The sequence below is a fragment of the Spirosoma areae genome (assembly GCF_054781775.1).
In genome coordinates, this window is record NZ_BAAGTT010000054.1 from 115,344 (window position 1) to 230,686 (window position 115,343).

Below are 115,343 nucleotides of genomic sequence, written 5' to 3' on the forward strand. Positions count from 1 at the left end.
GATTAGAGGTTACATAGTCTCGCTCACAAGAATTTGTACCGAATGGGTCTTCCTTTACGCTGTTAGCTACTCCCCCCTGATTATTATTTCCATCACTATAAGCCGGAGCACTTGGATTGCCTGGCTCCTGGGTAGTCCCGTCATTTCCAATAATGATGATCCCAATATTAGTGTACCCATAGTTGGGAGCCTGGGCCGTCACATTAATATAAACAGGTAAATAACCTCCGGTTTCAAGAATAGTACCCAGGTCCGGGTTCTGCTCGTCGCAGTCATCGCCACTGCTTCGGTAGATGCTTGTCTCATTAACAGAGGTTTGAGGAGTGAAGCCGTTGGCCGAAGTAAGGATTTGAGAATGAGCTACTGGTGCATCATCAGTGGCTGATTTTGCGCCGGGTAGTAACAATAATCTAGTAAAGTGACAAAAAAGCGTCCAACCTGTGCGCTGATACATCAGTTAAACACAGGCTGAACGCTTTTATGAATATGTCTCAGTTCGACATTAACGAGCGAGACTGAGCCAGTCACTTACTTCAAATAGTAAGGAACGCTACCTGCCAATTTACGTTTAAATAATCGTGCCCCCACGAACGTTAATTTTTCGATAGGCGCATCATAAATGAATCCACAAGGCACTCGTAGTTCCTTTGGGCCGGGCTGTTTCAATAGTTCTCTATACTCAAGATCATCACAAAGTTGCTTTCCTATAAAACTCCTTACTCTTTCAAACCACTTTTGTTTATCCTCAATGAGTAATTCCGAGCCATCATAAATCAGAAATGGGTGATTTTCAATAGTCATGAAACTGGCAGGCAAATGCTCCTTTGCTTCAATTAAGTATCCATACGAAGTTAGATAAATCGTTAAAGTGTCGGCGTTGGGTTTAAATAGCAATACTGAAACAATAGGAAACCCGCCTTTACGCCCCTCATCAATTTCTTTTAGGTGATTGACCAAGATTGGCTTAAACTCTGACTGCTTCAATAGCCAGTCCAGTTGGCTTTGAGCTTTAAGGGGTGTCTGGCTAAACCAGAAGCACAAGAAGTAGAATAGTAATCTTACCATAATTGTGTCATTTACAAGGGTCAGTGGGGTACATAGTCGAGATTGGATTACCATTGGCATCGTAGTGAAGCAAAACGTTTTTTTGCGTTAAGTCATCTTTACCAAAAATATAACAGTCTACGCCCGGATGGCTTGCTGCCCAATTTTTATCAGCAGGACTCGGCAAGAAGGGATTTCCAATAGCGGTGCTTGGATGCGTATGAATAGCACTATATACCATTATTCTTGTTCCGTCACATAAATCAAGAACTGTGCTCTTAACCCCATGTTCATCTGTAACTGTTACAAACGTCCCCAAATAGTCAGTATAACTTCCACTGACGTTATTGTTATGATATGTTCCTGAACAGTCGTTACCTGAAGTTGGCATTATTAAGGTTCCCATATTGGTTATAAGAACCATGTTTTCCACCGATGGATCTCCATTGGCGTCAAAACTCTGTTGCCATAGTCTATTTAAGGTACGACATAGCGGTTCGTTTGTATAGGTAGGTTTGGGTTTAGAAGGTGAGGTTTCCTGCCCCTGATTATTATTCCCATCGCCATAAGCTGGCGCGTTTGGATTGCCTGGCTCCTGGGTAGCCCCGTCATTTCCAATAATGATGATCCCAATGTTAGTATACCCATAGTTGGGAGCCTGGGCCGTCACATTAATATAAACAGGCAAATAACCTCCGGTTTCAAGAATAGTACCCAGATCGGGGTTCTGCTCGTCGCAGTCATCACCCGTGCTTCGGTAGATGCTTGCTTCATTAACAGGGCTTTGAGGAGCAAAACCGTTGGGCGAAGCAGTGGTTTGAGAATAGGCCTTTGTGGCATTATCGGTAGCTGATTGCTGGTTCGGTATGGCTTCAATTGAGAGGTCATCAAACAAAACCGGAATTTTGCTCTTGTTCTGTAAGCGAACGGCGATATACCCATCCTGACGGACACGCCCGTCAATAGATAATGGCTGCCATGCTCCACGAACCGTTTTGTCAAGGTGTACCTGCTGCCGATAGACAAACTTACCCTGTTTGTTGTAGAAGGCCAACTCAGCAGTGGCTTTAGGCAACCTCTTCACTAAGAGAGATTTAACCAATGGTAGCATCAGTGCAGTGCTCAAACCAACAGCGGGTGCAGTCTGGAAAGTACCGCGCAGGTCGGTCAGGGCGGCCTGTTTGTGCGTCATGGTCAGGCCCGCCACAACGCCCCCCACAAGAGCCGAGGTTATCTGAGGGGTAAGGTTACGTTTTGATAACGAAGGAGCAAACGCATACACATTCAGCGAGAGATCATCACCTTGCTTAACCGAAATTAACCTACTCGTTAACGACGATATACTGCCAGAGCCTCTGGTACTAAGTTGCAGAGATGATCGGCCTGTGCGGGCATTAGCTGCTGAGAGCGACTCCTCACCGCCCGGGAAGAATCTGGCTACCTGCTCATCACAATCACCACCTACACTGTGTAATACCGTTCTTTCGCAACTCCCTGTTGTTCTGGGGCTACCCATCAGGTTAGTGCTGGTGCCTGCATATTTGACTGAAATTGTCACAGGCGACCCAACTTTGTAGTTATTGGGCAGAGGCACATCAAATCCGAAGGCATTATACCCCGACACACCAACTGCATTGGCCACATCCTGACGACTCTTATTGGCGGTTACGTTCATGGCCACTAACCAGCCATTTATGTAGATATCACACTTTGCAGATTGATGAGGAGTACTTGAGTTGAAAACCCAGCCTCTTATGCCATTGCAATCGGCTCCATCGAGATACCCAACCCAGTTACTTCCCGCCGATGGAATTGGGCTAACATTAGGTGTTGTGGGCGTGCTGGGTGTTGTGGGGGTAGAGGTCGACGTGCGCGGATCATTCTGAGCAAAGCAACTTAGTTTATTCATGTCGAAGCCTGTTCCACCAGCCGCCTGCTGCATCCAGCTTTGGGGCTTAAAGCCTTGCGAAGCGTTCTGATAGCTGGCAAAGAGCACGCCATTATGGTAGTGGGCATAGATTTGTTCGCCGTTGAAATTAAACAGAAACTGCCCTTCCGAGAAAACACAATTGCCCGAGGATGGATTAGTCGGCGTGGTGGGGTTTGTGGGAGTAGATGGCGTTGTGGGCGTTGAGGAATTGCGCGGATCGTTCTGTGCAAAGCAACCTACTTTGCTCTGGTCAAAGCCCACGGCCCCACCTGCCTGCTGCACCCAGCTTTGGGGCTTGAAGCCCGATGAAGGGCTCTGATAAGCGGCAAACAGAACGCCATTATGGTAGTGGGCATAAATCTGTTCCCCATGAAAATTAAACAGAAATTGTCCTTCTGAAAAAGAACAATTACCTGACGACGGATTAGCTGGCGTTGTAGGCGTGGATGTTGACGTGCGCGGGTCATTTTGAGCAAAGCAACCTACTTTATTCTGGTCGAATCCTACGGCCCCGCCCGCCTGCTGCACCCAACTCTGGGGCTTAAAACCCGAACCATCCTGATAAGCCGCAAACAAGCTTCCATTGTGATAGTGGGCATAGATCTGCTCTCCATGAAAATTAAACAGAAACTGTCCTTCTGAGAAAGAGCAATTATCTGCCGATGGCGTTGGCAAATTGGCCCAGTGAGAGCCGGTTCCGCTGTAAGTCGCTATCACCGAAGCAACTGTAAAAAAAGCAGTTAGCAAGAACGTCCAACCGCATACGTAGTGTTTTTTCATAAAATTTCGCTTTAAAAATTGAATCGCTAAATAAGCAAATAACTTTATTTATATATAAATAGGTATACAAATATTCTTTTATAAGAATACTTGTAGCAGGCTTTTCGATTATTTATATCTATTAAATTTATTAACATATACTATCAAATAGGCAATCATATATATACTATATCTCTTGTGAATTAACATATTCCGCAACAGAAGCCTCCCCTTTTTCGTATTTAATAAATACCCTCATTATTGATCTGGTATCCTCTGCGTATCCATTTGTATGCCTCAACGTTTATGGTTCTGCAAAGTCTGTCTCCCGGCCATTCTTCTGGTTGTATTAACCATCGAATCGCTGTTGGCGCAGTCGTTACCGCAATACAGCACCCAGCAGCGGGTGCGGCAGGCAGCCCTGCAAAAATCAATCGAGCAGGTTCAGACTGAGAACTACCGGCAGGCAGTGGCCCTTGCTCAACGGCTGAACCGCCCCCTTGAACAGCGCTCGGCCACGGGCCGGGTCGTTGTGTTGCGGGGCATCAGCAACCGGGGCGAACTTCTCTACGACGCCACATATAGCACCACAAGAGCAGCCCAAAGCACACGCACAACCTCGCTCTATGCGGGGGGCAGCCTCGGCGTATCCTTGTCGGGCAGTACGTTGACGGATAAACTGGGTATCTGGGATGGTGGAAAAGTGCGTAACACGCACATTGAATTTCGCAACAGCCTATCAGAAAGTCGGGTAGCGCAGATCGACAATGCTACGACGCTATCCAGCCACGCTACCCACGTTGCCGGTATTATGATGGCGGCTGGCATCAATCCGCAGGTAAAAGGCATGGCGTTTGGCGCCAATCTGCGGGCCTACGACTTCAGCCGGGATGTGAGTGAGATGAGTGCAGCAGCAGCTAACCTGCTTATTTCCAATCATTCCTACGGGTCCAATGCGGGCTGGATACTCAATGAAGACCGGAGTACGACTAACAAATGGGAGTGGTGGGGCGATACGACCATCAGCAAGACTGAAGATTATAAATTCGGATTTTATAACGATGCCACCGCTTCGTGGGATCAGATTGCTCAAAATGCCCCTTATTACCTGATTGTTAAATCGGCGGGGAATGATCATGGGGCAAACGGGCCCGGCGCGGGGCAGCCCTATTACCTGGGCAGCAGCAATGCCACCAGCACGGCTCCCCGCAAAGATCAGAACGGCTACGACCAGATACCCACCTACGGCACAGCGAAGAATATTCTGTCGGTGGGCGCCATCAGTAACCTCAACTATGGCTATAACCAAACCTCCGACGTGGTGTTGAGCGGCTTCACCAGTTGGGGGCCAACGGATGATGGGCGCATTAAACCCGACATTGTGGGCATTGGCGTTAGTATCCTCTCATCGAGTTCGGAAACTGACAGCGCCTATGTGGTGTATAGTGGCACGTCGATGTCGTCGCCCAACGTGGCTGGCTCCCTGCTGCTGTTGCAGGAATTATTTTCGCAGCGGAACAAGGGCCGGTTTTTGCGTTCATCTACGCTGAAAGGGCTGGCACTGCACACCGCCGACGAGTCGGGCAGTGCGCCCGGACCCGACTACCGCAACGGATGGGGGCTCCTGAACGTTGAACGGGCCGGGCAGGCCATTTTAAACACGGATCAGAGTTACCTGATCGATGAACGAACGCTAAACCAGAGCGAAGTCTATTCCTTAACCGTCGTGGCGTCGGGGCGCGGGCCACTCGTCTCAACCATCTGCTGGACCGACCCGGCAGCAACGGCTACAGTTTCCTCAACGGCAACCGTAAATGCCCGAACGCCTAAACTCGTTAATGACCTCGACATTCGCATCAGTGATGGCAAAAGCAGCACTCAACCCTGGATACTGGACCCAAATAATCCGGCAGCAGCCGCTACACGGGGCGATAATATCCGCGACAATGTGGAGCAGGTGCTGATTGCGAATCCGATACCGGGCAAATCCTACACCATCACGGTTGCCCACAAAGGCACATTAAGCGGTATCAGGCAGGACTATGCCCTGCTGCTCAGTGGCGTTGGTGGCAACGCCTATTGCGCGTCGTCCGCAAGTTCAATGGCGGATAGCAAAATCAGCCGGGTACAGTTGGGGAGTATTAACCAGGCTGGCGCCGATGGCTGCACGACCTATACCGATTTTTCGTCCGTAACGACGCCCATTCAGCCCGGCCAGCAGCTTCCCCTAACAGTATCGCTCGGCACGTGTGGAGCCACCAAAAATGTGGTCGTGAAAGCCTTTGCCGACTGGAATCTGAACGGCAGTTTCGACGATCCAGGTGAAACGGTAGCCACGTCGGGTGTGCTGACCAATTCGGCCCAGTTTACGGCAACGGTATCTGTTCCTGCAACCGTACAAAATGGTCAGTTTGTGCGCCTGCGTATTGTTGCAACCGAAACCGACACCCCAACGGCGGTGAATGCCTGCGGGAGCTACGGCAATGGTGAGACCCAGGATTTTCTGCTAAACATTGTGCAAACTGCCAACGACGTGGGAGTCAGCGCGCTCGTTTCACCTGAGGCTAATTTTTGTGGGCAAACCAATACTGATGTGACCGTAGCGGTGCGGCTTCGCAACTATGGCACCGCTAATCAAACCAACGTGCCGGTCAGCGTAAAAATAACGGATGCTGCCAATGCCGAGGTTGCCACACTAACCGGTACGGTTCCGACAATAACGGCGTTTCGGGAAAGTCTGCTGACATTGTCCTTACCCGCAACGGTCATGTTAGCAGCCGGGCAGACGTATCGCTTTACCATTACAACGACCCTCGGCACCGATCAGAACGCTGGCAATAATACCGTTACCGAAACCCGCACAACTGCCCCCGCTGCTGTCAATGGCCTGTTTACGGCCGCACGCTGCGGAAGCGATTCGGTCATTACGCTGCGAAATACCGGGAGTGGTACGGCCTATTGGTACGATGCACCAACAAACGGCAGTCTGCTGGCGGCAGGGAATCAGGTGGTTGTGAAAACGCTGCCAGCCAGTGGCGAGTTTTATGCAACGCTGAATAATTTTTCCGGCACCGTGGGTCCCGCCGACAAACGGGTATTCGGTGGAGGCTCCTACAGCGGAAATTTTGGCCCCGCCCCACTCATCAGTACAACCGTACCGATAGTTCTTGAAAGCGCACGGCTTTACATCGGCGATGCCGGACAAATAACATTTACCGTGCGGACGTTCGACAACACGGCAATTTCGAGTGTCACACTCGATGTATCCCCTACGCGAAACCAAAGCCTGACAGCCACCACCAATAGCCAGTTAGTCGATGACCCCAACGATCAGGGGGCCATCTATCCACTGAATCTGCGTATTCCGGCAGCGGGTAATTATAAGATCACCATTGATTACAGTGGTGGAGCGTCTATTTTTCGGAGTAACATTGGGGTCAACGGATTTCCCTACCAACTAACAACTCAAACCGGCCAGCCACTTGTCAAGATCAAGGGGGCTCAGTTTAATGCCGACACCGTAAAAACCGCCTGGTATTATCTGTATAATCTGCGGGTTCGGTCGCTGGACTGCCCGGCCCCGCAGCGAACGGCGGTTCTGCCCACCACAGGAACGACGCCAACAGCCTCCATTACTCCCAATCGGTCGACCAGTTTCTGTCAGGGAGCAAGTGTAGTGCTTCAGGCAACTATGGGTAGTGACTTAACGTATCGCTGGTATCTGGATGGGCAGCTTATCAGTGGAGCCACCACCAGTAGCCTTCAGGCGGCTGCGTCGGGCAGTTACGTGGTGGAGGTGGCAAATATCTGTTCACCAGTACGGTCGGCGGGCGTTCAACTGGATGCCCTGACGGCACAAACGCCAACGGTAACGACCAATGGCTTCACACTCACAACAAACGCGGTGTCGGCCATTCAATGGCTATTCGATGGGGTAGCCATTTCGGGCGCAACGGGGTCAAGCTATGCAGTTGCAAAAACGGGGCGGTACTCGGTAAGAGGCAATGTGAATGGCTGCGGAGAATCTATTTCCAATGAAGTTTACCTGGCTATTCTGGCCGCCGAACCCGACCCCGCCGATGGCGACCTGCTTGTGTACCCTAATCCCGCAACAAAGCAATTCACCGTTTCGATTCCGGCGTTGGTGTCCCCTTACTCGGTGCCGACTCTGCGGCTAACGGATGTTCAGGGTCAAACGGTTCGAACAGCGGTCCTACAACGAGAGGGAAAAAGTTATTCAGCGGTAGTCGATCTAACCAGCCTGCAGGGCGGTACGTTTTTTGTGGTTATTGAAGACGACCGGAGGCAGCGTCTTCGGGTGAAACGAATTCGTGCGTACTAACCTCTACTCCATCTGATACTCCTCTACCAACACAGTACGTTCAGTCAAAAACCGGCACAGGACAATGGAGGGCGCTTATTTCCAGTTGTTCTGTGGCTTACGCTGCTGTTTCTGCCCGGCGCCCGCAACCAGGTTTGGGCACAATCCGCTGGCAAAATATCGGCCTCACACTGGCAAATTGAACTGACCGAACGTTACACGCAACTCCAGAAACGCACCCGTTCATTAGCGCAACAGCACGGCTGGGCTCTCCACAAAAACTATTCCAATAGCCGCATTCTTCAACTTCAGGAGATTGACGAGGTAGGCGGGCCAATTTATTATACACTTCATAATACGGAAGCCGCACGCGGCAGCCGAACGCTGGCCTTGCAGGGGTTTGGCACCTTGCCCATTGCCTTGTCGGGCAATTCGGCCCTGATGAATGGACGGCTGGGCTTGTGGGACGGAGGCCGGGTATTAACGTCGCACCAGGAACTGGGCACGTCACGAATTGCCCAGAAAGACAACCCTACCGCACTCAGTAACCATGCAACTCACCTCGCCGGAACGCTGGTGGCGCAGGGCATTAACCCGTTGGCAAAAGGTATGGCCTATGGCGCACAGCTATCAGTCTGGGACTATGCCGACGACATGACCGAACTGGTTGCAGCCGCGCCGAACCTGCTCATTTCCAACCACGCTTATGCCCCCGTAACGGGGTGGCTCTTTAACGCATCCCGGCCCGGTACCGACTCCAACCTGAAATGGGAATGGTGGGGAAATACAAGTATCAGCGAGACGGAAGATTATCTGTTCGGCTTTTATACCACGAAAGCCCGCGACCTGGACCGGGTGGCTTATAACAATCCATTTTATCTGATGGTCCGGTCGGCCGACAACAAACGCAGCGAGACCGGTCCACCGGCCAATACCGTGTATTTTCTGAAAAACACATCCACACAAAGTACACTGGCCCGGAGCCGAAATGATGCGTATGACGTTATTCCGGCGGAAGCAACGGCCAAAAATGTACTTACAGTGGGGGCGGCCAACGTAGGCTTCACGGGTCAGAATCAACTCATTCCGCAGGGTTCAACGTCCTTCAGCGGCTGGGGGCCTACCGACGACGGACGCATTAAACCGGATTTGCTGGGTATTGGATCCGATGTTTTCTCCACATTAAGCACGTCCACTACGGAGTACGGGATTTATGGTGGCACGTCAATGGCATCAGCCAACGTATCGGGTACGTTGTTTTTGCTCCAGGAACTATACGCCCGGCAGCGCGGTCCGGGAATGCCCGCAACCGGGCAATTTATGCGGGCTGCTACCCTGAAAGCGCTGGCTCTGCATACCGCCGACCGACCGACTCCAGCCGCCGGACCCGATTATCGTCAGGGCTGGGGCTTACTCAATGCCGAAGCAGCCGCCCGGTTAGTGCTCAATGAAGAGTTGGCGCACCAGATTCTGGAACAAAGCTTACCAGCAGGCAGCAGTTTTAGCCGCTCCGTGGTGGCGCAGGGAAATGAGCCGCTCGTAGTTACGCTGTGCTGGACTGATCCAGAAGGATTAGCGACACCTGTTGCCGCCAGTTCATTGAACAGTCGAGCCCCGAAACTTGTCAACGACCTCGACCTGCGTATCAGCGATGGCAGCGTCAGTGTTCAGCCGTGGGTGCTTGATCCAGGCAATCCATCGGCGGCTGCTACACGGGGCAACAATAGCCGCGACAATGTGGAGCAAGTCTACATTGCGAATCCGACTGCCGGGAAAACCTATACAATTTCTGTCTCGCACAAGGGTAAAATGACGTACACCAGCCAGCCTTTCTCCCTAATTATGAGCGGTCTGCGCCGGAAAAGCTGCCAGCTAACAGCCAGTGTTCAGCCAAAGAGGGACACGACTATCTGCGCTGGAACAGCATTACCACTACAGTCGGAGAATCAATCGCCCGGCTTGAGTTACCAGTGGCTACGCAATGGAACTGCGCTGCCTTCTGCCACCAATCCTGTTTATCTGGCTACTCAGGCTGGGTCATACCTGCTGCTGGTAAAAGACAGTCAGGGTTGTTCGGCCAGTTCGCAACCCGTGCAGGTGCAGCTACAAACGCCTACGATAGGTCTGACACCCCAGGGCGACCAGTGGCTCTGCGACAATCAGGAGTCGGTTCAACTACAGGTTGGCGCCTTGACCGGCAACTCACAAAACGGGACAGTTATTGAATGGTTACGCGACAAATCGGTTATTGCCCAGGCACACGCAGCAAGTTTTACGGCTACTCAGCCGGGCAGCTATCAGGTGCGGGTAACCCAGAACGGGTGCCAGTCTCTCTCAACAGAAACAAAGGTGCTGGCCAGTTCGGTCAATAACCTCGATATAGCCCCTCATGAAACGACACTGATGCTTCCGCAGGGGGCCTCAGTCCTGTTAAAAGCACCGCTCGATAGTTCCTACAGCTACCAGTGGTTTCGGAATGACCAGGCGTTGGCTAATGCTCTTGAGTATCAGTTATCGGTGGTTCAGGCTGGCACCTATAAGGTGCAGATTACCCAGCAACATTGTGTAGGCTGGTCCAGCAGCCGATTCGTACAAACCGCCCTTCTGACGGCGACGACTCCCGACCCCGACGGTTCGTTTAGTGTGTACCCCAACCCCGCCGAAACCACGCTTTCTATTCGCTACATAAACCTACTCACTAAACAGGTTGACGTGGACCTGTCCGACCTGCGGGGTACTTTACGCCAACCTACATATTCTATAAAAGCGCAGAACGGACAGATCAACAGCCAGTTATCCATCCAACATTTACCCCCCGGCCAGTATATTATCAGACTGACCGATGGGCTGACGACGCAGGTGCGGCAGTTCATAAAAAAATAAAACCGGTCCACTGTAGCTTATTGCCAGAATGGACCGGTTTTATTTTATCTGTCGGCTCTACTTTCCTTTTCCCGCACCGGCTTCCTGGGTGAGGGCCAGTTTCACGGCTTCATACAAGTTGACAACCCCGCCCGTTTTCGACAGACTGGCGAAGTCAACCAGTTCAGCCGATTCGGGTTTGTTCACTTTCAGAACATAAGGTGTTGCCGATTGCTGAATAATCCGCTTGATGTCGGCAGAGGTCAGTTTCGGAAAATACGACTTCAGGACAGCCGCCACGCCGGACACAACCGGTGAGGCCATGCTCGTGCCGCTGTTGTTTTCGTATTTGCCGTCTGGCACAGTCGAGAAGACATCCTTGCCGGGTGCAAACACATCGACCGTTTTCTGACCATAGTTTGAGAAACTGGCCACCAGTTCACCTGTTTTGTGTTCGCTGCTTGCTCCGACTGTGATCAGGTTCGGGATGGTGGTTCCATCCATAAACCGGGGCGATGGATAACTCGCATCAGTATCAATATTTTTACCATCGTTGCCAGCGGCCTGAACGATCAGCACATCTTTCGAGAGCGCATATCGCTCGGCGTCCTCAACAGCTTTGCGCTGGGGCGAGTAGTCTTTGCCGAAACTCATGTTGATAATCTGTGCGCCGTTGTCTACCGCATACCGAATGGCATTGGCAACATCCTTATCGCGCTCATCGCCATCCGGCACCGCCCGAACACCCATAATCTGCACGGCGTCGGCAATGCCCAGTATGCCCAGATTATTGCTGCGGTCGGCGCCAATAATGCCCGCTACGTGCGTGCCATGATGGGCATCGGGACCTGCAATGTCGGCATTGCCATAGTCGCGCTGGCTCAGATCTTCGGGATTATCGCCAACCGCCGACCGTCCGTCGAAGTCAGGGTTGTAATTATACTCCGCGCGTGACTTAAGCTGGCCATTTGCTTTATCAAGTTCATCCAGAACGCCCTCGGCATCGGCAGCTCCCTGCTGCCGTAATAGCTGTAGAACACCCTGCGTTGGTTGCTTCAGGGCAACATTTGTGAGCGTATCGGTGGCTTTACGCAGGGTGAGAGTGTCCAATTTCGAGACGTTCAGTGCTTTTTTGAGCATCGTAACGGCCATCGAAAACTGCGTGTAAAACTGGCTGATACTTTGGTACTGCGCCTTATATTGCGCCTGATTTTTCTCGACTTCTGCTTTGGTTTTCACATACAGGTCGTACTCTTTCTGCTGGTCGGGTGTTAGCGACTTGCGGTCCTTGCCTTCGTATTTCGGCTTCAGTTTTACGTAAAGCCGGGTCACTTCGGCCGTTTCATAACCGACATTACGGCCATCCTTACCACCAATGAAGTTCCAGCCGTGAATATCATCGGTATACCCATTTTTGTCATCGTCTTTACCATTTCCGGCAATTTCTTTCGGATTCGTCCACAACACCCGGCGAATGTCTTCGTGGGTCGTGTCGATGCCGCCATCAATTACGGCCACCACAACAGGCGTAGGCTTACGATCTTTAAGCAATTCGCGATAGGTGCGCTCAACGCTAATGCCAGCGGTGCTATCGGTTTTATCGAGCAGATACCACTGCGTTTGTTGCGCCGAAGCCGCTATAGAGAGCAGACAAACCGACGCACTGAGGAGGAGTTTCTTCATAAATTGTTAACAAAAAAATCTTCACAAATTACGAAGAAACACACTGATTAATAGCTTAAAATTTGTTAAAGCCTCTTTTATGGCTTGTCATGCTTTGTGGTCTGGTAATGTTGCTGTAGTAAATCTTCGCCGAAATCATTGGTCAAATCCCGCACAACCGTATGGATGTGATTCGCATTTGTTTGCGTGTTATCATACTCAATTAGAATGGTTGGGCCATGAATGCGATAATACCAGCCTTTTCCGGCGCCTAACTCTGGCGTTAGATCGCCTGCCCAGGCAAACCGCAGGCTATCTAAACCGGCTTTTTCCAATTTATCCATTTGCTGTTTCGCCAGCGTAATCCGGTAATTAGTGAGATAGGACTGGAGCAAGCCTAAAAATAATTTCCGCTGACTGGCGTTCATCTCGGCCAGCTTCAGCCCTTCCATCTTCTCTAACGATGCGCTGCGCTTGTTGCTGGTAACCATTTCGGGATACGCCACTGTGGCCACTACCGCCTTGTTCCGCTGGTCGGGATTCAGTGAGTTAAGTAAGGCAAATGCCTGTTCGGTTTCCACTTTAAATATCTGCCGTCCCTTCTGGGGTAAATTCTTCACGCGCGAGTCCGCCATGCGTTTGTCGGCCATTGTGGAGTCGTATCGGAGTACACCCGGATTGCTACCAAAAAACGTAGGTGTCTGCCCTAATACCTGGCTCGCTAAGGATAAAAATTGCAGGGACAAATGATGGCCCTCAATGCGCCAGCTCCACGGATTTTTAGTGGCTGGCTCACCGAAAATGGTGAACGAATAATTTTCTGGATCGCGGTAGGTATCGTTTGGCGGGCGATTATCAATGACCCGCAGCACATTTTCCATGTCAATAATGGCCATCGCTTTGTCATATCCCTGCTGGCTCAGGCCCGTTTTGAGCAGCGTCATGGCGGCCTGTCGCTGTTCAGCCGTCATTTGCTTCAGGGGCAAACCCTTCCGCTCGCGGGGAACGAAATGCCAGTTAAACCGTTCAGGATCGTCAAGCATATAGGTTGCCAGTTTCCGTTGCTCTGGCGAGAGCGTAGCCAGAAAGGTCGTGGCGGCCTCCAGCATATCATCTTTTACACGCTGCTGAGCAGGCGACGCAGCGGGCGATGAGGTAGCCTGCCCAAATACGCGACTTAGGCACAGCCAGCAAATAATAAGACTATATTTTATCATGATCGGAGTCGGGTTTATAGTTTCTAAAGCAGTCTTCGCTTTGTATTTACCTGTGAGCGGATCTGCCCTTGCAAATAAGTACTTACCTGACTCAGGTATAGGATACTTAGCCCATTTACCAACAACCGCAGCCTTTTGCGAGTTTACCTGAATAACTCACTGTCACCACCTAAAGACCATGTCTACCCGGCCCCCGAACAACAGCATTGGTCCACTCGATCATCTGGCAATGCGTTATTTACGGCACGCACTTGATATGTCGCATCCTTCCGATGAACCGTATGTGATGAACCCGACTGAAAGCCGTGTTATCCGCCGAACCAAGCTCATCATCCTGACGATGGCAGCCCTGCTTGGCACGGCGGGCGTTATACTGCTTTACTGGCCTCAATACGCGTGGCCAGACTTATTTGGCGGTACATCCGTTCGGTTATTCGATCAGGTGTATGAGTTGCCTCTTATCACTATGTTATACGGCTTACTGCTGCTTTATGTGGAGGTAAATTTGCTCATCTCGATTAACATGTGGGGGGTGAAGATGATTATGGACGTGTGTCAGTTTCCCCGGATTCATGATGCTCAATACGGTCGCCATCTGCAATCACTGGCCGATGCGGCCCTCGACAAACAGAACCAGGGCATTTTGCGATTTGGCATTGATCCTTATTTGACCATGCCACCCTGGGGTTTGCCTATTTTTTTTCTGCTGAATCTGGTAAAAGCTGCTTTGAGCAAGTTAGCCCTCACATTTGTGCTGAAACGGTTTCTGGGCCAATATGCGCTCAGACAGCTAACAGATTTAGCGGGCATTCCGATCTATGCTTTTTGGAATGCCTGGGCTTCGTGGCAGGTTCTTCATGAAGCCCAGGTTCGGGTCATGGCGCCAACAACCATTCGCGAATTTGTCCACGAACTGCACGATGAATGGGGCAAGAACGACCAGTTCCGGCCGTTAATTCTGGAAGCGCTGCACCATGTCGCCATTCTGAAACGGCAATACAATTATGCCCACTTTCTGCTGACAGAAACGCTCATCGACCGCTTTGATCTCAACATGGATACAACGCTGACCGGCCATTTTGCCGAACAGGTGCTTCAGGCACCCGTTGCTGTTCGCCGAAGTCTGGAACGACTCCTTGTATTTGGGGTTCTGGTGGATGGCAAGCTTTCGTGGGTAGAGAAAAGACGCCTGCACGAATTGCGCCGGAAAGGAGTTTTAACTTATTCAACAAGTGACATTCGTCGTATTGGCAGTGACTACAACCAGGGGCGCGGTTTGTGGGTGTAAAAATTGACGATTGACGATTTATTGCTGATGCATGAGAAAATCGTCAATCGTAATTCGTCAATTTTTACATGGTTTTGCCAGCCGTAAAAATATCTTCCTGATCGGGCAGGTGCGGATTCACGAATACATCGGCTCCGTTGATAGTGCGTCGAATGGGTTCGGCAGTCGGGCTTTGGCGGTGATGCCGGTAGGCCTTGTCGGATGAGTAATGGCACACAAACGACTTACGGGTTAAGGCTGCATTACGGATCGCATCGCCCCCGTGAGCCAGAGCCGCGTGCCAGATTAACACATCTCCTTTCTTCACTAACAGCGTTTTTTTGACCAATCCCGCTTTCTGACAAGCGGCATCGAGATAATTGGCAAAATCGTTCGGATCGAGCGTCGATTTGTCGTTAAAAAATATCCCGTTGCCAAAGTTGAATTTATTGATCTTATGCGAGCCAGGATAGTAGAACAATGGCCCCGAGTCAATATGAACATCTTCGAGGGCAATCCAGGCAGCGGCTAAGTGGCTTGGAATTTCGGACACTACATACGCAAAATCCTGGTGTGTAGCCTGCTGGCTGCCATACTTAAATAACAGGCTCTGCATCCCAATAACCTTGTCGCCAAAAACGGCTTCCAGAAAGGCAATAATATTCTTATGAAGCATGATTTTCTTGCCAATCACCGAGTTATCATGAAAATCGGTAAATTTTATATAAGGCCCGTTCAGTACCGATTTGGGCACATCTTTCACGGGTTGAACCGGTTTAGACCGATACTCAGGCAGGTCAATCCGCACCAATGTCTGGTAATCTTCATGGTGTTCGATCAACTCTTCGATCTCACTCCACAACTGGTCGAGCCAGGCCGTTTGAATCGCCTGGTCCAGAATAACATAGCCGTTCACCCGCCAGAAACGCATTTTCTCTTCCAGGTCGTAAGGTAGATTTTTGGCGGCCGGATATTGCTTCATGAATGCCGTAATATCGGCATCCTCTTTATCAATCCAGGGAAGCGACGCATGGTCGAATTCAGTGATTACTTTTTCGGGCCTAAGCGTCTGTTTAACAACAGCTTTTAGGGCATTCAGCAAATTGGACATAGGATTGTGGAGGGAGATTTGTCAGATTAAAAGTAGTGGAATACAGACGATCCAACAAAAAAGGGATATAAAATTTAGATCAATGACCTAAATTTTATATCCCTTTTAGCCTATGCTGTTGCTTTAGAGTCAATTTTCTGAACCCGTACTTCATGAATTCGTTTATCATCAGCCGATAGAACGACGAATAAGAACCCGGCATAAGTTATCCGATCACCAGCTTTGGGCAATCGACTGAATAATTCGAGCATCAGTCCACCCAACGATTCACTGTCGCCCTGCATCGCTTCAAAGGTCGTAGTATCAATCGCTAAAATCCGGCAAACATCGGTCAGAAGCATTTTGCCTTCAAAAACCACCGTCCGGTCATCCTCCCGGCGGTAACCAACGGGTATTTCGTCATCGAATTCGTCGTTGATATCCCCAAAAATTTCTTCGATAATATCTTCCAGCGTTATCAGGCCCCGTGTTCCGCCATATTCATCAACGACGATGGCCATGTGAACACGCCGTTTCTGAAAGTCCTGCAACAAATCATCTACCTTTTTATTTTCCGGGATGAAAAAGGCAGGCCGCAGCAACGACTGCCAGCGAAACGAATCATTTTCGTGAATATGGGTCAACAAATCTTTTATGTAAAGAACTCCTTCGATTTGGTCCAGCGATTCGGTATAAACCGGCACCCGCGAATAGCCCGATGCATTAATTTGCGCCAGTAATTGACTGAAGAGCAGGTCATCGCCAACTGCTGAAATATCCAGCCGTGCCCGCATCACCTGCCGCGCCGTCAGATTACTGAAGTTAACAATGCCTTTAAGGATTTCTTTTTCTTCCACAGTAGCATTGGCACCCGTCAGTTCAACAGCCTGACTCAGCTCCTCGACCGACAATTTATAGCCGCGCTTCTCAATCCGCTTATCGATCTGATTACTTAAATTAACTAAAAGCACGGCCAGCGGTCGGAATACGGCTAAACCAAGTTGTGCCAGTGAGGCCGTCCGGCGAGCAACAATGAGATTATTCTGACTGGCATACACCTTTGGCACAATTTCGCCGAAAAGCACAATAGCTATAGTTGTTGCCAGCGTCACACCGGACAGTATCCAACCCGACCCATGCGATACCTGCGAGAACTCCCAGGTCAGATAAGTCACAATCACGACAATAGCAATATTGAGTAAATTATTGAAAATAACCAGCGAAGCTAACAACCGTTTGGGGCGGTCTAAAAGTGTGGCAATCCGCTGATCATCGGCCTGATTGCTACCGCGACAATGAGCGCGGTCATCGGGAGAGAGGGAGAAGAAAGCCGCTTCGGAGGCCGAAACTAAACCGGCCAGCGTTAACAGCAACAAAATCAGGGCCGTATAAGGGCCGTACAAATCAAAATAGGTGCCCCAGCCATCAGCGGCTGAGAGCACCTGTCGAGGAAGGGGGTCACCAGGGTCCATGTAGACTATATCTCGTTCAACAACAGCGCATTTTGCGGGTTAGAAAGGCAAATCATCATCACCACTGTTGCTCTCAAACGGTACCGGTTCAGGCTCCCGGCGGGCAGGTGCAGCCTGTTGGCGGGGCTGGGCAGCCTGCGGGGCTGGTTGCTGGCGTGGGCGCTCGGGCGCCGGGGCTGGCTGAGCCGGGGCCGCCTGCTGGCGGGGTGCCTCATACTGAACATCCTCTTGTCCGGCGTTTGGACTACCCAACAATTGCATTGTGTTTGCCCGAACGCGCAGCGAGGTACGTTCTTTACCTTCTTTATCGGTCCACAACTCGGTCCGCAAACGGCCTTCAACGTAAACCGAATTACCTTTCTTTAAATATTTTTCAGCCACTTTGGCCTGTTCGTTCCATAACTCAACCCGAAACCACTCTGTCTGCTCTACTTTCTCCCCACTCCGGTTCGTATATTTTTCGGTAGTCGCTACATTGAAGGTGGCTACAACAGCGCCCCCATCCAGATACCGCACTTCGGGATCAGCTCCCAGGTTACCGATGATTGTCATCTTATTGAGACTTGCCATACTCGTTAATTCTGTTGGTTATGTATGAAAAATTTAGAATTTAGTGAGAATAAAGATACTAAAATGTACTGGCTTATCCAAACAACGTAGCCAAATAATTTGTAATCAAAACTGGCTTGGGTAGTTTACTAATCGATTCAGGATCATACCATCTTAATTCGATCGGCACCCGACTCTTGGCCACAATCGGCAGGTCAATTAAATAGAATATTGCCCGTATACGCTGATGAGACAGCAGTTGCCTCATCGCTACCGGCGAGTTGACTGAAATACCCTGCCCAACAATAGCCTGAACCGATTCCGGGAGTGGCAAATCCCGTAACGCAAGCGCAGGCTCATCCGTTTCCAGCAAATAAAAGTCGTGCAGATTTTGCCAGATGTCCCGATCTTTTCGCTCACGGAGGGCAATTTTTCCACCGTGCCGGAAAACTAAATAAGCAAAGTACCGTTCGCGAACCGGAGCTTTTTTCGCCTTAACAGGCAAGCGATGCTGTTGCCCCGTTAAGTAAGCCACACACTGCTGCTGAACGGGGCATAGCAAACAATCGGGCGCAACCGGTGTACAGTGAATAGCCCCAAACTCCATGATAGCCTGATTATACGTTGCCGGATCAGTGGCTGATTGGATCAGGTTCATCGCCAAAGTGGCAAATGTTTTTTTGGCCGTTGTTGTCGTAATATCTTCCTTAATACCGAATACCCGTGCCAATACCCGATATACATTGCCATCCACAACCGGCACCCACTCGCCGAACGCAAACGAAGCGATCGCTGCGGCCGTATACGAACCTATGCCCTTCATTTTCAGCAGGTCATGATAAGTTGATGGGAACTTACCGGCCAATTGGGCAGTTACGTACCGAGCCGTCTGGTGAAGATTTCGGGCACGGGAATAATACCCCAGCCCCTGCCAGAGCCGAAGCAATTCCTGCTCATTGGCGTGCGCCATATCGGCAATGGTAGGATAGGCATTAACAAATCGTTCGTAATAGGGTTTTCCCTGTGCAACGCGGGTTTGCTGAAGAATAATTTCGGAAAGCCAGATGTAGTATGGGTCGCGCGTATGGCGCCAGGGCAGGTCGCGCTTGTTTACCTCATACCACTCTTCGAGTGTAGGCGCGAAATGACTCTTAAAAGTGTTAGCGTCTGATTGCCAATTCAAAATAAAACAAAAAAAAGCGTCGTTACCAGTAAAAACGGAAGTGTAGAGTTTTATAATTTATTGGAAACGTCTACCTTTGTGCTCCCTTTTTGAGACCCAGATTTTTAACAACATAGTAAACGTTAAAGTTTAAGAAGTCGTGACGAAAGCAGACGTAATTGCCGAGATCTCCGATAAGACCGGAATTGATAAGGCAGAAGTAACCAACACCCTGGAAACTTTCTTTTCAGTAGTTAAAGACTCGCTGGCCGAGGGAGAGAACATTTATGTGCGCGGGTTCGGCAGTTTCATCAACAAGAAAAGAGCCAAAAAGGTAGCTCGGAATATCTCGAAAAACACCGCAATGGTAATTGACGAGCACTTTATTCCAAGTTTTAAACCCGCTAAGGTCTTTGTTGAACAGGTTAAAACCAGTGACAAAGCTAAAGTAGTAGCTGAGTAAGGAAAGTTGCTCTGAAATGACTACGTGCTGATAGATCAGCATGGTTAAGGCGTTTGCATCGCACGAATCATCTATATGAATAAATCTGTGCTGTTTGTTGTTCTGTTGGCTGCGGCTTTGACGGTGGGGTTGTATACGCTGCCAAAAGTGGTTGTCCGAAATGAAACCAAACAGTTAGGAGGACGTGCGACGCAAACGCCTGCAACCAGCCCTACAGGAGCTACCTCACTCAACGCAACAGCCGGTGGCTCAACCCAGTCGGCTATCCATGAAAAGCCTCTATCGACCGAGCAACAGAAACGCCTGCAAACACTGCAAACTGAGTTTGTGACTGCAAATCCGGCGCAGAAAGAGGCAATTGGTGCGAAATTGATTGCGTTATTACACGAAGCGACTCGTTATGACAGTGCTGCTCATTACGCCAATGAGGTAGTAAAAGTTCTGCCTACTGAACGCAATCTGTTACGCGCCGGCGATGAGTATTTTGAAGCGTATAGTTTCGCTGTCGATGAGAAGAAAGTAGCAGCATTAGGCCAGAAAACCCGTGATTTGTATGGGCAGGCTCTGGTAAAAAACCCGAATTTGCTGTCGGCAAAAGCCAACATGGCCATGACTTATGTCAATACCGATACACCAATGCGGGGAATCATGTTGTTGCGTGAGGTGTTGCAACAAGACCCAACGAACGAATTGGCGTTATTTAACCTTGGTTTATTGTCTATGCGCTCCAATCAGTACGAACGGGCCATTGAACGATTCCGCCAGATTCTGGTGAATAACCCGGCGAGCCGAAAAGCTCAGTTTTATCTGGGGGTAAGTTTAGCCGAGGCCGGTCAGAAAGTCGAAGCGAAACAGGTACTGGCCCAGGTGAAGAAGCAGGAGAAGGATCCGCAGATTCTGGCGGCTATCCGGGAATACGAAGAACGCTTAAAGTAAACGTTATAAACGGCTCGCCGTTGTGGTTATTGAGCTATGTACTCAATAACGTCAGAATTGGGCTTACCAGGTGGTGGGCCGACCAATATTTCAACCTTAAATCATTTATTCATTATGCCTTGCGGTAAGAAACGGAAACGGCACAAGATTGCCACTCACAAGCGGAAGAAACGGCTCAGAAAAAATCGGCACAAGAAAAAATAGTTTGTCGTTTGTATCGGGTCGCCTAAGCGGTTCGTCATTTGTAGTTTAAGGTATTGGGCCAGCAACTATAAACTAAAAACCGCTCCGGCGGCCCGGCACAAACGACAAACTCATTTTATAGAAGCCTCGGCCGGTCTGCAAAGCCCGAACGTGGCTTCTTTCTGTTTATATAGCCATTCTTAACCGTTTATTCATCTTGTGAGTAATGAATTAGTTATCAGTTCGACTCAGAAAGGTGATCGGATTGCGCTCTTGCAAAACAAGAGATTGCTGGAGTATCACGAAGAAGAGTTAGACAGCAGCTTCACCGTTGGCGATCTTTACTTAGGAACAGTCAAGAAATTATCTTCAGGTCTCAACGCTGCCTTTGTGGACGTTGGTCATGAGAAGGACGGTTTTTTGCATTATCAAGACTTGGGCCCGAATATAAATTCGCTCAATAAACTTGTTAAAGATGTAATCGCTAAACGGGTTACTACCGGGCGGATTAGCGAAACGACCTTAGAGCCAGTCATCGAGAAAATTGGGAAAATTGACAAGGTCCTTTCTAAGAATGCGCCCATTCTGGTTCAGGTCGTAAAAGAACCCATCTCAACGAAAGGGCCGCGCCTTTCCTGCGATATTTCAATTGCTGGCCGTTATTTAGTCCTTGTGCCCTTTTCGGATGGCGTTAATTTATCCAAAAAAATTACGGACCGTGCGGAACGGTCACGATTAATACGGCTCATGTCGTCGTTGAAGCCACAACATTTTGGGGTTATTGTACGGACTGTTGCTCAGGATAAAGATGTTGAAGAACTCGATCGGGATTTGCAAAACTCACTCGCTAAGTGGGATCAGGCGATAAAATCGCTGGCCGATGCGAAACCGCGTGACCGGGTATTGGGTGAAATGAACCGGGCTTCGTCGATTCTGCGTGATATGCTCAACGAATCATTCGAGAGTATTACGGTCGATACGCGGGAGTCCTATGACGAAATCAGGGATTACATTCACACCATTGCGCCTGACAAAGAGAAAATTATTAAACTCTATAGTGGCAAAACAAAGGTTTTTGAGGCACTTGGGTTAGAGAAGCAACTAAAGTCGCTGTTTGGCCGCTCGGTAAGTCTGCCTGGGGGCGGTTATCTGATTATTGAGCACACCGAAGCATTGCACGTTATTGACGTGAACAGTGGCAACAAGTCAAATTCTGAAGAAGATCAGGAAGCCACTGCGATCAGTGTTAACCGCGAGGCAGCTAAGGAGATTGCCCGGCAGCTTCGATTACGTGATATGGGCGGCATTATTGTTGTCGACTTTATCGACATGAAGAAGGCAGAGAATAAAAAACTCCTGCAGGATATCATGCGCGATGAGATGAAACCTGAGCGTTCGAAGTTTACGATTTTGCCCTTAACTAAATTTGGCCTGATGCAGATTACCCGTCAGCGCGTTCGGCCAGAGATGAATATAGTTACCCGCGAAGTGTGCCCAACCTGTGGCGGTACCGGCACAATTCAGGCCAGTGTTTTAGTGACGGACGTTATTGAGAATAACCTCGACTATATGCTGACTAAGCAGAATGAGCGGGGAATTTCTGTTTCAATGAATCCGTTCTTGTATGCTTACTACACCAAAGGTATTTACTCAAAGCAGATGCAGTGGTACATGCGCTACAAAACGTGGATTAAAATTATAAAAGATAGTTCGTTGGGTATGGTTAACTTTAAGTTTTTCAATAAATCAGGTGAGGAAATTGAAATTAGTAATAATGTCTGACCAGTAGTAAAATTTTACTATAACCCTCTAACAATGATGCCCCTGACCAGTAAGTCAGGGGCATCATTGTTAGAGGGTTACATTCTTAGTGAAGTACTTCCAGGTCCATTAATTCGCTTAACATTTCCTGCCCAACAACATCTTCCACTGACTCTACAGAGTTAAGATTTAAAAGCAAATCCCGTAAATCTTCTGTGATCTCGTAGGTCTGATAAAGTCGGCGATCAAATAAGATCGGGGCTTGTTCCAGGTCGCATAATGAATAGCGTTTTTCATTAAAGGCCAATCGCTTAAGGTGACGGCCATGATGTTTTTCCCCGGTCGTTTCCGGTTCCAGAAACGAGTGAATAAAATTCCATCCCTCCCACTGGGCCGGATATTTTTTTAGAAAGGGCCAGAAACCATCGTAGAGCTGCTGCATTGCTTCCTGACAGTACATCTCCCGATCACTTCGGACAATAGGCCGAATAGGCTTAAGGAAATGTAGCACACTTGCCATGTCAGGCTGACGATAGCTAACGACTGGTATGATAGGGACGCCAGCCGCATGGGACAAATAACCAACTCCCTTTCGCGTTAACACACGCCGTTGGCCAAAACGAACAGACAGAAACTGTCCTTCCTCGCCATGTACAGGGGCTGTTTCGGGGCTGCCATCCACATACACAATTAATGATCGGCCCGCTTTTAATTCGCGCAGAACCGTTAGCCCAGCCGAGGAACTTCCTGTTTCAACGATGCGAAAAACATTAGTGAGGCCGTGCTTTTGCCGCAGTGCGTCGATATGTTCCACCATATCGTTGCCCTGACTTCGATTCATATTACTACCAACCAGCAACACACAATCGATTCCTCGCCGGAAGAGTATGCTTGTCAGCAGTCGATAAGATCCAAGATGATAGGTACAATAAATTTTTGGCCCATCGGTCTTGTTCACTACGTGATGGTCTCCGTGCAATTTCACCAAATCGCCAGCCGTCAGGCACTGTTGATCAAAACTGGTCAACATCTGTTGCAACAATAACTCTCGAAATAGTGTTTCGTGGTTTTGCCGGGGAATTGTTGGAAGAACATTCTCAACATTAGCCGAGAAGGTTGTAAACTTCATTAAATAACCCCGTTCCTTTGGCAAATTAATTTGCTCGAAGGACTTGCGACAACGGGTCAACTCCTGCCTGTAAAGTTGCTGTGCGGTTAGCATGATTCCTGCAGTTTAAAGCGAGAAAACAGGCTTGGACAATCCAGTGAATTGAGGCATGTAATCACAGCAAACAGAATCTCTCGTTGCCGATTCAAACTTCAACAAATTAGTCGATTCAAACTTGGTAGCTGATTTGGTTACATTTTTCAGTGCCTGGGCAGCTTTGATAACGAATTGCTTTTTCATGACTATTGGGAGTTAATATGACTGATAAGTAGTTGCTTGTTTTTGTTGATACAAAGCTACCAGCCTACAAGGGGCTCATCAATCACAAAAAAGTCACAATTGCCAGTTGCAATTAGTTAAAAATTACTACTATATTAGTCCTACTTTTGCGTAAGAAGACAGCATGAAGGAAATTCGAATTACCCGAGACTTCCTGAAAAAACCATTTAGCAGTGTGATTATACTACTATGCATTGTAGTTTTAATTCAAGCGGTTGCATGGTCTATTGCTTATAATACGCAAATCAAGATTGTTAGTGACAAAGGAGGGTGGATTCAGTACATAGGCGTAATCGTTCGCGGCCTTTTTATGCCGGAACTGTTTACGCTGTTCATTACAATCACCCTAATTAACCTGTTTCATAACTTTCGACGTCTGTACGTTGTCGAGAATACCTGGCGTGCCATTAGCCGATATGAGTCTAAATTTTTACCGGTTTTAGCCGTTGCCTTTCTGGTCTTTAATCCAATTACCCAAACAGTTCGTTATCTCTTAGATAGTTTTCCTACTTATTCCTGGTCTGACTACTGGCAGAATTATATTCTTCATACATACACCTGGTCGGTATATTTTAAATATTTATTTCCGGTAATCTTAATTGGATACATTACTCTTAACATCTCGCTGCTTAGAGATTATCTGCAACAACGACGCGAAGCGCAGGAAGCGGCTGAAGCTGAAGCAGCTGAAGCATCACAAAAAGCATTGGCTCTATCAGTAACATTTTCGCCTAAACCAATCACATCTTCACTCTATCTGACTCACCTTAAAGGTAAAAACTCACTTGGTGAATTAGACTTTCCCGTTAATGACGTTTACTTCTTCACCATTGAAGACCGATTTTATTATGCGGAGTTGACCAAGGGGCGCTATATGGTTCCTAAAACGCTGAATGAGTTAGAAACAGAATTAGATCCGGCTCAATTTTTTCGTATAAAAAGAGATTATATTGTTAACCGACAAGCTGTTCTGAATTATGCTTATTGGGAAAATGGAAAATATATTGTTCGGCTAAACACCCCCGAACGGCACAATATTATCGTACCACGCGCCCGAATGCACGAGTTTAGAGAATGGCTACAGGATAATCAGCGTCCTTATGCTGATTCGGACTCGCTGATGATGAATGGTTAGCTACTCATTACAGGTAGTTCTTGACCGAAATACTGTAGTGAGGCAATTGCCGGCAACTATTCAGGTTCAGTTTTTTCGTAATGTGTGCCTTGTGATTTATAGCTGTTCTATAACTGATACTTAGTTTGTCGGCAATATCGGTAGCCGTATGTCCTTGAGCAACCATTTTCAAAACCTCACGTTCGCGCTCGGTTAACCGGCTCAGTTCATCCCGTGTCGCATCTGAGATTATCTCAACACCAAAATTTTTGAGCAGGCCCATAAATCCGTTGCTATAGTAGCAACCTCCGGTACTAACCGTCTGGAAACAACGGTATAACTCATCCAGCCCGTCTGTTGCATAGAGAAATCCAAAGAAACCCATCTGCATAGCGTTAGCGATCATTCGCAGATCTGGTTTTCGCGTATACAGAATGAACTTCGTTTGCTGATCCGAGCGCTTCATTTGCTCCACGATATCCAGCGAGTGCTGGCCAGAAAATTCTGATTCCAGGATCACACATTTTGGCCGCTTTACCCGAATCTGCTGAAGTGTGTCTTCCATTTCAACAGCCCGTCCAACAACATTGTAACCCTGCTCCTTTAATAGCTGGCTTAATACTTCACAGTTGAATAATTCTGATTGTGCAACGAGGATAGAAAAATCCCGGCGACGGATCGCAAAGTTTTTCGTAACCTCCTGGCTATCGATTGATTGATTCATGATTGATTACATATATGGGTGGATGAATGTAACATCTAAAATGTTACATCGGTAACACCCAAGCGTGAAATCACCATTTTCCCGGACGAAATCACCCATAAAGTTTAAACTTTATGGGTGATTTCGTCCGGGAAAATGGTGATTTCACGCATAGAGGTTTGCTTATAGCCCTTCTCTGACCCTACTTTTGATTAGTTGATTCAAAAACATTTATTTGAACGTAGGGTGATGAACAAGGAAAAATCAGGTGCGCCATTTGGCTACGAACCTTCATCGGAAGAGGTACAAAATTTGATTTTGGAATGGGCGAAAGCTACTGAAGCATTTTATCATCGCTACGCCAAATTGACCAGGTTGACTAAATCATTAAAAATGACTGCACATCGGCAACCAATGGCTGTTAAGGTGCGTCTACAGCGGCTTGTCGAACTGGAAAAACAAATGAGTGATGTGCTGATGACGCTGCTACTTGATATGTCAGGTCAGCAATCAGGCCGTTCAGTGCAGCCCTCAAAACCCGGCCAACTTCATTCACATGCCAGTCTGATGGATGAGTTGAATCGGAAAATTGATGCCGAATTGATTAGTTTCACGACGGTAGCCCAAGCGTAGTGTTCACCCTCCCCTATTGATAAAGGTACGCCCCGGCCAAATAGCCGGGGCTTTTTTGCTATGCTTTCTAAAGTATTACTTTAACCAGAAATGACTGTGCCAAGAAGACTCGAAATTTGAATATCAATGCGTTTAAAGTGCATATATTCAGTAAGTAGCTGATCAGCCTCATCGGGCGTTCTACTGCCCGGTTCGCGCATCAATTGCTGAAGAACTGTCATACGTTGTTCAGCCAGCATCTTTTTAATCCGCAGAATATTTCGATAGGCTGCATCAGCCAGTATATTGTCGTCGCTCTCCGATGGTACTAAAATTTCATGTTTTCCCCAGCCTTCGCTAATCTCATAGCGCGGAGTTGTTAAATGAATCGCCTGATGCTGAATTTCAGTCGCATTGGGCGATTGGTGGTTTAGAAAATCACTGGCGGTTAAAATATCGCCCCGGCTGTAGGCTTCCCGGAAAAGCGTTATAATTAGCGTATAGGGCGATGTCTGAAACTCAATTTCATGCAATTCGCTCAATACGTACTGACAGAGCGTGATACCCGGCTCCAGTTCGCGTGTGCCGTAGTTCATCAACAACCGAATGCATTCCTCTTCCTGATACGATATAGGCGTTCTAACGGGCGTTCCAGACTCAGCAGTGGATTTAGCTGGATACGCAATAGGGCCTGGATCAAACGCTTCTGCCGTGCTAATGCTAAGCCCATCCAGAAGCGAATTTATATCATCAACTGAGGCCGGATCCGCAGTTGAAGTATTACTTGAGGTTGGTAGTGGCCTGCCTGGGCTACCAGTCCGTTGTTGACGCTCCTGATCTTTTTTGCTTTGTTCCTGCTGTTTTCGCAACAATCGGTTTATTTCGGAGATAACGGACTGTTCACTAACATGAAAAAGCTGGGCCACCCGCTGCGACAGGGTTTGACGTTTGAGTGGGTCGGGAATTCTCGTGATGCTGGCACACACATCCGATATCCCTTCAGCCCGTTTAAGAGGGTTGTCTCCTGCTTCGGCTAACCATCGGCTGGCCTTGAAGTCGACAAAATCCTGTGAGTGTTGCTTGATATAGGCTTTGAACTCATCGGCCCCAACTTTATGTACGTAGCTGTCGGGGTCTTCGCCATCCGGTAAGAGCAACAACCTAAGATTCAGTCCTTCCTCCAGCACCATATCTAAGCCACGCAGGGCTGCTTTGATTCCAGCGGCATCACCATCGTACAGAATCGTTACGTTGGGTGTAAAACGAGCAATAAGCTTTATTTGCTCGGTCGTCAGGGAGGTTCCCGACGAAGCCACCACATTTTTGATTCCGGCCTGATGCAGCGAAATAACGTCTGTATAGCCTTCGGTCAGGTAGCATACGTCTTCCTGTCGAATAGCCTGTTTTGCCTGAAAAATGCCATACAAAACCTGACTTTTATGGTAAACGGTGGTTTCGGGCGAGTTTAAGTATTTAGGCTGATTCTTGTCTATTTTTAAAATCCTGGCGCCAAAGGCAATCACCCGACCCGATACGTTATGAATAGGGAACATAACCCGCCCCCGAAAGCGGTCAAACATTTTGTTTTCAGCACCTGACGTTCCCTCTTTGCTTAAAACAAGTCCGGCTTTTTCGAGCAAATCACGGCTGTATCCCCGACGTTGACCTTCTTTTAGAAGCGCGTCCCACTGATCGAGGGTGTAGCCCAGTTCAAAGGCGTCGATGGTTGGGTTTGTCAAACCCCGCTCGCGGAAATAACTCAACCCTATACTTTTGCCTTCATCGGTCGTTTGTAACGTTTCCTGAAAAAATGTTTTGGCGAAATTGAGAACGATCAACAGGCTTTCGCGCTCATTTTGGCGCAGCAGGTCTTCGGGCGTTTGTTCCTGCTCTTCTATGTCGATGCTATATTTTTTGGCGAGGTAACGAAGAGCTTCGCCGTAACCAACGTTCTCAATATCCATCACAAACCGAACGGCATCTCCCGCTTTGCCACAGCCAAAGCATTTGTATATCTGCCGGGTAGGATTGACATTAAACGAGGGCGTTTTCTCGTTGTGAAATGGGCAACAGGCAATGTAGTTACTGCCGCGTTTTTTGAGCGAAACAAAGTCGTTTATTACCTCCAGAATATCAGTCGATTGACGAATTCGGTCAACAGTCTCTTCGGGAATACGCATCGGACAAAAAGCAGAGTTAGATTGATGGGATCAAATGTACGGCGAAACTCGCCTGTTACTTAGCTTAAGCAGGCCTGAACAATTATGTGGTCTTTTTTTCTGGCAACATTTTTGCTAAATTAATTATTGACCAGAATGGTCAACCCTGATTGATAGGTCTTTACTCTCAATGAATCAATATGAGTACACATCTCCCTCTTACAGTGCGTAGGCGGCCCAATCAACTATCAGATTCAACACGCAGCCAGTGGAGCTTAGTTGGATCATTGCTTTTACTGGCGCTGCTACAAGCCTGTCGCACACAGCCTGATGATGAGGTTGCTCCTGTTACATCAAACGGCAAAGCGGCAGATCTGTATACAAACGACGTAGCAGCCAAATGGGCGGCTTTGCAGTTGAAGGTGACTAAAACAACGCCTGGCTTTACGCCCCCCGTAGCAGCGCGTGCCTATGGCTATGCAGGTGTAACCCTGTATGAAGCAGTCGTACCCGGTAGTACTACCCGAAAATCGCTGGTTGGTCAGTTACAGGGGTTAACGTCGTTACCACAAGTTGAAACGGGAAAAACATACAACTGGGCTTTAAGCGCGAATGCTGCTCAGGCCGCGATGATACGCAGTTTGTACCCAACCACCAATGCGGCTAACAAAGTCACAATCGACTCCCTTGAGACAGCCTTACAGTCCGAATTTAAAGAGACTGATGAAACGGTTAATCAAAGGTCGGTTGATTTTGGAAAAAGTATTGCTAATACGCTATTTGAATGGTCAAAAACCGACGGGGGTGATGCGGGCTATACACGTAATTTTCCGGCGAGTTACATAGTACCAACCGGAGCCGGTTTGTGGCAACCAACTGAAAACGGACAGAAGATTCCGATGCAACCCTACTGGGGAAAAGTTCGGACGTTTGTGAAAGCGAATGATAATTTGCCGATGCCTAAACCACTCTCCTACTCGACTGATGTTAAGTCAGCCTTTTTTGGCCAGTATTTCGACGTTTACAACAAGTCGCATAACTTAACTCAAACCGAGAAAGAGATTGCTGTTTGGTGGGCAGACAATCCAGGTGATACATTCACGCCACCGGGTCATTCATACAGCATCGCTCGCATTGCCGTACTGTCCGACAAAGCAAACCTGGCCAAGGCGGCTGAGACTTTTGCCCGGACGGGAATCTCGGTAGCCGATGCGTTTATTCTATGCTGGCGATGCAAGTTTGTCTATAACAATCTTCGGCCTTACACCTATGTCCGCCTGGCTATCGACCCAAAGTGGATTCCATTCTGGCCTGCTCCACCATTTCCAGGTTATCCTTCGGGACATGCGACTCAGTCATCGGCTTCAGCTACGGTGTTGACGGCGCTCTACGGCGACAATTTCGCGTTCACTGATAATTCGCACATTGGGCGATCTAAGGATGTTTCCCGAAATGTTGACTTCAAAGCACGCACGTTTAAATCCTTTAGTGATGCAGCTCAGGAATCGGCCGATTCTCGTTTCTATGGCAACATTCATACCCGACAGGACAATGAAACCGGCCTGGCAGAAGGCAAGAAAATCGGTGCTAACATTAACGCACTGACATGGCAGAAGTAAAAAGGGGAAAAGCAGGAAGGGAGGAGAGAAATTAGGACAAAAACTACACGGTCCTATTTTTCTCTCCTCCCTTCCTGCTTTTCCCCTCACTAATACGCTCTTACTAACTTCCCTTCCATGAAGTTTACGAAGGCTTTATTAACTACATTGTTGCCACCGGGCGTTGGGTAATCGCCGGTGAAATACCAGTCGCCAGAATGATTCGGGCAAGCCTTGTGAAGATTCTCAACCGTTTGATACACAACGGCAACTTCGGCTTTTAAATCAACAGGTGTAACAATTTCAGCCACTTTTTTCGATAATTCGTCGTGCGTAAACGGCTCAAACAGGGCCTTTACATAATTCTGATGTGTTGCATTGCCCGATTCAATGGCAACGACACACTGAGCATAAACCTCGTCGAGCAAATCTTCCAGCCCCCGGTCGCGGAGGAGTTCCAGGGCCGCCCGGAACCCAATGAACTCTTTGAACTTCGACATGTCGATGCCGTAGCAGTCTGGAAACCGAATTTGAGGAGCCGACGAAACAATAATGATTTTCTTGGGACCTAAGCGATCGAGCATTCTCAAAATGCTTTTTTCAAGCGTTGTGCCCCGTACAATGGAGTCATCAACTACAACGACGTTATCTCTCCCCTTCTTGATAACCTCAAACGTAGTGTCATACACATGCGCTACCATATCGTCACGCTGCGCGTCGTCGGCAATGAATGTCCGAAGTTTTACGTCTTTGGCAACTAATTTTTCAATTCTTGGTCGGAATGAAAGTACCCGATCCAGTTCTTCCTCGAACAGAATGCCTTCCATAATCGCTTTTTTTCGCTGTTTATAGAGGTACTCTTCCAGCCCCTCAACCATCCCGAAAAACGCCGTTTCGGCTGTGTTTGGGATGTAAGAGAAAACCGTGTTTTCGAGGTCGTAGTTGATTTCCTTGAGAATCTGAGGAATCAACAGCTTGCCCAGCGTTTTGCGTTCATTGTAAATATCGGGGTCAGTGGCGCGCGAAAAATAAATTCGCTCGAAACTGCACGATTTCTTTTCGAGGGGCTGTACAAACTGCTCTTCTCTAAACTCTCCGTACTTGTCGATGATGAGTGCATGGCCGGGTTTCACTTCCTGAATGGCACTGTATTCGGCATTAAAGGCCGTTTTTATAGCGGGCTTCTCCGATGCGACAACCACGACTTCATCATCGGCATAATAATACGCCGGACGAATGCCTGCCGGGTCGCGGGCCACAAAAGCCGCTCCGTAGCCCGTCATGCCCACCATCGCGTAGCCGCCGTCGAAATCGCGGCAGGAGCGGTGTAGAACCCGTTGAATATCAAGATTATCTTCAATAATATCGGACAAATCAGGGTTTTCATAAATACCCTTAAACCGCTCAAACACCCGCTGGTTTTCTTCGTCCAGGAAGTGGCCAATTTTTTCCATCACCGTTACGGTGTCAACCTTATCCTTCGGATGCTGACCCAGTGAGACGAGTTTATCGAACAATTCTTCAACATTGGTCATGTTGAAATTACCGGCCACAACTAAATTCCGGCTTCGCCAGTTGCTTTGCCGGAGCATGGGGTGGCAATTTTCAATTTCGTTAGCTCCGTGGGTACCATAGCGCAGATGCCCCATCCAGACCTCACCCGTAAAGGCTATATTCTCCTGAAGCCAGCGGGCATCTTTGGCTTTATCTTTATTGCCCTTGAGGGCCTTCCGAAATTTCTTGTTGACTTTCTCGAAGATGTCCGTAACGGGTCGCTGATCGACGGAGCGGTACCGACTGATGTATCGGCGACCGGCGGGTACATCGAGTTTGATGTTGGCAATACCCGCGCCGTCCTGGCCGCGGTTAACCTGCTTTTCCATGAGCAGGTAGAGTTTGTTTGCCCCGTAAAGAGCCGTACCGTATTTGTCGATATAATACTGATAGGGTTTGCGGAGCCGGATTAGGGCTATGCCGCACTCATGTTTGATGGCGTCGCTCATGAGAGAGTGTGGGAAGACACGTTGATTTTAGCCAGGTAATGAAGTATTAGTCAGGTAACGGCTCCGCGTTGGCAATGGTTCGGCGGGTTGTTTAACAAAAGTAGGCAAAAACGGCTACCTACTCCTCCTTTAGTGCGTTCGTTTTTGTAACCCACCGCCACAACAGTAAATAAATAATAATCGATGAGAGTGTACCAACCAGCGAACCGGCATACACATCTTCAACAAAATGCTGAAACAGATACACCCGCGAATAACCCGTTAGAATAGCCAGCAGAAGCCAGATTACTCCCCTTTCCGTTCGCTTGTCAAGCATCGCCAGCAGGCTGAACATGGCAAACGCCGTTGTCGTGTGGCCCGACGGAAAACTGTTGTAACTATAAATATCCAGCCCTTTAATGATGTGATATTCAAACGTTGAATGCTCAAAAAACTTTAGTGGCCGGAGTGATTCAGGAAAAACAATCGTCTTTAAAAATAACGAAGTAAGCGAAGAGAGTGCGAAACTGGCAAACGCCATGAACCCTATCCGCCGGTCATAGAGCAGCAGGACCAGGCATAAACTAACAAAAGTAGCCCCGTCGCCTAAGTAGGTGATGTAGGGAAACATCTGATCGGCGAATGAATTGTTGCGGATGTTCACCCACTGCATCAACTGCTCCTGTGTATGGACCTGCTGCAACGCACCAACCACGACCAACACCAGCAGGTAGAGCAGAAAAAACACCCGGTTTTTACGCAGCAACTCGCTCAGCATCAGCACGGTGGTTAATGAACAGGAACAGCTTTCTCCACGGTGATACCCACGCTCAGAATATTGAGCAGAGGGTCCTGACGCATGTACTGCCGAATCTGCATGGTGTAGCGACCGGGCTTCGGAAATCGGTAGTTGCGCTTCATCAGGAACTTATGGTCGAACATATCACCTAAGCCATCGCCATTCGGTTTACCCGTTTTGGGGTCCATCAGAATTAACTCGTCCAGTCGCGATTCAATCTCCTTACCGGCAGCATCGCGCAAATAGCGGGTCAGATACAAGTTGTAGTAGCCATACGTCAGGCTATTGCGGAGGTTATAGTAAATATTATACGGCACCGACGCATCATCAATGTCGAAGGAAAACGAGGGTGCGTTTTTGATGTACCATTTCCCCTCGTCGATGTCTGTATACTCTTTATAGACGGCGTTCGTATCGCAGCCGATAGCCAGCAACGCCATGAACAATCCTAACCCCAATCGTTTCATACCTCTCGTCAACTTGTTTGCAAAGCTACGACCGGCGGGTTGGCTTTTCAAGTAACTGTTTTCCGGCTAACGCCTTTGATAAAACTATGTCGATAGTTTGGAAACGATAAAAATAGTTTTAGCTTTGTCAGATGGAAAAGCTAACCGCTAAAGAAGAAGAAGTAATGCAGGTGCTCTGGAAAATGGAGCAGGGCTACGTAAAAGATATGGTTCCACAGTTTACGGACCCTCCGCTACATTACAACACCGTTTCGACCATTGTTCGTAACCTCGAAGAAAAGGGCTACATCGGACACCGGGCCTATGGCAACACGCATGAATACTACCCCATTATCAGCAAGGAAGCCTATCAGAACCGGTTTGTCCTGAAGAAAGTAGTGGATGAGTACTTCGATAATTCCTACAAGAATTTGGTGAGCTATTTTGCTCAGAATGAGAAGATATCGGCAGACGAGCTTCGGGAAATTCTGGCCATGATTGAAAAGAAATAGCGGTATGGAGACCCTGCGCTACGTTGTGATGGTGAATGGGCTGCTGGCCGTTGTGAGCCTTACCTACTTTGTTTTGCTCCGGCGCGAAACATTTTTTGGCGCCAATCGGCTGGCGTTATGGCTGGGCCTGACCGCAGCGCTCATCCTGCCCCTGGTCGAACTTCCCGACTGGCGACCCCAGCCGGTGCGAACCGTCATGCACCGCACGGCGCAGGTTATTGTCCCGAACGTTTTGCCGAACGCAGCCGAACCGCAATCCGGTGTCACGATTACGTTTCCAGATGGGCGGACGTTTCCGGCATTTCAGAAGCACAGAGTGCCGGTTGGCTGGTCATGGCAGGAAGGCTTAATCAGCCTCTACATCGTTGGGGTTCTGTGGCTGCTGATTCGATTGGTCAGGCAACTTATTTCGGTGAAAAATCTCATCTGGCAGTCGACGCATGAGCCTTACGACGGCTTCACACTGGTGCAGACTGAGGCTGTCACCTCGCCCTTTTCATTTTTCAACTGGGTCGTTTTGAATTCTGAGCAGCACACGCCCGACGAGTTGGAGCAGATTCTTCGGCACGAACGGGTTCACGTCCGGGAATGGCACAGCCTGGACATGCTTGGGGCTGAGTTAGTCTGCATCGTATTCTGGTTCAACCCAGCGGCTTACCTGTTCAGGCACCTGCTTCATCAAACGCTCGAATTCAGCGCCGACCGGGCTGTTCTGGCCGAAGGTGTCGATGTGAAGCTGTATCAGTATAATCTACTGAAAGTAAGTTTGTTGGGCGGTCAATCAGTTATCACGAATCACTTTAGCGGCCCGGCCCTGCGCCAGCGAATTCGCATGATAAATAGACGACGGTCTTACCAAATTAACTGTTTACGCTACGGCTTACTTTTTTTGGCTGTGTTCACAGTTGCTTTTGCTTGCCAGCTTGTCCATACCGATTCGTCGCACAAGTATATCCGGCAGTCAAGCGATGTTTTCTTCAGCATTATAACGGCTGAAACGTCGAATCAAGATTTGGACACATTACGCCAGGAACTCATCCGGCGCAATATCAAACTCGATATAACAAAACTTATCCGGCTTGCAAATGGGCACATCCAACAACTTACTGTGAATTTACAGGTACCTAAACCTGGACATCCAATGGATGCGAATGTTGGTTCATCAGTCGGCCAATCGCCAATTCCAGCCATTGGCCTGCGCTGCGATAAGGCAGGTTGCCATCTTGGTTCTGTCGATGGTCAATTTCCGAAACAGCTACTCACTCTTGCAATTCAGGAGGGCAGTAAGTTATCATCCGAAACTTTACGGGGAAGCAATTCTTTCAACGATGCAAACTCGGTCTTCGGCTTGTATAGGGTATTTTATAGAAATGATTTCCTGGAAAGCAATTACTTTGGCCTGCGTACTACAGCAATCCATATGACGTCGGATTATCACCTCGATTTATATCCTGAGTATCAAAAAGCTGTTGTTTTTTTAGATGGCCGGGAGGTTGGGCGGGCTGAATTAGCCAGGGTTAATGTTCTTGATTTAAAGAAAGTTGTCGTTTTTAAGGGCGAAGCTGCGGTTCTGCGTTTAGGCGATGTTCGGGCTAAAGACGGCCTGATTTTACTATCCCGGCTACATAACATTGCCATTCGGGACAAATATGCCGCGACAGGTTTGTTAGAGATCGCCTATCCGCAACTTTTCACTCAACCCTGATTATGTACTCCTTTACCAACCAATTCAGCGGCCCGACCCTGCGCCAGCGTGTCGGGATGATGAACAGCCAACGGTCCAAGTCATTCGCCTGGTGGCGGTATGGTTTGTGGATATTAGTAATGGGTGTAATGGCACTGGCCTGCCGGCATAAGCATGAAAACAATAAGTACCCGACTAATAGTACTCCCAATCCGAATGCCTTGCCTGCTAATAGTCCAACACGGGCAATAGTTGTCGATTTAGAGGACAACGGCCCCTGGTATCGTTACCTGGCTTTATTTCAGGGTAAGTCTGGGACACAGTCCGTTCAAAGTTTACCGGTTGTGTTGCAGCTTAAAGGCGACCAGTTTATACTTCCCGACCGTCGGCAGTGTTCATAAATGGCAAAGAGGTCGCGGCTGAAGCGTTGGAAAAGCTATCGCCGGAGTTGGTCAGCGAATTGTTTGTGATGCATCAGTGGGAGAATCTGGTCAACACTGACACACAGGCTAAGCCATATCAGGTTGTCATTCAAAACAGCCCCCAGCCAATTCGATTTACAGAGAAACGTAAGCTATTTTTCACGCTGCTATAAGCGGCTGCGGTTTCACAGCACCCACTTGGTGAGAGTTTTTCATTTACGATGAATCAACTGCTCGAAGCAACGTTTTTTCACAACAAAAACGCACTGGTTGAACGAACTGAGAATGAGCACCTGAGTATATACAAGGACTATGCTAAGACGGTAGACGTTTTTATCAATAATTTACCGGCAACACCAGCCGATGTCAGGACGATCTATGTTCGGGAGGTAGCCGGTAGCCCGGCTTTACACCAAAGAGCGGCCTTATAGTGAGTGGTTTCGGGCTGACAATCCCTTGCCTCGCTTTGAACTGCATATCCTGACAGCGCCAAAACGCGCCAATCGCGACAGCAGTTATTACGTATTCAGCCCATTTTATTCGGGGGATTTTTGAAGACATAAGCCAATTAAGAAATAACCCCGGCTCAAAGAGCCGGGGTTATTTCTTAATTGGCTTTGCCATTCGGGGCTGGCCGGGGTGTAGTACCCTCTGGCCCTCGAGACTTTTTCTTTTTCTTCTTGGCAGTTGAGCGAGACGTGTATTTGGCATCTAACTTTTGCAGATCACTGTTAAGAGCGGCTGCCGTAATAGGTTCTTTATCGCCTATCGGCATTAGAATATCAAACGATTCGGGAATAACCCCATTCTTGTTTAGCTCAACAATTTCGAGTACACGGGCTATGGGCAATGGATGCCACGTACTTTCGGCTCCGTAACCAAACCACATCAACTTGCGAAAAATGTCGGTTTTCTGCAAATAAGCCCGTCCCTTCTGGGTTTCCAGCGGTTTCTCAATCGACGGAATGTCGCGCAGGGCATCCATGTAGGTGTCAAGCTCATAATTCAGGCAGCACTTCAGCCGGCCACACTGACCCGATAGCTTCGCGGGATTCAGCGAGAGGTTCTGGTAGCGGGCCGCTGAGGTGGCAATATTTTTAAAATCGGTGAGCCAGGTAGAACAGCAAAGTTCACGGCCGCAGGAACCAATGCCGCCCAGCCGACCGGCTTCCTGCCGCAGGCTAATTTGCCGCATTTCGATACGGGCTTTAAACTCTCCAGCCAGCATTTTTATCAGTTCCCGAAAATCAACGCGCTCTTCCGACGAATAATAAAAGGTTGCCTTTGTATTATCTGACTGAAATTCAACGTCGGACAATTTCATGTTGAGTTTTAACTCACGGGCAATTTCGCGGGAGCGATACAAAGCCGGAAGGTCGCGCAGAACGGCCTGTTCGTGCCGTTCCATGTCTTTCGTGGTCGCTATCCGGTGAATGACTTTCGTGTCGTCGGTAATTTTAACTGCCCGTTTTTTCACCTGCAGCCGTACCAGTTCGCCTTGCAGCGAAACGGCTCCAACATGAAACCCCGATTGCATTTCGACAACAACATAATCGCCCGTGGTGAGGTCGAGCTGATGAACATTGCGATGATATTCTTTCCGCCCGCCCTTAAACTTCACCTCAACAACATCGTAGCGATTCAGACCGGGCATGGCAATATCGCTCAGCCAGTCGAACGAATTCAATTTATTGCAGCCACCCGTGCTACACCCTCCGCTTCCGCATCCGGTGGTGGCCGTTTTCTGCGGTACCCCGCCGGGGCCATCGGATGCACCACGCTGGGTTCCGCACCCGCCGGTTGCACAAGATTTACAACTCATATATAAAGAAGTTATAGAGTTGTAAGGTTGTAGCCTTATAAAGTTGATGATGCTGGTAGGCAGCGCAACGGCAGACCGTTCTGCAACTTTATAACTCTATAACTTTATAACTCAGTTAGTCGGCGTACCGAATCAGGTCAACCCCGATGTCTTTCCGATACTGTTTGCCATCAAATTGCACCATCCGGGCCGCTTCCTGCGACTTCCTGACGGCGTTTTCGAGCGAGTTAGCCTGTGCCGTTATAGCCAGCACCCGCCCGCCGTTGGTCAATACATGACCGTTTTGTGAAAGCGTTCCTGCATGAAACGCCACTACATCTTCTAAACGCTCTAATTCCGAAATGATTTTACCGGTTGCGTAGTCACCGGGGTAGCCACCTGACACCAGCACCGTTGTTACGGCTGTCTGGGGCGAAACCAGAACAGTTATCTTGTCTAATTCACCGTCTGCGGTGGCTGTCATCAACTCAACAAAATCAGTCTGAATTCGGGGTAACACAACTTCGGTTTCGGGGTCGCCCATACGCGCGTTATACTCGATAACATAAGGTTCTCCGTTTACCTTCATTAAGCCGATAAAAATAAAACCCTGATAATGAATGCGTTCCTGTTGCAAGCCTGCCAGTGTAGGTTTCACAACCTTGTCCTCAACTTTCTGTAGAAACGATTGATTAGCGAACACCACAGGCGAAACAGCCCCCATGCCACCCGTGTTCGGGCCGGTATCTTCTTCACCAATGCGCTTGTAGTCTTTGGCCTCGGGCAGAATCTTATAATTAGTCCCATCTGTCAGAACAAATACCGACAGTTCGATGCCCCGCAAAAACTGCTCAACAACTACTTTACTACCCGCATCGCCAAATCGTTGCCCATCGAGAATAGTCCGCAGAGCCGCCTGGGCGTCGGCCAGGGTGTCGGCAATAATGACTCCTTTGCCAGCCGCCAGTCCATCTGCTTTTAAGACAACCGGCAGCAAGTGGGTTTCCAGATAGGTCAGCCCTTCCTGAAGTGTTGCCGCTGTAAATGTTTTTGATGCGGCCGTCGGGATGCCATATCGGTGCATGAACTGCTTGGAGAAATCCTTACTACCCTCCAACTGAGCGCCCTGAGCATCGGGGCCCACGATGCGTAGACTGGCTAAATCGGGTTGCTTACGCAGGTAATCAACAATCCCTTTTACCAATGGCTCTTCTGGCCCAACAATGAGCAGGTCGATAGCATTGACTCGAACCGCCGTGGCAACAGCCGAAAAATCAGTATAACTGACGGGCAAATTAGTTGCCATTTGTGCCGTTCCGGCATTGCCCGGAGCTACAAACAGTTTATCACACAATGGGCTTTGCGACAACTTCCACGCAAAAGCGTGTTCGCGTCCACCCGACCCCAGTATTAGTATATTCATTTAGTGAATGAATAATGTATAATGAAGAATGGTTTTCTATAGACCATTAAGTCATTATACATTGTACATTATTCATTAGTTAATTAGTTAATTAGCTACTTCCGACAGGAATTTAATACGCATCAGGCGCAGATCTTGTTCGGTGAAATCATCGCCCCCAAATTCACGCATGGCAATGGCGATATTATCACTTTCGGCCCGCATGAAATAACCGAATATTTCGTCCTGTCGGTCTTCGTCCATTACCTGGTTAATGTAATAATCAAGATTTAATCGCGTGCCGGAGTAACAGATATGCTCAATTTCCTCCATCAGGTCTTCCATTGAGAGCGATTTCGACTCGGCAATTTCGTCTAAGTCAACCTTCCGATCGATTTGCTGAATAATGAAAATCTTAACTTTCGATTTATTAACAGTCGACTTAACAACGACATCTTTATCGGTTTCAATTTCATTTTCGTCAACATATTTGGTAATCAGGTCGATGAATGGCCGTCCAAATTTCTGCACTTTACCCATGCCGACCCCGTTGATCTGGGCCATTTCTTCGCGGGTGGTCGGATAGGTTGTTGCCATCTCCTCCATCGACGTTTCCTGGAAGATAACGTAGGGCGGCAGGTTCTTTTCTTTGGCAACTTTCTTCCGCAGTGCTTTGAGCAGGCCAAGCAACTCTTCATCATAGGCTACACCACCCGCCGACGGCCCCGAGTCTTTGTCATCCTCCTCCTTTGCGTCGGTTGCCTGCTGCTCGTAGTCGTGGTCTTTCGACAGCGTCATCGGGTACGGGTCTTCAATGTAGTTCATGCCCCGCTGCGTCAGCTTCAGAATGCCATAATTATCGACATCCTTTTCGAGGTATCCATAAATCGTAATCTGCTTGATGAGCGAACACCAGTAATCACAATCTTCATTAAACTCCCGGCCTTTCCCGTACACCGCGAGCCGATCATGTTCGTAGCTGGTAACGTACTGATTCGTGTTAGCGGTAAGTACGTCAGCTAAGTGAGCAACATCAAAACGCTGGTCAGTTTGTAAGACCGTTTGCAGCGCCAGCACAACCTCATGCTGCACCTTAATTTTCTCGGTCGGTTTCAGGCAGTTATCGCAAAAACCGCAGTCTTTATCCATGTACTCACCAAAATAGCCCAGCAATTGCCGACGGCGACAAACGCCGAGGTTTGAGTAAGATACCATCTCGGTGAGCAGGTGGCGGGCATTATCGCGCTCGGTAACGGGTTTGTCTTTATTGAATTTTTCGAGTTTGACAATATCGTCGTAGCTGTAGAACATCAGGCAGTTGCCTTCCAGCCCGTCGCGTCCGGCGCGGCCTGTTTCCTGATAATAGCCTTCGAGCGATTTGGGTGCATCGTAGTGAATAACAAACCGAACGTCGGGCTTGTCGATGCCCATCCCGAAGGCAATCGTAGCGCAGATAACGTCTGCATCTTCGTTCAGGAAGGCGTCCTGATTGTTCATCCGGGTTTGTGGGTCAAGGCCCGCGTGGTACGGAAGCGCCTTCACATCATTAACCCGCAGCAATTCAGCAACTTCTTCGACCGTTTTTCGGCTCAGGCAATAAATAATGCCCGACTTGCCTTTATTCTGTTTGACGTATTTAATCAGTTGCTTTTTAGCGTCAACCTTGGGCTTTATTTCGTAGTAAAGATTTTTGCGATTGAAGGATGTTTTATACAGATTGGCATCTTCCATTTGCAGGTTTTTCTGGATGTCCTGCTGTACTTTGGGCGTGGCGGTTGCTGTCAGGGCAATAACGGGCAGATTACCAATGTTATCGACAATGCCGCGAATTTTTCGATACTCCGGGCGGAAATCATGCCCCCATTCGGAAATACAGTGCGCTTCGTCGATGGCCACGAATGAGATGTTGGCTTTCTTCAAAAAGTCCAAATTCTCTTCTTTGGTCAGCGACTCGGGTGCAATATAAAGTAGCTTGAGTGTACTATTGAGCGTGTCTTTCTTGACCTTGTTCATTTCGGCCTTCGAGAGCGTCGAATTCAGAAACTGGGCATTGATGCCGAAGGCATTTAACTGATCGACCTGATTTTTCATCAGGGCAATTAGGGGCGAAATAACCACCGCTGTGCCCTCACTGACAATGGCGGGCAATTGGTAGCATAATGACTTGCCTGCTCCGGTGGGCATAATCACAAATGTATTACGGCCTGCCAGGATACTATAAATAATGGCTTCCTGTTCGCCCCGGAAGTGTCCATATCCGAAAATTTCCTTCAATCGCTCTTTGAGCGTCGTATGGACCGACTGATCAACCTGCATCATTCTACAAATCGTACAAAAGTTACTTTACTTATTTGCTTGCCGTATCTTTGCTTTATAAAGTTAGCGAATATACACAGCAAACTGGTCCTGTTTAGCAAAACTGCCGTTGAAAGTAATAAAAAATCCTCAGACTATTGCCCGTTCGGTATTGTTAGCCGAGTCCGCAGCAATACGCAATGCCGTTGATTTACTCGATGAACACTTCGACGCAACGGTCGAAACCGTACTGAAGGCGACGGGGCGGCTGGTGGTAACGGGCGTGGGAAAAAGTGCACTCGTCGGTCAGAAAATCGTAGCTACGCTGAACTCAACCGGCACACCGTCTTTGTTCATGCACGCAGCCGATGCGATCCATGGCGACCTGGGCATGATTCAGGCGAATGACGTGGTGATGCTCATCTCTAAAAGTGGCAACACCGCCGAAATTAAGGTTCTACTGCCCTTACTGAAGCGCACGGGTGTCCGGCTGATTGCCCTGGTCAGCAATCGAGATTCGTATTTGGCTCACCATGCCGACTTTGTTCTCCACGCCTACGCTGACCGGGAAGCGGATCCGCTGAACCTTGCCCCTACAACCAGCACAACCGTTGCGCTGGCTTTAGGTGACGCCCTGGCGGTTACGTTACTGGAAGTGCGCGGATTTACGCGGCAGGATTTTGCCCGGTATCATCCAGGCGGTTCGCTCGGTAAAAAACTGTATCTGAAAGTGGCCGATATATTTCCAAATAATCAATGTCCGCAGGTATCGCCCGATACGCCGGTTAGAGACGTAATTTTCACAATTTCTGCAAATCGGTTAGGGGCAACGGCTGTCGTTAATGAAGCAAGCCTGCTGGTTGGCATCGTGACAGACGGCGATATACGACGAATGGCGTATGAGCACGATTCATTCTGGCAACTCTATGCCCGGCAAGTTATGACTCCTGCGCCGATTTGTGTGCACCCGGATGAGTATGCCGTAGCTGCTTTACAACTCATGCAGGAGCGAAATATTACGCAGCTTATTGTGGCCGATGCCGGTCGGGTACAGGGTTTTGTTCATCTACATGACCTGCTGCGCGAGGGCCTGATTTGACTGTGGTTTGTGTATGTACTCGAACTATGACGGTTAAGACTTTATTGTTCCGCTATAGACGACTCTACACGTTGCCTGTAAAGATTGGTAGACCACCTTCTTTTCTGGCATGTAGTTTTGTTGAACTGTTTTCTACAAATGCTAAACAAAATCCACAGGTTAAATTCCACAGTATGGGGGAAATATTCCACACTTCATACAAATTCACCGGAACGTATAGCTATCATTGAACAAATATATCTGTTTATAAATACCTGTTTTTTAGCTCTTTAGCTCTATATTCTTCGATACTCCGTAATTTTTGAAAAGACTGGTTGTTTTTTTGTCTTGTGGATATGCAGATGTAGTTTAACAGATAAAACCTAACAGCCATGACCGCTCTCGAATTTACTAACCATATTGGCAAAGTTTCTAAATCTCTGCGTCCGTTCGCACTCCGTTTAACGAAGGATGTTGAAGATGCAAACGATTTACTTCAGGATACCCTCCTCAAAGCGTTCACTAACCGGGACAAATATACAGATGGGACTAACCTGAAAGCCTGGCTTTACACAATCATGAAAAACACATTCATTACTAATTACCAGCGCATGGTTCGTAAGAACACGTTCATCGACACAACAGATAATCTACATTATATTAACTCTACCGAAAGCAGCACGGACAATTTAGCCTATTCGTCATTTGCTCAGGAGGATATCAGTCGGGCAGTCAACGGCCTTGACGACACCTATAAAACGCCGTTTATGATGCACTTTCGGGGTTTCAAATACCATGAAATTGCGGCAAAGCTTAACATTCCTATTGGCACTGTGAAGAACAGAATCCACATTGCCCGCAAAGAATTAAAGGACCAGCTAAAAGTTTATGCATATTTTAATGCCTAAGCGAGACTTTATACACAATACACCGTCTAAGGTTTATTGATTGAGTAGTTTTTGGTTAAAAAAGAGGAAGGTTCAGAAAAGTTGGGTAGCATCTACCCAACTTTTTTTTATTTTATAGCCTTATAATCAACAAGTTAGCTACCATCTGGTTGGGCTGCCTCTGAATAGGGGGGCGTCGGCCAGCCATCAAACCGGGGCTAATTTTCACCCCGATGGGCCTGAAAAATTAGCCCTTATCAACTTTTTTATTGGTTTTGAGGTAGCTTCACACGAACAAATTGCTTCATCAGGCAATTTATTTTGACTCAGTTCTAATTTTTTTCTGATGCCCCAGCGCGTACTTGTTATCGGAGCCGGGTTTGCCGGGCTGGCCGCTGCTACCAGCCTTGCCAACAAAGGCTACGACGTTACCATCCTCGAAAAAAATGATATGCCCGGCGGCCGGGCGCGTGTCTTTCAGGCCCATGGATTTACCTTCGATATGGGGCCAAGCTGGTATTGGATGCCCGATATAGTTGAGACGTACTTCGCTCGATTTGGCAAAAAACCATCTGACTATTACAACCTCGTCCGGCTTGACCCTTCCTATTCCGTTATTTTTGGACCCGATGAGACCGTAAACTTACCCGCCGGATTAGACAAATTAGAGGTGCTTTTCGAGCAACTGGAATCCGGGAGCGGCTCTAAGTTGCGGGAGTTTCTCAAGCAGGCGTCGTATAAATACGACGTTGCTATGACCAATTTCGTCTGGAAGCCCAGCCGGTCGGTTACCGAATTTTTGAGCCTTAAATTACTCTATGACGTCTCGCGATTAGATGTTTTCCAGTCGTTTGCGACTCACGCCCGCAAGTTTTTCGCGAATCCCCGCCTGCTCGAAATTATTGAATTTCCGGTGCTTTTTTTGGGCGCTACTCCTCAAAATACGCCCGCCATGTACAGTCTGATGAATTATGCCGAGATGGCATTAGGCACCTGGTACCCGATGGGTGGCATGCACCAGATTGTGAAGGCAATGGTCAGCCTGGCTCAGGAAAAGGGCGTTAAGATTCTACTGAACCAGACCGTGCAAAAAATTGATATTCAGCAGAATACAGCCAGGCGTATCCGCACAAACGACGGTATTTTCGAGACAGATGTGGTCGTTGCTGGCGCCGATTACAATCACGTTGAGACCAGCCTTGTGGACCCTATCCATCGAAATTATGACGATGCTTACTGGCAGAAACGAGTGATGGCTCCTTCATCATTGCTGTTTTATCTGGGCATAAACAAGCGGATACCGCGTTTGCAGCACCATAACCTGTTTTTCGACGAAGACTTCGCGCTCCACGCACAGGAAATTTACGAAACGCCCCGCTGGCCCACCAAGCCCCTGTTTTATGCATCGGTCCCGTCAAAAACCGACCCCAGCGTGGCTCCCGACGGCTGCGAGAATTTGTTCCTGCTGATACCAGTTGCCCCCGATCTTACCGACGACGATGCTACCCGTGAACGCTACTTCGACCTGATCATGAACCGACTCGAAGCGTATGTGGGTGAATCCATCCGTCCTTACATCGTGTTCAAACGCAGCTACGCCCATAGCGATTTCAAAACCGATTACAATGCGTTTCGGGGCAACGCCTATGGGTTGGCCAATACCCTTTGGCAGACTGCTTTACTAAAACCGTCGTTAAAGAACAAAAGGGTAAACAACTTGTTCTACACCGGTCAACTCACCGTGCCGGGGCCGGGCGTTCCGCCGTCGCTTATCTCAGGATTGGTTGTTGCTGACGAGGTTGCTAAAGAGTTTCCTTAATTTTTAAGTACGAAGAGCAGGCAGAAAATGAGGAAAATTCGTCAACATACCGTTCTTCCTGTATCTTTCCTGCATTCTCGATTTATCCTTCTCTCTTAAACTCTATGATGGCATTGTTCAATAAAACCGCACTGGAATGCAGCAGGCTAATTACGGAGCGTTACAGTACGTCGTTTACCTTAGGCATTAAAACCCTCAACCGAAAATTTCATCTGCCTATCTACGCCATCTACGGGTTTGTTCGCTACGCCGACGAAATTGTGGATACGTTCCACGACTACGACAAAAAAACCCTGCTCGAACGGTTTAAGCAGGACACTTATCTGGCTATTGATGAGGGAATTAGCCTGAATCCGGTTTTGCATTCCTTTCAGTTGGTCGTCAGCCAGTATAAGATTGAGCATGCGCTGATAGATGCGTTCCTGAAAAGCATGGAAATGGATTTATATTTCCAGGATTATAATGCTGAGGGCTACAGCGAATACATCTATGGATCGGCGGAAGTGGTTGGGCTGATGTGCCTGCGCGTTTTCTGCGAAGGTGATGGTGATGAATTTGACCGCCTACAGGCACCTGCCCGAAAACTGGGCGCTGCGTTTCAGAAAGTGAACTTCCTGCGCGACATGAAGAGCGATTTCGTTGACCGGGGTCGCACGTATTTTCCGGGCGTTGATTTTAATGACTTCAGTCGTGATACCAAGCAACGCATCGAAGCCGACATTCAGCGCGACTTCGATGAAGCCTATACTGGCATTACGAAACTGCCACGAGGAGCCAGAATGGGCGTTTATTTAGCGTATATGTATTACCAGACGCTGTTCAATAAAATCAAGCAGCTTCCGGCTTCGCGCATTCAGAGCGAACGGGTTCGGGTGCCGAATCCACAAAAATTTGCGCTGCTGGCGCAAACGTATTTGAAATATCGGCTGAATGTGCTTTAATAAGTTCTGAAGGCTCGGCTCTTACATACTCGTCCCTGTCTTCTCTAACGTGCTCAAAACTTTCCCTAAAACCGACAGATATGCCTGAACCGCTTTGGCTAATCTGGGTTTCCGCTGGTTCATGTTGGTGTTTACTTCCCGCATGAAGTTTGGCCAGTTGGAGGCATTCAGGCAATCAAGTGCGACCGATATGGTGGGCGTTAACGAACGGGCTGTATGCCACCAGCCACAGGGAATAAATAAAGTTTCGCCGGGGCCAACCACAAACGTGACGGGCGTTGTTTTGGCAAAAAGTGGGTATTTCTCTAAATCGGGATGTCTGATGTCATTCACCTCCGACACCCAGGCATTATCCGGTTTTGGATACACATAAGGCGTTTGGTCGGGCGGAATAACCGTAAATTCTTTCTGGCCATGCAGTTGCGTAATATAGGCGTGCAGACTCATGTAATCGTAATGCACATAGGGAAACTGAGCACCGGGGCTACCGAAAAAAATTTCCATTGTGTTGGCTCCTGACAGCAGGCGTTTCGGCAGAAGTCGGCTGTGAATACGGTCAGGGAGGGCATATTTCAGCCGGGGCAGCACATCGGGGACCAGTTCAGGATAATCACGCTCAATCTGGAGAGTGCAGGGGTAAGGCGCAGGCTTGTCTTCCGTGCCGGTCAGCATCCAGTCGATATACTCACCGAAATTGTAGGTTTTACCGGCAATACTGACTTCCCGGTTACTATAGTGTTTTTTGAAAAACTCCGGGGTGAATTTCTCCTTTGCTGGCCAGGCATCGCAGGCGTCTCCAATCACTACCGGGTAATTTCCAAAAAGATGATTCTTAGCGAACTCGTCGTAACTAAGGCGATACTTTTTCTCAACTACAATAGTCTTATCGCGAACCAATTCAACCGTTTGTGTAGTCATTTGCTAAAGAGGTCAGTTTAGTAAAGAGATAGTAATCAAACTTTAGACTCTAAATTCACCTGGGTAGACATTGCCTGACTGATTTTTCTTGTAGGAAGTTTTAAGCGCTTGCCTTAAAGCCATTTGTTAGCCATCATCCCCTGTTTTATTTCTCCCTATCTTTGCCTAAAATCACTCTCCGTTATCAATGGTAGCCGAACCGACCCTTTCGCCAGATGTTCTGGCTAAATACGAAGCCGTTGTTGGCCTGGAAGTTCACTGCCAGTTGCTTACGCAAAGCAAAATATTCGCTACCGACGCGAATGTATTTGGAGCCGAGCCGAATACCAATATCAGCGTTATTACCCTGGGGCATCCGGGCACGCTCCCTAAGCTGAACCGCAAGGCGGTTGAGTACGCCATGCGAATCGGGCTGGCCTGCGGAAGTGAAATTACGCGCCACAATATATTTGCCCGTAAAAATTATTTTTATCCCGATTTGCCCAAAGGCTACCAGCTTTCGCAGGATAAGGGGCCGATTTGTGTGGGCGGGGGCATTCTGGTTGCGGCAAAAGACCCAGTTTCTGGTCAACCCTACCAAACTACGATTCAACTTCACCATATTCATCTCGAAGAAGATGCCGGCAAATCCATTCATGATGGCAATGACTGGGCTACCCAACTCGACTACAACCGTGCTGGAACGCCCCTGATCGAAATGGTAACTGAACCCTGCATTCGCACTGCCGATGAAGCCGGGCAATACCTGACCGAAGTTCGGCGGCTGGTTCGGTATCTGGACATTTGTGACGGCAACATGGAAGAGGGTTCATTACGCTGCGACGTAAATGTTTCCATCCGGCCCAAAGGGGCAACGCATCTCGGCACGAAGGTTGAGGTAAAAAACCTGAACTCAATTCGGAACGTCATGCGAGCGGTGGATAGCGAATTTCTGCGGCAGGTCGAACTGACCGAATCGGGCGGGCGGCTTGTACAGGAAACCCGCACCTTCGATGCAGCCACGGGGCTTAGTTACGCCATGCGGGAGAAAGAAACCATGAACGATTATCGCTACTTTCCTGACCCCGACCTAACGCCCGTCGTTATTTCGGACGCGTGGCTGGCGGATGTTCAGGTCCGGATGCCCATGCTTCCGGCGGCTTTGTACCAGAAATTTACGACTGTTTATGGGCTACCCGATTACGACGCAGCCTTACTGACCGATGCAAAAGAACTGGCCGAGTATTATGAAGCCGTTTGCGTCCATACAACCAATTACAAGGCGGCCTCTAACTGGATTATGGGGCCAGTAAAAGGGCACCTTACCGACCGAAGCCTGCGTGAGCGTCAATTTCCGGTCGCTGCCGAACGCCTGGCGGCTCTCGTTACCCTGATCGATGAGGGTATAGTTAGTCAAACGGCGGCCCAGCAGGTCTTTACGTTAATGACTGAACAACCCGACGCATCGCCTGCCGACTTAGCCCAAACGAACGGCCTGCTTCAGAACCGCAATACCGACGCCCTGCAAACGTTGGTAGAAGAAGTACTGGCCGCATGGCCCGATAAAGTTGAACAATACCGGAAAGGAAAGAAAAATTTAGTAGGCTTGTTTGTGGGCGAGGTCATGAAAAAATCGAAGCGTTCAGCCGACCCCAAATTGGTTAATGAATTAGTAGTAAAGACATTACAGACAACATGAAAAACTTAATTTTCAGTATAGTCGGTTTTATGGCACTCGGCCTGGTGGCCAACGCCCAAACAACAAAGCCCTTTACCGTAACGGGTAAAATTAACAAAGCAACGCCGGGCAGTTTCGTTTATCTGGAAGCGAACGCCCCACCGTTTCGCAAACTCGACTCGGCCAGGGTTGATGCAGGAAATGCCTTTACGCTGAAGCATAACGTGGCCGACGGTGGTGAGGTATTCGTCCTAAATGCAGGCGGTGGGCAGAAAATGGCGCTGCTGGTTGAAGGGGGCGAAACGCTGAACGTATTGGCTGATGGCTATAAAATGGATGCCAAAACCGGACAGATAGGTAAAGCAACCGTCACTGGCTCCAAAAACATGGAGTATTATGATAAGTTAAACACGCTCCGTACCGACATGGAAGCCAAAGTGGCCAACTGGAACAAACAGGTTGCCGCTGCCACCGAGAAAAAAGACAATAAGAAAGTTGCTCAAATCGAACAGGAGTATCAGGCTGCCGAACAGGCGGTTGTCAGTAAAGTAAAAGCCATGCTGCCCGAAATGGGCACATCCCTGGCGTCGCTTTTTGCCCTGAACTTCATCAACATCGAAAGTGATTTTGCTACTTATGAGTCGCTGGCGCAACGGTTCGAGAAAGAGAACCCCAATAGCCCACATGCCAAATCGCTGATTGGCCGGGTTGCCCGCATCAAAGGCGTATCGGTTGGTGCACCCGCTCCCGAAATTAGTTTGAGCGATACGACCGGCACGCCGGTTCCGCTCTCGTCGCTGCGGGGAAAATACGTTTTAATTGATTTCTGGGCATCGTGGTGTGGCCCCTGCCGGGCCGAGAATCCAAACGTGGTGAGGATGTACAACAAGTTTAAAGACAAAGGATTTGCTATCTATAGCGTCTCGCTCGATCAGGCTAAAGCCAACTGGACCAAAGCCATCCGCAATGACAACCTCACCTGGACGCACGTTTCGGACCTGAAATTCTGGCAGTCGGCAGCGGCTCAGCAATACGGGGTTCAGGCAATTCCGGCCACGTTCCTGCTCGACAAAGAAGGCAAAATTATCGCCAAGAACCTGCGCGGTGACGCATTGGAGCAAAAATTAGAGGAAGTTCTTAAAGGTGGTCAATGAGTTGGCAACGAGTAAGTAGTTTTGTGGGGTCAGGTTCTGGGTCGCCAGCCCGGTCAAACCTGACCTTTTTTTTATGTCTGGAATGAAACGTAGTGGCTTTAGTTACTACATTTCGCTCATTCACTCATTCGCTCTTTAGTAAATGAAAATCGCAATTGTGGGCTGCGGCAATATGGGCATGGCCTTTGCCAAATCGTTTTTGCAATATGACCTCGTAAAGAAAGACGACTTATTGTTAATCGAAAAGAGCACCGACCGCTCCGAAGCCCTAAAGGCCGAAAAAGCAGGCGTTGTAGTCGATACGATTGGGCCGCATGTGGGTGAGTCTGATTTGATTATTCTGTCCGTAAAACCTCAGGATTTCAACAGCGTTTATGAAGCTCTTCGCGACGTTATTCAGCCGAATCAGGTTGTTCTGTCGATTATGGCAGGCATCCCTATAGCCCAGATTCAGGAGAAACTGAATCATCCCTTAGTCGTGCGGGCCATGCCCAATACGCCCGCTATGCTGGGCATGGGCATTACAGGTTTTACAGCCGCCAAAGAAGTGGATTTGGCCAACCTGCGCCGGGTAGAAAATCTAATTAATGCCACCGGTCGGTCTATTTTTCTCGAAGACGAAGCCATGCTCAATGCCGTAACCGCCCTCAGTGGCAGCGGCCCGGCTTATTTCTATTATGTTGTCAAAGCCATGATTGAAGCCGGTAAGCAAATGGGGTTCGATGACGCCGTGTCGGCTCTGTTGGTAAAGCAAACGATGCTTGGCTCGTATCATCTGATAAATACAGCCGACAAATCGCTGGATGACCTCATCAAAGCTGTAGCCTCCAAAGGTGGCACAACCGAAGCAGCCCTGCGTGAGTTCGAGAGCGGAGCCTTGTCGAATACGCTGGTGGCGGGTATCAAAGCCGCACAAACACGGGCAATGGAACTGTCGAAGGGATAATTGACGCGTTTTAATTTTGCCTGATTGCTCATGAACGCGAACTGGAGTGAAGAAGACCTCAAACAAATAGCCCGGCAGTTGAGCCATCCGGATGGCGATGCAGGAATTATTACCGGCGAGCGAATGAAGATCTCGAATGGCAAGTTTATGCAAAAATTACCCTTCACAAAATTCGGCTTTCACCTATACGATTCTGAATCGGTTGGCCATGTCTTGAGCGCAGCCCAATTTTTTACGGAACACATCCTGGAGGAACCCGCGCAAATTCCGGGAAAGCCAGGCCAGAAATCGAGCGCAAGATTGTTAGTATTACCGCCCGAAAAATGTAATATAGGATAGGGGCCCCAGATTTTCGTCAAATTCCGGTATACGTGAACGGCGTAATTGCCCGGAGTTCGCCCTTGATGGCATCTGACACGTTCAGTTCATCAATAAATTGGCGGATGCTGTCAGCCGTGATTTTCTCGTTCGTGCGGGTCAGGGCTTTCAAGGCTTCATAAGGTTGCGGATAGCCCTCGCGCCGGAGAATGGTCTGTATGCCCTCAGCCACAACCGCCCAGTTGTCTTCAAGGTCGGCATTAAAAGCCACCGGGTTTAGTTCGAGTTTATTCAGGCCTTTTACCAGCGATTTCAGGGCAATAACCGAGTGAGCAAAGGGAACTCCGATGCTCCGCAGTACGGTCGAGTCGGTCAGGTCGCGCTGAAGCCGGGAGATGGGCAGTTTGGCCGATAAGTGCTCAAACAAAGCGTTGGCAATGCCCAGATTGCCTTCCGAATTCTCAAAATCTATTGGGTTTACTTTGTGCGGCATCGCCGATGAACCTACCTCCCCTTCTTTCAGTTTTTGCTTAAAATAGTTCATCGACACGTAGGTCCAGATGTCGCGGTCGAGGTCGATCAGGATGGTATTCAGGCGCTTAAACGCATCGAGGGCAGCCGCCAGCATGTCGTAATGCTCAATCTGAGTTGTAAACTGACTCCGCACCATGCCGAGGCTTTCGACAAATTTATCCCCGAATTTTTTCCAGTCTTCGTTGGGGTACGCAACGGCGTGCGCGTTAAAATTGCCCGTTGCGCCCCCGAATTTGGCCGCCGTCGGAATGTCGGCTAATAAATGCAATTGCTTCTCAATGCGTTCGACAAATACCGATAGTTCTTTGCCTAAGCGCGTTGGCGAAGCCGGTTGCCCGTGTGTGCGGGCCAGCATGGGCACATCGTTCCACTGCTCAGCCAGTTCCTGCAACCGCATAAACACCTGCCGATAGAGCGGCACGATTTCGGTGTCGAGTGCATCGCTTAGCAACAGTGGAATGGCCGTATTGTTGATGTCCTGCGAGGTCAGGCCAAAGTGAACAAACTCCAGAAACGGCTCAACCGGCGAACCTTTCAGCTTTTCTTTGATAAAATATTCAACCGCCTTAACATCGTGGTTGGTCGTCTTTTCAATTTCTTTAATACGCAGGGCATCGGCTTCCGTAAAGTTTTCATACAGAGCACGCAACGCCGAAAACTGCGCCGGGTCGACATCGGCTAATTGCGGAATTCCCCATTCGCAAAGGGCAATGAAGTACTCCATTTCGATGCGGATCCGGTAGCGAATCAGACCCAGCTCCGAAAAATACGGAGCCAGTGTCTCAACCTGCGACCGATAGCGGCCATCAACAGGAGAAATAGCCGTTAATGCAGATAAACTCATGGGATAGTGTACGGTTTACGATCTACGATGTACGATGTATGACGTACTTAAATTCGTACATCGTAACGCTCCGGCGGCCCGGTTCGCAGGTCAGAACGGGTTCAAATACAGTCCAATGCCCATCCAGGACGTTTGCTGGTTTTCATACTGACTGTAGGGCCGGAAACCCGAGTAACCTTCAAACAGAAAGGTCAGATTGTTTTGTGTTCTTCCCAACTCGACCCCAATTCCGCCGTGAATACCAGGTCGAAAATCGGTTTGCTGCCAGAATTTCACATCAACGCCACCCACCAACCGCGCTGCTTTTGTCGACGGTTTTTTGTAGAACGCACCTACCTGAGCGCTGAACAATTTACGTTCTTCCGACTTTCGCAGGACAATGCCGAGACCACCATATAGTCGCCAGTTATTGGCCATTCGGCTATAGGTGACGTCCAACAACTCATAATTAACCGAGTTAGGCGTGGGGGCCGTGATCTGGTTACGATAGATGTAATCGTCGCCCAGGTGCGAAGAGATGTGATAAACCCGAAAGCGGTAATTATTCACTCCCCGCCGAATGTTGTAAAGAATACTGATTTTATAATCAGTATTCATAATTTGCCGACGTGCCCGTCCCAATTTGTTGTCATGGTAGGCCTCAAATTGCGTAAACGACGCTAAGTCCAGCACCCACTCTTCGGACCGGCCCGGTTCGGTGGTTCGACGGTAAAAGGGTTTTGCAAATCCAAAAGCGAAGGGCACAATGCTACCTTTGTATTTTTGCCCCTCCGTCCAATAACCCGGCAAAACGCTTCCATAGGTTTGCGCTTCCAGCGGATCCAATAGGATTGGCTCAAACAAATGCCCTTTGGGCAGAAACTCCCGCCGGGGCCTGACAAGGGTAGGCTCACTACGAACACCTGTTGTTAAACCTACCGAGTCGACGGACTGGATAACAGGCTTTCTTTCACGGCGAATTCGTTCAGGGCGAGCCGTTTTGGCAGGTGTTTCGGCGGGCACTGGCGTTGGTGTTGCGGTTACAGCGGGTGTTTCTGCCAACGCATCGGTAACTGTGGGGGCCGGTTCAGGCGATTTTTCTTTTTTACGTTTTTCCCGTTTCTCTTTTCGGCCTGGCTCGGCAACAACGGGTGCGGGTTCAACCGGCTGGCTGGCAGTTGGGGCTGCGGTCGTAGGGTCTACGGTGACTTTAAGCTGGGGATTGGCGGTCGGCGGTTGTTCTTTAGCGGCTTTTTTCGCCTGTCGCTGCCGTTCTTTTTCAGCTTGTTTAGCTTCGTATTCGCGTTGTTTTTGCAACCACTCCGCCTTAATTTGCCTTTCCCGCTGGATTTCGCGTTCTATTTTTTCTTTCTGCCGTTGCTCAGCAGGTGTCAATACACGGGCGGGCGGGGTTGCTGGCTTTTGTTGAGCCGATGCCCAGGTTGCCAGTAAAGAACTTAGTAAAAGAACTAATAACGTTTTTCTCATAAAATAAACGCGGGAGAGGGGGATAGCCAGGCAGGTAGTTAACCGCCTGCCTGGGTCGAATAAAAATGGTTTATTGTTTTTTTAATGCTGCGTAGTGTTTGTAGAAATAAGGAATGGTTTCGATGCCTTTGTAAAAGTTGAAGAGGCCGTAGCTTTCATTCGGCGAATGCAAGGCGTCGCTGTCTAAACCGAAACCCATTAGAATCGACTTAACTCCCAGTTCCTGTTCAAACAACGCGACAATCGGAATGCTGCCTCCACCGCGTGTTGGAATGGGTTTCTTGCCCCAGGCATCTTCAAATGCTTTACTGGCTGCTTCAAACTCCACCGAATCGACAGGCGTTACATATGGCAATCCACCATGATGAGGCTTCACCTGAACCATTACTCCAGCGGGCGCAATGGCCGTAAAATGGTTCGTAAACAGGTCCGTAATCTCGTCTGGAGTCTGATTGGGCACTAACCGCATACTAATTTTAGCCGATGCTTTCGAGGGAAGTACCGTTTTGGCGCCCTCACCCGTATAGCCGCCCCAAATGCCATTAACGTCAAGGGTGGGGCGGATAGAGGTTCGTTCGTTGGTCGAGTAACCCGTTTCGCCCATCACCTCATTAACGCCCAAATCTCGTTTGTACTCGTCCAGATCAAAGGGAGCTTTGGCTAATTCGGCCCGTTCGTCATCGCTCAGGTCGGCTACCTTATCGTAAAATCCGGGAAGGGTAATGCGCCCGTTTTCATCGTGAAGCGACGCAATCATCTCGCACAATACGTTAATCGGATTGGCAACGCCACCACCATAGACGCCCGAATGCAGATCACGATTGGCGCCCGTTACCCCCACCTCCACGTAAGAAAGGCCACGAAGCCCCGTTTCGAGCGAAGGGGTTTCATTAGAGATAATGCTCGTATCGGATATGAGAATCGTGTCGGCTTTGAGCATGTCCCGATGGGTGGCCACGAAAGTGCCCAGATGGTCGGAACCAACTTCTTCTTCGCCTTCGATCATCACCTTCACATTGCAGGGCAAACCGGTTGTCGCTAACATCGCTTCAATCGCCTTGATATGCATATAAAACTGACCTTTATCATCGCAGGCGCCCCGGGCGTAAATGCGCTCGTTGCGAATGGTGGGTTCAAAGGGGGGCGTTTTCCAAAGTTCGTAGGGGTCGGCAGGCTGAACATCGTAATGCCCGTAAACCAACACGGTTGGCTTAGCCACATCCACGATTTTCTCGGCATACACCACCGGATGGCCGGGTGTTTCGTAGAGTTGGGCCTTGTCTAAGCCTGCCGCTATAAGTTTATCCTTAACAAATTCGGCAGCCCGGCGCACGTCATCTTTAAACTTAGAATCGGCCGAAACCGATGGAATGCGTAGTAAGTCGAGCAATTCATCTAAAAATCGCTGCTTATGGGTGTCAAGGTAGCTGGTCATCAGGTCAAAAATTTCGCCCCGAAGTTACGCACTTTTCGCGCAACGACGGGGCGTTGATTCTATTTGTAAAATAGGTTTTTGGTATTAACGCTTTTTTCGCAGCCGAATCAATACAGTCCGGCTTTCCTCACCACGCCACAATCGGGAAATATTTTTCTGATGCGTTAGTACCACCATCAGAAATATAACGAAGCCAAAGACAATGAGTAACGGACTTTCTTTCTGACCAAAGATCTGAAGCAACAGCAACACCGGAAACGCCAGAGCGGCCAGAATCGACCCCAGCGATACGTATTGCGAGGCAATAACCACCAACAGGAAAACACCAATGCAAACGACCGCCATTTCGGGGTGAGTAGCCAGCATCATTCCCAATAGCGTCGCTACGCCTTTTCCACCTTTGAAATTGGCGAAGACGGGAAACAAATGACCAAGCACGGCCACTAACCCGAAAACAATTTTGAATGTCAGAATTTCATTTTCGGTAATAATACCCGTATACCAAAGCAGCGATGCTAAAATAGATGCGGTGTAGCCTTTCAGAACATCGACCAGCATTACGACGGTTCCTGCCCGTTTGCCCAACACCCGAAACGTATTGGTGGCACCGGCATTACCACTGCCATAGTGGCGAATGTCGACGCCGAAAAAGCCTTGCCCATACCAAACAGCCGTGGGAATTGAGCCTAATAAATAAGCAACAAGGGTCGTAATGCAGACTAAGAGAACGTTCATTAACCGAAATAAAGAATTGAGTTACTGGATAAAGCGACCCGTTGTTTAACGTGAGAAGCCCTGTAAAGAGAATGTAACCCCAAAATTAAGCGATTGTTACTAATCGGCCAACCCACATAGCCTATAAAACGATTTCAGTAATGAATAAATTTCCAAATGTTACTATTTTCCCCCTACGACCACTTCGTGAAGACTTTCGGTGGTTAAATAACGATTTGCTGTTTCAATAATATCATCTGGTGTTACCGACCGTAGCTTTTGGATGTACGTTGCCAGGAAATCGGCAGGCATACCATCGAGTAAAATCACCTTATAGCGGTCAGCAATTTCGAAAGGCGTGTTGAGCGAACCGACAAACTCACCAGCCATGTAGTTTTTCACCGTCTCCAGCTCATTGTCTGAAACGGGTTCGGTTTGGAGCAGCCGGATCTCTTTGCGAATTTCATCGAGTGTCTGCCGGGTATTTTCTTTATTGACATCTGTGCCAATTAAAAAATAGCCATCACGACGAAAAGAGGGCACATTCGATGAAATGCCGTAGGTAAATCCTTTCTCCTCGCGGATATTTTTCATTAATCGGGAGCCGAAATAGCCGCCTAAAACCTCGTTGGTGACCAGCATCTTAAAAAAATCGGGATGCGATCTGGTGAACAGCCGCCGACCTACCCGAATAGACGACTGTATGCTGTCGGGCTTTTCAGCAAACACAGGCAAGTCACTGTCGAGCAGTGCATTATCCGAAAAAGCAGGTAATGTATCCGTGCGAACCGACAGTTGTCCCAATTCGGTATTGATAAGCAGTAGCTCATTTTCAGCAGCCTGCCCCGCCAGAATAAGCTGGAACGGGCGGTTTCGAATGGTTCGCTCGTAGAAATCGACAACGCCCTGACGGGTAAGTTGCTCAACCGATTCGGGTTTCTGACTGCGCCCATACGGATGCTCGGCGCCAAAGAGTTTTTCGCGAAACAGAACCCCCGCGAGGTAGGCGTTTTTTTCGTAGTTAACCCGCAGATTCTGAAGGGTAATGTTGCGAAGGTCATCCAACTCTTTCTGCGGAAACGTTGGCTCTGTGAGCATCTCCCGCAAGAGGAGCAAGGCATTAGGCAGAAACCTGGTCAAACAATAAATAACAAGGCTGGCGCGGTCAGGGCCGCTGTTCAATTCCATGAATATTCCATACCGATCAATGTATTCGCTGATCTGAGCCGACGACCGCACTGACGTTCCTTCAGCCAGCATTTTCATAGCAAAAAATGCAGAACCGGGCACTTGCTCATACCAGGTTCCGGCATCAAATACGCATTCTAACCGCAAAACGGGCTGTTGCACAACCGCAATTACATGCAGCGGAGTGCCGTTATCTAAACGATGAGATTGGACCGCTGGCAAATAAACTTCCTGTATCGCCTGAAAATCGGGCGATTGAGTTCTATCGAGAGTCATATACGTGTCAAAAGGAAAACAAGTGAAGAATGAAGCGTGAAAAGTGAAGAATAATCGCTCAAATAGAGCCAGGTTTTATTCTTCACTTTTCACGCTTCATTCTTCACTTGCCTTTCCTCTTATATTTAATTGGAATCGTTTGTTAAGGGTTCCTCATCAGCTATCTTGTTCCCTTTGTTCAGGTTCAGCAGGAGCGAAATACGGAAGGTGTCAGACAGCGGACTACCTTGTTTTATTGGGATCAGGTAGGAAAAATCAACGCCAAACCGCTGTTGCAAACGCAGGCCAATGCCGGTAGTAACATACTTACGGCCGCCCTTTTCGTTTGATTCATTGAAATAACCGACGCGGGCCGCAAATTGGTCGTTGTACCAGTACTCAATACCCGTCGAAATCGTAATCTCTTTTAGTTCTTCACTAAAACCACCCGGCGCGTCGGCAAAGGAGCCAAAGACCGAAGCGAAATAATTTTTGTTGGCATTCAGATTCACCTGCACACCATTAACCGTCTGAATATCGGGCGTTGGCACCATCAGTTTATTGACATCAACCACAAAATTGAATTTGTTGTATTGGTCAGCAAACAATGTCAGGCGGGTTCCTAAGCGCAGATTGGTCGGAATAAAATAGGACTGGGTACCGCCGTAGTTGATTCGGCCACCGAGGTTGGAAATCATACCCCCAAACGCCCAGCCAATTCCTTTACCGGTCGCGTTATCGCGGGACTCGTTCTGGTAATAAGCGCTGATGTCGGCGGCCGCCGTTGAACCCGGTTTCAAACCTGGATTGGTCGAACCAGCCGCCAGGTTAGAACTTAGGTACTTGAGGTCAACAGCCAGCGAAAAATTTTCTGACAGTCGCTGAGCGAACGAGGCCGTGATGGCATACTCGCGGGAGTTAAAGGTACCGGCTGCTACACCCGTCGCTGTCGTAAAATCGACCGTTCCCAAGTCAAAGTACATAAGCGACCCCGACACAACGGAGTTTTTACCTACTTTTGAATAGCCGCTTAAGTAGGTGTAATACATATCGCCAATCAGGTTCCGCAACCAGGGTGTATACGAAATCGACGCGCCTTTATCCTGTTTGGCAAAAACCAATTTCGACGGATTCCAGAAGACGGCATTGGCATCTGGATCGCCGAGTGCAACGCCGGCATCACCCAGGGCACCCGAACGGGCATCGGGCGTGAAGTTCAGAAAAGGTACCGACGATGTAGGAACATTTTGCGGCTGGCCGTTGAGATTGATTTTTTGAGCGGATACGACGAGGGGAAGAAAACTACTTACGCCGAGAAGAACACGGAAAAAATTGCGCTTCATACTAAAAGTGTTGGTGGACACCGATGACTGTTTAAAATGGATATGGCAGTCCTGTGCGGTCAAAATTACGATGAAAGGTTGGATTAGGAAAAAATGCGACGTTTTATGTCTTAGAAATCATTTCGTTAACAGGATTCGGCCGCTTTCATGGGCCGCTGTACCATCAACGGCTGACCGAATCTGTAATCGAACAATGTACAGGCCGTTGGGCAAAGGCCCTTCTGCCTCGGTCCGGCCATTCCAGGTGCCAACCGTCAACAGGGCTTCACAGTCGGTACACTGTCCCGCTTGCTGATTCACTAATCGGCCGGTGAGATCGTACAGCCCAACCGTCCAGTCGAGCGGCTCCCCCGAACGATTCAGTTCGGCTATCAATGTCGTTTGGTCAACCACCGGATTTGGACTGGCATACAACATGTTTATGGCCAGACCCGGCTGTTCTGAAACTACTATGGTCAACGTCCCTTCTGCTGAATTATTGTTTATATCCCAGGCTTTGACCCGCATGGTGTAGGTCCCCGGCACCAGACCGCGAAACGTGTACTGAGCCTCGCCCTGTTGCCCATTAGAACCGGTGGCCACATAACTTTCGTTCAACCTAACAACGGGCTGGCTATTAAGCTGAACCGTGAGTTCATGACCTAATCCCGACCGGGCAATGTTTATACCCTGATTATCAGACAAGCTAATCCGTAGTCTCACATCTGGTCCGGCAACGCGCACAAGCTTACCTTCGGCGACTCCTCCGTCCACAGCAAGCACTACTGTTGGGGGCTGTGTATCTGTAGTTGTCGCAATCACGCTGCCGCCAATACGCAGGCTATCGTAACTTCCGATTGCATCAATACCAGCATCAGATCGTGTGGCATACATATACAATTTACCCCGCCCAACGGCATAATTAATATCTTTGGGCATGGTGAAGCGTGCCGTAAACATCCCTTGCTGCACCGGCACCTGGCCTGTAAATACGGGATTACTGAATGCCTGGTAGGTCATTTTCGGACTCCCGGCTTCGGAGCCGATCGTCGTTTGAGTCGTCGCTTTATCGTACAGTGCTAATTGAATCGTACCGGTGAAATCCGATAGTCGTTTATCCAATTGTCGGACTTCACCCGTTAACTCAACCGTTTGCAGGGCGTGCAATGTGTCTAAACGATTGGCTGAGAGCACTTTGCCATTTATCTGCGTGAGAGCTGCCTGCGCCTGTGGATAAGCCAACCGCATGGATGGATCGCCCAGGAGGGCAAAATTTCGATTTACCGGGCCAACTAAACTGTTGTTTTTTGTCAGCCGAAGCACATCGCCCAGGCGGGGCATTTGGCCGTTTATGGGTAAGAAAACGGCCTTATAAAACGCATCATTGAGGAGTAAATTTGTATTGGCATACACGGGCCGGGTAGTGGTTAATAAAGCCACAGCCCCGCCGGTGCGGCTCAGCAGCGTTAACTCGGCCCCTGAATTCGCATTGGGGTCATCATAACGGCCAAACTGACAGGTGGCCGTGACGAATAAAGGCAGTCGGCGGTTCTTCCAGGAAAGAATGTCCTGAAGCGTTACCACCTGCTCGTCGGCCAGTCCCAAAACACCACCATGACCACTGTAATTAATAATGAGTCGCCCTTCGGCAAATCCCTGATTGATGCGTTGATTGACAAGCGGGACTTTCTGCCCATTACTTGTGTTTTCCTGCGGAAAATCGTCCAGGAAAACGCGCTCTGGCCGATAAGCGGGAGCAAGTTTTTCGATGTTTTTCGCCATCTGGTCGGCATCCTGCTGATGAATGTTATAGTCACCATCGTCGGCAATGAGCATTACCCGCGTTTGCCAGTCACCCGTGAGTGACGAATCTGAACTGTACCGAATTAGTTTGTCGACAACCGTTCGGGCTTCATCGACCGATTTTACCGGCAATCGGCCTATGCCAATGTCCATTTTATGGTCGCCATTCGGTGTTTCTATCCATTCGCCTTCACTGGCATCCATGAAGCCAAAATAATCGTCGGAGGAGTAACTCAATACCGGATGCAACGACTCCCGACTCTCATAAACCGGCACCATGTTGGCTAATTGTGTAGCGTTCGTGAGCCCGGCAATATTACGATAATCAAAGGTGGCGTCGCCAAAGAGCAGGAGATACCGGAATTTAGCGGGTTGTTGCCGATAAAAATACCGGGCCATATCCCGAATGGCCGTGGGATCGGCCTGCCCCGATCCAAATTCATTATACACCTGCTGCGTAGTAACAACCAGAACGGATAATTGATCATGGTCCCGCCGAAATTTGGCTAACCGGTCGGCCTGTTCCCGCCAGGCTACGGGCGTTATGAGCAACAAATCGGGTACAGGCTGGCCATGAATCGTCTGATTAGCTACAATAGCCAGCGATGCAGGGGTCAGCAGGTCAGTATCGGTGAAGAAAAAATAATCGCTTCGCTGAGCAGCCAGCCAGCCTGCCTGCTGCGAAGCCGAAAGCGTATAATTTTGTACAGTCGGACGAAGTGGATTGGTTACGTCCCAGGCACGCAGACTGCCATTTGCCTGCTGAACGGCATATTGACCGGCGGCCGATCGGCGTACCCAGGTTGGCTTTTCATACTGCCTGAGTTCGCGACGGGCTTGTAGTGCCACGTAATTCAGATAGCCCTGCGCCGACTGCAAGCCGTTCTTTCGGAATGTTACCGCCAGTCGCAACGGGCTGTTGGCAGCGGCTACTTTCGTTAAAAACGTGTCGGTTCGGGCAACGCCCTGGTAGTCATATTCGTACCCCGATACTGATGACATGGGCATAGTGCCCACCAATTGATCGTTGAGCTGAACTCGAAACTGCGTTGGTAACGTAGCCCCCGCTACTACCGAAGCCGTTAGCCGAATTGCAGCAGGCACAATACCCGGCAGATCGAAGGAGACGACTCTGGTGGTGTCGGTAGTCATATATTCGCCCAGCCACTCCCGACCAGAACGCACCGATGGAACTTTCAGTAAATCATGCTCGTGAAACTGGTAATCATCAAATGTGGTGACGGTTGGCGTAGCGGATAGCATTCCGGCTGGCCGTTCGGTCATCCGAAGACCGGGTGACGAACCAATTGTCAAAAAATAGAATGTTGTATCGGAATACGGATTGATTTGGTGCGTGAAGCGCCGGGCTACCGAATCATACCGAACAACATGCGAACTTTGCCCGAAAAATAAGAGCGCATCACTGGCATCAAATCGACCATCAGTTTCGCCTATCACCTGAATAGCATTTTCGATCAAGTCGTCTGGCCGGGGGGTAGCATTGGACTGGGGCAAGGCCGCCCCTCCATTTCCGTAGAGTCGCAGTCGGCGCGGGTCGGCGGCAGCAAAGTCGGGATTTAGTTGGGCTAACTGCGGTTGGCTAAGTCGATACACGCCTGACTGGGTCACGCCAATCTTAATCCAATACCCTTCCCGAAGCACCGACTGGGCCAGGAGTTGGGAATGAATAATTAATAATGCAGCATGGATAATGAATAAAGTGACAGGCTTACTCCAACAGACCTGGACTATTTTTTTCCATTGTTCATTATCCATTTTACAGTAATCATTTTACATTAACTTCTACCCACGCGTGCGCCAGGATAGCATATGATCTTCCCGATGGTACCTCTTTACAAACGACGCGTGTACGGCGCAGCGTACCCCGCACATACGTCTTTTTAGCAAGTTGAAACAGGTTACCCTCCGAAACATCGCGCAATAGAAGTCGGTTCTCGGCAATAGCTGCTGTTGGGCTGTCAAATTGCCGCAGGGCCAGCATTAATGACGGGTTGGCATAGGTAGTTGCGGCTGGACGGGCCATGTACTGCTGAAGTGGAACCAGAATATTAATTGGAAAAACCGTTTCGGTCAAAAGGGGTTGCATTAATTGCTGAAAAGCCAGTTGCCAGGCCTTTCCATGCGGCTCAATGCGTCGCCTGCGCTGTGGTAGTATATGGTGGCGATACACCTCGGCATGAGCTACTTCGTGGATATAGGTAAGCAGGAACGCATACGGATTTAGATTTGAATTGACCGTAATCTGCATCTGCTTACCGGGTAATACCCGAAAATCGCCTAATCGCGTCCGGCGGGGTTTAACCACTCGAAAACTAAAGTTATAGTGCTGCCAAAGCTGATAGCAATAATGGGCTGCCGGGGTTGGCACGTACTGATCGAAGGCGTCTGTCAAGGTTAGAAAACGAAAAAAGCCTTATAAAAATAAGGCTTTTTTCTGAACTCCTGCAAGAAGCCGGATTACTTCGCGCTGTCAGCCGACATCGTCGAAGCTGAATCGCCAGCCATCGTAGCCGTTGTATCAGCAGTCATGGTGGTTGTGTCAGTTGACATGGTAGTCGTTGTCGAATCTGTCGTCGTTTCTTCTGTTTTAGGTTTGCTTTGGCAAGCAGCGAACGTCAGCATGGTGCTAACGAACAATAATGCAAGTACTTTTTTCATTGCCCTGAATTAATAGTTGAAATTTTCAGCAGCAAAGATACTTTTTTTATAATGAATGCAATAACACCCTACAGCGAAATTGTTGAAAGGCACTATAGACTATAAAAAATCCTATTGATAATTAAATTAATCGAAGGAAGGGTAACCCTGTCAGTAGTGTTTCTCCTCTTCTTTTGGAGGCCGGGAGCGGATTTTGTCATACATTCCCGTGCTTCGGAAGGTCAATAATTTATGACCGAAATAATTGGCCAGGAAGCTAAATCCCATACCCACCACGTGCGACCCTTTTTCTTGCCAGAACGTAGTCGTTGTGGTAAAATAAGGATTGGCTATCCACTCCAGAGTTGCCCTTGCTATGCCAACCTGAACGCCCCAGGCAACTAAGGCGATGAGTACAAACTTAACCATCTCGCGGCCCGTATTACCCGTTTGCTGGGATGAAAACGCGAAGAGCTTCGTTGGGATGAAACTCACGATTGTCGCCGTCAGGTAGCCCAAAAAGACACTGGTCGTGAAATCGAACGTTTTTCGGTATAAAATCTGGCTAAAGAAGTTAACAGAGGCACCAAACAGAGCCGTCAGGAAAAAAGTAAAAAAACTTTTATAGTTTCTGGATTTTGGCTGTTCGATAGTGCTCACGTTCATGTTGTTACCAGACAAAAAGTAGTTAATCCTTACTTATTTGGCTAATTAGTACATAAAAGTACAAACTCAATGCCAAATGTTTATGTTCTCAAAAGTTATTACTTGGGCTACAGATTACCGGGCTTAGAAAAGTCCCTGTAGCAAACCTGGCGCAACACCCAAGCCTAATGTTAGAATCGTGGCAGCCAATAATACATACTGATAAAACGGGGCAACTTTAATGGGTTCGGTGGCGCCATCCCGGAAATACATGGCAATAATCACCCGGAAATAATAATAGATACCCACCGCTGACATTAGAACTGCTACGACCAGTAGCCAGATTTGTCCCCGTTCAACGGCGGTGGAAAACATGTAAAATTTACCCCAGAAACCGGCCGTTAGCGGAATACCGGCTAAGGATAGCATCGAAACCGCCATGGCAAAACCCAATAGCGGATTCTGCCGGGCCAGCCCATTAAACGAATCAAAATTTTCCGTCATTATTCCTCCACTGGTCAGCGTTTGGGTGCTGCGCTGTTTAGCCACCAACAGTAAGACGCCAAAAGCTGAAATAGTTGCAACAGAATAGGCTAACGAATAAAAAACAATTGCCTGTTTGGTTTGTGCGCCCAAGGCAGCCAGGCCAATGAGCAGATAACCCGCATGGGAAATACTGGAATAAGCCATCATGCGCTTGAAACTGTTCTGATAAACAGCCGTGACATTTCCTGCAATTAAGGTGATGGCTGTAATAATGGCCAGAATAGTCCACCAGAACGCGTAAACATTACTGAATGAAACTGATAACAAGTGAAACAGGGCGGCAAAGCCTGCCGTTTTCACCACGGTGGACATGTAGGCGGTGAAAATTGTGGGAGCGCCATCATAGACATCGGGCGTCCAGAAGTGAAATGGAGCCGCCGACACTTTAAAAAGCAGACCAATCAACAACATAAGCAGCCCCACATACAGCAGCAGCGACAATCCCGATTGCGGATTAACGGCATACGCCCCAATGCCAGCCAGTGTGAACGAACCCGTTGCTCCGTACAGAAGCGCCATCCCGAACAGCATAATGCCCGTTGTAAAGGCGCCCATCAGAAAATACTTGAGTGCTGCTTCATTTGAACGCAGGTTCCGCTTATCACTGCCGGTTAGCACATACATGGATACCGACAGGATTTCGACCCCTACGAATAGCATGATCAAATTCTCGAAACTGATCATCATAACCGCCCCTACTAACGAGAACAGAATAAGGCAGAAGTATTCAGCCGGTTGCGCGTCTTCATTTTCGGTAAAATTACCCGACAAGGCCACGACCATAAACGCTGATCCCAATACAATGGCCGTAAAAACCATTGAAAGATTGTTAGTCCGCATCATGTCGTTGAAATACAGATACGTCTTGTTCCAGTCGAGAAAGTTGGCTGCCAGTGTTATAAGCAAAAATAATAAGGTAGCAGGCAACAGGATTGCTTTCGATTTCAGAAAACCGAGAAACAGCAGGCCAATACCAAAAACCGATAACAGAACGATGGGAAGCATGTTTTTTAGGGATTAGTGAATAGTCGATAGTCATCCCGCAATAGCATGAATTACTATTGCGGGATGACTATCGACTGACGACTATTTCATAGATACTGCCGTTGTGCCGATATATTTCATCAGATTAGCTACGGCGGGTTCGGTCATTTTCAGAAACGTATGTGGATAAATACCGATCCAAAATACCATGATAACCAGCGGGATAAATACCCAGCTTTCCGAAGTAGTCAGGTCGGCAAATGACTCGCTTCGGGATGTAGTAGTTCCGAACATGCTCTTCTGAAACATGCGGAGCATATAAACGGCACCAAAGATGATGGTGAAGCCAGCCGCTAATCCTAAATAATGATTGTAGGTAAAGACGCCATGCAGAAGCAAAAATTCACCGATGAAGCCATTGGTAAGGGGCAAGGCTACGCTACCCAGCAGCATAATCATGAAAAAGACCGTGAGTTTGGGCGTTGTCTGGGTGATGCCGCCCAATTGGTCGAGTTGGCGGGTGTTCGTGCGGGAGAAAATCACATCGGCGACGAAGAACATGCCCACCACATTGATGCCGTGTGCCAGCATCTGAATCAGTGCGCCCTGCATCCCGGTTTCGGTTTGCGAAAGCACCCCGGCGGCCATTAACCCAACGTGCGAAAACGATGAATAAGCAATCAGCCGCTTCATGTCGCGCTGACGAATGGCAATGATTGATCCGTAAACAATACCAATAACCGAGAGAATAATGGCGGTTCTTCCCCAGGTTTCAACGCCAAGCGGCACAATGGGCAGAATAAACCGAATCAGACCATAAACACCCATCTTGAGCATAATCCCGGCCAGCAGCATCGTTGCCGGTGTAGGCGATTCGACATAGGTATCGGGTTGCCAGGTATGAAACGGAAATACCGGCATCTTGATAGCAAAGGCAATAAAAAAGGCCCAGAAAATCCAGTTTTGCGCGTTGGGTGTCAGGTTAAGGTTATAGAAATCAGCAATGGCCGATGAATGGGCAGCTACGGCTGTTGCTGGAGTCTGGTAATATAGATACACCAGCGCAACAAGCATGAATAAGCTGCCAAAGATGGTGTACACGAAAAACTTGAACGTGACCGCCACCCGATTTTCACCCCCCCACATGGCCGCTAAAAAGTAAATTGGAATTAGGGCGGCTTCGAAGAAGAAATAGAACAGGAACCCATCACGGGCCGTGAAAACACCCATCAGAGCCGCCTGCATGTAAAGTATCAGCGCGTAGAACGTGGCGGGTTGTTTGTAGTTCCGGTTGAAGGTCGATAAGACAATAAACGGAACTAATAGCCCGGTTAGCAGAACCAGTAAAACACTAATTCCGTCGATACCGGCGCTTAGTCGAATACCCAGCGAACCAATCCAGGCATAGTCGAAGCCAAACTGTGAACTGGCATCGGGCCGAAATCCGAAAAAGGCAAAACCGGCATACACCAACTCGACCAGGGCAGCCACTAAAGCCGCCTGCTTTATCCGATCACCCCGAAAAATCAGGATGAGGGTTGCCGCTACAACCGGGTAAAGAATAAGAAATAACGTAAGCATATTTGACAAGTTTTCGGTTCAGGGTTTATAGTATTCGGTCGTGCTAATTGACAAACCGTATACCTCCACCTTTAAACCGTCTTAGAACCGAATGAAGAACCGCAGGGCAAAAATGACAACAATACTAACGACCATCGCCAGAACGTAGAACCCAATGGAGCCGTTTTGCAACAACCGCAACTGCGCCGAACTTTGCCGAACTAACCAGGCTACGCCGTTTACAACGCCATCGACCAGGCCTTCGCCAAAGCTATACAGTGCATCGCCCAAACCACGAATGGGCCGAATGATGATTATTTCGTAGAGTTCATCGACATAATATTTGTTGTACACAACCTGCTCTGGCAACGACCGCCCGGCTGATTCGGGGGCCGGAACCAACGAGCGGCTGATGTACATGACATAGGCTACAATGGCCGCCAGCAAGGCAACCCCTGCCGAAACCGCCATCAGGATGTATTCGGTGCTGTGTTCAATAGTCGATTCGGCAAAAGCTTCGGGATTCACCTGCCGCGAGCCTTCGAACAAAGGTGCCATGAAGTTGCTCAGCCAGCCATTGCCGGGCAGATTCAAGCCTCCGCCAATAGCCGACAGAATGGCCAGCACAATTAACGGAATGGTCATCGTTCCCGGTGATTCGTGAAGGTGATGCCGCTGCTCGTCCGTTCCCCGGAACTCGCCAAAGAAGGTCAGGAACAGAAGTCGGAACATGTAGAATGAAGTCAGGCCGGAGCCGAGAACGCCCAAGGCCCAAAGGATTTTGTTGTGGGCAAAAACGTGCGCCAGGATTTCATCTTTCGAGAAAAAGCCCGCGAAGGGTGGCAAACCCGAAATAGCAATCGTACCAATCAGAAACGTGATAAAGGTGATGGGCAAGGCTTTCCGCAGACCACCCATCTTCCGAATATCCTGCTCGTCGGACATGGCGTGGATAACGCTGCCAGCGCCGAGGAACAACAGGGCTTTGAAGAACGCGTGGGTAATAACGTGAAACATGCCCGCTGTGTAGGCCGTAGCGCTCAATCCCAGAAACATATAGCCCAACTGCGATACGGTCGAATAGGCCAGTACTTTCTTGATGTCGTTTTGCAACAGACCGATAGAAGCGGCCAACAGAGCCGTTGCAATGGCGATACCCCCAATAATTTCGAGCGTTAGCGGAGCCAGTGTATAGAGCACATTGGAGCGAACGACCATATAAATACCGGCGGTCACCATTGTAGCTGCGTGAATCAGAGCCGAAACGGGCGTTGGACCAGCCATCGCGTCGGGGAGCCAGGTATAAAGCGGAATCTGTGCCGATTTGCCCATAGCTCCCACAAAAAGCAGCAACGTAATGGCCAGAATGGTTTTGTCGCCCATCTCCAAGCTCGTAGCCTGCTTGAAAATGTCGATATACTCAACCGTACCGAAGGTGTTGATGAGCATGAAAATGCCCAGCAAAAAGCCCAAATCGCCAATGCGGTTCATCACGAAGGCTTTCCGGGCGGCATTGTTATAACTTGTGTTTTTGTTCCAGAAACCGATGAGCAGATACGAACAAAGCCCAACGCCCTCCCAGCCAATAAACATGATGACGTAGTTGGACCCCATCACGAGCAGTAACATGAAGAAAATGAACAGATTCAGGAAGGCCATGAACTTGCCAAATCCTTCATCATGACTCATGTAGCCAAGGCTGTAGAGGTGAATCAGCGAACCAACGCCCGTGACAACGAGCAGCATCAGCAGCGATAGCTGGTCAATCTGAAAGGAGAAATTGATGTGCAAATCGCCAACGCTAATCCAGTCGAAAAGAGTAGCGATAATGGGTTGGTTATTTCCTGCCCGGAAAGCGCCGAACAGATACAAGGATAGCAGAAATGAAGCCAGCACAGCCCCCGTCGCAAGGACTCCGGCCAAACCCTTCGGCACCCGGCGAGAGCCAATGCCATTGATCAGGAAACCTATAAGCGGAAGGAGCGGAATTAACGCACAGAGTAATTCTATTTTCATTAGTCGTCAGTCGATAATCATCAGTCGATAGTCAATCGTCGTTAGTAAAGCCACTAACGACGATTGACTATCGACTGATGGCTTATTTTACCATTTCAGTTTATTGAGCAAGCCCACGTCGATGGAGCGGGTATTCCGGTAAATCATGACAATAATAGCCAGCCCGACAGATACTTCGGCGGCAGCAACGGCCATAATGAAAAAGACGAATACCTGCCCGGCAGAATCGGAGCGGTACGATGAAAAAGCAATGAGTAATAAATTAACAGCATTGAGCATCAATTCAATCGACATAAACATGATGATGGCGTTGCGCCGGGTCAACACGCCGATAATGCCGATAACGAACAGTGCGGTACTGAGAATCAGGTAATACGTAAGCGGTATTTGCTGAATGACTTCCGGAATGAGGACGTCCTGCGTGGGTTGCATGGGTTGCCGGTTAATAGAAAGTGACGCAAAGGTAAAGATTATTCGGAATTGGTGGAAAGGTGTTTTTTATCGTCATGTCATTTGGTAACCCATGTATTCGCGGGTTTTTCCGCCTAAAATTCAGTACTTCTACGCTAAAAAAAGCCGAACTTATTCAGGAATTTTGGCTACCCAAAATCATGATTATCAATTCGTTGCCTCTAACGACCTCAAGCTATGAAACTAGTTCTTTTCTGCCTTTGTCTACTGGCTCTGGCCAGTTGCAAAAAATCCGAAGACGCTACCCCGGCAGCTCCTGAAAAAACGGTGAATGATGTTGTTTTAACTGCCAGACAACTCAACATGCCACTAAGCACATTCGATACCGGGCCTTATCCGCTCCAATCGGTATTAGTTGGCAACTCGATTTATTTTGGCAATTACTCCAACACGGCCAAGACGCAGTTCTTCGTTCGGTATGACTTGGGCAGCAACAATTTTTCCTCCGCGTTAGCCAAATCGAGTAACGTATGTGGTTGCGGTTACTCCAGTAAGTTAGTTTCCGATGGCACCAACATTTTCTTCATTGCCAACGATGCCACCAAATATACCGCATCAGCCAATGCCTGGTCGACTCTAACCTACCCCACAACGGCAAAAGATAATAATGGAGAGGCTGGCGTAGGGTATTATAGTGGCAACATTTATTTTGTTGGCGGACGTACACCCACTACACTGTTTAAGTATTATACTATCAGTCAGGATAAGTGGTTTACATCACCAAACTACCTCTATTCAACAAATAGAAGCCAGTTGGCTAATTATAAAGATAAGCTTTATGTGCTGGGCGGAGAGGGTGCAAAGCGGAAAGTGTCTTATTTTTCGACGGCTACAAATACATGGACAGCGCTACAGGACGCCCCTATTGACATATCCAGTAGTTATGAAAGTACGTTTGCTGCTGTGTTGGGCGATTATCTGTTTCTCTTACAAAACCAGTCGATTTACGTCTATGACCTTGTAAAAGATGTATGGGCAAAAGAACCAATCAAACAGGATAATGTCCCCAGCTATGGCAATCTCTTCTCGAACGGACAAAAACTGTATATCGCTGGTAAGAATACCTCAAACATCCCGGCTATTACTGAATTAACCATGTCGATGTAAGCGCAGGGTTATCGTTTTCCGTTCGTAGCCAATCCGTTCGTCAGCATCCGCAGCCGGATTTCGGTGAGCCGACGTTTAGTATCGAGTGGAAATTCGCCCTTAAGCATCCAGTCATAAAACGACGGTTCTTTCTTCAGCACGTCCAGCACGGGCAAGCCTTTGTGTTTACCAAAGTTAAAAACCTCCTCGCCATTGGCGTTGATGATGATGCGACCCGCCAGGTCGACGTTGGTATTGGCAGTGAGGCTATGGAGCATGTCAACGTCGTTCTCAAAAACAACATCCTTTCCGCTATCGGTTTTGGCAACCATGCCGAGGTAGCGTTGCACCTGCGCGTTGAGCACTTCGAGTGTGGCAATTGTATCGACCTCGGCGCCGTGAGCCCCAATCAGTTCTTTATTGCAGTAGAATCGGTAAGCGGCTGAGAGGTTGCGCGGCTCCATCAAATGAAAAATGCGCTGGGCATCGACCAACCGACGGTTTTTCATATCGAAATCGACGTTTGCCCGCAGAAATTCTTCAACTAAAAGTGGTACGTCGAAGCGGTTGCAATTGAAGCCTGCCAGGTCACAACCATCGATGAACTGCGCCAGCATTCGGGCAATCGACTTAAAGGGGGGCGCGTCTTTCACATCCTCGTCGTAAATCCCATGAATCAGGCTCGACTCCAGCGGAATGGGCATACCCGGATGCACCCGGTATGATTTGCTGACGCTCTCCCCGCCTGGCATTGCTTTAATGACGCAGATGTCGATGATGCGGTCTTTGGCAATATTAATACCGGTTGTTTCGAGGTCGAAAAACGCGAGTGGCTTTTTGAGGAGAAGTTGATGGGTCATAGCCAAACCGGGATTTAGCACGGTCAGGCCACAAAGGTAAAAAGAGTTTGTAGTTTATAGTTTAAAGTTTGAGGTTCGCTGACGCGTTTCTACACCGTTAAACTTATTTGGAGGTGGCCATTACCATTTTGATGTTCAGCTTCGCCCCTGTTTGCAGCACGTCGACCAAGTCCTGAACCGTGAGCGTTTTGTCGAAGCGCACAATAACCGTAGGCTCAGCAATACCAGCCATGATGGTTTTCAGTTCGGTTTCCAGCGTAGCGGCATCGACCGGTCGTTTGTCGATAAAATACTGTTTGTTTCCGTCTACCGACAGCGTTATCTGCTTTTTGCTCAACTGCTGCGATGATGCGGCTTTGGGCAAGAGCAGTTTAATGACGTTTGGGTTGGCAACCGTCGAGATAATTAGAAAGAACAACAACAGGAAAAACATGATGTCGTTCAGCGAGGAGGTCGCGACTTCGGCAGCAAATTTACGTTTACGACGGAGTTTCATAGTAGGTAATGGATAATGAATAATGTACCGCACGGGCGGTCCCAAATGGATAAAGCGCAGTTCGTCGTATCCATTAGTCATTATCCATTCGGGGCCGCCCGTGCGGTACATTAGTCATTAGTTACCGCATCCGGGCGGGTTCGGTGGTTGGTTTCTGGAGGACTTCGATAAACTCGAACGCATTCATCTCAAGGGCGAGGGTGAACCGCTCAATCATCATGTTCAGCAGGTGATAGCCCGTGTAGGCAATAACCCCAACAATCAGGCCCGCCCCTGACGTAATCATTTTTTCGTACAAGCCCCCGGCAATAATTCCAACGCTGATATTGTCGGACAGCGAAATGTCATAGAAAATGCGGATAATACCGGAAATGGTCCCAATGAATCCGAGCATCGGCGCAATACCGGCAATGATGCCTAAGTAGCCCATGTTTCGCTCCAAACGCGACAGTTCGATTTGCCCAACGGTTTCAACGGTGCTTTCAATCTCTTTAATGGGTGAGCCAATGCGACCAATGGCTTTCTCAAACACACGGCCCATAGCAGTACGCTGATTCTTGGCAAACGACTCCGCCGATTTGATGTTTCCCTGCGCCACCATATCCCGAACATTGTCGATAAAATTGGCATCAGAACGGGTTTGGGAGCGGATAACGAAATACCGCTCAAAAATCAGGTAGAGCGTGGCGAAGAATAAAAAAGCAATGGGGACCATTACCCAACCCCCTTTGGCGACCAAATCAAACAGTTGCAGCGATTGGGGTTGAACTGCCGTAGTGGCCGACAGCGATGCGGCTGTGGTGTCGATAGCCGGAACCTGAAGCAAAAGCATAGAACGAGTCGGGTAAAAGAGATGAGGATAAACCAGTAGTCGTTACTGGAACAAACGCGCTGGTTTCGTCAGATATTGTTTCAAAGATAACGAAGCCTGCCTAATGATAGAAGTAACGCGGGTGGAAACCCGTGATTTATTACCAGACTACATGTAAGGCGCGGGTTTCCACGGCAACGGCCGACCGTCCGCGCTACTGTGAACTTACGCAAATTGCTTCACCAAAGCGGCAATCTCTTCGGGCTGGCAGGCGCGGGTCTGCCAGCGTTCGAGCCGGGGGTTCATCAGGGCAAACCAGAGTGGCGGCACAAACGCCAGCAGAATCATGAGTGGATAACCGCCCGGCAGTTGCGGACTTTCATCAAAGTGGCGCAGGACCTGATAAGGCCGCGATGCGTAGGCATGGTGGTCGGAGTGCCGCTGTAGTTGAAACAGTACCAGATTACTCACCAACTGACTGGCATTCCAGGAGTGCAGCGGGTTAACCCGTTCGTATCTCATGGGTTGGCCGGGCCTTCCTGAAATCTGTCTCCGCACGATTCCATAATGCTCGATGTAGTTAATACTTTCCAGCAACAAAACAGCCACTAAACTTTGCGTGGCGAAGAAGACAGGAACATTCCAGGTCAGATAGCCTGCCCAGAGGCTAAAACCAGAAGTGAGCATAAGACAAAGCAAAAAGGGCAACAGCGTAAACCAAATCATCTGATTCTGTCGGCTCCAGACCGGCTGGCCCACTTTTGTGAGCGATTTTGCCTCAATGCGCCACGCACTCCGGTAACTTCCCCTCACCGTCTGCCACCAAAAGGCATAGAGTGTTTGGTTTTTGTGCGCCGTAGCCGAGTCTTCCGGCGTAGCCACATGCACATGATGTCCCCGGTTGTGTTCGATGAAAAAGTGCATATAACTCACTGACAACAGGGCCATTTTGGCGTGAAACTGGGCAATTTGGCTGCTCCGGTGCCCCAATTCGTGAGCGACATTGATGATGGTTCCGGCAAACAATCCGATGTTTACTATCAGATGAATTTGCTGGGCCATTGTCAGTGAATCCGTAATCAGGATGTAACAGCCCCACAGCAAAAGGGCATATTGCAGGTAAACGAACAGATACAACAGGATACTGAAGTAAGGGTCGTTTAGGGTACTTTCGTATCGCTCATGACTGACGTTGCTGCGGTCTTTGCCGATGAGTACGTCAAGCAACGGCACAATTAAATATACGTAAAAACTACCGGCCCAGGTCCAGCGCATGTCATTGACGTAATAACCACCCAAAATGACCGCCAGCAAACTGAACGACCACAGAAAGCCGAGTTTTTTTACGATGGCCATAGGGCTACGGGCTTATGGTTTCACTAAAACTTTTCCCCGGCGTCCGGGCCGGTCGGCGTGTTCGACGGCCTCGGCAATCTGGTCGAGTGAATACGAGGCTTCGACGGGTAATTGAATTTTCCCCGAGGCCAGCAGGCCAATCACGTTCTGGGCAACATCCTGCCGGGTGTGGCTATCCACCCGACGCATCCAGTCGGTCAACCAGAAGCCCTTGATAGTCAGTTCTCTGAATATCATCAGGCCCGCATTCAGAATGGGGTCCTGCAAACTCATCAGGCCATAAATAAGCATCGTGCCGCCCCGTGCCAGGCATTTGACCGCTTCTGTTGCGGTATGTCCGCCAACCGCATCGAGGACGCAGGCCACTCCGGTACCATCGGTGATTTGTTTGACACGGGCCACCAGGTTTTCGGTTTCGGTATTGATCACTTCGGTCAGGCCCAGGGTTCGCAGTTCGTCGTTGAGGTCATCGCGCCGAACGGTGCCAATGGTTTTGATGCCCCGCATGGCGCATAATTGAATGACCATTTTCCCAAACGCTGAACCGGCCGCCGTGAGCATCAGCCACCCTCCTTCCGGCACCCCCGAATCCTGAACCATGGCATAGGCCGTGAACGGATTAACAAACAACTGAGCTGCCACATCGTCCGACATGGCATCGGGCACCGCAATCAGGGCACGCTGGTGAGCAATGGCGTATTCTGACCAGGTACCGATACTCGTAAAACTCACCCGTGTGCCCGTCCGCATCTGAACGCCCTCACCCAGTGCGTCTACAATGCCCATGCCCTCGAAACCCGCTCCCGATGGCAACTGTGGCCGAATACCGTACAGGTTCTGCACGAACATACTATCCGACGGGTTAATTGGCGAGGCAATCACCTTGATGCGAACCTCGTTTGGGCCAGGTTCGGGCATTGCTATGTCGGCTAATTTGAGAACATCAGCAGGTTTACCGGTCTGGTCAAAAATAATGCTTTTCATTTGTCAATGAGTGAGTTAACAGGTAGTAATCGACTATAGCAGTCGGTTCGTTCATTAAGACTTTTATTCTTTGTTTGGAATGGGGCCAAAAATATGACTTAATTCGCACAAACTATTCCTAAACCTTGAAAGACAGTCGATAGTCGTTAGTCTTTAGTGGCCAGCGTCTAACGCAGATAGCGATTGACTATCGATTATTGACTGTCAACTAATTTCATGCAAACGTCTCCTTTTATTGGTGAGTTAATCGGCACGATGGTGCTGCTTCTGTTAGGTGATGGCGTTGTTGCCAACGTTGTGTTGAAACAAACAAAGGGCGAGTCGTCAGGCTGGATTGTTATTACAGCGGGCTGGGCGTTTGCTGTAATGATGGGCATTTTTGTGGCAAAAGCCTTTGGAAGTGTCGATGCCCACCTGAACCCCGCCGTTACGATTGCTTTTGCCGTAGCCACCAACGATTTCAGCCACATTGTTCCTTACATCACGGCCCAACTCATTGGTGCTTTTCTGGGGGCGGCTTTAGTTTGGCTACACTACCTGCCCCATTGGGCTGCAACCCCCGACCCTGCCGCTAAATTAGCCTGCTTTGCTACCGGCCCAGCCATTCGGAACACAGGCGCAAACTTCCTGAGCGAAATGCTCGCAACGCTGGTGCTGATTCTGGGCTTGTCCGGCATTTCGTCCAAAAATTTAGGGGAGCTGGCTATTGGCGTCGGGCCGTATCTGGTAGGTATTCTTGTCTGGAGTATTGGGCTTTCGCTCGGTGGCACAACCGGTTATGCGATGAGTCCCGCCCGCGATTTCAGCCCGCGTCTGGCGCATGCCCTGCTGCCCATTCCGGGCAAAGGCTCGTCAGACTGGGGATATGCCTGGATACCCGTTGTGGGACCCTTAGTTGGGGCCGTTGTTGGCGGGTTTCTGATTCGCTGGTATGCGTTGTAAGTCTAAGCCGTTTGCTGATACCGATTTAACTTATCCTTCGCTCGTTGCAGTGCTGGCTCCATATCGTCAATTCTCCGTTCTGTTTCAGCAAAGTATTGGCCATTTAATTTGTCAGCCGCTACTTTATCTGTTTCTGTCAATTGAGTATAGTACGCTTTATAGCTGGCTACTAATTGCTGGCGTTCGGCGTCGGTATGAGCCTGTTGAAATAGGTTATGATACTGTTCGGTCCGTTCAATCACAGTGTTCATAGTCATGTATTATAGATTGAGAAGTTGATCGATTTTGAGAATGGTATTTCGGTATTCTACTGCCTTCTTTATCAGGAAGTCGTGCTTTTCGTCGTCATCCCGAATGGAGTACCGAAGTATTTCTTTGTTGACTTCAATTAGATATCGCTGTAAGATTGCCTTCATATCAAGCCAATCCTGCCGTTCCGCTTCGGTCATCAAGGCTATGGTTTAGGTAATAGGCAAATTACCTACATTAGTTCTACTCTCTTAACAATCTAACAAAGATTTTTTTCACGTCCATATTATGCCCCAATACGTAGCCGCCATTGACCAGGGAACCACCAGCACCCGTTGTATCGTGTTTGACCGGCAGGGTCAGATTGTTTCTGTAGCTCAGAAAGAGCACAAGCAGATTTACCCACAACCCGGCTGGGTCGAACACGATCCCGAAGAAATCTGGCGGAACACCCTCGAAGTCATTGCACTGGCCCGCATTAAGGGGAAATTATCCGTGCAGGATATTGTGGCCGTTGGCATTACCAATCAGCGCGAAACCACCGTTGTCTGGAACCGTCGAACAGGCAAACCCTACTACAACGCCATCGTCTGGCAGGACATGCGAACCGCCGATTTAGTGACGCAGTTTTCAACGGGCGAAGGTGGGCAGGACCGGTTTCGCCCCCAAACCGGCCTGCCACTGGCAACTTATTTCAGCGGACTCAAACTCAAGTGGCTTTTAGACAACGTGCCGGGCCTGCGGGCCGATGCCGAACGGGGCGACGCGCTCTTTGGCAACATGGATTCGTTCGTGGTCTGGAACCTGACGGGCGGCACAAATGGCGGCCTACACCTGACCGACGTGACCAATGCCAGCCGAACGCAGTTAATGAACCTCCAGACCCTGAATTGGGACGACAGCTTACTAACTGATTTCACGGTGCCCCGCGCCATGCTGCCCCAAATTCGGCCCAGTAGTGAAATATACGGCACGGTTTCCTCTGAGGTGCTGCCGGGTGTGCCGGTGGCGGGTATCCTGGGCGATCAGCAGGCGGCCTTAGTTGGCCAAACCTGTTATGAGCCGGGTCAGGCCAAAAATACCTATGGCACGGGCTGCTTTCTGCTCATGAACACCGGCACCGAACTGCGGGCGTCGACCTGCGGCTTGTTGACAACCGTTGCGTATCAATTTCAGAATGAGCCGGTTCACTACGCGCTGGAAGGCAGCGTGGCCATTGCCGGCGCACTCGTTCAATGGCTGCGCGATAACCTCGGCATCATTAAAAAAAGCACCGATATTGAACCCCTTGCCCGGTCGGTCGATGACAACGGTGGCACTTATTTCGTTCCTGCCTTTTCGGGTTTATATGCCCCACACTGGAAGGCCGACGCGCGGGGCGTTATTGCCGGACTGACCCGCTTCGTAACCAAAGGCCATCTGGCGCGGGCCGTTCTGGAAGCCACTGCATATCAGACGGTTGACGTAGTTCGGGCAATGGAACAGGATGCGGGCGTTTCGCTCAAATCATTGCGGGTCGATGGCGGCATGGTCGGTAACTCGCTGCTGATGCAATTTCAGGCCGACGTACTGAATGGCCCCGTCGTTTGCCCCCGCATGACCGAAACCACCGCCCTCGGTGCAGCCTATGCCGCCGGGTTAGCGGTGGGCTACTGGCAGAATTTAGACGACCTGCGCCAGAACTGGGGCATCGCCCGCATCTACGAATCAACGATGGACGACGCCCAGCGCACCCGGCTTATGCGCGGCTGGCAAAAAGCCATTGAGCGGTCGTTTGGGTGGGAAGAAAGTTGATTTGGGCTGTAATAATGAAAGGACTTTGACAAAGTTCAAAACTTTGTCAAAGTCCTTTCATTATTACAGCCCAAATCACATGGGCAAGTACACCCGAAATGTAGTGCCTTCGCCCAGTTGGCTGCTGACCTGAATGGTACCGCCATGATTTTCAGTAACGCGTTTGCAGATGGCTAAGCCAACGCCCGACCCTTCATACTGCGACCGAACATGGAGCCGCTGAAACACTTGAAAGATACGGTCGGCGTATTTTTCGTCGAACCCGATGCCATTGTCTGACACGCTGATTTCAGCGAACGATGGCAAATCAGGCAGGTTCGCAATCGGCAATAGTGCTGCAATCGCAGACAGGTCGGCCTGCTCAATGCGCTGACAGCGAATCTGAATGTCAGGCTTTTGGTCGGGCCGCCTAAACTTAATCGCATTGCTTAACAGGTTTTGGAACAATTGCCGGAGTTGCATTTGATTGCCTGATAAAGTCGGTAGGTCATCTACAGTGATCGTTGCTCCCGATTCATCAATTGCCAGGTCAAGGTCAGTTAATACATTGTTGACCAAATCAGTCAGTGCCACCGGCTGAAATGGTTCCTGCGATGCACTCAGCCGCGAGTAGGTCAACAGGTCTTTAATCAGGAGCGACATCCGCCCGGCGGCACCCTGCATTCGATGCAGGTAATCCTTCCCGGCCTGATCCAACAGCGGTGCATACTGGGTTGTTAGTAAGTCGCCGAACGCCTGAATTTTACGAAGAGGCTCCTGTAAGTCATGACTGGCAATGTAGGCAAATGACTGAAGATTTTCGTTCGAGCGTTTGAGTTCGAGATTAGCCACTTTCAGGGCGCGGGCCTGCTGCTGCTGATTCAATTCAGCTTCTTTGAGAGACGTTACGTCAACATAAGCGTAGAGCAGCCCATCATCCACTTTCGTAAATGACCCTTCATACCAGCCCTTCCAGCTAAATTCTTCGTAGGGAAATGTTCGTTTACAATTGTTTTCCGTTTCGACGGTCTCGACAAACCAGGCAAATAAATCAGACGATTGCCAACCCACAAACAGGTCGCCTACTTGCCGATTCGTCATTTCAGCAACCGTTCTATGCGCCCGGCTGGCATTGTATTCATTCGTCAGCAGAATACGAAAGTCGATTATTTGCCCGGCTTCGGGTCCATCACCAGGGTTCCGTATTGCTGATAGCAGGAGCAATCCCGCCTGGGTATGATCAATCACCGTCTGTAACGTCCCGGCCTGTTTTTGAACATACTTCCGGGCCTGATGAAGTTCGTTCGTGTTCTGATAAATCGAGACAAGCCGATTCTCATCCAGGCGCGTTACCTGACAGTACAGGTAGTTATCATAGCCATCATAGTGGTAGTGTTCTTCAAATAACTGGGCTTCTCCAGTACGCAAAGCAGCTTCGTAAGCCTGCCAAAACCGCGACTTACGGGATTCGGGGAATAAGGTGAGCAACCGCTGACCAATGTATTCCTCCCGATTCATATTGGTCTCCCGCAGCGTTTGCTCACTGATGTAATCGTACTGTAGATCAGCCAGTTGACCCTGGTCGTCGCGAATGACCGTAAATACCGACAAGCCATTGGTCATCGAACGCAGCACCCCGGCAAACGTATCGGCCTGTTGCTGAAGGATCAGTTCGGTTTGTTTACGGATGGTAATATCCTGATAAGTCAGTACAAATCCTTTGGCCCAGGGAGTAGCCATAATGGTATACCATCGACCAAAGGAAGGGTAAAACCGCTCATCCTGGAAAGACTCCCCGGTTTCGCAGACAGTAATATACCGATGAAAAAGCCCGTCTGTATCGGTCGCCGGATGCAGCTCTTTCATGGTTCGGCCTGGCGCCCAGTCGGTTGGGTTTCCGACCATGCATAATCCGGCCTCATTGATCCACAGAAGTCGAAAATCGGCAATAAGGCCGTCCTGAGTTTGTATGCTTTCGTAGACCGTAATGCCCAGCAATGACGACGCAAACACACTTTCCAGTAAGTCTGTCGACCACGAAACAACGGCATTCGTGTTTTTCATAGTTTCCAGAGTCTACCCGTCTTCGTTATCAACCGATTGAGCGTTTTTTACTTCTTCGGCCAGCATCAGGCGCGTTTGGGGCAGGCTTTGCGGGTATTCGTCGCGCAGGAAAGCCACGAGTTTTTCGCGGATGTGGCAACGCAAATCAAAGGCCGAGGGAGCATCCCGCGCCGACACCAGAACCCGCACCACAATGCAGGTTGGCTGCGTATCTGTAACCTGTACCACAAATACCTCACCGTTCCAGAGCGGGTCTTCTTCAACAAAAGCGCGGGCTTTGTCGCGGATTTTGTCAACCGGCGTATTGTAGTCGAGATACAGAAAAACAGACCCCGTAATGGAGGCATCGGAGCGAGTCCAGTTCTCGAAAGGTGTTTCGACGAAATAGGTGATGGGCAGGATGAGCCGACGCCGGTCCCACAGCCGAACGATGACGCTCGTCAGGTTGATTTCTTCAATACGGCCCCACTCTTTTTCAACCACAACGGCATCGTCTAACCGGATTTGCTGGTTGAAGGCAATCTGAATACCAGCCAGCAGGTTTGCCAGTGTTTTCTGGGCCGCAAACCCGATAACGACCGATACGACCCCCGCTGACGTCAGAACGCTCAGACCAACTTTTCGGCTACCCTGAAACGCAATGAGCAACAGCGATGCGCCAATAATAATAATGCCAATGGCGAACATTCGCCGAAAAAAACGAACCTGCGTGACGAACTTCCGCTGCGCCAGGTTTACGTCCTGCGTGGTATCATACTGCTGAATCAGGCGCAATTCGCCAACCTTCAACAGTTGAACCACTAACCAGGTTGCGCTGATTAAAAAGAGAATTTCAGCCGTTTTATCGGCCACGGGATGACGGCGCAAAAAACGCTCCGACTGAATATTTGTAGCCAGCAGAAACAGCAGCGACGGCGTAAATACCCAAAACGCCCAGCGGGCATGGATTCGGAGCAGCCGCAAGGTCTGGAATGGCCGCCGACGCACGATAAACCGGATGGTCTGCGTAACGACTAAATTAACGGCCAGCCCAATCAATACGGCGGTTATGAGCAATATCCAACCCGACAAATCGCGGTTGGGTACGTAACCAAACCACCGAACCATCGCGCGTATCCAGGTATCGAGTTGTTGCTGCATAGCACAAAAATAAGAAGACCTAAAAGGTTTTGGAAACCTTTTAGGTCTGGTGAAGCTAATCTGGAAGATACAGACTACCCATCAGGCATCAAAAACGGTCTTTCGGTAAATACTTTCCATCGGCAGTAAATTTACCGCAACAAAATCTAACTGCACCTACGCCAGTAATGGCTTCACCACCTTGCCATGAACGTCCGTCAGCCGATAGCGTCGGCCCTGGCTTTTGAAGGTTAGTTTTTCATGATCGACGCCAAGCAGGTGCAGCACCGTTGCCTGAAAATCATGCACATGAACCGGCTCTTTGACGACGTTGTAGCCGAAATCGTCGGTTTCGCCGTAGACTAGTCCCTTTTTAACACCGGCGCCGGCCATCCAGATGGAGAAGGCACGCGGGTGATGGTCGCGGCCGTAGTTGTCGCGGGTAAGTTTCCCCTGCGAATAGGCCCCCCGCCCAAACTCACCGCCCCAGATCACGAGCGTATCATCGAGCAGGCCGCGTTGTTTGAGGTCCATAATCAGCGCGGCAGAAGGCTGGTCGACGCTGTTTGCCTGGGTTTTGATGTCTTTAGGCAAATTGCCGTGCTGATCCCAACCCTGGTGGTACAACTGCACGAATTTCACATCTTTTTCGATGAGCTTCCGGGCCAGTAAACAGTTCGCAGCAAACGTGCCGGGCTTGCGGCTTTCGGGGCCATACATGTCGAAAATATAGTTCGGCTCTTTGGAGATGTCGAGCGTTTCGGGTACGGACGTTTGCATCCGGTACGCCATTTCGTACTGTGCCATCCGGCTATTGATTTCCGGGTCCAGCACGTGTTTAAGCTGCTCCTGGTGCATTTTTCCCAAATAATCGAGCATTCGCCGACGGCTTGCTTTGTCGATGCCCGGCGGGTTGTTAAGGTAATAGACCGGGTCTGGTCCCGACCGGAACACCACGCCCTGATGCACCGAGGGCAAAAAGCCATTGCTCCAGAGTTTGGCATACAGCGGCTGGTCGCCATCACGCCCTTTGGAGAGCAGCACCACAAACACCGGAAGATTCTGGTTGTCAGATCCTAACCCGTAGCTAATCCACGAACCGAACGACGGCCGACCGGCCTGCTGGCTTCCGGTCTGGAAGAATGTCACAGCGGGATCGTGGTTGATGGCTTCGGTATGTAACGAGCGGATAAATGTCAGGTCACCGGCAATACGGGCCGTGTGGGGCAGCAACTCGCTAATCCACATCTGGCCGGGGCCATGCTGGGCGAATTTATATTTCGATGCCGCCAGCGGAAACGAACTTTGTCCGGCGCTCATGCCAGTGAGCCGTTGGCCATTACGGACGGATGCGGGCAAATCCTGCCCCCACATGGCTTCGAGTTTCGGCTTATAGTCGAATAACTCCAACTGCGAGGGAGCGCCACTCTGGAACAAATAAATCACCCGTTTCACCTTCGGCGGAAAGTGAGGCTTGCCAACGGCGGGATTTTCGCCAGTCGACCCACCAAACAAATTCGTCGGATTAAGCAGCGAGGCCAGGGCGATAGTCCCTAAACCGGCGCTGGCCTGGCCCAGAAACGTCCGGCGGCTTAGTTGGTCATGTAGTTGATCCTGAATATCCATTTGTAGTCGTCAGTCAGTATTGACTGATGATTATCGTTTAATAATCGCTTCATCGAAATTCATTATGGTACTCGTCACGACCGTCCAGGCAGCTAACTCAGCCGGATTGAGTTTTTTATCAACCGGATACTCGCCTACGGCCAATAATTCGGTTGCCCGAGCAGGGTTTTTTCTGAAATCCGCCACTTCGTCGGCATAGAGTTGCTTCATCAGTGCTATTTCGGCGGGTCTGGCCGGTCGGCTCACTACCGCTTTAAAAACCTGATTAATCAACTCCTGTTCGGTCGGGTTTCCGGCTCCTTGCTTCCGCTGAGCCAATACCCGCGCGGCCTCCACAAACTGCGGGTCGTTGAGCGTTACCAGCGCTTGTAACGGTGTGCTGGTTTTCTGGCGTTTCACCACACAGGTATGTCGCTCGGCTGCATCGAAATTGAGCATCATCGGCGGGGGCGACGAGCGTTTCCAGATCGTATACATCGACCGTCGATACAGGCTATCTCTGTGATTCTGAACGTATTTGACGGCGTTTCGTGTGGCCAGGGCCTCCCAGATTCCATCCGGCTGATAGGGCAAAACACTTGGTCCGCCAACGCGCTGCGTCAACAAACCGCTGGCGGCTAAGGCATTGTCGCGTACCTGCTCTGCCGACATCCGGTAACTTGGCCCACGGGTCAGGAAGGTATTATCGGGGTCGGCTTCCCGTATTTTATCCGGTACACTCGATGCCTGCCGATACGCAGCCGACATCACAATCAGCTTGTGCATAGCCTTTGGGTTCCACCGGTGCGCCGGATCGCCCGTTTCGCCGAATTTCAGAGCCAGATAATCCAGCAATTCAGGATGGCTGGGCAGCGCACCCTGATTGCCAAAATCATCGCTGTTTTTGGCTATGCCCTGCCCAAAATATTGCTGCCACATCCGATTCACCATGACCCGGCTAAACAGCGGATTCTTAGGGGATAACAGCCACTGCGCCAGACCAAGCCGGTTTTTAGGCATTGACTCTTCCAACGGATTCAGGCTGTGCAGAACAGCCGGGGTCACCACTTCGCCAGGCGCATCGTAGGCACCCCGCTTCAGTAAATGCGTTTCGCGGGGCACGGCCCGTTCCTGCATAATCATTACCTGGTCGGAGTTGGTGTAGAGCATCAGTTGCTCACCCCGCAGGCTCATCGCTTTGGCGTAGGACGCCCGGTAGCCTGGGTCCTGCGTTTTGACGTAGTAGGTGTACAAACCCGTTCGCTGTGCAGGGGTACGATTCGCCGTGGACTCATGCAAAGCGGCTGTGAGCGCATCGGGCCGCCCGGCTAATTTGGGCAGTTCAAGTGGGGTAAGGCAGCGATTATATATGCGTAGTTCATCAACGGCAAAGTCTTTGTAGAAATAATCGTGCATTCGCCCGACGTAGAAGGAATGCTGCGCCCAATGGCTTTGATCTTTACCGTATACCATGCTGTGAATCAGGTGGTCGGTAACCACTTTCGTCCGTACAGGCTGGCCGTTGAGGTAAAGTGCAAGCCCCTTTGCGTGACCCGTTCCATCATAGGCGAAAGCAACCTGAAACCACCGATGAACCGGCACTTTCTCTACTGATTCAATATCAATAGCGTTGGCTGGCCACACATGACTAAACGACAGTTTCAGACGCCCGTCGGCCAGCAGATCGAGCTGATACCCCCGTTGACCATCCATCGGGCCGGTTGTGCGGCCCAGGAGCGTTAGGGCCATGCCGGGCTTGGCCAGGTTAAACCAGCTACTGATCGTAAATGGCTGATTCTGTTCAAAAGTCGCAAAACCGCCGGGTAATTCGATAAAACTGTCGCCGGGCAGGAAGCGCGCTTTCCCGAAACGACCCGGCACGGCATAAGGCACTTTGTCGGCGTCGCCACCTAAGCGGGCAGGCAGCGTATCGCTGACCGAATTGGCAAATGCGTTGCGGGGGTCTTTCCAGAGTTCCTCCTTTGTTTTTGGCTTTTGAGGCTCCTTCTTTTCGGGTTTTTTATCGGCGGGCTTTGTGGCTTTAGCTATCCCTTCTTTCTTTTGTTTTTCCTCTTCGAGTTGCTTCTTCTGTTCGGCTTCGCGTTTCTTTTTTTCGTTCTGCGCCTTCACGAATTCGCCGATGTCGGTTCGATCCGCTTCGTCGAACGTATAGTGTGCGATGAGGCCGGAGTCTGCCGATGCGAGGGGGCGGGTGCCAGCCTGTGCCAGCCATTGGCTAAACCGTTGCTGATACTCAGGCCGGTTGGGGTTTAGCTGCTGGCTCAGCGGAGTAAGTTGTTCGCGAATAAATTTGAGTTTCGCGTCGGTTTCAGGCTTTGTCAGGGTAATTGTTGGGGCGGCTTCGCCATTGTAGGGAATCTGGCCCCGCTCGTTATTGCTGTTGAAAAAGGCAAACAGCGAATAAAAATCTTTCTGGCTGATGGGGTCATATTTGTGGTCATGGCAGCGGGCGCACTCAACCGTCAGCCCCAGCATGGCTTTGCCGAACGTATTGGTTCGGTCGGCCACGTACTCGACCCGATATTCTTCGTCCACAATACCACCTTCCTGACTTTGCTGGTGATTGCGGTTGAAGGCCGTTGCAATAAGCTGGTCTTTGTGCGGATTGGGCAGCAAATCACCGGCCAACTGCCAGGTAATGAAGCGGTCGAACGAAAGATTGCGGTTGAAGGCCCGAACCACCCAATCCCGATACGGCCACATGGTGCGTAAGCCGTCGTCCTGATAGCCATGCGTATCGGCATACCGGGCTACGTCGAGCCACTCAACAGCCTGGCGTTCGCCATAATGCGGACTACTAAGTAATCGGTTTACGACTTTTTCGTAAGCATTCAGGGATTTGTCGGCCAGAAACGCATCGACTTCGGCGGGAGTTGGCGGCAGGCCCGTCAGGTCGAGGCTTACCCGCCGGAGCAGTGTCGTTTTATCGGCTTCGGGCGAATGCTTTAGTTTTTGACCCTCCTGTTTAGCTAAAATAAATCGGTCGATGTCGTTTTTTACCCACTGCTCGTCTTTGACTTTTGGCAGTTCAGGCATCGTGGGCGCAATGAGCGACCAGTGTTGTTTATACTCGGCCCCCTGTTCCACCCAACGCAGCAATATGGCCTTCTCTTCGGCATTCAGGCTCAGATTGGATTTCGGAGTGGGCATCATCTCCTCCGGGTCGGTGCTGATGATGCGGTGTGCGAATTCGCTTTTTGAAAGGTTACCCGGCACAATGGCTGTATGGCCGCTCTTGGCTAAGGCTTCATAGGCACCTTCGGGGGTGTCTAAGCGCAAGCCGGCCTGCTGCTTGGCTTTGTCGGGGCCATGACACGCAAAGCAGCGATCCGACAGAATTGGCTTGACATGCAGGTTATAATCAACTTTTTCGGGCAGATTGGCTTCGGCGGCAACAATATCAGCCGGTTTTTCGACGGACGTATGGCAGGCTGTCAGCCAGATTGACGCGCCAAATAAGCCAGTCGTTGCACTGAGCAAAACGTATCGGAACCGTATGTCAGACCAGACGGGCATACAAGCGAACTGATTGATTATGAAATGATTTTACAAAAATAACGACTAAATGGGCATATAAATTCATACTATCTTCTCTTGTTATCCGCCTATTTTGTCAGTTAGAGAGGTGGCTTGTGTGGTGTCGGGTTTGAGAACCCGACACCACACAAGCCATAAATGTCCGGGATTCATTATCACTTTTTTGATGCCGCCAGTTTTGCTTCCGATGAATTGGTTTTGGCAAATTCGGCGACGGCCTGTTCGCTGATACCGCCAATGACGTCGAGGTTAGGCATGGCTTTTTTCAGGCTGGCAATGCCCTGTTCAGTTGCTTTGGTTTGCCATAGGTAAACCGTTTTCAGATTTTTCAGGTTGACTAACTCAGCTAAACCCGCATCGGTGATGGCCGTTCCGTAGAGGTTGAGGTATTCGAGGTTGACGAGGCCTTTCAATTGTTTTAGTCCGGCATCGGTTATGCCGGTCTGTTCTAAGTGCAGTTTCTGTACGTTTTTCAGCTTGGCCACCTGCGCCAGCGCAGCGTCGGAAATTTGCGTATCGCCCAATTTTAGCCAGACAATCTGGTTGCTGAGTTTAGGTAAAGCTGTAGCCTGGGCATCGCTGAAGGTACGGGCATTCACCGCGCTCACCTCCAACTGGTTCTGCTCTTTCGACAACGGAAGCACCAGCAACCCAGTTTTCCTCAGTTCGTCGATGGCTTTCGGGTCGGCGGCTGGCAGTTTCATGGTCAACACGGGCGAGTCGGGGGCGGGTGGTCCGTCGTTACGGCCGGTAGCAACACGGCTCCCACCCGATTCGACCGAACCACCTCCGCCCAGCGAAGCCAGTACCGGCCGGATGGCATCATTCACCTTGAGGTCGGATACTTTCTTATCGAAGGGTGCCCCCTGGTCAATCCACCAGGTGAGCAAGGCAATCTGACCCTCCTGGAGTTGGGTTTTGCCTTTGGGCGGCATGTGGTGGTCGTCTTCTTCGGGCAGCAGGCAAACTTTAACCAGTTCGCTGCCAGTACCTCTCCCAGCCACAAACACTGGCCCATCTTCTGAGCCTTTCTTAATCATATCAGGCGTATCTAATCGCAGTCCCGCTTTCGACTTATCAGCATTGTGGCACTGAATGCAGCGGCTGTGCAGAATCGGATTGACAATCTGCTGATAGACCATTGCTTTATTTACGTCGGTAATGGGTTCAACTTTCAGGGCCGGTAGTTTAGGGGGCAAGCCCGCCAACGCCCTGAATGGTCCCGGTAAGTGTTGGGTCAGGTAATCAGAACCATGCGTCAGGTTGCCGCCCAAATGCCCTGCCGATAGCAGCAGCAAGAGCGCTACACCAAGCGCAGGCAGATACATAAGCTGGGCAAATGGCACCACACGACCCAGGTTCTCCGACTTAACGGCCCAGGCAATCCAGGCAAAAACGGCCACTCCAATGCCCTGCCACATGTGCGAATTCAGGGTGTCGGCTTCGTAGCCCCCACCCAGCGAGAGCATATACCCAAACACACACGCCATGGTCGCACTCACCGCCGACCAGAATAAAATCAGCGTGATGGTATGTGGGCTAACGGAATTGCGCCGGGTGAGCCGGTCAAGTTCCAGCAGACCAGCAATCAGCAGAAAACCAATGGGCAGGTGAACGATGAGCGGGTGAAAATGTCCCCAGAACAGCACCCAATCGGATGGTGGTGCTGTGGACTGCAACAGTATCAGGTTGGTCATAAGTAAGGTATAAACTCAGGCAACGCGCTCTAATTTAATCGGGTATGTTTTTTTAGACGCCCATTGGGCCACATAAATACTATCGTCCTCATCGACCAGCACATCGTGCGGATGCAGGAAAGGACTGGCGTTCCGGTCTTTGCGTTGTTCGCCGAGTTTATTCGCCTGATAAACAGGTTCTGTTCCGCCCGGCGTTGAAATAGCCCGGTCGTTTTTATCTAAGATCTGAATATAGCCCGAATCAGGATATGAATCGGACGTGCTGCGAAAGACAGCCCCGTAAATGTTCTCGCCATGAATAACGGGGCGGCAAATGTAAGACCCCGGCAGGGCAATGGTCGATACGTATTTACCATCTAACGTAAAGCGTTTCAGTGCATTATGCCGGCGGTCAGTAATCAGCAGGGTTGGGTTAGCAGCTACTCGCCGGTCGACTGCGATGCCATGACAGCAATCGAACGTGTCGTTGGTTTCGCCTTTACCGCCCCAGTAGCGAATGAGTTTACCGGCTTTATCGTACTGCATCACATGGTTAAGGCCGTAGCCATCAACAACATAAATATCGCCATTGGCCGGATTGATAGCCGTTTCGGTTGGCTTAAACTGGGTTGGGTAGGCGTATTTCTCCGTTTCTTTCGGGTAATCTATTCGGAGCAGTTCGCGGCCTTTCAGGTCGGTTTTGACAACCTGATGGCGGTCAGTATCGCAGATGAGCAGGTACTGGTCGTTGCCTTCGCCACCAAGCGTGAGGCCGTGACCGCCGGGGTAATCGTGCCCCCAGGTTTCGAGCAATTTACCCGACTTATCGTAAACCAATATGTTGTTTTTAGTCTCGTTGGTCAGCAGAATAATCCGGCCTTTGGCATCCTGAACCATCTCATGGCAGTCGTTGACGGGGTTTTTATCAGCATCGAGCACACCCCAGCCCGGCACCACCCGATACCGGAATCCGTTATGACCCAGCACTGTTTGCTCAGCCGAACGACTTCCCGATTTGGCGGATAGGCTGGCTGGAATCGACAGACCAGCCGCTGTTGCCAGCGAAGCCTGCCGCACAAATGACCGACGTGATAAGTAAGAAGCCATAGCGATTGTTGTGTTTACTGAAAAAGAAGCGACTACGTAAACTTTACTGCATTTGGTTTGTGGGCAACTTACTAACACAACAGCCCGGAATCTTGTGTTCAGTCTGCGGAAGGATTAAGTTGATTGAAAACATGGGCAACCAAACGCGGGTTTATTGTCCGGTTGATGCGGGTCGGGCCAATCGGGTAATTGGAGTTCCCTATTTGCGGCCAAAACCGGCTTAACAAGTCATAAATAAATCTGCGCTCCATTAACGACAACCTGTTATGAAAAATTACCAGCTCCGGCGTTTGTCCGACCAGCCTATTCTGCAAACGAGTGACGTTAAGCCCAGCATCGAGGGTTTTGAGGTGCTGGGCGCATTTAATCCGGCAGCCTGCTTTTTCAAGGGTGAAGTGCTGCTATTGCTGCGCGTAGCCGAAGCCCCAAAGGCAGAGAAAGGGTTTATTGCCATCCCCTTGATTGAGGACCAGGACGGCATTCCGGTGCTGACGGTCAAACACGTTCCTGAACCTGAAGAAGATTACGACCCGCGCGTTATTAAGATTCAGGGGAAAACCTACCTAAGTTCACTGAGTCACCTCCGCTTAGCCCGCAGCCGCGATGGGATTCGGTTCACAATTGATGAGAAGCCGTTCCTTTTTCCGGCCCGCATGGACGAATCGTATGGGATTGAAGATGCACGCATTACGTTTCTGGAAGGCAAATACTGGATTACGTACACGGCGGTGTCGGAACATGGCCCCGGCGTGGGGTTGGCCGTAACGACAGACTTTGTTCATGTTGAGCGGATGGGTATGATTCTACCCCCACCCAACAAAGATGTAGCCTTGTTTCCGAAGAAGATTAGTGGAAAGTACGTCCTCCTGCATCGGCCAATGGTGTCGGACATTGGCAAGCCGTCGGTTTGGCTGGCCGAATCGGAAGATGGCATTCATTGGGGAAACCACCAGTTTCTGTTTTGCGGGCGCGGTGGCGATGACCCCCGTTTTGGGTGGGAAGGCGGCAAGATTGGAGCCGGGCCGGAACCCATCCTGACGAACGAGGGCTGGTTGGTTTGCTACCACGGAGCCGACGCTACCCACGCGTATTCGCTGGCGCTGGCTTTGCTCGACAAAGACGACCCCTCCATTCTGCTGGACCGCTCCGATGTGCCGCTTTTGTCGCCGGAGTTAGCCTGGGAAAAAGCGGGATTCTTCCCGAATGTTGTATTTTCGAATGGCTGGGTGCAATGGCCGGAGGAGAGCGATAAATGGGGTAAAATCTGGGTGTATTACGGCGCTGCCGATTCAGGCGTGGGGTTGGCGGAGTTAGTGACTCGATAATGTTTTTTGATGAACTTGCAGATGTCGATTGCCTGAGTGTTGACGAATAAAGTTTATCGGGAATAAATTGTGCTCAGATACAGTAGATAGGTGGCAATATGACCATTAGGAACTAAGCTGGTATAGGCGAACAAACCGGCTCCCTCCTCGTATGATACATCACGCTACCCGCCGGGACTTTCTGAAACAAGGCGGGGCGGCTGCCCTAAGCCTGGCCCTGTTTCCCAGCCTGAAACGAAAAGTTGCCCCCAGCGACCGGGTGCGTGTGGCCCATATTGGCGTCAATGGGATGGGCACCAACCACCTCAACTGGTTCGGTAATTTGCCGGAGGTGGAGGTCGTCGGCCTGTGCGATTTAGACCAGACGCACGTCGACAAAGCCCTCAGTACACTCCAGAAAATTCACCGTGCGACGGACCGACCCGACACGACCGCCAAAACCTACGCCGATTTTCGCTACCTGCTCGACCGCAACGACATCGACGCCATTACCTGCGCCACGCCCGACCACTGGCACGCGCAGGTTGCCATTATGGCGTTTCAGGCCGGGAAAGACGTATATGGCGAAAAACCACTGTCGTACAGTGTTCGCGAAGGGCAGAAGATGCTGAAAGCCCTGAACCGTTATGACCGCATTTTTCAGTTAGGGACGCAAATCCACGCCGGTGATAATTACCACCGCGTTGTCGAAATTATTCAGGCGGGGGCAATTGGCAAAGTCCATACCGTTCGGCTCTGGAAAACGGGCTTTCCGCCGGTACTCGGTCCGGCCAACTACCAGATGCCCCCGGCGTCGCTAAACTGGGATATGTGGCAGGGGCCAGCCCCGGCGTCGCTCTACACACCCGAACGATGCCATTTCACGTATCGCTATTTTCTGGATTATTCGGGCGGTGTGTTTCAGGATTTCTGGTGCCACATTGCCGACGTGGTTTGGTGGGCCATTAACCCAACCGGTCTGAAACGTATCCGGGCAAAGGGCGAGGCTCCCGAAGGCATCGGCGATGCTCCCAAGTGGATTGACATTGATTATGAATTCGACGGGCTGAACCTGCACTGGACGAGCACACCACCCAACGTGCCGGGAGCCGAAAAACGAGGCATTGGCGCTTATTTCGAGGGCGACAAGGGTACATTGCTGTGCGACTACAGCACCCGCGAGATTACCATCAACGGGGTGATGATGACCGATGTACCAGAGATTCCGATTGTCCTCGAACGGTCGCCGGGTCATCAGCAGAACTTCATCAACGCTGTGAAATCCCGCAAACAGCCCGAGTCGAACTTAGCCTATGCCCGGCAAATGACGCTGCCCATGCACCTCGGCCTGATTTCGTACCGACTCGGTCAGCCGCTGGAATGGAACGCCCGTAAGGAAAAATTCAGGCATAATCCCGAAGCCAACGCTTTGCTCTCGCGGGAATACCGGAAGGGGTGGGATTTAGTCTAATTTTCAATACTTTATCATAAATTCGCTCAGGTTCGTATCGGCGTCGATGTCGAGTTTTTTGCGGAGCCGGTAGCGTTTCAGTTCAACGCTGCGGTGGGTGATGTTCAGCAGTTGGGCAATCTCTTTAGTGGATAGATTCATCCGCAGGTAAGCCGCTAATTTAAGGTCGCCCTGGCTCAGGTCGGGGTAGTTATCAATCAGGTGCTTCAGAAACTGTTCGTGAACTTTATTGAAGTTAGCCTCAAAGAGTTTCCAGTCCTGTTCGCTCGAAATATTGGTGTCGATCAACACGTTCATGCGTTGAAAATCATCGCTGGGGAGCCGATTGCCCGAACGGGCTTTCACCCGGTTCAGCTCATCTTTAAGTTGCACCAGAAGTTCATTCTTTTGAATAAGCGCCATCGTTGAGTTGGCTAACTCTTCCGATTTCCGAATCAGCCCCTGCTCCAGTTGCTCTTTTTGCAGCAAAATAATTTCGCGCTGACTTTGTTCTTCCTGCTGGCGCAGTTTGGCCTCTAATTTTTCCCGAACCTGATTCTGCTGAATAGCCACCCGCCGAAGATGAAGCTGATAAAACCACCACACGAAATAGACCACCAAAAGCGCATAGACCAGTTTACTCCAGGTATTCCAGTACCAGGGCGGCCGAATGTCAAACGTCAGCGAACGCGTTACCGAACTTAGGTTCGATTTCAACTGAAACACATACCGACCGGGTGGCAGATTGGTAAACTCTTTTTGCTGTGTAGCCGCGTAGAGCGACCAGGCCTGCGTGCCATTTTCGAGCCAGTAACTATACTTGACGGGTCGCGTATAGTAGGGTGTGGAAAAGGTAATCAACAGATTTGCCTGCCGGTGAGAAAATGACAGTTCAGGAGTAGTTCCCCAGAACGTATGGTGAACATCAGGTTCGTCGACAACCGTTACTGACCGAATAACTGGCTGACGTTCAATAGATTCAGTAGGTATCGTCCGTTCCGTATGCGGCAATAAAGCAAACCCATTTTCGCGGCAAAAGGCAATGTACCCGGTGTCGAGCGGCACAATGTTCTCATAATCTTCTACCCATTGATTTGTTCGCACGGGTATATCGCGCGATGTTCGCCCACGGGGCTGTGCCCAGGCCACTGTCCCATCCTGGCGAAGCAAAATTAAGGTCGAGTCGGGCATCGGAAAAATCGTTCGGATACCCGGTTTAGCCCAGGCATACATCGTTGCTGCGGGAATAAACCGGTCATGGCGGGCATCATACACGCTTACCCCTTTAGCTGACGTAACAACGATTCGATTCTGGACCCGGCAGAGATTGAGCACCGGTCCCTGAACGTCGGTATCCGTATATTCTTTACTGGCTTCGATCCGGCGCAAATCGGCGGATAATCGAAGACGCTGCAATCCCTGATTGGGGGCCTTATTGACCCAGATGTTGCCCGTTTCGTCTTCCTCCAATTGCCGAACCGGGGCCGAAAAACCATCAACTTTATGCGAGAAAATCCATTGACCGCGTGCGTCTTTCTGGTAGATACATAAACTGGTGTAGGTTCCCTGAATGAGTCGGTCCGGGTGGTGTTTCAGCCGACTCAGGACCCAGCCACCTGTAACCTTCGATACCAGGTGGGCCTGAACACCCTCGATTTGGAATGTGCCTTTGTTGTGACCACACAAAAGTTGATCATCGACAACGGCCAAATCCCAAACCTGCCCCTGCGTACCCGCTATCAATTGAAAAAGGCCATCCTTACCCGCCAATGGTTTGGAATAAACCCCCTGATTCGTGCCTAAATAGAGCTTGTTGCCAAAACGAGCTATGTCGTACAGTGTTCCGAGTTCGCCTTCGGTATCGGTAAAATATCGAATTGGCGAGTTAAGGTTGATTAGGTCGATGCCTTTATCTAAGCCAATCCAAAGATTATGGTCATTGTCCTGGCACATCGACAGAACTGTGCTGTTTTGCAGGCCGTTCTTCTGGTTAAAATGATAGCGAATCTGGCCATCGGCAGTAGTAATCAGCACACCATTCAGCAACGTCCCAAACGCGTACAGGTCAGGCCCTACCCGCAACCCCCGGTTAAGCCGATTTTGCTGCATAAAGGCATTAAGCTGGTCGTTAAACGGTTTGAATTGGTTGCCATCGTAACGGTAGATAGCCCGTTCGGTGCCAATCAGCACCTCCTGTTCGGCGATGGGCAGAATGGTATTAACCGTTTCGCTTCCTAAAAATTCACTGCCTTTCACCAGCTTAAACTCGTCGCCCTCTAATTGGTAAAGCCCTTTGTCGATAACTTCAAGCAGGACGTAGTTATGCGCCTGATGCACAAATAAAATAGTACCCGGTGCCTGGAGCCGTTTCATGCGGCCCTGCCTGTAGCGATAGATAAACGCAAATGACTGGAATATAACCCCTTCTGAAGTGGGCAGGATATTCCAGATTTCTTCCTTTCGGAATGCTTTCTCCCGAATGAGTGGAGCCAGGGAATGGTATACCAGGTCACCCGTCTCGCCCGGTGCCCAATACCCAAACTCGCCGAGTGCACCTGTATAGATTTTCCCCTGCTTATCAACAGCCACCGACCTGACTTTTTGCTTCCGGGGTAACTCGTAGGTCTTCCAACTGCTGCCATCGAACTCGAGTAAACCCCTGGAATTGGCAAAGTACATGAAGCGCGTTTGGGGGTGTTGAGACGCACTCCAATTCTGGTTATACGCTCCATATTGCTGATGGGTATACTGAATTAATTCCGGTCGGCAGAATGCATACGAAGACTGTGCCTGGCAAACAGGTACCAGCCCGATAGCGAGAATACATATAAGGCAGACCTGACGGATAAACCGTATATCAACAGCCAGGCATACGTTCGTTAGAGCAATCCGTGTGAAACAGACCATGATGTGATGAAAAACAGCATTAGCGGCTTAAAAAAGCCAGAATGATGTAGTATTGATGTAGCCCCATTTTTGGAGTCAAGTTAGCAGGTACCTACTTTTGTACAAAAAAATATTAGAAAGTTAGTGCTTCTTTTCGTTTATAGAGCACTGGAGCTTTTGGTAGAACCTGACAATCGTAACGGTCATAGCAGCACATTCAGGCAAAAACACGGATGATAAACATTTCTTCACCCTGGAAACGAAAAGGGCTGGTTCAACGGCTTACGGGACTCTTGCTCGTGCTGGCCATTACCTCAGCCAACGCCACACTGGCCCCCATCCGCATAACAGGTAAAGTGACAGACGGAGCAACAAGCACCGGACTGCCGGGCGTGACGGTTCAGGTGAAAGGAACTACGACAGGCACCGTAACCGATGCATCGGGTGCTTATACCATTCAGGCCGAAGAGACTGCAACGCTTGTTTTCTCAAGCATCGGTTATGTGAAGTCAGAAATTGCCGTTGGCGGGCGGGCAGTTATTAATGTGCCCCTAACGGAAGACACCAGAGCCTTGCAGGAGGTGGTGGTGGTGGGTTATGGCACCCAGCGTAAGTCGGACGTAACAGGCGCAACTGTTACCATCAAAGGCGAAGAGTTAGTGAAACAACCCGTACTGACGGCTACCCAGGCACTTCAGGGTAAAGCGGCTGGCGTACAGATTATCAGCAGCGGACAGCCGGGAACCTCGCCCATTATTCGCATTCGAGGAACCAGCACGGCCTTAGCCGGAACCGCAGCCCTGTTTGTAGTCGACGGCGTCCTGACCGACGATATTTCAAACATCAACACCGCCGACATTGTCAACATCGACGTACTGAAAGATGCCTCTGCCACCGCCATTTATGGAGCGCGGGGGGCTAATGGTGTCGTTATTATTACGACTAAACGGGGTACGGCAGGCAAAATGACAGTATCATATTCGGGCAATGCGGGCTTTCGCTTACCCGCTAATTTGGTCACGATGGCCAATGCGACCGAATATGCCAACTACGTCAGCACAGCCAGCGGCAATCTTATCAACCCCGGCTCGACCTCAACCGATTGGTATGGTCAGATTTTGCGGAATGGTTTTCAGCAGAATCATGGGCTATCCATTAACGGCGGCACCGACAAATCCACTTATTTTCTGAGTGCAGGCTACTATACCGATCAGGGCATTGTGATTGACAATATCTACAAACGGTTCACGGTTCGGGCTAATAATGACTTCACGTTCAATAAGATTGTTAGGGCGGGCATAACGGCTTCGTATGCCAACGGCGACAATCAGATTGCCAACCTCGGCACGGCCTACAACAATGCCTACCGGGCCGCGCCCATTATTCAGGCAAAAGAGAACGGCAAATATGGCAACACCTCCGTTTATCAGAACGTAGGAAATGCGGTGCTGGATATTGAAAAGAACAACAACAAGGAAATTGACAACCGGCTGATGGGGTCGGCTTATCTGGAAATTAAACCAGTTGAATGGCTCACCTTCCGCAGTAACATCGGTGGTGACTGGATTAATCAGAATAAGCGGGTGTATAATTACCAGTTTACTAATGATACGACCACATTTATCAATCCGGGTGGCAATCAGCGAAGCCCGAACAGCAACCTGAATGTTGAAAATGTTCGCACGTTTCACTCGACGTGGGATAACTTACTGACGGTTAATAAGAAGTTCGACAAACACGCCATTACAGTCCTGGTTGGAACAACTGCCGAAGAATACACCCAAACTAATTTTACGGCGTTTCGGAAAGATGTCCCGGCCACGCCCAGCCTGTGGTACATCGGCACTGGAAACGCTAACACCTCAACCAACGGCGGCACCGGCGACAAATACACCCGGAACTCCTACATCAGCCGACTCAACTACAATTATAACGACCGCTATCTGTTCACGGCTACTCTCCGGGCCGATGGGTCATCCCGCTTCCCAACCCAAAACCGCTGGGGCTATTTCCCGTCGGTAGGCGCGGGCTGGCTAATTTCCAATGAATCCTTCATGCAGAATCAGCGCATTTTCGATGTGCTCAAACTGCGGGCAAGTTGGGGCCGGGTTGGGAACGACCGGATTCCGTCGGATTCCTATACCGTTACGGTTGAGCCGAATTTAGCCTATCCGTTTGGAGGTGGGGTAGCAACACCCGGCAGCGCCATCACCCAAATCAAAGACCCAAACCTGAAGTGGGAAACCACCGAAGAAACCGACTTTGGGATTGAATTTGGGGGCTTAACGGGCCGACTGACGGGCGAAATCAATTATTACGATAAAAAAGCCCGCGACCTGCTGATCAACGTAAAAGTGCCTTCCGTAACGGGCGATGCCGATGGCGTGGTGCTGACCAATGCGGCTTCCATCCGAAATCAGGGGCTGGAGTTTACCCTGAACTGGCGCGGCAAAATAACCCGCGCCCTGACCTATCGGGTGGGTGGCAATGCCACACTGAACAAGAACAGCGTTATCGGACTGAACGGCGGGCAACCCATTCTCGATGGCGGCATCGGCGCTAACCAGCAATACACGACCCGAACCGACAATGGTCAGCCCGTCGGTAGTTTTTATGTGTTGCAGGTGCTGGGCGTTTTCCAGTCCGACGAAGAGGTGAGCAATTACAAGAGTTCGACGGGGCAGGTGATTCAGTCGTCGGCAGCGCCGGGAGACTTTAAATACCAGGATACCAACGGCGACGGACGAATTGATGATAACGACCGGGTTTTTGTCGGGTCGTACCAGCCCAAAGCCTACTTCGGGCTTAACCTCAGCTTAACCTACAAAAGCGTAGACTTTAGCGTTGATTTCTACGGCAACGTTGGCAATCAGGTTTATAATGGCAAGCGGGCGTTCCGGCAGAATGTGCTCGACAATGTAGAGAAAACAATGGCCTACAACCGCTGGACCCGCACGAATGGCTCACAAACCGAACCGGCAGCGAACAGCGGAAACCTGCCGCCATCGACCTATTTTGTCGAATCGGGTTCGTTTGCCCGCATCAATAACGCCACGCTGGGCTACGCACTACCCAAAGCTATTCTGGACAAGGTTCATGTTGGTAGTTTGCGGGTGTTCGTGACGGCGCAAAACATCCTGACGCTCAAGAAATTTACTGGCTTTACGGCTGAACTGCCCGGCGACCCAACCAAACAGGGTATTGAACTGAACGCCTACCCAACGACACAAACGTTTGCTATCGGCCTCAACGCCGGTTTCTAACCTCGACACAGTATGAAACGTACCCACTTTCTTTTTATCAGCACTGGTTTCGCAGCCGTCTTGCTGACTGCTTCGTGCCAGAAAAGCTTTCTGGATGTGCCGGTGCAGGGGCAGGCAACCACTGCCACCGACCCCAATCTGGCCGTGAACTTAGTGACGGGCGTTTACAACAGCCTGTATAATAGCGAAGCTTTTGGCGGGGCGGGGGGCGATGTACACGGCATCAGCTTCATTGCCGCCACGAACATCATCTCCGACGATGCCGACAAAGGCAGCACCCCCGGCGACCAGCCATCCTTAGGCGACATCGACAATTTCAATACTTCGTCGACCAACAACTTCGTAGCGGCCTTATGGAATGGTTATTACAGCGGTATTTCCCGGACGAATCAGGCATTGGCGGCATTAGCTTCGGCTTCGCTCGACCCTAAAACAAAGAATCAGCTCATTGCCGAGGTGCGCTTCATCCGGGGCTACTATTACTTCAACTTAGTGCGGCTCTTTGGCAAAGTCCCCAAAGTGGTTCGGGTGCCTAAAGATGCTCAGGATGCCAATACTGACGAGGCCTTCCAGACCCGCGCTCCGGTCGATACCATCTATACTGTGATTACCCAGGATCTGCAATTTGCGGCTGCTAACCTACCGCTCAGGGCACAATCGGCGGTGGGTCATGTCAACAAAGGTGCGGCTCAGGCCCTGCTGGCCAAAACGCACTTGTACCGCAAAAACTGGCAGCAGGTGCAGGCGCTTACGCAGGAGGTTATCAGTTCGGGGCAGTATACACTTGTACCGGATTACTCGATTATCTGGCGGTTTGCCGGGGCTAACAACGCCGAATCCATTTTCGAGACCCAGAGCGGTACCTTCAATAATGGTGACATTGCCGTTGGCGGTTATTGCACCTGGCAGGGGCCACGCGTTGGGCCACTGGGCGGCTGGACGGATAGAGGCTTTGGCTTCTGCACGCCCTCGCAGGATTTGGTGAATGCCTACGAACCCGGCGACAAACGCAGGGCATCGACCATCATTACGATCGACCGGAGTGGTCGGCGAGTCGGTACGGTTCTGTACGATGGCTTTCGGATTCCAAGTGGCGATTCGGTGCAGAACAATTATTACAACTACAAAGCCTACCAGAGCGAGAACCCCAACATCGAGCCGTTTTTAGGCAACCGCGACAAGAAACAGAAGAATGTACGGCTCTTGCGCTACGCCGATGTGCTGCTGATGAACGCCGAAGCCGCCAACGAACTGGGCCAGCCAGCCGCAGCCATCACAAACCTAAACCTGATTCGTGCCCGCGCTGGCCTGCCCATTACTAAAGCCACTGCTCAGGCCGACATTCGGACTGCCATCTGGAACGAACGTCGGCTCGAACTGGCTCTGGAACACGACCGCTTTTTCGACCTGGTGCGGACGGGCCGGGCGGCTCAGGTCATGAAAGCTGCCGGCAAAAACTTTGTGGCGGGTAAGCATGAACTCTTGCCCGTGCCAAGCCTGCAAATCCAGTTGAGTGGCGGCAAACTGGACCAGAATCCGGGCTATTGACTCGTTAGACCTAAAAGGTTTTGGAAACCTTTTAGGTCTGTTAGCAGGCATTTTCCAATTACTAATTTAATACAAACCCCAAGTCAATTTCAAAACCAACAAATCATGAAAACCAAACAAATCTCAGCGTGGATAGCGGCTGGTGTGTTGATGAGCACTCTGTTTACGGGCTGCAAAAAAGAGGACGAAACCGCTCAATTGCCAGCTATTGGTGGTTACAATAGTTCCGGTGAAATTGCCAGTTCTAACTTATTGGCTCTCTGGACATTTGAGGGGACGCAGAACGAAACGACAACTAATACAGCCCCCAGCAATGCCTATGGTTCAGTGAATTATGTTACCGGCTCTTCTGGTTCAGGGCAAGCCCTGAACCTTACTTCTGGAGCCGTTGTCTATCCTCCCATTGCCAAGCTCAACACGGCTAATGCCTTAGCAAGTTTTACGCTTAGCATGTGGGTAAATGTTAAAAATAATAAACAGTTTTTCACGTCATTTTTTGGGCTTTTCCCCACAACAAAAAAAGATGCTTTTGGCAATTTGAGTGCTGGCGCTGAAACGGGTTGGTTTGCGCCAAGTGCTACTGCTGATACATTGGTTCTAAAGGCCAACTACAGTTCTTTGCTTCCAGATGGCAATTTCAATGGCCAGGACAACAGACCCGACCCAAGAGGCAAACCTCCGGTTGGCGTTTTTAAAGGTGCGGGCGTATGGAGTCACTTTGTTATACGATTCGACCCAGCTAAACATACAATAGAGGTTTTTGGCAATGGGCAGTCAATAGGAGCTTATAACAACAGAGGAGCTAATACCGTCGAACTTAACATGATGACACCCGCCCAGGCAGTCATTGGAAGTCTGGCCAGTTCGGAGATAGGGTTTGCCCAGGCAGGACCTTTACCATCCTATACAACAAAAGGTACGTTTGCTATTGATAACATTAGAGTTTATAATAAGCCTTTATCGGATGGTGATATCACCTCGCTGTACCAACTCGAGCAAGCTGGTCGCTAATACCGAAAGCTTACTAAATCAGGGGCTGTTTTCTTTTTGAGAACAGCCCCTATTACTAACGTTTTGAAAAACTTAATGAACGCAACGAAATTAGTACTACTGCTGATTCTGAGTATTGCGGGCTGGTCCTGCCAAACGAAGCAGGATCCTGAACCGCCCGAATCGTTTTATTTCCATACCGTGCAGGTAGATGGTCAACCCTCGGCCAGTATGAGTTTTCAGAACGTAGGGCCAAAACCAGCAATTACCATCTCCTTTTCGGCTCCGGTTCAGAAAGAATCGGCGGCAACCGCCATTAAACTACTACAGAACACGAGTGGTCAGCCCGTTCCGGTCAACCTCACGTTTACGGGCAACGACACCCTTGTGACGCTTACGCCCTTAACCGTACTGGAAGCCCTGGCGGGCTACACGCTGGAGGTACAGCCAACATTAACGTCGCAACGGAAGACGGCCCTGAACTCGACTGTCAACGCCAGCCTGACAACTGCCCCCGACAATACGGATAAGTTTCCGCGCATGAGTGATTCACTACTGCTCGACCTGGTTCAGAAACAAACGTTTACCTATTTCTGGGATTTTGGGCATCCGGTGTCGGGTATGGCTCGCGAGCGCAACTCATCGGGTGACGTGGTCACGTCGGGTGGCACGGGCTTTGGCGTTATGAGCATTCTGGTGGCTGTCAACCGGAAGTTTATTCCCCGTCAGGATGGCCTGGCACGGCTGATAAAAATCGCCAACTTCCTCACCAACAATGCCAAACGCTACCATGGTGCGTTTCCGCACTGGCTCAATGGCGCAACGGGCGCTACAGTGCCCTTCAGCGCCAAAGACGACGGGGCCGATCTGGTCGAAACCTCATACTTGATGCAGGGTCTGCTCACTGCCCGGCAGTATTTTAACAGTTCGACTAATGCGGACGAAATCGCTTTACGGAAAACCATTAATGCCCTTTGGGATGGTGTCGAATGGAACTGGTTTACTGAGAACGGTACAGAAACGAACCTGTATTGGCACTGGTCGCCAACTCATAACTGGGATATGAACCTGCCCATTCGGGGCTGGAACGAAGCCCTCATTACGTATGTACTGGCGGCCTCGTCGAACACCGCGCCCATTGCCAAAACCGTTTATGACATCAGTTGGGCGCAGAATGGCAGGATGGTGAACGGCAGTAGCTATTATGGCATTAAACTTCCACTCGGACCCGCTTATGGTGGGCCGCTGTTCTTCTCCCAATATTCATTCCTTGGCATCAATCCGCATGAGTTAAAAGACGCCTACGCCGACTACTGGCAGCAGAACACGGCACATTCGCTCATTAACTACACGTATTGCAAAACCAACCCAAAACAATTCAACGGCTACAGTGCCGAGTGCTGGGGCCTGACCGCGAGCGACCAGCAAAATGGCTATGCTGCCCGCGACCCAACGAACGACAACGGCACTATTGCCCCAACAGCGGCTTTGTCGGCTATGCCCTTCACGCCCATCGAATCCATGCAGGCACTCCGGTTTTTCTATTATAAACTCGGCAACAAAATCTGGAAGGAACAGGGCTTTGTGGATGCATTCAACCTAACGAACATCTGGTTTGCCAACTCCTATTTAGCCATCGACCAGGGGCCAATTATCGTGATGATTGAAAATCAACGGTCTGGGCTGCTCTGGACATTATTCATGAGTTGCCCCGAAGTTAAAAAAGGCATGAAAAATCTGGGGTTCCAAAGCCCGAATTTGAATTGATTATTGTCATCATTTTTTTGTCATGCTGACGAAGCCTAATCACAATTACCCGAACCCCACCTCAATGAAAACAATCCTTCTCCTTTGCCTGACCTTTAGTCTCAGCTTCGCCCAACCAAACCCATCGTATAGATTCACTCAATCAGATAATGTCTTCTTAGACAGCCTGCAACGCGACACATTCCGGTTTTTCTGGGAAACGGCCAACCCCGCCAACGGCCTGATTCCCGACCGTGCTCCCACGCCTTCATTTTGCAGCATTGCCGCCGTTGGTTTCGGGCTAACATCGTATTTAGTGGGCGTTGAACGGGGCTACATCACCCGCGCCCAGGCTGCCGACCGTACCCTGAAAACGCTTCGTTTTTTTGCCCACGCTCCCCAATCCGACAAAGCGACGGGTGTGACAGGCTACAAAGGGTTTTTCTATCACTTTCTGGATATGAAAACCGGCGAACGCTTCAGGCAGGTGGAGCTGTCTACCATCGACACAGCTTTATTGTTGGGCGGAATTTTGAGCGCTCAAACCTATTTTGACAAGAATACGCCCGCCGAAACCGAAATACGCCGGTTAGCCGAGCAAATTTACGGGCGAGTAGACTGGACCTGGATTCAAGGCCGAAACGGTCCGGCGTCCCGGCCATTTGTGTCGATGGGCTGGCATCCCGAAAAAGGCTTTATTGATGCCAACTGGAAAGGCTACAACGAAGCCATGTTATTGTATGTGCTGGCACTCGGCTCGCCAACGCACCCGGTTGGCGCCGACGTGTGGCCTGCCTGGACCAAAACCTACGATTGGGCGGCACCCCGCTGGGCTACGTTTCAGAACCAGCCACACGTGAACTTCGACCCGCTGTTTGGGCATCAGTATTCGCACGTCTGGATTGACTTTCGGGGCATCAAAGACCCATATATGGCTGAAAAAGGACTCGATTACGCCGAAAATTCGCGTCGGGCTACCTACGCCAATCGGGCTTACTGTTTCGAGAATTCGGGCAATTGGCAGGATTACAGCCCGACCATCTGGGGTCTGACTGCCTGCGATGGCCCAAACGATACGACGGTGGCCAACCAGAAATTCTTTTCTTATCGGGCGCGGGGAGCTGCCATTCAGCAAATTGTGGATGATGGCACCATTGCCCCAACGGCCGCGGGAGGCTCAATTCCTTTTGCACCGGAAATTTGCCTGCCAGCCCTACAGGCCATGAAAACGAAGTATGGGAATAAGTTATATGGCCAATATGGTTTCCGCGATGCCTTCAACCCGACATACCGGTACCCATCACGCTTTGCCAATGGCTCAACCAAAGAAGGCTGGTTCGATATTGACTACCTCGGCATTGACCAGGGGCCAATTCTGCTCATGGCCGAAAATGCCCGGACCAACTTCGTCTGGAATCTGATGAAGCGTAACCCACACATCCGCAAAGGATTACAACGCGCCGGGTTTACGGGTGGCTGGTTGAAGTAGGGTACCGCGTCTTGTTTTTCAACACAATCAAGGGCAGGTGCGTGTCCCAGGTTGGTTTCAGTCCCTGCTGAATAATGAACGTCTTCGAGAAATTACCCAGAATTATATCAGCATCACCGTCCTGGTCGACGTCGTTCACATCCATACAAATCCAGCGGCCATAGGCATTGACCGGCAGCGCGTGTGGCCGAAACTGTCCCGGTTTTTCCTGCTCGAAGTATAGACAACCTTCGGCCGGATTGTGCTGAAAATCAGCGAAGAAGGCAATAGTCGCAATGTCTGCATCACCATCCTGGTCGAAGTCGGTAGCGATGGCTTTGGTGCATCCGTTGATGGGATAAAAATAAGTCTGCTTATAGCGAAAGTTGCCCTGATTCAGGTAGATGTATAGCCCGTGGTACGGCTTCAGAATCGTAGAATAATCGCTATTATCGCCACAGGTATACAGAATATCCAACTGCCCATCGTTGTTGAAATCGACCAACTGAAAACTGGTCGATCCATAAACAGACGGAAATCGAAGCAGATTCCGCTCTGTGAAGCCGCCTTTTTTGTTGTTCAGAAACAGCCAGATGCCCTCGTCGGCATGGGCGAACAAAACCATCAGGTCGGGCCAGCCATCAGCATTAAAGTCGCCCGTTATGGCCTGACTCGCCCCGGCAACGGGCTTGATAGGCAGCTTCGTGAATTTGTGATTTACACCCTGTTTTAACCAATACAACCCGCCCGACAAATGCCCAAATCCGCAAACAACCCAATCGGTCAGACCATCTTTATCAAAATCAGCAGGTACTGACTGAAGGGGCCGGGGCAAGTCCGTTGCAATAGTCAGCGACTTACTATCCTGGTTGCCCGCCAGCCCCACGTTTACCAACTCACCCTGACTAATATCGGCGGCCCGCATGGTGCCCAGACAGGTGAATAAACCACGTTCATCTTGTTTCTCGTCCCGAAAAAATTGAGCATGAACAGCCGCCGACTTAAGTTTTTTGACTACTGCTGGTTGAAGATGTTGATTCCATCGGGTTAAGTCGCTGCGGAGGGCATCACCCGAATAGAGTTGGTGGCCGATTGTATCCATCGCTACCAGTGTCGTCATAGCCGTTTGGGTAGTATCGGCACCGGGTTTATCGAGCGAAAAAATGGCCCAGTCGTTCACGGCTACTGCGGGTTTGTTGGCAGGTTTGAGGGCTATCGGGGCTAATGTTTGGTAGTAAATAAGCAGCTTCTGCCAATTATCATGCGAAATAGCGGTTTTCCCACTCGCATAATACTGTTCACCCATATATACCTCCAATCCCAGGTTCGGGGCCATAGCCGGTAAAACGTGCTTCACCCAGGTCTCTTTATCTAAAGCATCAGGCTGCGGAGTCAGGTGGCAGGTGCCACAATACTTTTCGGCTACTTGTTTCCCTTCAGCGATAACGGGGTCATTGAGCGCGGCCTTATTTCCCGACTGGCAGCCACCGATGCCTAAGCAGAGGGACGCAAAGGCTAACAGCCAGATGTAGACTTGGAAAAGAGAAAAATTACTAAGAATCACTGCAAGAAGGTGGGGTAACTTTCGTGACTTTATCATGCCGACCGGCCCGCCGGTCGGCATGATAAAAAAACAGACATTGTTTACTTAGAAAAGTTTATTCTACTGCCGTTCGCCCACCAGATTCAGCATGAACGCATATTCCAGCGCGATTTCTTTCAGGGCCTGGAACCGGCCCGATGCCCCGCCATGACCCGCTTCCATGTTCGTGTGGAGCAGTAACTGGTTAGTGTCGGTTTTCAGGGTGCGGAGTTTGGCGACCCACTTGGCAGGCTCCCAATACTGCACCTGCGAGTCGTGCAGGCCGGTGGTTACGAGCAGGTTCGGATACGCTTTCGCCGAGACATTATCGTAGGGTGAATACGACAGCATATAATCGTAATATTCTTTGTTTTTCGGATTGCCCCACTCCTCAAATTCGCCGGTGGTGAGCGGAATACTCTCATCGAGCATGGTAGTCACGACATCCACAAACGGTACGGCGGCCACAACGCCCCTGTACAGTTGCGGTGCCTGATTAACGACCGCGCCCATCAGCAAACCGCCCGCGCTACCGCCCATGGCGAACAGCTTATCGGTGCTGGTATACTTGTTTTTGATAAGGTATTCCGACACATCCACGAAGTCGTTGAACGTATTTTTCTTCTTCAGCATCTTACCGTCTTCATACCACCGGCGGCCCATTTCCTGCCCACCCCGAATGTGGGCAATAGCATATATAAAGCCCCGGTCGAGCAGGCTCAGGCGTGTGGAGCTAAAGTTGGGATCCATCGAGTAGCCGTAGGAGCCATACGCATATTGCAGCAACGGTGCCGACCCATCTTTCTTCGTGTCTTTGCGATATACGATAGAAACCGGCACCTTCACGCCGTCGCGGGCGGTAGCATACACGCGCTCCGAAACATAGTTGTTCTTGTCGAAACCACCCAGTACCTCCTGCTGTTTTTTGAGCATTTTCTCCTTCGTGTCCATGTTGTAATCGAAGGTCGAGTTGGGCGTTGTGAGCGATGCGTAGCTATAGCGCAGCACATTCGTATTGAAATCGGGATTGTAGGCAATTCCTGCCACGTAGGCTGGCTCGCCAAAATTAAGATACTCGTCAGTTTTCGTTTTCTGGTTGATAACGCGAATAGTAGTCAGGCCCGCTTTGCGTTCACCCAGCACGAGATGATTGACAAACACATCCACGTTAGCCAGATACACTTCGGGGCGATGGGCAATCACTTCTTTCCAGGCGGTGCGGTCGGTAGTTTTGCCTTCAGGCACTTCCATCAGCCGGAAATTTTCGGCTTTCCAGTTCGTGCGAACGTAAAATTTGTCTTTGTAGTGAACAATGTCATATTCGTGGCCTTTTTCGCGAGGCAGGAATACCGTGAACTCGCCCATCGGTTTGCTGGCTTCAAGGAGCCGATATTCCGTAGCAACACCGTTGTGGTCGGATCCAATCGTAATGTATTTCTTTGATTTAGAACGACCTAAGCCCATGTAGAACTGGTTGTCTTTCTCTTCATAAACCAATACATCAGCTTTCGGGTCGGTGCCCAGAGCGTGCCGGTACACCTGATATCCAAGCAGTGTTTTAGGGTCTTTTTTGATGTAGAACAGCGTCTTGTTGTCGGTGGCCCAGGCAAAACTGCCTGCTTCGGTATTCTTGATGGCTTCGGGGTAAATCTGACCGGTTTTCAGGTTCTTCACCCGCAGCGTATACAGCCGCCGACTAACGGTATCTTCGGCAAAAATGGCCAGTTCGTCATTGTCCGATATTTCATAGCCGCCAAGCTGGTAATAATTGTGACCTTTCGCCAGTGCGTTTCCGTCGAACATGACCTCTTCCGTACCTTGCAATGAGCCTTTCTTACGGCAATAAACGGGATACTCACCCCCAGTTATGAAGCGGGTGTAGTAGTAATAGTTTCCTTCTTTATAAGGTACCGACTCGTCCTGCTGCTTGATGCGGCCTTTCATCTCCTCGAACAACTTGGTTTGCAGGTCTTTAACGGGAGCCAGCACTTGATCGAGGTAGGTATTTTCGGCTTTCAGGTAGTTGATCACCTCTGGGTTTTCGCGCTCATTGAGGTAATAGTAGTTGTCGATGCGTTTATGCCCGTTGGTAATCAGTTCTTTGGGTTTGATAACTGCTTTGGGTGCCCCACCGGAGCGGTCCGCCGGTGGGGTAGTTTGTGCCTGAGCCATGCCGTAAAGCGTGAATAGTGTGATGATCGTAAGACAGATTCGTTTCATGTTGCCGTTCGTTTCGGAAGATTATTCGTAAAAATAAGAATTTGGAATTAAACACAGAGTAAACAGGGTTTTTAACGGAGAATAGGAGGGTATCGTGATGCTTCTCTGTTTACTCTGTCTTCAATGAGTATGCCCGAACTGGTTGTTGCCCATTACACCGAAAACCTGAACTGGCTGCGGAATCTGCCCGCTGGCCTGGCAAAAACCGTTTATACCAAAGGGGCTGATGGTTCGGGGGAGCACTCCGCGATTCCGTTGCCCAACGCAGGCCGGGAAGCGCATACGTATCTGTATCACCTGGTTAACCGATATGATTTCCTCGCCGAATGGACCGTTTTTTGTCAGGGGAAACCTTTCGACCATGCCTACGATTTCAAGAAAACCCTGCGTGAGTTTGTAACCCTTCCTGACCAGATTAGCCCAACAGGGTTTCGCTGGCTCGGCCACCTGATTGATACCGACGACAACCGGGGGCAACGCCTGTTTCAGCCCTGGAGCAAAAACGAGGACGGGCGGGAACTTGACCTAAGTGGTTTTCATCGGGCATTATTTCAGAACGATGGGCCAGAAACGTACACGTTTGTGCTGGGTGCTCAGTTTGCCGTTCATCGCGACATAATCCGTAGCCAACCCCTTTCTTTTTACGAGCAGGCACTCATTGTTTCGGTTGTCTTTCCCGATGCTGCCCATTGTTTCGAGCGCAGTTGGGACCGGGTCTTTGGCGTAGTCGGCATCGACAACGAATGGCTCGCTGGTCGGCTGACGGTTCAGTTGAAACAAATGAAATACCAACAGGCCAGCTAAAACTTTTACCGTGGATTCGGGTTGATTAACAGGAATTTATCTGATAGCGGTTAAACCAATCCAAATCTCAGATAGTCTCACAACCGTAGATTCAGTGAATTTTTTCTGAACCGAACGAACGCTTTGGCAACAGATAGCGTCTAATCATCGGCATTGAAAATCAGCAGCCTTTTTTGTATCTTTAGACAAGATTTCTACCACCCATTTCTCATGGCCCGAACATTTTACGTGCCCCGTTTCCGGCTCGTGCTGTTCTGTATCGGTACCGCCGGTACGCTAACCGCTTTTTACCCCGACAAACTCTCCTTTCAAAAGGCATTTACCCGCATCAATAAAGAAGTGCTTGACCACAGCCGCGCCTACGAAACCCTCGCCGATGCGTCGGAGCAGGTAGGTCACCGCCTGACGGGCAGCCCCAATGGCACCCGCGCCGAAGCTTACGCGTTCGATTTACTGGCCTCTTACGGCTTTAAAGAGATTCGTTATGAGCCGTTCGAAGTAGAAGCCTGGATGCGCGACACGGTCACGCTGTCGGTCGTTCCGACCAAAAGCGATAATTTTAGGGAGGTGCCGGTCGTGGCACTGGCCCACTCGCCCATTGAAGCGCATGTGCGGGGCGAAATCGTCGATGTGGGCAACGGGCTGGAGGGCGATTTTGCCGCCATAAAAGATAAATTAAAAGGAAGGGTTGCGTTAGTCAATATTGGCTTAGCTGCGCCAACAAAAGGCGCCCGCAACCTGCACCGTTCCGAAAAAACCGCCCTCGCCATTCAATACGGGGCTTCGGGAGTCATTATGGTCAACTTAGTGCGGGGCAACGTGCTGCTTACCGGCACGGCTTCCGTAACGGGCAAACTAATTCCGATTCCGTCGGTGTGTATCTCGCTCGAAAGTGGCGAGGCCCTGCGGTCCTGGATGCAGGAGGAGCACGGTCGGCTGAATGCACTGATTGACATGACCAACACGAGCCGAAAAATTCGCGCCCGCAATGTGGTGGCCACGCTTAAAGGCTCGAAATACCCCGACGAAAAAATCATCGTCGGCGGTCATTTGGATTCGTGGGACCTTGCCACCGGCGCCATCGACAACGGCATTGGCTCTTTTGCTGTGATGGATATAGCCCGCACGTTTAAAACCCTGAAACTGAAGCCCAGGCGCACCATTGAATTTGTTCTCTTCATGGGCGAAGAACAGGGGTTGCTTGGCTCACGGGCCATGGTCGAGAACCTGAAAAAATCAGGCCAGTTGGACAGGGTACGCTACATGATGAACCTCGACATGACCAATGACCCGACCGGTTTGAATGCGTTTGGCCGGACGGACATGCTGCCGTTTCTGAACACCGTTGGCGAGATGATGAAGCAAGTCGAACCGGCCTTCGTTAATGAAATGCAGAACCAAGCCGGGCTACACTCTGACCATCAGCCATTTATGCTCGAAGGGGTACCAGTGGTGGGAATGAACGGGCATTTAGCCAAAGATGTCCTTGATTGCTATCATGCCAACTGCGACCATATTAAACTCGTCAACCCCGACCAGTTGAAAAACACCGTCCGGTATTCGACGATGCTTCTCTACGCCCTCGCCGACGCCGACGACATTCCGACCCGGCGGCAAACCGACACCCAAACCCGCGACTACCTTGTAACCCAGGGACTACGCACCCCGCTCCAGATTGCCAACGAATGGCGCTGGAAGGAGTAAGATTTCTTCTGAAAGTTTCTGTATCGACCGGGCCAGAGAGTGATGTTTTTGTTTATTTGCACTTGCATGACTTCCTAACCCAATCATGGCAAAAAATACCTTCCGCCAACCCGAACGCGTCGCCAAGCAGAAGAAGCAGCGCCGTAAACTCAAAATGGCCTCCTGGCTGAATGACTTTATTGGCTTGGACCGGCTTTTTGGCGAAGATAACGCCTGGCCAATCCAGCACATCGACCGCATTTTGTGGGTCACCTTCCTGCTCATTCTCTACATCGGCCTGAATCACAACGCCGAACGCTATGTTCGGCGGATTCAGCGTGCCAAACTACAGGTCGACGAATTGCGCTCACAGGCTACTGTGCTTCAGGCCGATTTCGACAAAAGCGGCAAACAATCCGAAATCAGCAAGCGGGTTGAACTACTCGGACTAACAAACAGCCAGACGCCACCCCATAAAATCGTTGTCAGGACCAATGAACATTAAGCAGGTCATAATCCAGCGGGCAAATAATGTCTTTTATTTTGTCATTTTTCTGGCCATCTGTGTACTGCTGCGCCTTGTGTATGTGCAGTACTTCCAAACCTTCAAAGGCAAATTCTGGCGTGAGCGGGTTGAGGAAACCCGCATCCGAACCGATACGATTCGGGCCATGCGCGGTAATATTTATGCTACCGACGGCAGGCTGCTGGCCACCTCGTTGCCTACGTATGTGGTTGGTTTAGACCCAACAATGGCCAAGCCCGAGTATTTCAATAAAAAAGTCGATTCACTGGGGCTGCTGCTTTCCCAGATCTATCGCGACCGGTCGGCCCGCGATTATACTGATATGGTTCGCGATGCCCGCGCTCGCAAACGCCGGTATGTGTTGCTGAATCGTCGGCGGGTTACGTTTCAGGAGCGGCAGAAAATGATTAAGTGGCCTTTTTTCCGGTCGTCGGCGAAAGTGGCTGCTCGTGGAGGGGTACTCCGCCCCTACTACGAACGCTACCATCCCTTTGCCCAAATGGCTGAACGAACCATCGGGAACCTCGATGCGAAAACGGGCCGGGGGCTTATTGGCCTCGAAGCGTCTTTTCAACCGGCATTGGCCGGAAAAAACGCCGTTGGCTTAGTGGAAGTGCTGTCGGGTGGAGTTCGTAAGCCGGTCAATGATGGCCCCGACATGAAGCCCGAACCAGGCATGGACCTCTACACCACAATTGATGTTAACTACCAGGACATGGCCGAATCGGCGCTGCGGTCGTCATTAGAAAAATACAATGCAGCCAAAGGGTGCGTAATTGTGATGGAAGTGGCCACGGGTGAAATCCGGGCAATGGCAAACCTGACTAAACGAGGGAACACATACGTTGAAAATTTCAACCATGCACTGGCCGGTCGCACGGACCCCGGCTCGACCTTTAAATTAGCCACCATGATGGCCCTGCTGGAAGAAAAAGCTATTTCGCTGGACCAGATGGTAGCTACCGGGGGCGGGTCGATGCGGTACAACGGGTTGAGTATTAACGATGCTAAACGAGGTGGCGCCGGTACCATAACGGCCCGACAGGTATTCGAGAAATCGTCCAATGTTGGCATTCACCTGCTGATGCGGAGCTATTTCTACAAGCGCCCCGACCTCTATTGTCAATACCTGCGCCGGTTTCACCTGACTCAGCCAACGGGCATCCATATGAAAGGCGAAGCCATTCCGGTGGTCCGCAATCCCGACATGAAAGGCTGGAGTAAAGTGTCGCTAACGTCCATGTCGTATGGCTACGAGATGCAGATAACTCCACTGCAAATGCTGGCCTTCTACAACGCCGTTGCCAATGGTGGCCGGTGGGTGCGCCCTGTGATTGTCAGGCAAATAAAACTGGCAAACGAGATCATCGAAGACAACAAGCCCTACATAGCTCCGGAGCCAATCTGCTCCAAAGAAACCGCCCGGAAAGCCCAGCAACTGCTTCGGGGTGTGGTTGAGCACGGGACCGCCAAACACATTAATAATCCGTATTATGCCATCGCCGGAAAAACGGGAACGGCCCAGAAAATCATCAACGGTCAGTATCAGGTCGGTAAATATTATACCTCTTTTATCGGCTATTTTCCGGCTAATAATCCCAAATTCAGCATGATTACAGTGGTGGATACGCCCCAGGGCGACAACATTGACCTGCTCTATGCCGGTGCCGTAGCCGCGCCGGTCTTCAAAACCGTTGCCGACCGGATTGTAGCCTATGACTATCGGATGCACGCGCCCATTCGGGCCAATACGTCGCTGCCGCGCTCAACAACCGGATTGATTGCGGGTTATGCCGATGACCTGCACACTATCAGTTCAACGCTGAATATTAACAACGAACCCTCGACCGAAGGCTGGGTTGAAACAACGCCGGGAGGTCGCTGGAAATCACGCCCTACCCGCCCCGACAAGGTTCCCGACGTGCGTGGCCTGACCCTACGCGATGCGCTGTTCCTGCTCGAAAATCGTGGCTTTCGGGTGCTGGTTGAAGGCCAGGGCAAGGTGAAAAAACAGTCGGTAGAGCCGGGAGTCGGAATTGAGAAAACAGCCGGTAAAGCGATCACGCTCACGCTGGGGTAATGCAAACATCTTGTACCTTGCTACATGGATGAGATTACTATGTTGCTTGATTTAAAGCGGCACGTAGAGCAAAACATACAGTTGACAGAGATGGAACTGATCCTTGCCGATCCAAAGACACACTCAGACGAGCAACATCCATTTCTTATTAAGAAAGTACGGATGTTTCGGGATGCATTAATTAACATCGAACATCGATTACAGGAATTAGGCTACTAACAACTTTAATATGGACGAGGCAAAGCACTATTTAACGCGTTTTCAACAGGCCGAAACAATACACGAAAAACAAGCTGTTGGCATAGAATACCAGATTTTTTTAAGCACTTTAACAGAAACCGAACGCGATCAGGCACGAGAAGTGATGAATGTTCTATGGCCTCAAATTAAAAAGCGTGCGGAAGAACTGGAACCCATGATGCAGACGCTTGAGGCAATGATAGATCGGGTGGCAACACGACCGATCAAAGCCTAATGTTTGTGCCTTGGCTTACAGGAATTGCTCTATCTACGAGGAATGGATTAATAAACTCTGCTGTCTGAGCTAAAGTGGTATGTTAAAAAGAATCCGTACAATCAGCGTAGAAGTGAGCAAATAACCGAACAAAATTATAATGTTGCTACTGCAAGCTTCACTAACTGGTGGGTTGGTACTACTTATTCTGTTGGGATTGTGGTTAGTAGTTGGCACTCCATTCTGGATTTATACAGCTTATCAATAAGATAAAAAATATAGGAAGGGCAAGTTTAAGCCACGTTATATGCTTTACTTTTTTGGCGGTTTTCTACTACAGATAATGCTTTTCTGGTTATTTGTAAGGGATATGCAATTTTAAGTTCGTCTGTAAGCGATTGGACAGGATCATCGCTATAAAAATTAGGTAGTCCCATCCCTAAGCCGTTTTTTTGCAGCCGACAAACGAACTGTCCGTTCGTTGTATCTGTATGCAACTCAAAGACCTCTTCTATAAAATTCCTCTGCTGGCCACCTCCGGCAGCATGGACACCGATGTTACCAGCCTGACGATGGATTCGCGCAAAGCGGGGCCGGGCAGTTTGTTCGTGGCTGTGCGGGGCACCATTACGGATGGGCACACATTCATCGAAACGGCTATCAGTCAGGGGGCAGCAGCTATTTTATGTGAGGAATTACCGGCCGAAATGGTGCCTGGCGTTGCCTATGTGCGCGTGCAGGGTTCGGCACGGGCAATGGGCCTGGTAGCGGCTACTTTCTACGGGCAACCCTCACAGAAACTGACATTGATTGGGGTGACCGGCACAAACGGCAAAACCTCTGTCGCAACGTTGCTGTTTCGGCTCTTTCGCTCGCTTGGTTACCGGTGCGGGCTGCTGTCGACGGTTCAGAACCAGATTGATGAGGAGGTAATAGCGACTACACACACAACGCCCGATGCCCTCACGACGAATCAGTTGCTGACGAAAATGCGGGCGCATGGCTGTACGCATGTATTTATGGAAGTCAGTTCGCACGCTGTGGTGCAGGAGCGCATTGCAGGCCTAACGTTTGCGGGAGGTATTTTCACGAACATCAGCCACGACCATCTCGATTTTCACGGCACATTCGATAACTACATCCGGGCCAAAAAAGCGTTCTTCGATACACTCCCGGCCTCGGCTTTTGCGCTGACTAACGTTGACGATAAGCGCGGTTTAGTGATGCTCCAGAACACAGCCGCCCGCAAAGAAACCTATTCCCTGCAAACGTTGGCAACATTTAAGGGAAAGGTAGTTGCCGATAGCCTGTTCGGGTTGAATATGCTCGTCGACAACCGTGAAGTCTGGTTTAAACTTATTGGTCGCTTTAACGCCTACAATCTGCTAAGCGTCTATGGTGCTGCCGTGTTGCTGGGCGAAGATCCCACCGACGTATTGACGTTACTATCAGGGATCTCCCCCCCGCCGGGGCGTTTTGAACAGGTGGTTTCGGGCGACAAAATCGTGGGCATTGTCGATTACGCCCATACGCCCGACGCGCTGCAAAATGTGCTGGAAACCATCAACGAACTACGTCAGGTCGGCGAGCCGGGGCGTTTGCCGCAGGTTATTACGGTTGTCGGCTGTGGCGGCAACCGCGATGCGGCCAAACGCCCCATTATGGCCAACATTGCCTGCCGGTTCAGTAACCGCATTATTCTCACCTCTGATAATCCCCGCACCGAAGACCCGGTGGCGATTCTGGAGCAGATGCAGGCCGGTATTTCGCCCGTCGATTACAAAAAAACGCAGACTATCGAAGACAGGCGCGAAGCTATTCGTCAGGCCGTTGCGCTGG

87 protein-coding genes (2 of these 87 cut by a window edge) are annotated in these 115,343 nt (G+C 49.9%); 37 read left to right on the forward strand and 50 right to left on the reverse strand.

The features are described from left to right. The 3 genes from ACYVI1_RS30880 to ACYVI1_RS30890 all read right to left on the reverse strand — a co-directional run. Positions 1–454 carry the 5' portion of a DUF6973 domain-containing protein gene (locus ACYVI1_RS30880; RefSeq protein ID WP_460915466.1) on the reverse strand. It extends 374 nt beyond the left edge of the window, so the window shows 454 of its 828 coding nt (coding positions 1–454); it begins with the start codon at positions 452–454; its stop codon lies off the left edge, out of view. A 74-nt stretch (positions 455–528) separates the two neighbouring features. Further along, positions 529–1,065 (reverse strand): hypothetical protein, encoded by a 537-nt coding sequence (locus ACYVI1_RS30885; RefSeq protein ID WP_460915467.1) that lies wholly within the window; start codon positions 1,063–1,065, stop codon positions 529–531. Positions 1,066–1,072: 7 nt separating this feature from the next. Then, positions 1,073–3,754, reverse strand: coding sequence for a hypothetical protein (locus ACYVI1_RS30890; protein ID WP_460915469.1), 2,682 nt, complete (start codon positions 3,752–3,754; stop codon positions 1,073–1,075). A 271-nt stretch (positions 3,755–4,025) separates the two neighbouring features. On the opposite strand from ACYVI1_RS30890, the gene ACYVI1_RS30895 reads away from it, so the two are divergent. Both ACYVI1_RS30895 and ACYVI1_RS30900 read left to right on the forward strand, forming a co-directional pair. Beyond that, positions 4,026–8,075 (forward strand): S8 family serine peptidase, encoded by a 4,050-nt coding sequence (locus tag ACYVI1_RS30895; protein WP_460915470.1) that lies wholly within the window; start codon positions 4,026–4,028, stop codon positions 8,073–8,075. Between the two features lie 369 nt (positions 8,076–8,444). Next, positions 8,445–10,937, forward strand: a complete 2,493-nt coding sequence (locus tag ACYVI1_RS30900) for a S8 family peptidase (RefSeq protein ID WP_460915472.1) — start codon at positions 8,445–8,447, stop codon at positions 10,935–10,937. A gap of 57 nt (positions 10,938–10,994) precedes the next feature. Here the strand turns inward: ACYVI1_RS30900 and ACYVI1_RS30905 are convergent, their stop codons facing one another. Further along, positions 10,995–12,599, reverse strand: coding sequence for a S8 family peptidase (locus tag ACYVI1_RS30905; protein ID WP_460915473.1), 1,605 nt, complete (start codon positions 12,597–12,599; stop codon positions 10,995–10,997). Between the two features lie 77 nt (positions 12,600–12,676). Next, positions 12,677–13,795: a DUF3500 domain-containing protein gene (locus ACYVI1_RS30910; protein ID WP_460915474.1), complete on the reverse strand. Its 1,119-nt coding sequence runs from the start codon at positions 13,793–13,795 to the stop codon at positions 12,677–12,679. 178 nt (positions 13,796–13,973) lie between these two features. Here ACYVI1_RS30910 and ACYVI1_RS30915 point away from each other — a divergent pair, with 178 nt between their 5' ends. Beyond that, positions 13,974–15,083 carry an LBF_2804 family protein gene (locus ACYVI1_RS30915; protein WP_460915475.1) on the forward strand — a complete coding sequence of 370 codons (1,110 nt, stop codon included), beginning with the start codon at positions 13,974–13,976 and terminating at the stop codon, positions 15,081–15,083. A gap of 64 nt (positions 15,084–15,147) precedes the next feature. On the opposite strand, the gene ACYVI1_RS30920 is transcribed toward ACYVI1_RS30915, so the two are convergent. The 4 genes from ACYVI1_RS30920 to mutY all read right to left on the reverse strand — a co-directional run bounded on the left by ACYVI1_RS30920 (position 15,148) and on the right by mutY (position 19,356). Next, positions 15,148–16,173, reverse strand: a complete 1,026-nt coding sequence (locus ACYVI1_RS30920) for a phytanoyl-CoA dioxygenase family protein (RefSeq protein WP_460915477.1) — start codon at positions 16,171–16,173, stop codon at positions 15,148–15,150. Positions 16,174–16,283: 110 nt separating this feature from the next. Beyond that, a complete protein-coding gene (gene gldE / locus ACYVI1_RS30925; protein ID WP_460915479.1) occupies positions 16,284–17,624 on the reverse strand; it encodes a gliding motility-associated protein GldE in 1,341 nt (446 codons plus the stop codon). Between the two features lie 39 nt (positions 17,625–17,663). Beyond that, entirely contained in the window at positions 17,664–18,194 is a 531-nt protein-coding gene (locus ACYVI1_RS30930) for a single-stranded DNA-binding protein (RefSeq protein WP_460915481.1), read from the reverse strand. 73 nt (positions 18,195–18,267) lie between these two features. After that, the gene (gene mutY, locus ACYVI1_RS30935) at positions 18,268–19,356 is read right to left on the reverse strand and encodes an A/G-specific adenine glycosylase (protein ID WP_460915483.1); all 1,089 of its coding nucleotides are present in this window, start codon (positions 19,354–19,356) and stop codon (positions 18,268–18,270) included. Positions 19,357–19,495: 139 nt separating this feature from the next. Here mutY and ACYVI1_RS30940 point away from each other — a divergent pair, with 139 nt between their 5' ends. From ACYVI1_RS30940 to ACYVI1_RS30950, 3 genes are all read left to right on the forward strand, one after another. Further along, positions 19,496–19,798 (forward strand): HU family DNA-binding protein, encoded by a 303-nt coding sequence (locus ACYVI1_RS30940; RefSeq protein WP_460915485.1) that lies wholly within the window; start codon positions 19,496–19,498, stop codon positions 19,796–19,798. A 75-nt stretch (positions 19,799–19,873) separates the two neighbouring features. Then, positions 19,874–20,734, forward strand: coding sequence for a tetratricopeptide repeat protein (locus ACYVI1_RS30945; RefSeq protein ID WP_460915488.1), 861 nt, complete (start codon positions 19,874–19,876; stop codon positions 20,732–20,734). Positions 20,735–21,136: 402 nt separating this feature from the next. After that, positions 21,137–22,699 carry an Rne/Rng family ribonuclease gene (locus ACYVI1_RS30950; RefSeq protein WP_460915489.1) on the forward strand — a complete coding sequence of 521 codons (1,563 nt, stop codon included), beginning with the start codon at positions 21,137–21,139 and terminating at the stop codon, positions 22,697–22,699. Positions 22,700–22,784: 85 nt separating this feature from the next. Here the strand turns inward: ACYVI1_RS30950 and ACYVI1_RS30955 are convergent, their stop codons facing one another. Together ACYVI1_RS30955 and ACYVI1_RS30960 are read right to left on the reverse strand one after the other, a co-directional pair. Continuing rightward, entirely contained in the window at positions 22,785–23,900 is a 1,116-nt protein-coding gene (locus tag ACYVI1_RS30955) for a lysophospholipid acyltransferase family protein (RefSeq protein WP_460915492.1), read from the reverse strand. Between the two features lie 12 nt (positions 23,901–23,912). Further along, positions 23,913–24,086, reverse strand: a complete 174-nt coding sequence (locus ACYVI1_RS30960; RefSeq protein WP_460915494.1) for a hypothetical protein — start codon at positions 24,084–24,086, stop codon at positions 23,913–23,915. Between the two features lie 163 nt (positions 24,087–24,249). On the opposite strand from ACYVI1_RS30960, the gene ACYVI1_RS30965 reads away from it, so the two are divergent. After that, positions 24,250–25,260: a LytTR family DNA-binding domain-containing protein gene (locus ACYVI1_RS30965; RefSeq protein ID WP_460915496.1), complete on the forward strand. Its 1,011-nt coding sequence runs from the start codon at positions 24,250–24,252 to the stop codon at positions 25,258–25,260. Between the two features lie 7 nt (positions 25,261–25,267). Here ACYVI1_RS30965 and ACYVI1_RS30970 read toward each other — a convergent pair whose 3' ends face one another. Next, positions 25,268–25,963 carry a LuxR C-terminal-related transcriptional regulator gene (locus ACYVI1_RS30970; RefSeq protein ID WP_460915497.1) on the reverse strand — a complete coding sequence of 232 codons (696 nt, stop codon included), beginning with the start codon at positions 25,961–25,963 and terminating at the stop codon, positions 25,268–25,270. A 228-nt stretch (positions 25,964–26,191) separates the two neighbouring features. On the opposite strand from ACYVI1_RS30970, the gene ACYVI1_RS30975 reads away from it, so the two are divergent. Further along, positions 26,192–26,575, forward strand: coding sequence for a hypothetical protein (locus tag ACYVI1_RS30975; RefSeq protein WP_460915498.1), 384 nt, complete (start codon positions 26,192–26,194; stop codon positions 26,573–26,575). 80 nt (positions 26,576–26,655) lie between these two features. Here the strand turns inward: ACYVI1_RS30975 and dnaG are convergent, their stop codons facing one another. Further along, on the reverse strand, positions 26,656–28,734 hold the full coding sequence (dnaG, locus tag ACYVI1_RS30980; protein ID WP_460915499.1) for a DNA primase: 2,079 nt from the start codon (positions 28,732–28,734) through the stop codon (positions 26,656–26,658). A 179-nt stretch (positions 28,735–28,913) separates the two neighbouring features. Between dnaG and ACYVI1_RS30985 the strand changes: the two genes are divergently transcribed. Further along, entirely contained in the window at positions 28,914–30,332 is a 1,419-nt protein-coding gene (locus tag ACYVI1_RS30985) for a vanadium-dependent haloperoxidase (RefSeq protein WP_460915500.1), read from the forward strand. Positions 30,333–30,421: 89 nt separating this feature from the next. On the opposite strand, the gene ACYVI1_RS30990 is transcribed toward ACYVI1_RS30985, so the two are convergent. The 3 genes from ACYVI1_RS30990 to ACYVI1_RS31000 all read right to left on the reverse strand — a co-directional run bounded on the left by ACYVI1_RS30990 (position 30,422) and on the right by ACYVI1_RS31000 (position 33,559). After that, a complete protein-coding gene (locus tag ACYVI1_RS30990) occupies positions 30,422–32,314 on the reverse strand; it encodes an amidophosphoribosyltransferase (RefSeq protein ID WP_460915502.1) in 1,893 nt (630 codons plus the stop codon). A 118-nt stretch (positions 32,315–32,432) separates the two neighbouring features. Continuing rightward, positions 32,433–33,071: a phosphatase PAP2 family protein gene (locus ACYVI1_RS30995; RefSeq protein WP_460915504.1), complete on the reverse strand. Its 639-nt coding sequence runs from the start codon at positions 33,069–33,071 to the stop codon at positions 32,433–32,435. A gap of 11 nt (positions 33,072–33,082) precedes the next feature. Further along, positions 33,083–33,559: a gliding motility lipoprotein GldH gene (locus ACYVI1_RS31000; protein WP_460915505.1), complete on the reverse strand. Its 477-nt coding sequence runs from the start codon at positions 33,557–33,559 to the stop codon at positions 33,083–33,085. 131 nt (positions 33,560–33,690) lie between these two features. Between ACYVI1_RS31000 and ACYVI1_RS31005 the strand changes: the two genes are divergently transcribed. From ACYVI1_RS31005 to ACYVI1_RS31020, 4 genes are all read left to right on the forward strand, one after another. Beyond that, on the forward strand, positions 33,691–34,050 hold the full coding sequence (locus ACYVI1_RS31005; RefSeq protein ID WP_460915507.1) for a BlaI/MecI/CopY family transcriptional regulator: 360 nt from the start codon (positions 33,691–33,693) through the stop codon (positions 34,048–34,050). 4 nt (positions 34,051–34,054) lie between these two features. After that, positions 34,055–35,755 carry a M56 family metallopeptidase gene (locus tag ACYVI1_RS31010; protein WP_460915509.1) on the forward strand — a complete coding sequence of 567 codons (1,701 nt, stop codon included), beginning with the start codon at positions 34,055–34,057 and terminating at the stop codon, positions 35,753–35,755. Between the two features lie 2 nt (positions 35,756–35,757). Next, positions 35,758–36,135 carry a hypothetical protein gene (locus tag ACYVI1_RS31015; protein WP_460915510.1) on the forward strand — a complete coding sequence of 126 codons (378 nt, stop codon included), beginning with the start codon at positions 35,758–35,760 and terminating at the stop codon, positions 36,133–36,135. Between the two features lie 242 nt (positions 36,136–36,377). Continuing rightward, positions 36,378–36,587, forward strand: a complete 210-nt coding sequence (locus ACYVI1_RS31020) for a hypothetical protein (protein ID WP_460915512.1) — start codon at positions 36,378–36,380, stop codon at positions 36,585–36,587. Positions 36,588–36,763: 176 nt separating this feature from the next. On the opposite strand, the gene ACYVI1_RS31025 is transcribed toward ACYVI1_RS31020, so the two are convergent. From ACYVI1_RS31025 to recQ, 3 genes are all read right to left on the reverse strand, one after another. Continuing rightward, positions 36,764–37,978 carry a PSP1 domain-containing protein gene (locus ACYVI1_RS31025; protein WP_460915514.1) on the reverse strand — a complete coding sequence of 405 codons (1,215 nt, stop codon included), beginning with the start codon at positions 37,976–37,978 and terminating at the stop codon, positions 36,764–36,766. A 115-nt stretch (positions 37,979–38,093) separates the two neighbouring features. Continuing rightward, entirely contained in the window at positions 38,094–39,380 is a 1,287-nt protein-coding gene (gene purD, locus ACYVI1_RS31030) for a phosphoribosylamine--glycine ligase (protein WP_460915515.1), read from the reverse strand. A gap of 87 nt (positions 39,381–39,467) precedes the next feature. Next, positions 39,468–41,678, reverse strand: a complete 2,211-nt coding sequence (recQ, locus tag ACYVI1_RS31035; protein ID WP_460915516.1) for a DNA helicase RecQ — start codon at positions 41,676–41,678, stop codon at positions 39,468–39,470. Positions 41,679–41,784: 106 nt separating this feature from the next. Between recQ and ACYVI1_RS31040 the strand changes: the two genes are divergently transcribed. The 4 genes from ACYVI1_RS31040 (at position 41,785) to ACYVI1_RS31055 (ending at position 46,379) form a co-directional block, all read left to right on the forward strand. Then, positions 41,785–42,753, forward strand: coding sequence for a KpsF/GutQ family sugar-phosphate isomerase (locus ACYVI1_RS31040; RefSeq protein WP_460915517.1), 969 nt, complete (start codon positions 41,785–41,787; stop codon positions 42,751–42,753). 371 nt (positions 42,754–43,124) lie between these two features. After that, a complete protein-coding gene (locus tag ACYVI1_RS31045; RefSeq protein WP_460915519.1) occupies positions 43,125–43,640 on the forward strand; it encodes an RNA polymerase sigma factor in 516 nt (171 codons plus the stop codon). Positions 43,641–43,965: 325 nt separating this feature from the next. Next, positions 43,966–45,438, forward strand: coding sequence for a phytoene desaturase family protein (locus ACYVI1_RS31050; RefSeq protein ID WP_460915521.1), 1,473 nt, complete (start codon positions 43,966–43,968; stop codon positions 45,436–45,438). Between the two features lie 104 nt (positions 45,439–45,542). Beyond that, complete coding sequence (locus ACYVI1_RS31055; protein ID WP_460915522.1) at positions 45,543–46,379, forward strand: phytoene/squalene synthase family protein; 837 nt, start codon at positions 45,543–45,545, stop codon at positions 46,377–46,379. A 21-nt stretch (positions 46,380–46,400) separates the two neighbouring features. Here ACYVI1_RS31055 and ACYVI1_RS31060 read toward each other — a convergent pair whose 3' ends face one another. After that, the gene (locus ACYVI1_RS31060; RefSeq protein ID WP_460915523.1) at positions 46,401–47,297 is read right to left on the reverse strand and encodes a cupin-like domain-containing protein; all 897 of its coding nucleotides are present in this window, start codon (positions 47,295–47,297) and stop codon (positions 46,401–46,403) included. 187 nt (positions 47,298–47,484) lie between these two features. Between ACYVI1_RS31060 and gatB the strand changes: the two genes are divergently transcribed. The 4 genes from gatB (at position 47,485) to ACYVI1_RS31080 (ending at position 51,393) form a co-directional block, all read left to right on the forward strand. Beyond that, complete coding sequence (gene gatB / locus ACYVI1_RS31065; RefSeq protein WP_460915524.1) at positions 47,485–48,975, forward strand: Asp-tRNA(Asn)/Glu-tRNA(Gln) amidotransferase subunit GatB; 1,491 nt, start codon at positions 47,485–47,487, stop codon at positions 48,973–48,975. Continuing rightward, entirely contained in the window at positions 48,972–50,108 is a 1,137-nt protein-coding gene (locus ACYVI1_RS31070) for a redoxin domain-containing protein (protein WP_460915525.1), read from the forward strand. Before gatB ends, ACYVI1_RS31070 begins: the two co-directional genes overlap by 4 nt. A gap of 142 nt (positions 50,109–50,250) precedes the next feature. Then, positions 50,251–51,054 carry a pyrroline-5-carboxylate reductase gene (gene proC / locus ACYVI1_RS31075; protein ID WP_460915526.1) on the forward strand — a complete coding sequence of 268 codons (804 nt, stop codon included), beginning with the start codon at positions 50,251–50,253 and terminating at the stop codon, positions 51,052–51,054. Between the two features lie 30 nt (positions 51,055–51,084). Further along, positions 51,085–51,393, forward strand: a complete 309-nt coding sequence (locus ACYVI1_RS31080) for a hypothetical protein (RefSeq protein WP_460915527.1) — start codon at positions 51,085–51,087, stop codon at positions 51,391–51,393. Between the two features lie 16 nt (positions 51,394–51,409). Here the strand turns inward: ACYVI1_RS31080 and purB are convergent, their stop codons facing one another. From purB to nuoK, 14 genes are all read right to left on the reverse strand, one after another. After that, entirely contained in the window at positions 51,410–52,750 is a 1,341-nt protein-coding gene (purB, locus tag ACYVI1_RS31085) for an adenylosuccinate lyase (protein WP_460915528.1), read from the reverse strand. A 90-nt stretch (positions 52,751–52,840) separates the two neighbouring features. Beyond that, positions 52,841–54,217, reverse strand: coding sequence for a DUF1207 domain-containing protein (locus ACYVI1_RS31090; protein ID WP_460915529.1), 1,377 nt, complete (start codon positions 54,215–54,217; stop codon positions 52,841–52,843). Positions 54,218–54,287: 70 nt separating this feature from the next. After that, a complete protein-coding gene (locus ACYVI1_RS31095; RefSeq protein ID WP_460915530.1) occupies positions 54,288–55,652 on the reverse strand; it encodes a dipeptidase in 1,365 nt (454 codons plus the stop codon). Between the two features lie 84 nt (positions 55,653–55,736). Continuing rightward, the gene (gene plsY / locus ACYVI1_RS31100) at positions 55,737–56,387 is read right to left on the reverse strand and encodes a glycerol-3-phosphate 1-O-acyltransferase PlsY (RefSeq protein ID WP_460915531.1); all 651 of its coding nucleotides are present in this window, start codon (positions 56,385–56,387) and stop codon (positions 55,737–55,739) included. 162 nt (positions 56,388–56,549) lie between these two features. Next, positions 56,550–57,830: a M16 family metallopeptidase gene (locus tag ACYVI1_RS31105; RefSeq protein WP_460915532.1), complete on the reverse strand. Its 1,281-nt coding sequence runs from the start codon at positions 57,828–57,830 to the stop codon at positions 56,550–56,552. 125 nt (positions 57,831–57,955) lie between these two features. Further along, complete coding sequence (gene porV / locus ACYVI1_RS31110) at positions 57,956–59,152, reverse strand: type IX secretion system outer membrane channel protein PorV (protein ID WP_460915533.1); 1,197 nt, start codon at positions 59,150–59,152, stop codon at positions 57,956–57,958. A gap of 117 nt (positions 59,153–59,269) precedes the next feature. Next, positions 59,270–62,710 carry a type IX secretion system sortase PorU gene (gene porU, locus ACYVI1_RS31115; RefSeq protein WP_460915534.1) on the reverse strand — a complete coding sequence of 1,147 codons (3,441 nt, stop codon included), beginning with the start codon at positions 62,708–62,710 and terminating at the stop codon, positions 59,270–59,272. Positions 62,711–62,720: 10 nt separating this feature from the next. After that, positions 62,721–63,347: a sprT domain-containing protein gene (locus ACYVI1_RS31120; RefSeq protein ID WP_460915535.1), complete on the reverse strand. Its 627-nt coding sequence runs from the start codon at positions 63,345–63,347 to the stop codon at positions 62,721–62,723. Between the two features lie 65 nt (positions 63,348–63,412). After that, positions 63,413–63,613 (reverse strand): hypothetical protein, encoded by a 201-nt coding sequence (locus tag ACYVI1_RS31125; protein ID WP_460915536.1) that lies wholly within the window; start codon positions 63,611–63,613, stop codon positions 63,413–63,415. 150 nt (positions 63,614–63,763) lie between these two features. After that, the gene (locus tag ACYVI1_RS31130) at positions 63,764–64,258 is read right to left on the reverse strand and encodes a GtrA family protein (protein ID WP_460915537.1); all 495 of its coding nucleotides are present in this window, start codon (positions 64,256–64,258) and stop codon (positions 63,764–63,766) included. A 123-nt stretch (positions 64,259–64,381) separates the two neighbouring features. After that, positions 64,382–65,788, reverse strand: a complete 1,407-nt coding sequence (locus tag ACYVI1_RS31135; protein WP_460915538.1) for an NADH-quinone oxidoreductase subunit N — start codon at positions 65,786–65,788, stop codon at positions 64,382–64,384. 81 nt (positions 65,789–65,869) lie between these two features. After that, on the reverse strand, positions 65,870–67,348 hold the full coding sequence (locus ACYVI1_RS31140) for a complex I subunit 4 family protein (protein ID WP_460915539.1): 1,479 nt from the start codon (positions 67,346–67,348) through the stop codon (positions 65,870–65,872). Positions 67,349–67,429: 81 nt separating this feature from the next. Further along, positions 67,430–69,343, reverse strand: a complete 1,914-nt coding sequence (gene nuoL / locus ACYVI1_RS31145) for an NADH-quinone oxidoreductase subunit L (protein ID WP_460915540.1) — start codon at positions 69,341–69,343, stop codon at positions 67,430–67,432. A gap of 87 nt (positions 69,344–69,430) precedes the next feature. Further along, entirely contained in the window at positions 69,431–69,775 is a 345-nt protein-coding gene (nuoK, locus tag ACYVI1_RS31150; protein ID WP_460915541.1) for an NADH-quinone oxidoreductase subunit NuoK, read from the reverse strand. Positions 69,776–69,991: 216 nt separating this feature from the next. Between nuoK and ACYVI1_RS31155 the strand changes: the two genes are divergently transcribed. Next, positions 69,992–70,921 carry a Kelch repeat-containing protein gene (locus tag ACYVI1_RS31155; protein ID WP_460915543.1) on the forward strand — a complete coding sequence of 310 codons (930 nt, stop codon included), beginning with the start codon at positions 69,992–69,994 and terminating at the stop codon, positions 70,919–70,921. Positions 70,922–70,929: 8 nt separating this feature from the next. Here the strand turns inward: ACYVI1_RS31155 and ACYVI1_RS31160 are convergent, their stop codons facing one another. The 5 genes from ACYVI1_RS31160 to ACYVI1_RS31180 form a co-directional block, all read right to left on the reverse strand. Next, positions 70,930–71,760 (reverse strand): exonuclease domain-containing protein, encoded by an 831-nt coding sequence (locus tag ACYVI1_RS31160; protein ID WP_460915545.1) that lies wholly within the window; start codon positions 71,758–71,760, stop codon positions 70,930–70,932. Positions 71,761–71,863: 103 nt separating this feature from the next. Next, positions 71,864–72,256, reverse strand: a complete 393-nt coding sequence (locus ACYVI1_RS31165) for an ExbD/TolR family protein (protein ID WP_460915683.1) — start codon at positions 72,254–72,256, stop codon at positions 71,864–71,866. A gap of 121 nt (positions 72,257–72,377) precedes the next feature. After that, positions 72,378–73,088, reverse strand: a complete 711-nt coding sequence (locus ACYVI1_RS31170) for a MotA/TolQ/ExbB proton channel family protein (RefSeq protein ID WP_460915546.1) — start codon at positions 73,086–73,088, stop codon at positions 72,378–72,380. A 204-nt stretch (positions 73,089–73,292) separates the two neighbouring features. Beyond that, positions 73,293–74,423: an alkane 1-monooxygenase gene (locus tag ACYVI1_RS31175; RefSeq protein ID WP_460915547.1), complete on the reverse strand. Its 1,131-nt coding sequence runs from the start codon at positions 74,421–74,423 to the stop codon at positions 73,293–73,295. A 12-nt stretch (positions 74,424–74,435) separates the two neighbouring features. Next, positions 74,436–75,407: a zinc-dependent alcohol dehydrogenase family protein gene (locus tag ACYVI1_RS31180; RefSeq protein WP_460915549.1), complete on the reverse strand. Its 972-nt coding sequence runs from the start codon at positions 75,405–75,407 to the stop codon at positions 74,436–74,438. A 216-nt stretch (positions 75,408–75,623) separates the two neighbouring features. On the opposite strand from ACYVI1_RS31180, the gene ACYVI1_RS31185 reads away from it, so the two are divergent. Next, complete coding sequence (locus tag ACYVI1_RS31185) at positions 75,624–76,349, forward strand: MIP/aquaporin family protein (RefSeq protein WP_460915551.1); 726 nt, start codon at positions 75,624–75,626, stop codon at positions 76,347–76,349. Positions 76,350–76,351: 2 nt separating this feature from the next. Here the strand turns inward: ACYVI1_RS31185 and ACYVI1_RS31190 are convergent, their stop codons facing one another. Both ACYVI1_RS31190 and ACYVI1_RS31195 read right to left on the reverse strand, forming a co-directional pair. After that, positions 76,352–76,606, reverse strand: a complete 255-nt coding sequence (locus tag ACYVI1_RS31190) for a hypothetical protein (RefSeq protein WP_460915552.1) — start codon at positions 76,604–76,606, stop codon at positions 76,352–76,354. Between the two features lie 3 nt (positions 76,607–76,609). Further along, positions 76,610–76,798 carry a hypothetical protein gene (locus tag ACYVI1_RS31195; protein ID WP_460915553.1) on the reverse strand — a complete coding sequence of 63 codons (189 nt, stop codon included), beginning with the start codon at positions 76,796–76,798 and terminating at the stop codon, positions 76,610–76,612. 88 nt (positions 76,799–76,886) lie between these two features. Between ACYVI1_RS31195 and glpK the strand changes: the two genes are divergently transcribed. Beyond that, positions 76,887–78,392 (forward strand): glycerol kinase GlpK, encoded by a 1,506-nt coding sequence (gene glpK, locus ACYVI1_RS31200; RefSeq protein WP_460915554.1) that lies wholly within the window; start codon positions 76,887–76,889, stop codon positions 78,390–78,392. A 75-nt stretch (positions 78,393–78,467) separates the two neighbouring features. Here the strand turns inward: glpK and ACYVI1_RS31205 are convergent, their stop codons facing one another. From ACYVI1_RS31205 to ACYVI1_RS31230, 6 genes are all read right to left on the reverse strand, one after another. Continuing rightward, the gene (locus tag ACYVI1_RS31205) at positions 78,468–80,435 is read right to left on the reverse strand and encodes a PAS domain-containing sensor histidine kinase (protein WP_460915555.1); all 1,968 of its coding nucleotides are present in this window, start codon (positions 80,433–80,435) and stop codon (positions 78,468–78,470) included. 12 nt (positions 80,436–80,447) lie between these two features. Then, a complete protein-coding gene (locus tag ACYVI1_RS31210) occupies positions 80,448–81,575 on the reverse strand; it encodes a mechanosensitive ion channel family protein (protein WP_460915557.1) in 1,128 nt (375 codons plus the stop codon). A 156-nt stretch (positions 81,576–81,731) separates the two neighbouring features. Further along, positions 81,732–83,180 (reverse strand): DUF1501 domain-containing protein, encoded by a 1,449-nt coding sequence (locus ACYVI1_RS31215; RefSeq protein WP_460915559.1) that lies wholly within the window; start codon positions 83,178–83,180, stop codon positions 81,732–81,734. A 30-nt stretch (positions 83,181–83,210) separates the two neighbouring features. Further along, positions 83,211–86,696, reverse strand: coding sequence for a DUF1553 domain-containing protein (locus tag ACYVI1_RS31220; RefSeq protein ID WP_460915561.1), 3,486 nt, complete (start codon positions 86,694–86,696; stop codon positions 83,211–83,213). Between the two features lie 176 nt (positions 86,697–86,872). Next, on the reverse strand, positions 86,873–88,414 hold the full coding sequence (locus ACYVI1_RS31225; RefSeq protein ID WP_460915562.1) for a c-type cytochrome domain-containing protein: 1,542 nt from the start codon (positions 88,412–88,414) through the stop codon (positions 86,873–86,875). 15 nt (positions 88,415–88,429) lie between these two features. Beyond that, entirely contained in the window at positions 88,430–89,500 is a 1,071-nt protein-coding gene (locus tag ACYVI1_RS31230; protein WP_460915563.1) for an NHL repeat-containing protein, read from the reverse strand. 266 nt (positions 89,501–89,766) lie between these two features. Here ACYVI1_RS31230 and ACYVI1_RS31235 point away from each other — a divergent pair, with 266 nt between their 5' ends. Beyond that, positions 89,767–90,825 (forward strand): glycoside hydrolase family 130 protein, encoded by a 1,059-nt coding sequence (locus ACYVI1_RS31235; RefSeq protein WP_460915565.1) that lies wholly within the window; start codon positions 89,767–89,769, stop codon positions 90,823–90,825. A gap of 151 nt (positions 90,826–90,976) precedes the next feature. Next, complete coding sequence (locus tag ACYVI1_RS31240; protein ID WP_460915567.1) at positions 90,977–92,275, forward strand: Gfo/Idh/MocA family protein; 1,299 nt, start codon at positions 90,977–90,979, stop codon at positions 92,273–92,275. A gap of 3 nt (positions 92,276–92,278) precedes the next feature. On the opposite strand, the gene ACYVI1_RS31245 is transcribed toward ACYVI1_RS31240, so the two are convergent. Beyond that, entirely contained in the window at positions 92,279–94,933 is a 2,655-nt protein-coding gene (locus ACYVI1_RS31245; RefSeq protein WP_460915568.1) for a two-component regulator propeller domain-containing protein, read from the reverse strand. A gap of 440 nt (positions 94,934–95,373) precedes the next feature. On the opposite strand from ACYVI1_RS31245, the gene ACYVI1_RS31250 reads away from it, so the two are divergent. From ACYVI1_RS31250 to ACYVI1_RS31270, 5 genes are all read left to right on the forward strand, one after another. Beyond that, positions 95,374–98,403, forward strand: coding sequence for a SusC/RagA family TonB-linked outer membrane protein (locus ACYVI1_RS31250; protein WP_460915569.1), 3,030 nt, complete (start codon positions 95,374–95,376; stop codon positions 98,401–98,403). A 12-nt stretch (positions 98,404–98,415) separates the two neighbouring features. Next, positions 98,416–99,951, forward strand: a complete 1,536-nt coding sequence (locus tag ACYVI1_RS31255; protein WP_460915571.1) for a RagB/SusD family nutrient uptake outer membrane protein — start codon at positions 98,416–98,418, stop codon at positions 99,949–99,951. A gap of 105 nt (positions 99,952–100,056) precedes the next feature. Then, positions 100,057–100,962, forward strand: a complete 906-nt coding sequence (locus ACYVI1_RS31260) for a hypothetical protein (RefSeq protein WP_460915572.1) — start codon at positions 100,057–100,059, stop codon at positions 100,960–100,962. A gap of 75 nt (positions 100,963–101,037) precedes the next feature. Beyond that, positions 101,038–102,708, forward strand: a complete 1,671-nt coding sequence (locus ACYVI1_RS31265) for a glucoamylase family protein (RefSeq protein ID WP_460915574.1) — start codon at positions 101,038–101,040, stop codon at positions 102,706–102,708. A 64-nt stretch (positions 102,709–102,772) separates the two neighbouring features. Further along, complete coding sequence (locus tag ACYVI1_RS31270; protein WP_460915576.1) at positions 102,773–104,176, forward strand: glucoamylase family protein; 1,404 nt, start codon at positions 102,773–102,775, stop codon at positions 104,174–104,176. On the opposite strand, the gene ACYVI1_RS31275 is transcribed toward ACYVI1_RS31270, so the two are convergent. Together ACYVI1_RS31275 and ACYVI1_RS31280 are read right to left on the reverse strand one after the other, a co-directional pair. Next, a complete protein-coding gene (locus ACYVI1_RS31275; RefSeq protein ID WP_460915578.1) occupies positions 104,154–105,719 on the reverse strand; it encodes an FG-GAP repeat domain-containing protein in 1,566 nt (521 codons plus the stop codon). The two genes, ACYVI1_RS31270 and ACYVI1_RS31275, sit on opposite strands and share 23 nt — an antisense overlap. 99 nt (positions 105,720–105,818) lie before the next feature. Then, on the reverse strand, positions 105,819–107,957 hold the full coding sequence (locus ACYVI1_RS31280; RefSeq protein WP_460915579.1) for a S9 family peptidase: 2,139 nt from the start codon (positions 107,955–107,957) through the stop codon (positions 105,819–105,821). A 123-nt stretch (positions 107,958–108,080) separates the two neighbouring features. Between ACYVI1_RS31280 and ACYVI1_RS31285 the strand changes: the two genes are divergently transcribed. The 6 genes from ACYVI1_RS31285 to ACYVI1_RS31310 form a co-directional block, all read left to right on the forward strand. Next, positions 108,081–108,761: a DUF3431 domain-containing protein gene (locus ACYVI1_RS31285; protein ID WP_460915580.1), complete on the forward strand. Its 681-nt coding sequence runs from the start codon at positions 108,081–108,083 to the stop codon at positions 108,759–108,761. Positions 108,762–108,971: 210 nt separating this feature from the next. Continuing rightward, complete coding sequence (locus ACYVI1_RS31290; protein WP_460915581.1) at positions 108,972–110,465, forward strand: M20/M25/M40 family metallo-hydrolase; 1,494 nt, start codon at positions 108,972–108,974, stop codon at positions 110,463–110,465. Between the two features lie 85 nt (positions 110,466–110,550). Beyond that, complete coding sequence (locus tag ACYVI1_RS31295) at positions 110,551–110,949, forward strand: FtsL-like putative cell division protein (protein ID WP_460915582.1); 399 nt, start codon at positions 110,551–110,553, stop codon at positions 110,947–110,949. After that, on the forward strand, positions 110,939–113,050 hold the full coding sequence (locus tag ACYVI1_RS31300) for a penicillin-binding protein (protein WP_460915583.1): 2,112 nt from the start codon (positions 110,939–110,941) through the stop codon (positions 113,048–113,050). The genes ACYVI1_RS31295 and ACYVI1_RS31300 overlap by 11 nt, the downstream gene beginning before the upstream one ends. A 229-nt stretch (positions 113,051–113,279) precedes the next feature. Further along, positions 113,280–113,525 (forward strand): hypothetical protein, encoded by a 246-nt coding sequence (locus tag ACYVI1_RS31305; RefSeq protein ID WP_460915584.1) that lies wholly within the window; start codon positions 113,280–113,282, stop codon positions 113,523–113,525. A 470-nt stretch (positions 113,526–113,995) separates the two neighbouring features. Continuing rightward, positions 113,996–115,343, forward strand: the 5' portion of a protein-coding gene (locus ACYVI1_RS31310) for a UDP-N-acetylmuramoyl-L-alanyl-D-glutamate--2,6-diaminopimelate ligase (protein WP_460915585.1). 131 nt of this gene lie beyond the right edge of the window; 1,348 of the gene's 1,479 nt are visible here — the first part of the coding sequence; it begins with the start codon at positions 113,996–113,998; its stop codon lies beyond the right edge, outside the window.

Coding starts and splice junctions, on each gene's coding strand:
- ACYVI1_RS30885 (WP_460915467.1), bottom strand. CDS start 1,065: ATGGTAAGATTACTATTCTACTTCTTGTGCTTCTGGTTTAGCCAGACA.
- ACYVI1_RS30890 (WP_460915469.1), bottom strand. CDS start 3,754: ATGAAAAAACACTACGTATGCGGTTGGACGTTCTTGCTAACTGCTTTT.
- ACYVI1_RS30895 (WP_460915470.1), top strand. CDS start 4,026: ATGCCTCAACGTTTATGGTTCTGCAAAGTCTGTCTCCCGGCCATTCTT.
- ACYVI1_RS30905 (WP_460915473.1), bottom strand. CDS start 12,599: ATGAAGAAACTCCTCCTCAGTGCGTCGGTTTGTCTGCTCTCTATAGCG.
- ACYVI1_RS30910 (WP_460915474.1), bottom strand. CDS start 13,795: ATGATAAAATATAGTCTTATTATTTGCTGGCTGTGCCTAAGTCGCGTA.
- ACYVI1_RS30915 (WP_460915475.1), top strand. CDS start 13,974: ATGTCTACCCGGCCCCCGAACAACAGCATTGGTCCACTCGATCATCTG.
- ACYVI1_RS30920 (WP_460915477.1), bottom strand. CDS start 16,173: ATGTCCAATTTGCTGAATGCCCTAAAAGCTGTTGTTAAACAGACGCTT.
- gldE (WP_460915479.1), bottom strand. CDS start 17,624: ATGGACCCTGGTGACCCCCTTCCTCGACAGGTGCTCTCAGCCGCTGAT.
- ACYVI1_RS30930 (WP_460915481.1), bottom strand. CDS start 18,194: ATGGCAAGTCTCAATAAGATGACAATCATCGGTAACCTGGGAGCTGAT.
- ACYVI1_RS30945 (WP_460915488.1), top strand. CDS start 19,874: ATGAATAAATCTGTGCTGTTTGTTGTTCTGTTGGCTGCGGCTTTGACG.
- ACYVI1_RS30955 (WP_460915492.1), bottom strand. CDS start 23,900: ATGCTAACCGCACAGCAACTTTACAGGCAGGAGTTGACCCGTTGTCGC.
- ACYVI1_RS30960 (WP_460915494.1), bottom strand. CDS start 24,086: ATGAAAAAGCAATTCGTTATCAAAGCTGCCCAGGCACTGAAAAATGTA.
- ACYVI1_RS30965 (WP_460915496.1), top strand. CDS start 24,250: ATGAAGGAAATTCGAATTACCCGAGACTTCCTGAAAAAACCATTTAGC.
- ACYVI1_RS30970 (WP_460915497.1), bottom strand. CDS start 25,963: ATGAATCAATCAATCGATAGCCAGGAGGTTACGAAAAACTTTGCGATC.
- ACYVI1_RS30975 (WP_460915498.1), top strand. CDS start 26,192: ATGAACAAGGAAAAATCAGGTGCGCCATTTGGCTACGAACCTTCATCG.
- dnaG (WP_460915499.1), bottom strand. CDS start 28,734: ATGCGTATTCCCGAAGAGACTGTTGACCGAATTCGTCAATCGACTGAT.
- ACYVI1_RS30985 (WP_460915500.1), top strand. CDS start 28,914: ATGAGTACACATCTCCCTCTTACAGTGCGTAGGCGGCCCAATCAACTA.
- ACYVI1_RS30990 (WP_460915502.1), bottom strand. CDS start 32,314: ATGAGCGACGCCATCAAACATGAGTGCGGCATAGCCCTAATCCGGCTC.
- ACYVI1_RS30995 (WP_460915504.1), bottom strand. CDS start 33,071: ATGCTGAGCGAGTTGCTGCGTAAAAACCGGGTGTTTTTTCTGCTCTAC.
- ACYVI1_RS31000 (WP_460915505.1), bottom strand. CDS start 33,559: ATGAAACGATTGGGGTTAGGATTGTTCATGGCGTTGCTGGCTATCGGC.
- ACYVI1_RS31005 (WP_460915507.1), top strand. CDS start 33,691: ATGGAAAAGCTAACCGCTAAAGAAGAAGAAGTAATGCAGGTGCTCTGG.
- ACYVI1_RS31010 (WP_460915509.1), top strand. CDS start 34,055: ATGGAGACCCTGCGCTACGTTGTGATGGTGAATGGGCTGCTGGCCGTT.
- ACYVI1_RS31015 (WP_460915510.1), top strand. CDS start 35,758: ATGTACTCCTTTACCAACCAATTCAGCGGCCCGACCCTGCGCCAGCGT.
- ACYVI1_RS31020 (WP_460915512.1), top strand. CDS start 36,378: ATGAATCAACTGCTCGAAGCAACGTTTTTTCACAACAAAAACGCACTG.
- ACYVI1_RS31025 (WP_460915514.1), bottom strand. CDS start 37,978: ATGAGTTGTAAATCTTGTGCAACCGGCGGGTGCGGAACCCAGCGTGGT.
- purD (WP_460915515.1), bottom strand. CDS start 39,380: ATGAATATACTAATACTGGGGTCGGGTGGACGCGAACACGCTTTTGCG.
- recQ (WP_460915516.1), bottom strand. CDS start 41,678: ATGATGCAGGTTGATCAGTCGGTCCATACGACGCTCAAAGAGCGATTG.
- ACYVI1_RS31045 (WP_460915519.1), top strand. CDS start 43,125: ATGACCGCTCTCGAATTTACTAACCATATTGGCAAAGTTTCTAAATCT.
- ACYVI1_RS31050 (WP_460915521.1), top strand. CDS start 43,966: ATGCCCCAGCGCGTACTTGTTATCGGAGCCGGGTTTGCCGGGCTGGCC.
- ACYVI1_RS31055 (WP_460915522.1), top strand. CDS start 45,543: ATGATGGCATTGTTCAATAAAACCGCACTGGAATGCAGCAGGCTAATT.
- ACYVI1_RS31060 (WP_460915523.1), bottom strand. CDS start 47,297: ATGACTACACAAACGGTTGAATTGGTTCGCGATAAGACTATTGTAGTT.
- gatB (WP_460915524.1), top strand. CDS start 47,485: ATGGTAGCCGAACCGACCCTTTCGCCAGATGTTCTGGCTAAATACGAA.
- ACYVI1_RS31070 (WP_460915525.1), top strand. CDS start 48,972: ATGAAAAACTTAATTTTCAGTATAGTCGGTTTTATGGCACTCGGCCTG.
- proC (WP_460915526.1), top strand. CDS start 50,251: ATGAAAATCGCAATTGTGGGCTGCGGCAATATGGGCATGGCCTTTGCC.
- ACYVI1_RS31080 (WP_460915527.1), top strand. CDS start 51,085: ATGAACGCGAACTGGAGTGAAGAAGACCTCAAACAAATAGCCCGGCAG.
- purB (WP_460915528.1), bottom strand. CDS start 52,750: ATGAGTTTATCTGCATTAACGGCTATTTCTCCTGTTGATGGCCGCTAT.
- ACYVI1_RS31090 (WP_460915529.1), bottom strand. CDS start 54,217: ATGAGAAAAACGTTATTAGTTCTTTTACTAAGTTCTTTACTGGCAACC.
- ACYVI1_RS31095 (WP_460915530.1), bottom strand. CDS start 55,652: ATGACCAGCTACCTTGACACCCATAAGCAGCGATTTTTAGATGAATTG.
- plsY (WP_460915531.1), bottom strand. CDS start 56,387: ATGAACGTTCTCTTAGTCTGCATTACGACCCTTGTTGCTTATTTATTA.
- ACYVI1_RS31105 (WP_460915532.1), bottom strand. CDS start 57,830: ATGACTCTCGATAGAACTCAATCGCCCGATTTTCAGGCGATACAGGAA.
- porV (WP_460915533.1), bottom strand. CDS start 59,152: ATGAAGCGCAATTTTTTCCGTGTTCTTCTCGGCGTAAGTAGTTTTCTT.
- porU (WP_460915534.1), bottom strand. CDS start 62,710: ATGGATAATGAACAATGGAAAAAAATAGTCCAGGTCTGTTGGAGTAAG.
- ACYVI1_RS31125 (WP_460915536.1), bottom strand. CDS start 63,613: ATGAAAAAAGTACTTGCATTATTGTTCGTTAGCACCATGCTGACGTTC.
- ACYVI1_RS31130 (WP_460915537.1), bottom strand. CDS start 64,258: ATGAACGTGAGCACTATCGAACAGCCAAAATCCAGAAACTATAAAAGT.
- ACYVI1_RS31135 (WP_460915538.1), bottom strand. CDS start 65,788: ATGCTTCCCATCGTTCTGTTATCGGTTTTTGGTATTGGCCTGCTGTTT.
- ACYVI1_RS31140 (WP_460915539.1), bottom strand. CDS start 67,348: ATGCTTACGTTATTTCTTATTCTTTACCCGGTTGTAGCGGCAACCCTC.
- nuoL (WP_460915540.1), bottom strand. CDS start 69,343: ATGAAAATAGAATTACTCTGTGCGTTAATTCCGCTCCTTCCGCTTATA.
- nuoK (WP_460915541.1), bottom strand. CDS start 69,775: ATGCAACCCACGCAGGACGTCCTCATTCCGGAAGTCATTCAGCAAATA.
- ACYVI1_RS31155 (WP_460915543.1), top strand. CDS start 69,992: ATGAAACTAGTTCTTTTCTGCCTTTGTCTACTGGCTCTGGCCAGTTGC.
- ACYVI1_RS31160 (WP_460915545.1), bottom strand. CDS start 71,760: ATGACCCATCAACTTCTCCTCAAAAAGCCACTCGCGTTTTTCGACCTC.
- ACYVI1_RS31165 (WP_460915683.1), bottom strand. CDS start 72,256: ATGAAACTCCGTCGTAAACGTAAATTTGCTGCCGAAGTCGCGACCTCC.
- ACYVI1_RS31170 (WP_460915546.1), bottom strand. CDS start 73,088: ATGCTTTTGCTTCAGGTTCCGGCTATCGACACCACAGCCGCATCGCTG.
- ACYVI1_RS31175 (WP_460915547.1), bottom strand. CDS start 74,423: ATGGCCATCGTAAAAAAACTCGGCTTTCTGTGGTCGTTCAGTTTGCTG.
- ACYVI1_RS31180 (WP_460915549.1), bottom strand. CDS start 75,407: ATGAAAAGCATTATTTTTGACCAGACCGGTAAACCTGCTGATGTTCTC.
- ACYVI1_RS31185 (WP_460915551.1), top strand. CDS start 75,624: ATGCAAACGTCTCCTTTTATTGGTGAGTTAATCGGCACGATGGTGCTG.
- ACYVI1_RS31190 (WP_460915552.1), bottom strand. CDS start 76,606: ATGACTATGAACACTGTGATTGAACGGACCGAACAGTATCATAACCTA.
- ACYVI1_RS31195 (WP_460915553.1), bottom strand. CDS start 76,798: ATGACCGAAGCGGAACGGCAGGATTGGCTTGATATGAAGGCAATCTTA.
- glpK (WP_460915554.1), top strand. CDS start 76,887: ATGCCCCAATACGTAGCCGCCATTGACCAGGGAACCACCAGCACCCGT.
- ACYVI1_RS31205 (WP_460915555.1), bottom strand. CDS start 80,435: ATGAAAAACACGAATGCCGTTGTTTCGTGGTCGACAGACTTACTGGAA.
- ACYVI1_RS31210 (WP_460915557.1), bottom strand. CDS start 81,575: ATGCAGCAACAACTCGATACCTGGATACGCGCGATGGTTCGGTGGTTT.
- ACYVI1_RS31215 (WP_460915559.1), bottom strand. CDS start 83,180: ATGGATATTCAGGATCAACTACATGACCAACTAAGCCGCCGGACGTTT.
- ACYVI1_RS31220 (WP_460915561.1), bottom strand. CDS start 86,696: ATGCCCGTCTGGTCTGACATACGGTTCCGATACGTTTTGCTCAGTGCA.
- ACYVI1_RS31225 (WP_460915562.1), bottom strand. CDS start 88,414: ATGACCAACCTGATACTGTTGCAGTCCACAGCACCACCATCCGATTGG.
- ACYVI1_RS31230 (WP_460915563.1), bottom strand. CDS start 89,500: ATGGCTTCTTACTTATCACGTCGGTCATTTGTGCGGCAGGCTTCGCTG.
- ACYVI1_RS31235 (WP_460915565.1), top strand. CDS start 89,767: ATGAAAAATTACCAGCTCCGGCGTTTGTCCGACCAGCCTATTCTGCAA.
- ACYVI1_RS31240 (WP_460915567.1), top strand. CDS start 90,977: ATGATACATCACGCTACCCGCCGGGACTTTCTGAAACAAGGCGGGGCG.
- ACYVI1_RS31245 (WP_460915568.1), bottom strand. CDS start 94,933: ATGTACTTTGCCAATTCCAGGGGTTTACTCGAGTTCGATGGCAGCAGT.
- ACYVI1_RS31250 (WP_460915569.1), top strand. CDS start 95,374: ATGATAAACATTTCTTCACCCTGGAAACGAAAAGGGCTGGTTCAACGG.
- ACYVI1_RS31255 (WP_460915571.1), top strand. CDS start 98,416: ATGAAACGTACCCACTTTCTTTTTATCAGCACTGGTTTCGCAGCCGTC.
- ACYVI1_RS31260 (WP_460915572.1), top strand. CDS start 100,057: ATGAAAACCAAACAAATCTCAGCGTGGATAGCGGCTGGTGTGTTGATG.
- ACYVI1_RS31265 (WP_460915574.1), top strand. CDS start 101,038: ATGAACGCAACGAAATTAGTACTACTGCTGATTCTGAGTATTGCGGGC.
- ACYVI1_RS31270 (WP_460915576.1), top strand. CDS start 102,773: ATGAAAACAATCCTTCTCCTTTGCCTGACCTTTAGTCTCAGCTTCGCC.
- ACYVI1_RS31280 (WP_460915579.1), bottom strand. CDS start 107,957: ATGAAACGAATCTGTCTTACGATCATCACACTATTCACGCTTTACGGC.
- ACYVI1_RS31285 (WP_460915580.1), top strand. CDS start 108,081: ATGAGTATGCCCGAACTGGTTGTTGCCCATTACACCGAAAACCTGAAC.
- ACYVI1_RS31290 (WP_460915581.1), top strand. CDS start 108,972: ATGGCCCGAACATTTTACGTGCCCCGTTTCCGGCTCGTGCTGTTCTGT.
- ACYVI1_RS31295 (WP_460915582.1), top strand. CDS start 110,551: ATGGCAAAAAATACCTTCCGCCAACCCGAACGCGTCGCCAAGCAGAAG.
- ACYVI1_RS31300 (WP_460915583.1), top strand. CDS start 110,939: ATGAACATTAAGCAGGTCATAATCCAGCGGGCAAATAATGTCTTTTAT.
- ACYVI1_RS31305 (WP_460915584.1), top strand. CDS start 113,280: ATGGACGAGGCAAAGCACTATTTAACGCGTTTTCAACAGGCCGAAACA.